We start from the raw sequence: 88595 nt of genomic DNA on the forward strand, positions 1-88595 counted from the left end.
CCGCTCCTCCCAGCCGAGGGGATTCGGCAAGCGCAAGACTCTAGCCAAAAATGGTCCAGTTTTCCGGCCTCAGATCACGCGTTTGGAAATAGAGATTCTAAGGCTCAGTTGAGAATCGAGCTAAAACGGTTTCGTGCACATTGGCCATATTGGCTTGTCTCCATAGGCCTCACCACCAAAATACATGGCAGAGACTACTTGGATAGGCCGGCTATGCCCTCATCGTAGAATAGAGGGTTACAGCGAACAAATCGGACAACCGCGGTAAGTTATGCTCCAGAACACTATTTTCAAACACATGGCGATGAGGAGAAGCTGAAGTTTCTCGCGATGGATGCCGCGTCGGGCTGAATAATCCAGGTTCCCTTTGCCGAGGAAGCGGCATCGGCTGGCCCAGATGTTGACCGCGGCGCACTGCACGCCGCCTTTCGCCGATCCGCTTTCAATCACCTGATCGCGCGTTATCGTTTACCAAGCTGTTCTACGACGACCCGCGTATTCTTCGCTTTCTCGGCGCGGCGCAGAACGGCACCCAGATCTGTCAGTTTCTTTCGTGCGACCTGCAGCCCGTCATGCGTGCGCTTGTCCACGAAGGTGATGTCGCAATAGGGCGTAAGGCAGGCCAGGTGCGTATCAATCAGATCGCTTCCCTTCCATTCGGCTGAACGAGGCCGGAATTGTCTCAGTGCCCGATCGATGATGCCCGATGGAATCCGACGCTCGCTGACGCCCCGCTTGAGTTCCTGCCAGGGGAGATCCAGCGCGCGGTTTATTTGTTTGAGCTTGGTGCGGAACGCGGCCAAGTCGCTGACCTCGTCAATCGTGGTGTCCGGCGTAATCTCGTCAAGATCGACATCGCTCCAGGTCAGGATCTGTAGCCCGGGATTATCGCTGCCGGCCAAAGCGCGCCCGCGTTCCGCGATATCCGTCATGAAGGCCGCGGAGACGGCACCTCCATCGGGGATCTTCTTATCCCCGTGTCGGAGAATGTCTGCTTTCAGGGCATCGCCAAGCCGCGACAGATTGCGCTGGATATCGAGGGGCGCACGAAGTTTTCCGTTGAGAAATTCGCTTACCTTTCGATGTCCGACTCCGGTAAAGTCCGAGCGCGATATCGCGACGATTTCGCGGCTGCGCGCCGCCATACGGACAAACTCCGGCTGCAGAAGCGGTAGCTCCCGCTGAAACACCCGGACGGCTTCGGCGCCTGACGTCAGCCGGAATATCCCGCTCGCGACCGCATCGCGAACCACCCGCGGTGTTGCGTTTGGGCTACGAAACGCCGCAAGAACCTCTGCCACCTGGAGTTCGAAAATCGATCCGGCGACGCCGTCTCCGCGCTGGTTCGTCACGAGCGCAACGAGCGGCAGCGCTTCCAGAACGCGGATTTGCTCCGCCACCACGCGCGCATTGCCGTGGACTAAGAGCTCCTGAAAATGATGAAAACTGAGGACGAGGATATCGTTTCCCGTGGTGAGCATCTCCATGAGCGCGACGGCGGCGGTGCGCGTTGCAGCATCCGGTGCATAGAGCTCGCGCGCCAGATTGACCAGATGTGAGGAATCGAGCGCGACAAACCGCGTACGCTTCAAAGAACTGGTCATGCCGCCTGGCCTGTCGCGACCACGCGCTGCGTCGCAACATTCATGATCCCGGTGCCATACGGCACTCGGGTCGTGACGCACTCGATGCGGTAGCGCCGGTTTTTCGAGACGAAGCCTGGGATCCAGGCATGCGCGTCACGGTGAAAGACGATGTTCTCGGCGCATTGCACGATGAGGCGATTGAGCGCCGATACATCCGTTCGCGCAAGGCGCAGCCGCCGGTATCGAAAGCCGGAAAAGGTGAGGTCGGGTATGGCCCGCGCGCGGGTGACGTCGGGAAGAATGCGGATGGCAAAGTCCGGCGCGAGCGGCACGATGCGATTCACAATGCCGCCGTTGCCGTAGGCTTCGATCGCGACGGGAAAATCGCTCGTCAGGAAAGGATTGTCTCTGTCCTCGTTATAGAGGATCTCCCAAGCCGAATTGCCGAACACGGACAGTCGATAGAGGATGCCGCTAATCCCAAGCGCTTGCGGGTATTTCCCATCCACATCGAAATGAATGGTTCCGTCGTTCAACAGGTCGGTAATGGTCTTGTTGCCCAACGCCTCCGGTGCAGGGGGAATCAGTCCCTGCCGGTCGAGCATCTCGGCGGTCGCCTGCAATACCGGCTGAAGAGGCGCAGTGCCGATCCGTATGGCCGCGGGCGCGCAAGTGGATACGTAGGCGGCGAAGCCAGCCATGGTGTGAACGGCCGCCGCATCGGGTTCCCCATCCCGCAGCGTGTTAAGGGCGGCGTTGTATCGGGGTTCAACGGAAAGAAGGAAATCCTCGACCACGCGCTCAGGCTGAAGATACGCGTTGGTGCTGCCATCCGCAATCCGGCAAACATCTTCCGACCGCGGCGTGAACGCCTTGAGGTCTGATTTCCGAATGGCATGCATCCGGTTCTGAAGGACCGGCGAGTAGAAATTCCGGAGGTGGACTTGAGAAACGTAATGATCCAATGGCATAGGTGGCGCCGGCGCGAATCGATTCCCGCCATTCTAGCGCGAACGCTGGGCAAACCTTCTCAATCCGGAGCCAACCGCCGAATCTGCTCCAATCGTCTCTTCACGCCAACTCTTGCATCACGGGCGAGGGCGTCCTCATACGCGGCGGCCGCCTTAGGAAGGTCGCCCGCCACATCAAAGCATGTTCCGCGCAGCCGATAGGCTCGGGCCCGGCTCTTCGGATCCTTGTAGCGCTGCGAGCCGAGGGCGCGGTCGATGGCGGGCAGGAGCAAGCCGATGAGATCGCGGGATGGCTTGCCGTCTGCTTCTGACAGGATGCGCTCTATAATCATGAGATCGCCGTTTTGAAGTCCGCTGGCAAGCCACAGGCTGCGGTCAAGAAACGTCCCGTCGCTTCGGTAGGCAAAGCGTCCGCCATCGTGATAGCCGAGCGTGATGATCTGGCCGTCCGCTGAGAACGTGTAGTCCTTGGCCCAGCCGGACTCGGGCTGAAACGCGCCGATCTGGCGGCGCGCTTTGAGGTCGAAGATAAAGAGTCGCCCGCCATCTTCGTGCGGCGCGTTGGCGGTCTGGCATGCTGCCCAACGTCCGTCGTCCGAGAGGCCATTGTTGTAGAGATTGGCCTGAAAGCTGCGCTCGAAAATAACCGCCCCATCCGGCGCGAACGCTGACAGCCTTCCGCTCAGAGCCTCAACTGCTCCCCAGTCGTTCAGGATAAAGGTGCCAATATCCGCGACTTTGCCGTCATTTGGGCGTGGCATTCTTCCTTCAGCGACGATCTTCCCCTGATCGAGCAAGATCCATCCGCCACGCCGGGATTGATCCGGGCCGCCATCCGCCCAGACCAGGATGTAGCGCCCGCTAGGGGATTTGCAGGATGGACCAAAGAAATTTCTGGAGGGGATCCTGATGAACTGGGCACCGAAGCCGACGTCATCATCCGCGATGTCCGATGCTGAGGCGGCGTCCTCCCCCTTAAACAGCTTGCCGAACATTCCCATGCGGTCATCCAAGCGGCGGCGGCAACAATTTCATCAGGCGCGGTCGCGTCAGTCCCATACTGCCGGCGGCGCGCTGAACTTGCTGAATACGTTCGCGATCGTCGCAAAGAAGGCTTCGGTGGGGATCGGCAAAGCATTGCCACCCGCAGCCGCGACTGCAGTTCTGACCGCCTCCGGCGTCTCGGTCACGTATTGGATCTTGTCGGTGATGTAGAGCGCCGACTGCGCCTTGGGCGGATGGCCGCTGACAAGACGAACCGGTCCCCGCGAGACCGTGCCGTTGAACCACACGGGTTTGTCGTTTGGCAGGGTGAGCTGGCCGATATGGGTGTTTTCAGACTTCACGGCAGGAACGACGGCGATTGAATCTTCGGTGACGAACTTCACGTCGGGATGATCGATCCGGCACTTGGCATTGGATTCGGTGGATTCCTCTGGATAGGCATCGCGTATCCGCACAACGGTTGCTGCCGGAATACTGACCGGTGAGCCGTTGGGGGCCGTAAAACTCGGCATAGAGCGCTCCTTGAATGCTTTGCTAAGATAAAATCGAAGACAGAGACGTGCGAAAGGGGCAGTGCAACGCTGGGTAGCTTACAGAGGCACGCCAATTCTGCAACGGCTTGATCGGGCTCCGACCCCATCACAGAAGCTCGGGCAACCGATAAAGCAGGCGCCGCGCCGCCGGCCAGCCCGCGTCCACGAAGATGTCGAGACAGGCGATCAGCTTTTCGCGTCGCTCGGGGCTGGCAAAGATGCCGCGGTGGTCGGCCAGATAGAAACCCACAATCGTCACAAACCGGCTGATGGCGAGTGATTCAAACTGGTAGCCGTTCCGCGCGCCGCCCTTGAGGAGCGCATGCGCGATGAGGTCGAAAACGACTTCCGGATCGGCGGGGCGCAGGAAATTCAGCAAGTCGATAAGGTAGTAGATCGTATGCGGGATACCCACCTCGCCGAGGCGGTAGATGATCGGTGTCGCATCGCGCAAGAATGCCAGCTTGGATTCGATGGCGGCCAAAGGGATGTCCTCGCTGCCCTCCGCAGATGCGCCCGACGAGAAATAGAGCTGATCGCCAACCTTATCGACGAGGCGGGCGCATTCGCGGACGCGCTTGCGCTCCGTTTCACTGAGCTCGGCACCGCCTCTAGCATAAAAATCGTCTAGGCATGCTGCCGCACGTGCTACGACTTCACCGGCCAGCGCCTGGAGCATTTATCTTCCGCGCGCGGCAAAAGTTAACGAAGTTACCCGCAGGCAATAATGGGCAGACGCGATATGCCTCACGGTCAACGAGTGTATTGAGTATTGCTTGCGGCAAGGGCCACCTAGGCGTTCCAGTAACGGGGGCCGCGTTAAGTCTGCCGCACCACCACAGCGAATCCAGTCGAGCATTCCTATCGGGGTTTTAGTCTATCCCGCGCAGGACTGAGTCGCGCCCAGCTTCGCTGGCCGTGCGCCGGAATTGAGCCAGGCCTCATCGACGGGAACTGGGTAATTTCGCTACGAACGTAACCCGCCGGTACGACTTGGCGCCGACTACGCCGTCAATGTGCCCGCAAAGGGATCGACCGTGACCAAACGCTGCGTTGGCACGGCCATGGCGGTGAGCTTTTCATTTGGAAACGGCTGCCAAGCTATTGATATCATTAGAGGCCATTTTGGAGTAGCCCGGCAACGCCGTTGCGGCCAGTTCCGCGATGTTACTCCCAGTCACCGCGCAAACCGTAGCTTCTGACCGTGGGTTCGGAGGATGCATTTCGCGAGGAGAACACCTGGTCGGTAAGCTCAAGTCGCTCGACCTCGAACGCAAAGTCCGGCCAGGCAAATAACCTGATGCCGACGGCTCTACCACGGATTCGGACTTGAACTTCTGACGGCTGTCCGCCCCGATAACGCTGTTCAAAACATGCGCTCGCCAGAGATAGCCAGAGGTGCCGGTCTCCTTCGGCTTGTCGTTCGCTACGGAGCGAGCGGATGTTCATCTGGTTCCAAGGATTTCGTTCGAGAGAAATTATCAACCCGCGACCGCCGATCGCCGTTGCCCGCGATGTGCGCATGGCGAAAACAATTCTCTCGCGTGAAGGCGTTCTAACAGGCCGTCTGATCAACATTCCTCAATGCGACTGCGGCGCGCAGATTTGGCAGGATGGAGGGTCGCTCTCGGCGGCTTTGTAGCTGCCGGGCTTCACGTCGGCTCTTGCCGGCCTTCACGGCAGCATTGACCCTCCGTCGGATGATGGCTGGTTCGGCCCGCCGAGGCCTCAATCTCTTGCGCCGTGCAACCCCGACCAGCTCCGGCAATCGCCCGTTGCTCCACCTGCGCCAATCGGCCTACAAAACTCCGAGATTCTAACTGGCGGCTGGATGAAAATTCGGGGGCAGGTCAGAGAGGCTCAAAAAGCTGCGACGGCACGGGTGCTGGAACTGTCCAAAAATCGCGCAAAATCCAGCCCATGGTGAGCCGGTGAGGAACGGTCTGAGCACTGTCCCAGTTCGGACAAGCCGGAAAAGCTATTGCGGTTCAATTGCGCTTTCAGGTGCCTTTTGTCCGAATGCGCCTAGAACGTATTCAGTCGCCGAAACCCTTCCAAGCTGGCGCTCTCGCGCTGATTTCGTCAATCGGCGATATCACGATGGGCCACATATACGTAGCTATAGTCGCGCGGCTCGAGGATGCTGGAGCAGGTGAGTCAGACCATCGATGGCTCACCGATGTAGGAGCGTCTCGGTCGGCTTTCGAAATGGCGCGCCCGCGCTCGGCTCGCTTTCAACCTGGACAGTATCGGAATATGTCCGTTGATCGGGGCAGACCAGAAGTGGCGGGCCGGCGATCGGCACGACACGAACAGCCCAGAACGGACGTGGGCTACTAGCATCTTGTGCAGCGCGGGGCCAGTTTCGCCGTGATCTGAGAGTCTTCCCAGTTCCAACGCCTTGGCCAACGGCCCATGCTCTTCGGTCCCTCTAACCGCGGAGCGTGACATGCAAGATCAAGAGAACGCTATCCCAACGATCCGTAAGCAAACGCCTTGGAATAAGGGCAAGCTGACCGGGGCGAAGCCTCCACTGCGGCCCAAACATGTCTGGTCAATCCGGACGAAACTCCAAATTGATGGTCGCGCCCGAGACCTCGCGATGTTCAATCTAGCGATCGACAGCAAGCTTCGTGGCTGCGATGTCGTGGCGATCAAAGTCGACGATGTGGCCGCGGGCGGATACACTGCGGATCGCGCAACCGTACGCCAGAAGAAGACCGGTCGACCGGTCCGATTTGAATTTGCCGAACAGACCCGCCAACCGGTCAGTGAATATCTGAAGGCCGGCAACAAGAAGCCCGGCGAGTTCTTTTTCCAAGGCCGTCGCGGTCCCAAAACCGGCATCACAGCCCGTCTATATGCACGCCTTGTATCGGATTGGATCGGCAGCGTCGGACTGGATCCGAGGCTATATGGAACGCATTAACTGCGACGCACCAAAGCGACCCTGATCTATCGGCACCGAAACTCTCAGGGTCGTCCAGGTTCTGCTCGGGAATACGAAGATCGAAAGCACCGTCAGATATCTGGGCATCGAAGTAGATGACGCCCTCGCAATTGCGGAACAAGTTGACGTCTGAATTGCCCGGGCGGAGCAGGCATGCTCCGCCCGACCTCCGACCACCGTTTCGTGCCCAGGAGCGGACATTTGCGAATTCGTATGTCGTCGGACTTCAGACAGTCGGGCCATTCGCAAATGTTGGCGCGCGGAACTCGCTACTTTTGTCAGGATGCGATCCGAAGCTCGGATTGTGATCCTCACGACTGTCTCCCTCCAATGCGGCGCTCCAGCAATACGCTGGGTTGCAGCAATTTGATTCACGCGAACGCCGCTTACGCCAGAAGTGTTTTCAGGGGCCGCGCCGCCAGTCGGCCGCGCCAACGATCCGGGACTGAGCGAACTTGCCTCGAAGCAAGAGTTTCCACATATGCCAATGCCAAAAATGGCTAAATCTACTTTGACGTGAATCAATCGCCATACACTCGCGTCATGCTAGGGGAAAGCACCTTCGATCAAGATGCGAAGGAGCCTACGCGTTCCGCGACGAGCAGCGGCTATGTCGCGAACCCGGCGCGGAGTGATGTGCTGGCGGGATCGTATAGTGGACTGAACAGTGGAGTCCCCGAATGTCCCGGGAAAGTTGCGGGACAAGCAATAGCCGAACGAGGGGGCGATCGCCCTTGAACCGCTTAGCGGGAAGGGACTCATGACCAGTCAAACAACTACCAGATTGCAGACCGACACGCTCTGGTTAGCTATTCGGCGCAGAATTTGGATTACGCATATTACTGATCGCCGCTTTTCGTCGGGTCTGAGGTCATGTCTTCTCGCCGCATTTGCGGTCGTAAGCATGATTATGTTGCCTCATCCTGGCGCCGCTGAATATAGGTTCAGCCGTGGCGGCGTCAGCGGCGTGTGTGAGCCTGCTCCAGGCATGCCGTGCCCCGACAGTCCTGGCCCTGGTCCTGGTCCTGGTCCTGGTCCTGGTCCTGGTCCTGGCCCTGCTCCCGATGGGGCGCCGACCGCCGGCACACTAAATATGCAGGGGCTTGTCTTATTCAAACGCGGCAACTATTCGGGCGCGGCAGCGCAGTTCAGGCTGGCACTGAACCGCTGCCCGTCTTGCAAAGTCATTCGCTCCAACCTGGCCCATGCAGAAGCACGCGCGTCATTCAAACGCGGCAACTATGCGGGCGCCGTAGCGAAGTTAAAGCAAGCAATTGCCGTCAATCCATCCGATAGAGGGCGCGCCAACGTAAGAGCCGAAGCATCCGTCGTATTAAATCTTGAAGGAGTCGCGCTATGGGATCGCGGTGACATAGCGGGCGCCATAGCGAAATTTAAGGAAGCGATTGCTTTCAATCCGTCTAATAACAAAGCTCGGGGGAATCTCGCCCACGCAGAAGGGTACATATTGTTCAAACGCGACGATTATGCGGGCGCCATAGCGAAATGGAAGCAAGCAATTGCTGTCAATCCATCCGATAAGGGTGCCCGGAGTTACTTGGCGACCGCGCAGGAGAACGTGAGAAAACAACGAGAGACGCAAAAACAAGACGAGGCCGATCAGCAAGCTAGAGCCCGTGCTGGCGCCACAGGCGGGACAGGAGGCACCCGATTTTTCGGCACGCAGCCAGCGCCTACGAACCCCGATTTATGGCCTTCTGGTCCGAATAGAACAACTCCAGTTTCTTCGGCGATCGAGCAACTGAGAAGCATGGTTGAGTCAGGGAAAAAGGCGACCGATTCTATGCGTGAGGCAGCAAGGGGTGGAGCCGAATGCGGATTTGGGACCAAACCGTGTGAGCCGCCCGGCCAGGTGCCCGACTTCGGCAGCCCCCAGCCATCACCCGCACTATCACCCGCGGCTAGTGCACTAATAGCTCGTCTTGCAAAGAATAAGCAGGTGATGGAGGATCCGAAAATTAGGACATATTTAAATTGGTACTTGTCGCTGGACCAACAAGGGAAAGATACGCAGGCTCGGCTAGCAGCGATCCAGAAGGAGATTGATAGTGGCAAAGGCGACCGCCCCCGCCAAATTCTGGATGCAATAAAGGGGACTCAGGAGAACAACCTCAAAGATATCGAAGCCAACAAAGCTAAAGCAGAAGCTTGGATGAAGGGCTACGTCCAAAAAGACCTTGGATTGACCTGGCCAGAGGAAGCCTCTCCACCCCCACCGCTGGGTGCAGCCACAAACTCAGATGCGACCGAAGGCTCGGGCGCGACCCGACCGTCCGTTGGGGCGCCGCCCGGACCTGGGGCACAGCAATGACCTTAAAGAAACCTTTGAGTGAGGTGGCGTTCCTCAACCCGCTCCGGTCTTTTCTCTTGGCCCTTGCAGTCACGAGTTTAGGTTCAGTGGTGTCAGCAAGGGCTCAACAAAAGATTCCAGCACTGCTAGAGGTTCCATCGGCCATCGCCACGACCGAACCATCTCTGGTAACGCAGCGTACGGCGTTGGTGCAGGAACGCAATGACCTGCGCGGAAAGTTTGCAAGTCAGAAAGCCCAGTGTTCCGCCGTCGATGAGCGTGACACCGCGAAAGTAGCGTCCTGCACCAAGACTGCACAAAATCTGTCAGATGCGCTGGAACGTCATATCAAAATCAGTGAAGCATTCAATCAAACAGTGTCAAACATCATTGCGCCGTGCAAAGCGCTGGCCGATCAGTTGGCTCTGGACACAATAGCATTTGAAAGACACAGCAAAAACATTGGCAGGGTTCTTCGAGAGCTAGACAAATGGACGGCGGACAATCAGGACGCACAGAAGGATGCCTTGAAGGTAGCAACATCGGCGCTTACTGGAGGTGTTGGAGAAAAATTGATTAGTAAGGCGAATTCGGCGCGCAGTTTCAAGGGCTGGCTTACGCGATACAGAAATCAGTTGGCAAAGAGCAATGTTGCCTTGGAAGCACTACAAGACAAGATCGAGCACTCCGCTCGCGGCTATGTTAACGCTTCTATCCTAGTTATAGGCGGCCAAGCGACCATGGCTGCAAAAACGTTAGAGGATGCTCGAAATCTAATCAAGATGGAGATCGAAGTGGTTGCGTCCGTGGAAGGAGAGTCGGACGCATCAATCCGCGAAATTTTAAATGACGAACGGATAATTTCCTTGCTGGAGTCTGACAATGCTTCCGTAGACTTTAGACTTATGCTGACTGCATCAGCATTCAGCTCCCGCGAAGTAGAAAAGTATATGGGAAAAATAGCAGGCCCCGTGGCCAACCTGGTCGAATTTTTAGCGGACTATGGTTACGACGCGTATAAGTGGAACGAAAGCAGGAAGCTAATTCTTCAACAAAATGAGATATTGGAAAAGGATCTTCAAATAGTCGATGTACTAAAAAAACAGCAAATGTGTACGGTTCAGAAGCTTAACGATTGCAAGGCTGGAAACATAATCCGGGCGTGCTCATCGAAAAATTAGAATCCAACAATTGCTCCGTCATTGATGGCCTGTTGGCGTACGACTTTGCGTGCGAGGAGATAGAAGCAAATGAGCTCCAGATTCTGGGATTTGTTTCACCCAATGCCCCAATGGGTTGCTGGAATTGCATTCGGTCTTGCCATCGTTTCGTATGCTGGGTACGCTTGGGCGCAGCTAGGCGACATGCAGCTAGGCGACATGAAGGTCGCTGCAAAGGAATCATTTGAGAAAGGTTTGTCAGCCGCGCAGCAGCAAGACGGATTGCCCGCCCCGCAACAAGACCGAAAACAGACGCTGATTTATTTTCTCGAGGCACTCAAAGCTGATCCCGACGCCCCGCTGATCTGGTACCAACTCGGCCTTACATTATCGAAGATGCCCGGCTATCAAGCTCCAGCGAGCGTATGGCTGGACGCCTATCTGCTTGCAGTACCGAATGCACCGAACGCCGCCGCAATTCACGAGAAAAGCCGGCAGCTCCGGGCAGCTTCCGAGCCACGGACGGAAGAAAAGCTCCTTGATCAGCTCGACGCGATAGCTCTCGACACTCGTGGGGCACTTCACGCTAAGCAAGGCCAGCGCGAACTGGCGATCGCTGATTTCACTCAGGTGATTAAACTCGATCCAACGCAGGATCGTGCCCGAGAGGCGCTGAAACGACTAAGTGTCGCTCCGAAGTCACCGGAAAAGCCAGGCGCGCCGGCTTCGACTGGCAATCCGAGGCAGAGCACATCTAGGCCTGGCCCAAAGGACACGGGCTGTATGAGAATCGTCGGCATATGGAATTGGGCTTTTGGAGCACGAGCAACTTTCAAGCGTGACGGGACCTTCAGAATGCAAGCGAGGACTGGCGAAAGCATAGGCAAATGGACCTGTAGCGATGGAAGGCGCTATGTATTGCGCCACAAGAATACAACCCGAATGACCATGGGCGAAGACGGGAATACAATGACAGGAGTGAGCAGCGCGACGGGATTTCTTGTACGTTTCACGGTGCATCGGAGAGGCTAATGGCTTTGTGCTAATGGTGGTCCGAATTTCTTGATTTTGCTGACGGAGCGCGGCATTAATGTGGTGCCTTAGCCGGACTCGAACTAGCACGATTTCGTCCATTCGAAACATGAGGCTAGTCTAGCGCGTCGACCACTTCCGTTCCGAGTCATTCACGACTTAAGCGATCTACCTCGTCATGTCCCGGTTTCGCCCTAGACGGACACGCAAGGGCAGTCTTGAGATTTCGGCTGTTGAAGCATCAACGGACGTAGCTGAGATGAAGGCCGGGAAACCTCAAGCCGCAGCACAATCTTCCTTGTCCGCGCCACGCTTCACAATTTTCAGCGTGCCGTCGAGCGTCGGCTGCTGCCGTGCCTTGGCCTCGTCCGGTGCGCGCATCAAAACGTCCCGCTCTTCCTTGGTGCTCAGGATCACCGGCATTGCCGTGAGCTGACTCCGCTCGATGTCACCCAGCATTCCGGGATGATGTCGCCCGAGGTGCCGGGATGCGAGAACTCGCGCGTCGAACGACAAAGCAGGGTCCCGTCAACAGCACGTCAACAGTAAATGGCCCGTTGTTCCAGTCTCGTTCATGCTCCGTTTTGCACTCTATCGGCCCTTTCGCTTTGATTTCACGCGAGAATTTGTGTCCCGGACTACCTTGACATGGTAGGGGCCGATGTTCGTCGCGCGCACCACGGGCCGTCAGGCTCTGGAACGTCTGCCCTCGATCGCCTGCCGAGGCTCGGTCGTCAACAGTGTGTGTTTCAGCTCCGAACATTGACCCCACAGGTGCGAGGTTTATCAAACAGTTTGGACGCCGATCGGCCCCCGGACCCCACGCCGATCTACACTAAATTCGGCAATCCTCGACCGACTACCATATCCTTTTCATTGCGCCGAGATCCGAAGAGTTGACATCGATCAGTGCCTGGAGCGAACGAATGATCACTAGCCGTCGACGCCCGACAGTGGTCGTAGCAAGCCGTCCAGCTCCTATCAATTCGTACAGCTTCGTGCGCCCCAATCCGGTCGCCTCGCATGCCTCGTCGATCGTGCAGGTGAGCCGCTGGGCGAACGGGATTGTTGTCGGCTCCCTGGCTTCCGGAATGGACGGGCCAAACTGTGACTGATCTCTCCCGTTGCTGCCATAGCGGTTGCACCTCATGGGTCTCTCCGGCTCGCGCGAAACTCGATGGGGAGAGACTCGCCGATCGGACAATCAGCGTCAATGCGAGCACCTGAGTGTCGCCGCATAAAGCAGCGCGCGGCAGCGATCGTTCGAGTGTGGCCGGATATAGACGGCGGCAAGAGAATTTTTCTTGGGATGTTCCTAGGCGCCCAATAAGCATAATAAGGGAGCCCGCCTAGATTCCAACCAGGCTCGGAGCGTGACGCGACCTCGCCTGAGCCGCAGTTATCGCTTTCGAGTCCGCCACTCTCGATTGCGTTCGCACTATTTAGCTCACTCGCAATAGCGGAACAATCCTTTCTCCTTCCAAGGTCATCGCTGTGATGCGATCTGCCCACCACTGCATCATTCGTCGACGATCAGGCATCCACTCTGCAGCGTTATAGGCCCGTCGAACCTCGTTCCTCTCGACGTGTGCGAGCTGGCGTTCAATCCAGTCGCGGTTGAAAAGATTACTCTCATTGAGAATGGTAGAGGCCACGGCGCGAAAACCATGTGTCGTGGCGCGGCCGTGATATCCCATCCGGTAAATGGCATAGAGCATGGTGTTGTTGGACATATAGCCGCCCTTGCTCGGCGAAGGAAACATATTGGGGCTATTGCCGGACAGGGTGCGCAATTCGCGCAACACTGCCACAGCTTGCCTCGATAAGGGCACCAGGTGCTCAAGTCGCATTTTCATCCGCTCAGCTGGAATGCGCCAAAGAGCGGAGTTCTCATCAATGTTCTCCAATTCACTCCACTTCCCCGCACGCAGTTCGGTGGTGCGAAGAAATGTTAGCGTGACGAGTTTCAATGCAAGTTTGGTGTGCTGCTCGCCGCTGTAGTCCTCCAACTTCCGCAAGAAGGTTGGTAGCTCTAAGAGCGGCATCGCCCTATGATGCCGCGGTTCACCTGTAGATCGCAAAGCGTCCTTGAGATCAACTGAAGGATCCCGCTTCGCTCGTCCCGTGGCGATGGCGAAGCGGAATATCTGTCCAACAAGTTGCTTTAGCCGCCGGGCAGTTTCGTTCACTCCGCGTTTCTCGACCTTACGTAACATGTCTAGCAACTCAGGCGCTTCGAGCTCAGCAATCGGACGTCGTCCGATTGCTGGGAAGACGTCCGCTTCCAACCGTCGGAGAATCTGCGCAGCATAGTAGGAGCTACGAGCGTCCTTCCAATTCTCGTGCCATTCGCGCGCCAGCGCTTCGAATGTATTGCCCGTTGCAATCTTTGCGGCCCGTTTGCGCTCACGCTTCACAACTGAGGGATCGATGTTGGCAGCTAGGTCGCGCTTGGCATCGTCGCGCGCTGCGCGCGCCTCCATAAGTCCAACAGCTGGATAGACGCCAAGCGCAAGGGTACGTTGCTTTCCTTGCCATCGATAGGCTAGGCGCCAGTATTTCGCTCCGTCGGGATTGACCAGCAGATGCAATCCGCCGCCATCGGAGAGCTTGCGCGGGGTAATTTGCCCCTTTGTATTCCGGCATTTTGTGTCCGTGAGCGGCATGTTGGTATTTCGCGTTTGGCTTGGAAAACATACCAACAAACATACCAACAAAAAGCGCGGTTGTCACCCGCGTCACGCGAACACTGGTGAACTCGACCGTTGCGTGATGCTATTGGCAAACAAGCATTTTTAGCCGCATCGGCGAATGGTGGTGGATGCCTACGAACAACGGAGAAATCTCGATGTGGTGGGCCCGGCAGGACTCGAACCTGCAACCAGACCGTTATGAGCGGCAGGGTATTGATGAGGTTCGTTGGTTCCGCAGAAATTTCATTCGATTTCGAGGAGTTACGCTCTACTTCGTTCACCAGATCGAGCAAGCGAGCGCGGAAATCATCGTCAACAGCCGGGCAACGCACGTCTCGACTCGCTTAGCGAGTTTCAACCAGGGTTTGCGATGAAGTCTGAAGGATCAAATTGAAACTTCGTCAGATCCGCTTAGCGGACGCAAGAAGCCGATGACCAATCAACTACCATTTGAGCGGCAAGCTTCTCTATGCTGCGAGCCGGCGACCGAGCGATCAGCTTCCTTGCTCTTGCTAGCTTTCGTTCAGGTTGATCGTGCTTTTTGCGCCTGGTTCTGGTGCGAAACAGGTTCGCGGACCATGGCGTCTTTCTTAGATAGTTTCTCTCAGTGGAGCAGGCATTTCGCCGCTGGGGTCTCGAGAAAAGAAGCCAGAATACGGCCGGCACCTTACAAGCACCGGCGTCAGAACAGCCTGATTGGGCGGCTCAACGAGGGGCCTGGAGGAATGCTTCGGACTGAGACTTGGCGACCCCGCTGATTTCCGCAGCCAGCTCGACGACCATCGGCGAACGGGATTGCCAGATGGGATGCAGGAAGCCGTATTGGAGCGGAAAGGCCGGACGAAATGGCCTGAGAACCAGATCCGGCACACCGCTGGAGCGGGCGACGAAGGGGTCGGACAGGCAACATCCGAGTCCTCTCCCGGTGAGCTGACAGGCGATCACGCCATTGGTGGCTTCAAATCGCACCTTTAACGGCTTGCGGGCTTCACGGCTCAGGCGTTCGAGATGTTGTCGCAGGATCGAGCGCGGATGCGTGACGATGACGTCCTCGGCGGCGAACTGATCGAAGGTCACGATCTGCTGCGCCGCGAGCGGATGATCCGGGCGCATTGCGACCATGGCTTCGACGCGCAGGAACTCCTCGGTCCCGAAAGCCGCATGCGAGAGCGGCAGGATGGTGACCCCGAGATCGAAGGTTTCCTGGCCGACCCAGGTCTCGATATCCAGGCGCACCCGGGATTCGATCGAAGCCGTGAAGTTCGGAGAGCGCTTGGCCACGGTGGCTACGGCATCGGCAACCATGGCGTGAGCAATGAAGGGAGCAGTGAGGATTCGCAGATGATGGCGCGTTCCGCGGCTCATCTGCACCGCAAAACGTTGCAGTCCATCATGGCCAAGGAGAACGCGCTCCGCATGGGCGTAAAACTCCCGCCCCTCGCGCGTCAGCGTCAAAGGACGGCTGTCGCGTCCGAACAGAGGAAAGCCCACCTCCTTCTCCAGCGCGCTGAGCAGCCGCCCGACCTGGGGCTGCGTGCGCCCCAGCCGCTCGGCCGCCCGCGACACGGACCCTGTTTCCACAAACGCCCGGAGGGCTTCCAGACCACGGTGATTGGGCAAATCCAGCTCCTGAATGCGCATTCCGCATATAATACGACATATTACGCATTTGACGCATGAAATTTGCAATGTTTCTTTGCAGCTCAAGTGGAAGCCCAAATGATGGGCATGTGAGAGCCGCAATGACCGTGTGTGCCGAAACCGATCGCGCCTGGCAGATGGCCCCGGGCGACTATGTTGAGCGTCGACCAGTGACGTCCCGCTTGACGGAGCCTGTCTCGTGCTACGTCACGATGCGCGATGGTTGCCGCATTGCCGTGGACGTCTATTTGCCCGAAGCCATCGACGGCGCGGCACCCGACAAATCGTTCGCAACGATCGCTCTGTTCACCCCGTATTATCGCCGCTTCAAGCTGCGGCCGGGCGGGAGTGGCGAGGTCAATCCCAACACCGGTAAGTTCCGCGATTTCTTCGTGCCACGCGGGTATGCGGTGGTGGTGGTCGATGTCCGTGGCACGGGCGCCAGCTTCGGCACCCGCGACAGCTTCCGCTCCCCCAAGGAGCGCGAGGACAGCCGCGAGATTGCCGATTGGATCGTGGCCCAGCCCTGGTCCAACGGCAGCATCGGCGCCACCGGCGTGTCCTATCTCGGCGCGGCGTCGGACTTCCTGGCCAGCACGGGTCATCCGGCCGTCAAGGCCATCGCGCCGCTGTTTTCGGTGTGGGACACCTACACCGACAACTACTTCCCGGGCGGCCTTCAGGTCACGTCGCTGACGCAGATCTATGATGAGCTGCTCATCGGCCTGGATCATGATCGGCGCGACGTGCTCCAGAAGTTCTCCTACTACAGCAATCCGGATTTCGAAGGCCCGCAGCCGGTCGATGCGGATACCGACGGCGTTCTGGTGCGGGAAGCGGTCCGTGAGCATCTGGCGAACTTCCGCCAGACCGATTTCATGGCGGAGTTCAAATTCCGCGAAGAAGCGCTTGTCTACGATCCCGGCTTCAGCTCTGCCTCGTTCAGTCCCTATGCGTTGTCTGCGGGCGTGCGGCGCGACGTGGCGATCCTGTCGGTCTCCGGCTGGTGCGACGGGGCCGGCTACATGAATGGTGCGATCTCGCGCTTCCTGACCATGAAGGACAATCCGCGCCATCTCCTGCTCGGCCCCTGGGACCATGGCGCCCGGATCGACATCTCGCCCTGGCGGACCTCCGAGGTCGTGGATTTCCCGCTTCTCGGCGAAGTCTTGCGATTCTTCGATACCTATCTTCTCGGGTGGGACACAGGCCTTAAGAACGAGGCCCCGATCCACTATTTTTCCCTCCATGCGCAGGCATGGCGAGCGTCTCGCGCCTGGCCGCCGATTGAAGCGCAGCGGACACTGTTCCTCACGTCCGGCCACGGTCTCGGCGACACCGCCACCCATGGCGGCGCGGAGTCCTACAAGGTCGACTTCACCCTCGGCACGGGGCAGCAGACGCGCTTTGAGCGCATCGCGGGCGTCGATAGCCGGAGCTACTACACCGACTGGCAAGGACGCACCGATCGGATGCTGAGCTACACCTCGGCGCCCCTGGTCGAGGCCATGGAGCTCGCCGGTCATGGCGTTGCGGATATCTGGCTATCCTCCAGCGAGCCCGATGCGGCGCTGTTCGTCTATGTGAGCGAAATCGAAGCGGATGGCACCGAGCGCTACGTGACCGAGGGACTGCTGCGGGCTCTGCACCGCAAGGAAACCCCGGCGCCGGACAGCTATAGCACCACCTGGCCATTCCGGAGCTTCTCGCGGGCCGATGCGGCACCGCTGGTCCCCGGCGCCTGGGAGTGCATCCGCATTCCATTGCTGCCGACCGCCTGGCGTTTCGCAGCCGGCAGCCGCATCCGTCTGTCGATTGCCGGCGCTGACGCCGATCATTTCGCGCAGGTGCCGCACGGCAGGCCTCCGCTCCTCACGGTGGCGTTTGGCGGCGAGCGCCCATCGGCACTGCATCTTCCGCTTGTTGCAAGCCGGGGACCTGGCGCATGAGCACCCGCGACGCGCTTCAGTATAGTAGCTCCATGGCGCCGCTCGCGGCATTGGCGACTGCGCTGGCCGAGCGGGACCAGCCCGGCGCGAGCCTGCGCGTGCTGGACCGCCTGCTCGCCGCGGCCGTCGGCCACAAGCTGTTTACGGCTCTGCTCTACCGGCCGGCGGACGGTGTCGCCGATCGGCTCTATAGCAGCGCGCCGGATCGGTTTCCGGCCCAGGGTTCAAAGGCCTTGGAAGAAGCCCCCACCATGCGCCGCGTGCTCATGTCGGGCGTGCCCTATATTGGTCGAAACGCCAGCGACATTGCACGCGACTTTCCTGATCATGAGAAAATCCTCGCGCTCGGATGCGCAAGCATCCTGAACATGCCCGTGCGCTGGAACAGCGAAGTCATCGGCCAGATCAACCTGCTGCACGAGGCGGGGCATTTTCACGACGGGCATTTGCCCATCGTTGAAATGCTGGCGCAAATGGTCGTCCCGGCATTTCTCCTCGCAGCTCAGCAGGCACGGAGGGGCGGGCCATGACGTCGAGCCGTCTCGCTCATCGCACATTGGTGGCGATCGCCTATGTGCTGATGCTTGCGCCAGTGGTCATGGTGATCATGACCAGCTTCTTCCGCGACGAGATCGTGTCGTTTCCACCGAGCGGCCTGACCTTTCGCTGGTACTTCAATGCCTGGACCCGGCGCGAATTCGCCAATGGCTTTCTGCTCAGCCTGCAAGTGGCGCTGATCGCAACCGCAATTGGCGTCGCGTTCGGCACGGCAGCGGCGCTTGCGCTGTCGCGCAGCACCATCGCGGCGAAGTCGGCCATCAATACGCTTCTGCTCGGTCCGCTGGCGGTGCCCGGCATCGTCGCCGGAACGGCGTTGTATCTGTTCTATCTCAAGCTGGAGAACAGGCTCGACCTCGACATCGTCGGCACCCTGCCGGGCCTGATCGCGGCCCACGTCCTGCTCACCATCCCCTGGACGGTGCGGGTGGTGACCGCCAGCCTGCAGGGCTTGGACACCATCGCCGAAGAAGCGGCCGCCAATCTCGGCGCGCGCCCCTGGACCGTGTTTCGCCGCGTGACTTTGCCGATGCTGCGGCCGGGGATCGTTGCGGCGACCATGTTCTCCTTCATCCAGAGCTTCGAGAGCCTCGAGCTGACCCTGCTCCTGGTGGGCGCTGGCAAGACCACGCTGCCCGTCGCGATGCTCAACTATCTCGAATTCCGCATGGATCCGACCCTTGCCGCGGTCGCGACGGTGCAGATCCTGGTCGTCGCGGCGCTGATGCTCGTCACCGACCGTTTCGTGAAATTGTCCCGGGTCGTCTGACCCTTTGAGGAGGATACACCGTGGGCACGCTCCGTCTCGAGGGACTGCGCAAGGAATACGGACTATCCGTCGCCGTCGAGCGCGCGGACATCGCGATCGCCGAAGGTGAACTGGTTTCGCTGCTCGGCCCCTCCGGCTGCGGCAAGACCACTACGCTGCGGATGGTCGCCGGCTTCATCGAGCCGACCGCCGGCCGCGTCGTCATCGCGGGGCAGGACGTCACGCGCACCGCGCCCTACGCTCGCCAGACCGGCATGGTCTTCCAATCCTACGCGCTTTTTCCGCACATGAGCGTCGCCGACAACGTCGGGTTCGGCCTCGAAATGCGCAAGGTCAATCGCGCCGACCGCGATCGGCGCATCGCCGAGGCGCTGAAGCTGGTTCGGCTCGACCATCTGGCGGATCGCATGCCACGCCAATTGTCGGGCGGCCAGCAACAGCGCGTAGCGCTTGCGCGAGCGCTGGTCATCAATCCCGCCGTCTTTCTACTGGACGAGCCCTTGTCCAATCTCGACGCCAAGCTGCGCGCCGATGTGCGTACTGAGATCCGCGCCCTGCAGCAGCGTCTCGGTCTCACTACCCTGATGGTGACGCACGATCAGGAGGAGGCGCTGACCATGTCCGACCGTCTGGTGGTGATGGAAAGCGGGCGCGTGCGGCAGATCGGGACCGCTGAAGAGCTCTACGAGCAGCCCGCGGATGCCTTCGTCGCGGATTTCGTCGGACGCTGCAACATCATCACCGGCACCATCGAGGGCCAGGCGCTGCGAAGCGCAGGCGGCAGCCTGCTGCCCTGCGATGTCGCGGCGGCTCCCAGCAATGCCAGTGTGCTGGCTCTGCGGCCGGAGCGCGTCGCGGTCCACGCCGCTCCCGACGCTGTCGGACTTCCCGCGCGGATCTCCGGCATCTTCTATCTCGGTGCTCAAACCGAGTACCGGCTCGAACTCGACGGCGTAGCGCTCACCGCCATTCGAGCGACGCCGGCCGCCGGCGATGCCATGCGTCAGCTCAAGACCGGAGACGTGGTTCGCGTGAACTGGGAGCCGGCTGCTGCACGGCTGATCCTCGCCTGAAAATAGAAAATCCAATCCAGAAGGTTACGACAATGACCGCACTCACCCGTCGTGGATTTCTCGGCGCTGCCTCAGCCGCCGCTCTGCTGCCAGGCATGGCATCGGCCCAAAGCCGCCAGGTCACCGTTGGGACCTGGGGCGGAGACTTCGGCGATCTGCTGCGCGAAAGCGTTGACATCGCCATCATGAAGCCGACGGGTATCGACGTTCTTCAGGACGTATCCAGCCCTGTTCCGCGCCGGACCAAGCTGCTCGCCGAGCGTCAGAGCCGGCGCGGGAGCATGGATGTCGCCTGTCTCGCAGATTTCGACATGTTCGCCGCCGCTCAGCGCGACGTGCTCGAAGGCGTCTCGGAGCAGGTCGTGCCGCGGACCGCCAAAGTGCTGCCGTTCCTGCGCAAGCCGAACTCCATTCCTCATATCTATTCGGCCCATACCATCGTCTACAACACGAACCGCGTGCCCACGCCGCCCAGGTCGATCAACGATCTCTGGGATCCGAAATATCGGGGCAGGGTCGGCCTCTCCGATTTCCTCTTCACCACCAATATGGCGTTTGCCGCGATCGCCGGCGGCGGCTCAATGAACGACTTCGAGCCCGCCAAGAAGAAATTGATGGAATGGCGGTCCCTGGATGTGAAGGTATTGGCCTCCACGGAAGCCGTCGCCGCGGCCCTGAAATCCGAGGACATCTGGTTCACCATCATCGCGGCCGCGCGGGGCTTCATGTGGAAACAGGCCGGGATCCCGCTGGGCCATGTGATCGCCGAAGAGGGGGCTTTCCCGACGATCTATGAGGCTGCGGTTCCCAAGAACGCACGCAACAAGGAAGATGCTTTCAAATATCTGAACTCCATGCTCGAGCCCTCGTCGCAAATCGCCTTTGCCACCAAGATGGGATACGTCCCGACCGTCACGGACGCACCGCTGCCGCCCGAGCTCGACAAGCAGATCAACTTCTCCGAGGCCGAGCGGGCGCGCCTCTGGACGCCGAACTTCACCTATCTCGTGGAGCAGCAGGCCGCCTTTCTCGATTTCTGGAACAAAGATTTCAAGGGCTGAGGCGCGATATGGCGATCTTCATCCTGCCTGCCGGTCTTCTCGTCTGTGTGCTCCTTGTCGCGCCGATGGTCATGATGGCCCGCATCTCTCTGAACCATTTTGACGCGGCCTCGCTGATGATCGAGGCCCTGACCGGTGAGAACTATCTGCGCGCGGTGGCCGACCCCTACTATCAGCGCGTCCTGCTGATGACGTTGGGCGTCGCCGTCCTCTGCACCCTGGTCACGGTGATCCTCGCGTTTCCTGCGGCCTACTGGCTGTCGCGGATGGATAGCAAGCTCATGAGCCTCGTGACCATCCTCACGATGTTCCCGCTGCTGGTCGGCAACGTGGTTCGTTCGGCAGGCTGGATTGCCCTGCTGGGAAATGACGGGTTGATCAATGCCACGCTGCAGGGCGCAGGCCTCGGCACGGCTCCCCTGAAACTGCTCTATACCCCCGGTGCCGTGGTCATCGGCATCATCGGCATCGTCCTGCCCTACATGGTTCTGACCCTCTCCGCGGTGATCGAGGGCATTCCGCGCCAGACAGAGGAGGTCGCAGCCAATCTCGGGGCGCGGCCGTTCACCGTGTTTCGGCGCGTGGTCCTGCCGCTGGCGATGCCCGGCGTCATTGCAGGTGGGGTCATGGTGTTCATCCTGAGCATGAACGCCTATGCCACCCCCGTCCTGCTGGGAGGGCCACAGTTCCAGATGATGGCCCCGGCGGTCTACGATCAGTTCAACCGTGTCAGCAACTGGCCTTTCGGCGCCGCTCTCGCCTTCATCCTGCTCGCCGTCACGCTGATGATGACCATCGTCGGAAGCGCTGCGCTCGCCCGCAAGTACAAGGCTGTGTAGCGGCGTCGATCTTCAGGCTGCTTGGCCAGGACGTACGTCTGCTGCGATCGCATCTCGAAGTGCACGCGCGGGAAGCGCGTGCGCTCGACGTCCTATCCGATCGTCATCAGGCTCGCATTGCCGCCGGCCGCGGCCATGTTGATCGACGTCGACACCTCCTCCAGCAGCCATTGGATATTGTAAGCATTCTGATTTCGGGCAATTTCGTTTGCTGAAGCTGCCTGAACCGGCACGAGTGGTCCCGGGATGGCGGCGATCCGCTTGCAGACGGACTGGACGCGCTCGACCCCGCCCTCGACCAGGGCGCCCCCGAAGAGACCGTGAGCGTCCCAGTCGGTCGACCAGGACACGCGGCCGGCCAAGTGTGGCGGTAGCCCCGCCAGCGAGCTCTGCAATCCCGATGCAGCGTCGATTATCGCGTGATTGCCGGTGGCGATGACTGCGCCAAGCTGATGATAGAGGCCGGTCACCGTTTCGGGTGCCAAAAGGATGAGGCCTCTCGGATGCAACGCGTAGACGTTGCGTTCACCGACGGGCCCGGGGAGCTCGACCTCATGCCAGAGCGCGGAGACTTGACCGAAATAACGAGCCGCGTCGGCGGCCGCGTTCGCCCCCTTGTCCTCAAGCCACTTCGCCCAATCGAGAAGCGCCGTGTTGGTGTTGTTGGAGCTGGGCTGCAGCGCGATCGGGGAGGGCGTGACAAGTCGCCCCAGATATTGCGGGCCGCCGGCCTTGGGGCCCGTACCGGACAGTCCGCGGCCGCCAAATGGCTGGACACCGACGACAGCGCCAATCACATTGCGGTTCACGTAGATGTTTCCTGCTTTGACGCGATGTGTGACGTGCGCGATCGTTGCGTCCAGACGTGTATGCAGGCCAAAGGTGAGGCCATAGCCCGTTGCATTGATGTCGTCGATCAGGGCATCGAGATCTTCACGGCGGTATCTCAGAACGTGAAGAACAGGTCCGAAGACTTCCCGTGTCAGATCAGAGAGCCTATCGAGTTCAATAATCGTTGGAGATACGAACGTGCCATTGGTGGTGTCCGCGCTCTGGCCGATCCGTTCGACCGCGCAACCCAAGCCGCGCATCGTCTCAATGTGCTCCTCGATCGTCTTCTTTGCTTCCGACGTGATGACCGGACCGACATCGACCGACAGGCGGTCTGTGCGCCCCATGGTCAGCTCACGCGTTGCGCCTTTCAGCATGTTCAGAATGCGATCCGCAACATCTTCCTGGAGACAAAGGACCCGAAGAGCCGAACAGCGTTGGCCAGCGCTATCGAAGGCCGATGCAATCACGTCACCGACGACCTGTTCTGCAAGCGCCGAAGAGTCGACAATCATCGCATTCTGCCCGCCGGTCTCTGCGATCAATGGGATCGGCCGACCTTCCATCGAAAGTCGGTTTGCAAGCTCCGACTGGATCAGACGCGCGACCTCGGTCGATCCAGTGAACATCACGGCCGAGATCGCCGGCGAGGCGACCAGAAGGGCGCCGACGCGGCCATCACCCGGCACCAGTTGCAGGACGTCGGCCGGAATACCCGCTTCATGCAGGATGCGAACGCCTTGGGCCGCGATCAGCGGGGTTTCTTCGGCAGGTTTTGCCAACACCGGATTGCCGGCGACCAGTGCGGCTGAGATCTGTCCGATGAAAATCGCCAGCGGGAAATTCCACGGGCTGATGCAAACGACCGGACCAAGCGGCTTTTGAGCCGGGCCGAGGGTGCGGCGTGCTTCCGCTGCATAATAGCGCAGGAAATCGATCGCCTCGCGCACCTCGGAGATCGCATTCGGCAACGACTTGCCGGCTTCACGCGAAATCAGGCCGAGAAGGGTGGGCATCCGATCTTGCATGAAATCGGCAGCCCGGGTGAGGCATTCGGCGCGCTCCGGCGGTGGTACGGACGCCCAACTCGCGGCTGCAGCGGAAGCCTGCTCAGTCGCCCGCAGCATATCGTCGTCCGATGCGTCAGTCACCCAGCCGACGATGTCGCGGCGATCTCCGGGATTGCAGATCGGACGTGCTGGAGCGCTCGCCTCGTTGGTCGTGAGTCGAGGTGTCGCCTTCCATTCGATGCCGGTGCTCGCCTTCAACGCGCGTGTGAGCGACGCGAGGATGGCTTCATCGGTCAGATCAAGGGCTGCCGAATTCGTTCGACTGCTTCCAAACAGCTCGGCCGGCAGTTTGATCTTGCTGTGCTGTGCGCCCATCGTCGCCATCGCCTTGACGGCTTCCACGGGATCGCTCACGAGGTCGTCGACCGATATGTTCGGGTCTACGATGCGGTTGACGAAGGAGGAGTTCGCCCCGTTTTCGAGCAGGCGCCGAACGAGGTATGCGAGAAGGGTCTCATGCGTGCCAACCGGTGCGTAGATCCGCACAGGGCGGTTGAGCTTGGCGTCACCGACGACCTCTTCATAGAGCGGTTCGCCCATGCCGTGCAGACACTGGAACTCGTATTGCCGGGGCTGAAAATTCTGACCGGCCATATAGTAGATCGTGGCGAGGGTCTGGGCATTGTGGGTCGCAAACTGGGGGAAGATCGCGTCGGGTGCTGCGAGCAATTTTCTGGCGCAAGCAATGTAGGAGACGTCCGTGTAGACCTTGCGCGTGTAGACGGGAAACCCGTTCAGCCCATCAACCTGGGCGCGCTTGATCTCAGCGTCCCAATAGGCGCCCTTGACGAGGCGGACCATGATGCGGCGGCCGGCGCGGCGCGCAAGATCGACGATGTAGTCGAGTACGAATGGGCAGCGCTTGCCGTAGGCTTGTACGACAAACCCCATTCCATGCCAGCCTGAGAGGTCCGTATCCAGGCAGAGCTGTTCGAGAAGATCGAGCGACAATTCGAGCCGTTCTGCCTCCTCGGCGTCGATATTGAGGCCGATGTCGAATCGCTTGGCCAGGAGTGCCAGCGCCTTCACCCTGGGTAGGAGTTCATCCATGACGCGCGTGGACTGCGCCCGGGAGTAGCGTGGATGCAGTGCGGACAGCTTGATCGAGATGCCCGGGCCCTGATAGACGCCGCGTCCTGCGGACGCTTGTCCGATCGCGAAAATCGCGTGTTCGTAGTCCTTGTAGTAGCGTTCGGCGTCGGCGGCGGTCATTGCCGCTTCGCCGAGCATGTCATACGAGTAGCGAAAGCCTTGTTGCTCTAGAGAGCTCGAATGGCGGAGCGCCTCCTCGATCGTCTGGCCTCGGACGAATTGTTCTCCCATCATGCGCATCGCCATGTCGAGGCCGCGACGTATGACCGGCTCGCCGCAGCGCGCGATCAGGCGAGCCAGTGCGGAAGCCAGACTGCCGTCGCTGACGGTCGAACTCAATTTGCCGGTGACGACGAGTCCCCATGTCGCGGCATTGATGAACAGCGACCGTCCGCCGCCAAGGTGCGACGTCCAGTCACCGGTGGCGATCTTGTCGCGGATCAGTGCATCGCGCGTCGGCGTATCGGGGATGCGAAGCAGCGCCTCGGCAAGGCACATCAGAGCCACACCTTCCTGGCTCGACAACGCGTACTCCTGAACGAGCGCCTCGACTCCGGAACGTGTTTGCTTGGCGCGCAGCTTTTCAATGAGACGTCGTGCGGTCTCCGTCGCCGCCGACTGGAGTCTCGCCGGGAGTGTTGCGGCCGCCACGAGTGGGGGCAGGCACTCCGTTTCCGGACGCCGGTAGGCCGCCGTGATCGCTTGACGCAATGCGCGCTGCGGATGGATCGGCGGAGCGAAGTTGGAGAAGACTGCATGCCGGTCCGCCTCGGAGTCGCTTTGCGGAAGAACAGTCATGGTGGAGTTGGACATCACCTCAGCCTTCATCTGACGCTTGATCGAACCGAGTTAGAAATAGCATTGGCGGCTCCGGCTTTCAGACTTTGTTTCTGCCGAAATATGGTATTATCGACCTTTCATCTGGAGCAAGTCGGTCCAATCGCATGGCGAAAACGCAGGAAAATAGTGAAATAGACCAGTTCGATGGGCGAATTCTGCAGGCCTTGGCCGAAGATGGCCGGATGTCGGTAACCGACCTGGCCAAGCAGGTCGGCCTATCCAAAACGCCGTGTCAGGTGCGATTGAAGCGCCTGATGGACGACGGCTACATCGTTGGTTTCAGGGCCGTGCTGGATCCACGACGGCTCGGACTGGAGCACGTTGCTTTCGCGGAAGTCCGGCTTTCGGACACACGGGAGAAGGCGTTGACCGAGTTCAACTCGGCGGTCATGAAGATCAAGGAGGTGGAAGAGTGCCACATGATCGCAGGTTCATTTGACTACCTGCTGAAGGTTCGAACCGCTGATATCAAAAGGTATCGGCAGGTATTGGGCGAAAAGATTTCGAGCCTTCCGCATGTGTCGAATACGTCGACATTTGTCGTCATGCAGTCTGTGAAAGACAGCGGATTATAGTCGGGCGGCGGAGGACGTCGCATCGTCGTCGGCCGTGACTTTCCGCCACGGACAAGGCCACGCCGCGAAATCTCGGAATCGTTTCATCGAGCGGTCGATCTCCGCGCCGTCCCGTCACCCAACTGCCGATCTGAAACAACGCATAGTCGGCCGCGGGGGGAGATTGTTCTCGATCTTGCCGATCTTGCGGCCAGAATCGCTAGCCCTGATCAGCAATCAGCGAGAACCTGAAACCAGGCCGTTATGAGCGGGCCTGCTTGCTCGAAGGTCTTGAAAAACATTGACGTTTTTCGTGGCGTCGGCTCACGAGCTTCCACGTTCGTTCACGGTGTAGCGGTGGTCAATCGGTGGTCGAATACTGAAGGCGGCGCTTAACTTCGGTGGATCTTCGGCCGACGAGCCCAGTAGCATTAAAAAAAGGAGCCCAATGGCCCATCACAAGCGACCGCGCCGCGGCGGTCTTCGGCACGATATCGCCATAGCCAACTGTCGCTATTGTGATGGTGCTGAAATAGAGCGCTGTTCATAGCCCATCCAGGTGCTGTTCAAACGCGCTATGCTGAAGAGCCTCAACGAGGCGATAAGCAATGGCGAAGGCGTAAATCGTCAAGAAATATGAGGTCGCGCCAGCTCCCGCCGCTACGACCGCCCGGATGGGCACATCCAACCGCCCGAACGAACTCAGATCTGGATAAAACTTGGGGGCAAGGTCAGGAGACAGAGGCGAAGGGGTGTCGATTGCTTCATCCAAGCCATTTGGAGAACCGAGGTCGATTCCGTTCGTTCTACGGCTCACCTGCACGATTAACGAAGCATGCGAGATCACTGGCTTGGGACGCACGAAGCTTTACGAGTTGATTGGGACAGGGGATCTCATTACTACAACCGTAGGACGTCGGCGGTTGGAACTCGTGAGCTCGCTCCAAGCACTGCTCGACGTGAACCCGTCGGAGCCTGGAGGTATGAGAAAGATTTGGTAACAGTTCGCGCCTTGTGAGACTTGGCCGCGTTTGTCCGTCTTTTTCCATTCCAATCCACTAAGTGGGTGAGGGTAATTTTGTGGAACCGCTGGTCCGTGAATCTCCCAACCAGTTGAATAAAAGAGATATTTTGCGCCGTCTCGCGGACTCCCTCTCCGCCATTTGCACGACGTCGTGCGCCAAACTACGATTTCCTGCGACACGGTTCGCCTGCTGATCATGCGTTGACTGTCGCGCGGCGGACCAGTTCGTCACGTTCGCAGTTGCTTGCTGCTTCGGACTAGATCCGAATTGACCGACGCTACATATTCTCTGGCGATCTCGTCGATCAATTCCGCCGCTCCCATCACGGAGCGCACGCCGGACACGGAGTGGCCTGCGCTCCAGACCTCGGCCCAACGACGCGGGCCGCCCGACTTGGTCCCAAACACCTCCTTGGCACGCTCTTGCGAAACGGACTCATCCAAATGAGCGGGATCGAGACCGGCGTCGACGATCGAAGGACGCAGCATGCTCGCCTCGAGTCCGGTGAAGGCCTTCGTCAAGATCACGTCATCCATGGTGCTGTCGATGAGCATTTGACGATAGGCGTCACTCGCCATGCTTTTCCCGCGTGGCGATGAAGCGCGTTCCCATATAAGCAAGGTCGCAACCGAGCAGCTGCGCAGCAGCCAACGCGACGCCATCGCCGCCCGCAAGAACGATCGGTCCGTCGAAGATTGCTCGGACGGCTCGGACGAAGGAAAATGGATTTGCCCAGCCGGTCTGGCCGCCCGCCCCGGCACTCAACAGGATCAGCCCATCCGCCCCGGCCTTGATTGCTTTCTCTGCGTGATTCAGAGACGCGATATCGGCGAATACGAGACAGCCTACATCCTGCAGCGGTCCAACGGCCGCTGCAGGAGACCCGACGCTGGTGATGACGATCTCCACCTTGTGGCGGACGAGACAAGCAAGGTCTTCCTGGAAGCGCGGCTGCCGCACGATCAAATTGGGGCAGTGTGGTGCAGCCTGATGACCCAAGTCTGCAACGCCATGCTCGATCGCTCTCAGCCAGTGATCGAGTTCTTCGACCGATCCAGCGTTGGCAGTGGGAAAGGCGCCGATCGCCCCCGACCGGCAAACCGCCGTGACGAGGTTGACGCCCGATACCCGGAGCATCGGAGCGGCCACCAAAGGCAGGCGCAACCGCGATGCGATCTTCGAGGGCAGGCCGGTTCGGTTCGTGAGAGTCATGTCGCCTTAAGTTGCTCTTGGAAGAGCTATCCTGCGCTTGCGCCGAGCTCTGTCATTGGAGTCTAAGCGCCAGCGCTGCACACGACAGGACCCTTGGAGCACCTTGCTCCAAGGGTCATTCGCGAAGGGATGGTGCCGCCATGATAGCGAAGCCCCTTCAGACCCAACATGAAGGTGGTCGTGTCGATGATTTCATCGTGCCCCGCAAGTCAGAAGCCTCGAAGCGTCGCAAATTCCGATAAGTCGGCGCGCTCCGTGCGAAGGCTGTTGATGGGATGCTCAGCATCCGCGTAGCCGAGAGCCATGCCGCAAAAGATCATGAGATGAGGCGGCAAAGCGATGAATTCGGCTATCGTCCTGTGCCAGATTGCCCACGCTTCCTGCGGGCAAGTGGCCAATCCCTTTTCGAAGGCCAGCAACATGACGGATTGCAAGTACATGCCAAGATCAGCCCACTGTCCCGGCTCCATCTCGCGATCGATGGCAAAGAACAAGCCGACCGGAGCGCCGAAAAATCCAAAATTCTTCGCGAGCTGCTTCAGGCGCGCGGCCTTGTCCTCGCGTGGAATTTCAATTGTGCGATAAAGATCTTCGCCGTTCTTGAAGCGTCGGGTCCTGTACGGCTCCTTCAGCTCGGGTGGATAGATGTTGTATTCTGCTTTTTCGCCCATTGGGTTGATCTTCATCCGCTCGGCGACGAGCGACCTGAACCGTTCGAGCTCTTGACCAGCCAGCGCCCAGACATGCCAGGGCTGAAGGTTGCCGCCCGAAGGCGAACGACCGGCCGCCAGCAGGATATCCTTCACGATCTCTCCCTGGACCGGCTTATCCAGAAACGCGCGGACCGACATTCGTGAGTTTAGGGCGTCGGAAACTTTCATAGGTTGTCCTCATGCAAAGCGTCGAAGGCGATCGTCAATCGATCCGAACAACCATCTTTCCCAGTGCGGAACGCGTGGTCATTGCCTTGAAGGCATCGCGGAAATCCCGAAAGGCGAAGATCTTCCCTACGACCGGAAGGAGTGTCTTTTCGCTCAACCAGGCGAATAGCTGGGCAATCAGTTGGTCGCGCACGTCCGGTTCGCGGCGGCCGATCTGAGCGAGGTCGACGCCCAGCAATGCGCCTCCTTTCAGAAGTGGTAAATTGAACGGCAGCGCGGGAATGCTGCCGGCCGCAAACCCGACGACAAGATGACGCCCATTCCAGGCGATCGAACGGAATGCCTGCAGACTCAGGTCACCGCCCACCGGGTCAAAGATCACGTCGACGCCGCGGCCACTGGTGAGAGTCTTTATCTCGTCACGCCAGCCGTCGACGGTGTAGTTCACCACTGCGTCGGCGCCGTACGCCGTCGCAAACTGCCGTTTCGCCTCAGTCGATGCGGCTGCTATGACCGAGGCGCCCAGTAGCTTTGCGACTTGTACCGCGGCGATGCCAACCCCGCCGGCTGCGCCAAGCACCAGCAGCGTTTCGCCCTGACGAAGCGTTCCCCGCACCTTCAGCGAATAGAGCGCTGTAAGATAATTCGCAAAAAACGAAGCGCCAACTTCCGGTGCCACGTCTTCCGGCCTGACGAAAAGCGCTGAAGCTGGGAGGCAAATATACTCAGCAAGCCCACCCGATCTGGCCATACCGATAACCGGCGTCCCTGGTGCAAAGCCTTCCACGTCCGGGGCGACTGCATCGACTGTGCCGGCAAACTCTGTGCCCGGTGTGAAGGGCAGGGGATCCCTGGTCTGATATAGGCCCCGGACCTTCAAGCCGTCCACAAAGCCAACGCTTGCAGCCTGTATCCGGACACGAACCATCCCAGGCGTTATGTCCGGTTGAGCCACATCCTTTAGAGCGACATTGTCGATGGCTTCGTAGTTCTCGACGACGACTGCTTTCATGATAGCCTCTTACGGAATTGGAGTGCGTATAATTGATCGAACGCAAGATTTTCGTTTCTTTTCGGTCGAGGCGCCGCAATGACGGGCCTGCGAATATCATCCGCAAATGTATCGCGGCGGTTCCGACGCCTCCGGCTGGGCGCGGGACGAGCATCTGGTCGCCAGCTTGTAGCTTGCGCCCTCTGTCAGCGCAGAATGGGCCGTGAGATATCTGCGCAAAATGAGGCCCTGCCTCGGCGGAAGTGCCATCCAGCAGGATTAGTGCTGCTTCCGCTGGAACGGCGACGTACTCGGCGAGTGCGCCCGAGCGATAAATTCCCATGACCTGCATGCCCCCGGGGCATACTCGGTCACCCCCTCTCCGACGCTTCATGAGATAGAGGTCCTGCACCTTGAGGCCATCGACGAAACCGATTCCCAGGGCTCGCAGACGCACGCGCGACGATGGCGTGAGCCGAGGCATGGGATCTGCTTCTCGCATTTGCGTTGGGAAAGCACAGGACCGAGCTCACCTCAGTTGGTCCCGGCGCTTCCGACTTCGCCGTCGATCAGCTCTCCGAGAGGCTGCCACCTCTGACCGTCGAAGCGAATGAGTTGCATCTGTTCGACTGGAAAATAATCCTTAGCAGACGTATTGATCTTGATGCCGGGCAAGAGCATCGGAACGTCCAGGTCCCTTAAGTTCGCGGCCTGCCGCATGATGTTGTCGCGCGTGGGGTTGTCGCCGCATCGCTTGAGGACTTCGAGCAGCGTGTGCGCAACGGCGTAGCCATAGACGGTGACGCGGTCTGCCTTGTCCCCATCTGGAAGATACCTGTCCATGAACGCATTCCAACCTCTCGTGGCCGCGTCGTTGCTCCAGGCGGGATCGCTGGGGTCCTTTAAATAGGCATTCGAGATGATCCCCTTGGCGTTCTCCAGACCTGCAGGACGGAGCACACTCGCCACGGAGGTGGAGACGCCTGCGAGGAAGACGACCGGCCTCCACTCGAGTTCTGCAAGCTTGCGGATGGCCTGAGCGCTTGCTTTCGGCGTGGTCCAGGACACGAAGATGTCCGCGCCGGAGTTTCTCAGCCGCGCGATGTGAGCGTCGATCGTCGGTTCCGACAATTCAAATGACGATTCGGCGACGATCATCGAGGCCCTTTCTCCCAGCCCATCGCGCAAACCCTTCGCCTCGTCGCGCCCTCCGTCGTCATTCTGCCAGAGCATGGCAATCTTCGCGTTCGGATAGTTCTGCAGGATGTATTTTGCGTAGGCGCGCCCTTCGCTCTGGAAATTTGGCTGCCAGCCCATGGTCCATGGAAAATGGTCCGGATCGCCCCAGCGGGTGGCATTGCTTGCGACAAAGAGCTGCGGCACCTTCCGGGCATTCAAGAATTTCTGGATCGCCGCGTTCGAGGGCGTTCCAACCGACTGGTAGATCATGAGCACCTCGTCGCTCTCGACCAGCTTTCTCGCCTGCTCCACGGCCTTCGGCGGACTGAACGCGTCATCGTAGCTGACGAAAGTGATCTTCCGCCCGTTGATGCCGCCTTCATCGTTGACCTTGCGGAAAAACGCTGCAGCGACGCGACCGATGATGCCGTAGGCTGATGCGGGCCCGCTATAGGGAGCGAGATTTCCGATTTTGATCTCTTGGTCTGTGGCGCCCGGATCGTACTTCTTTTCGGTTGCATTGGCCGGTAGAGCCGCGAGGCTCGCCGCCAACCCAACGGCGGCGAAATAGGGCAGGTATCTTCGTGGCATGGTTGATCCTCCCATCGACATAACTCAGCTCGGTTACGACCGATTTGGAACAGTGGGCCGGGACTTCGGCCGTCAATCAGCCGACAACGCCAGATACTTTCAGGCGAGCAATGTCCTCGTCGGAATATCCAAGCTCCTCCAGGATTTCCCCACTGTGCTGGCCCAATTCCGGTGCGGGGTTTGGGGGCCTCTTCGTGATACCGCTTATTCGGAACGGGCTGTCCACGATTGCGCCATGCCCCGGCATCCACTCGGCTCTGACAAGCGCACCGGCATGATACATCTGGTCGTCGCCGACCAGATCTCCGGCCTTGGCCACGATCGCCGCGGTCAGGTCAGCCGCCTGAAAGATGCGTTGCCAATCGGACGAGATGCGGCTCGCAAACAGGTCGTCGAGAAGTGCCACAAGCTCGGCCGCATTGGCGCGCCGTGTTGCAAGCGCCGAAAAGCGTGAGTCCTCGATTAAGGCGGAGCGGCCGATTGCGTGGCAGAAGCGCGGCCAATCGCGTTCCTCCTGCACCAGACTGATCATGAACCAGCGGTCGTCAGCGCACCGATAGAAGCACGTCAAAGCGTTCCGGGTGGCCTTTCGGGGGAGGCGGTACTGGATCTCGCCACCGCACAGGACCGCCTGGATCGATGCCGCATTCGACCAGACTCCGTTGGCGAGCAGCGATGACGTGACGCAGCTCCCCCGGCCCGTGCGCTCCCGGTAAAGGAGCGCCGTGACAATCCCGGCGTAGAGGGTGACCGCTGTCGGCTGATCGCCCATCCCCATAGTGGGTGCCGCAGGAGAGCTCTCGGGGTCGGGGCGTACGCTATCGGCCAATCCCGATCGAGCCCAATAGGCATGGGCATCGAAGCCCGGTCTTTCAGCTTCGGGGCCTGTCTCCCCGTAGCCGGTGAGCGCCGCATAGACGAGACGCGGATTGATTTCCGAAAGCTGCTCATAGCTGATCCCGAGCCGAGTGCGTGAAGCCGGAGACTGGTTGGTAACGAAAACATCGGCGGAACGCACGAGCTGCCCCAGGATGGTTCGACCAGTCTCGGTCTTGAGGTCCAACCCCAGCGTACGCTTGTTGCGCGCGGCAACTGTCCACGCGTAGTTATGGTCGGCTTTTGGCAGGTTAGGAAGACGACCGAGGACCCGCTGCGGATCGCCGGCGCCGACCGGCTCGATCTTGACGACGTCCGCACCGAAGTCCGCGAGGATCACGGCCGCCGCCGGGCCGGCGACAAAGGTGGCGCTGTCAATGACTTTCAGACCCTGGAACACGCCAGCCACCAGATCCTCCCTGCCGCCAAGCAGACTTGTTGCCGGCCATCCAGATGACAGCCAGATCTTTTGATTGGCATCTACCTAACACTCTTGACGCAAAGGTTCAACCATTCATAATTGGGACCTGGAGAGCAGAATGCCCTACGGCCCCGTCCATTCGATTTCCGCGATGCACCGGCGCTTCACGTCGCCGGACGAATGGCACTCCGCTATCGAGCCGCACTTCGCGGGAAGCTGCTACACGAGGCGGGCGCATTCGTTCTCTGTGTGGGGACGACTTGAGCGACTGGGCGATGCACTGCTGGTTGACAACTATGTTGCCGCATCTGGACTGGGCCGCGCCAACGACACGTACGGATTTTCGATCGATCCGACCGAGACGGGAAGCTGCTTTATTTTGCTGCAGCGATTCGGAAGCGCATTCGTGAAGCAGTCTGATCGTGCGACGGAACTCCGGGCCGGCGAATGGGCCATCTTTGACGCTTCCGTGCCGACTTCATTTCTGATTCCGGACGGCAGTCGAACGATCGGGGTGACCGTTAGTCATCGATACTGCGAACATTGGCCGCGCTCTCAGCTTGGCGGAACCCGCCTCGCGAGGTCGGCTGAGAGCCGGGTTGCACTCTCAATGATTTCCGAGGCCCTGGGGTCTCCCGAATGGCCGAATTTGCGGGTTCAGGCTTCGATGGAAGTTCTGTTTATGGATGCTGTGGAAGCAAGTCTGCCTGCGAGCGCTGCCAAACGGAGCGCCTTCATCCCGAACGCTGCGAAAATCGACCAAGTGAGACAGGCCATTGAGGTTCAGTTGAGTAATCCCGATCTCAGCCCCGACGGCATCGGCCGATCTGTCGGCCTGTCCCGCCGCTCGCTGTACCGGCTCGTCCGCCGGATCAATCAGACGCCTATGGGGTTGGTCCAAGAGCTACGTCTCGCGCGAGCTGCGCGATTGTTGCGAGATCGCGCGGAGGAACCTCAGAGCATCACCGACGTGTCGTACCTCGTCGGCTTCGTCGACCCCGCGCATTTCAGCCGGGTGTTTCGGGCACGGTACGGTCAATCGCCCAGGCAATGGTCGTCGTCCCGCACCGACGGGCAGGCCGCTGCGAGATAAACTTGGCACCGTGCGTCACGTGCCTGGCGCTGTGAGGCAGGCTTGATTTTCGTGCCGATGTTAGGGTGTCAGAAAATAATCAAACATCTGGAGGAGACCGATGGTCGAACGGATCGATGACCAGGTCGTAGACCCTGTCACATACGGAACGCCCCGCAAGTACGACGAAATCTTCGCCGAACTGCGGCGAAGCGACCCCGTGCGATGGACAGAACCTGCCGGCTATCGGCCATTCTGGACCATCGCGAAGCACAGCGACATCCTCGAAATCGAGCGGCAGAACGACAAATTCATCAACGATCCGCGTAATAGCCTCGTGCCGATCGAGGAGGAAGAAAGACGAGTCCGCGCGGGGAACGCGAAATTAGTCAGGACGCTCATCACCATGGACGAGCCCGACCATCGTGCTTACCGCGGCATCACACAGGCGTGGTTCATGCCGGTGAACCTGCGCAAGATCGAGGGGGAGATCAAGAATCTTGCCGGAGAGTTTGTCGCTTTGATGGACGAGCGCGGTGGCCGGTGCGATTTCGTCAACGACGTCGCGCTTTGGTACCCGCTGCGGATCATCATGACGATCCTCGGCGTTCCGCGCGAAGACGACGCCAAGATGCTCAAGTTCACGCAAGCTCTGCTCGCTTCGTCTGACAAGGATTTGTCGGGAGGAAGCAACAACTTCCAAAGCCGCCAAGTCGCGGCTCAGGAGTTTTTTGCTTACTTCGGCGCTATCGCGGAGGACCGTCGCAGGAACCCGAAGGACGATCTCGCCTCGGTAATCGCCAATGCGTCGGTCGGCGGCAATCCGGCCGGAGTCTTCGAGAGCCTCTCGTACTACCTGGTCATTGCGACCGCGGGCCATGATACGACAAGTTCGGCGATGGCCGGTGGATTGCATGCGTTGATCGAGCATCCGGCGGAGTTCCGTCGGTTGCGCGAGTCGCCGGAGCTGCTGAATTCCGCAGTCGAAGAGATGTTGCGCTGGACCTCGCCGGTGAAGCACTTCTTCCGCACGGCGACTCAGGACTATCAGCTTCGGGGCAAGCAGATCCGTGCCGGCGATTCGCTCATGATGTGCTTTCCATCCGGCAATCGCGACGAGGAGGTTTTCGTCGATCCTTTCGCGTTCCGTGTCGATCGGACGCCCAACCGCCATATCGCTTTCGGGCACGGCGTGCACCAGTGCCTTGGCCTCAACCTTGCGCGGATGGAGATGAAAGCGCTGTTCACGGAAATTGTTGCTCGGGTGGACTCGATCGAACTGGCGGGGGAGCCCGCGTGGATTGAGGCCAATCTGGTCAGTGGCCCGAAGCGGTTGCCGATCACGTACCGTATGAAGAGCTGCCCGGTGCAGTGATCAAGCCATCGCGTGCCGGATGGTCGAGGTGCCGTGCGTTGCCGCGGGGGCGCTCCGACATCATCTTTCAGACCGACTTCAGGAATCAGAAATGAGTGAAGCGATTATCTTCGATGCGATCCGCACGCCGCGAGGCAAGGGAAGGAGGGACGGCGCGCTGTACGAAGTGGGGCCGGTTCAACTCCTGGCCGGGCTGATGCAAGAGCTGGAGCGGCGGACTGAAATCGACACCGCGCTGATCAACGATGTTCTGATCGGCTGCGTGCAGCCGTATGGCGAGCAGGGTGGCGTGATCGCCAAGACCGCCGCGCTCGCCGCTGGATGGTCCTGGACGGGGCCGGGCCTTCAGCTCAACCGTTATTGCGGCTCGGGCCTCGATGCTGTGAATCTGGCAGCGCAGAAGATCCGTTCCGGGTGGGACGACTTGATCGTCGCCGGTGGCGTCGAATCGATGTCGCGCATGGGCATCGGCGCAGCACCGAGTGTGCGTGATCATCAGCCGCGGTTGTCGTTCGAGCTAAAGATGATTCCGCAGGGTGTGAGCGCGGACTTGCTGGCCACGCTCGATGGTCGGACGCGCGAGGATGTCGATGCCTACGCGCTGCGCTCGCAACAACTGGCGGCGCAAGCGCGCGCCGAAGGCCGCTTCGATGGATCTCTTGTGCCGGTGCGCGATATCAATGGCGTCGTCCTGCTTGCGGCGGACGAGGCAATCAGGGCAGATGCGACCGTGGAGGGGCTGGCGAAGCTCATGCCGTCCTTTGCCGAGATGGGCGAGTTCGGCGGTTTCGACGCCATCGCAATGTCGAAATATCCTCAGGTCGAGGAGATCAGGCACGTTCATACGGCCGGGAATTCCTCGGGCATCGTCGACGGCGCTGCGCTCATGCTGATCGGCAGCGCCGAAAAGGGGAGCGAACTCGGCCTGAGGCAACGCGCGCGGATCATCGCGACGGCCGCGCTCGGCGTCGAACCGACGATCATGCTCACTGGGCCTGCACCGGTCGCGGAAGCGGCGCTCCGCAAGGCGGGGTTGAGCTTCGAAGACATTGATCTCTACGAGGTCAACGAGGCGTTTGCGAGCGTAGTGTTGCGCTTCCTGGATGAAACGAAGGTGCCGCTGGCGAAAGTCAACGTCAACGGCGGCGCGATCGCGCTTGGGCATCCGTTGGGCGCAAGCGGATGCGTGCTGGTTGGGACGTTGCTCGACGAGTTGGAGCGGCGCGAGCTGAAGCGGGGCCTTGTCACATTGTGCGCAGCTGACGGCATGGGCGTCGCAACTGTCATTGAACGTGTTTGATTGGGGATTCGGAATGACCGCCATCGATTATGCCAGGGATGATCAGGGCATCGTCACGCTGACCATGGACATGCCAGGTCAGGCCGTGAACACCATGACCCAGGCGTTCCGTGATGCTTACCGCGGGACGGTTGAGCGGATCGAGCAGGAACGCGAGATGATCATCGGGGTCATCCTCACCTCGAACAAGCCGACGTTCTTTGCCGGCGGAGATCTCAAGGGGCTGCTCGCCGCCGATGACGCCGCGGCGCTCTTTGCCCGTGCCGAAGCCACCAAGGCGACGATGCGTCGGCTGGAGAAGCTGGGAAAGCCCGTGGTCGCGGCCATCAATGGTGCTGCGCTCGGCGGCGGTTTCGAGCTCGGCCTCGCCTGTCATGCGCGGTTCGCCATCAACGACGGAGGCCTTCAACTCGGTCTTCCGGAGACCACTCTCGGGCTCATTCCGGGTGCCGGAGGTATCGTGCGCCTGGTCTGCATGCTGGGGCTCGAAGCTGCGATGCCGCTCGTCCTCGACGGCGTAGTCTTCGGTGCGGAACGCGCCCTTGAACTGAAATTGCTGAATGGGCTCGCGCGGGACAAAGACGAGTTGCTCGCGCAGGCGCGCAGTTGGATCTTGGACAATCCCGAGGCGAGCCAGCCGTGGGATAGCAAAGGCTTTCGCATTCCAGGATCGACGCCCAATGCCGCGGCGCCGCTGGCTTGGCTGCGAACCGCGCCCACGCTGCTGATGAAGAAGCACCGCCTGCGTTACCCGGCCCTGGAAGCCGCGATGTCTGCGGCGGTCGAAGGGGCTGCCCTCGATTTTGACACGGCATCTCGGATCGAGAGCCGTTACCTCGCGAACGTCGCGGTTGGTAGCGTTGCCAAGAACATGATCCGGACGTCCTTCTTCCAGATGAACGAAATCAAGGCCAGGAAGAGCCGGCCGGAAGGCATTCCCGACGCCAGTTTCGCGCGAATCGGAGTGTTGGGTGCCGGACTGATGGGCCGTGGCATCGCCCAGGTCGCCGCTCAACGGGACATCTCCGTCGTGTTGAAGGACGTTACCCGGGAGCAGGCGGAAAAGGCAAAATCGCAGATCCAGAGCGGACTTGAGAGACAGGTCGAGAAAGGCCGACTGTCCGCGGATCGCATGAGCGCTGCGCTGGCCTTGATCAAGCCGACCGGGAGCCCGAGCGATCTCGCAGGATCGGAATTGATCATCGAGGCGGTGTTAGAAGATCGTGACCTCAAGCGAAGCGTCACTCAGGAGGCCGAGCCATATTTGGCGCACGGGGGAATTTTTGCGTCCAACACGTCGACGCTTCCGATCACGGGGCTCGCACAAGCCTCGGCTAGACCGGCGAACTACGTCGGATTGCATTTCTTCTCGCCGGTCGATCGGATGCCGCTCGTCGAGATCATCAAGGGAGCAGCGACCTCGGCGGAGACCTTGGCCCGGGCCTACGACTTCGTGCGGCAGATCAACAAGACGCCGATCGTGGTGAATGACAGCCGCGGCTTCTTCACGAGCCGCGTGTTCGGAACCTTCACACGCGAGGCAGGCGCGATGCTGGCCGAGGGCGTGGATCCTGCAGCAATCGAAAACGCGGCGATCTGGGCCGGAATGCCCGTCGGCCCTCTCGCCGTCATGGATGAAACCTCTCTTGCGCTGGCTTGGAGTGTTCGCCTCCAGACCGTCGCTGACCTCCAGGCCGCGGGTAAGTCTGCGCCTGCCCATCCACATTGGGCCGTTGTCGACAGAATGGTCAACGGGTTGAAGCGGCCCGGTCGAGCCGGTGGCGGCGGCTTCTATGAATATCCCGCCGGTGGCAAGAAACGAATCTGGCCCGGCTTGCGTGACCACTTTCCGCCGCGTTCGGCACAAATTCCTCTCGAAGAGTTGTCCGACCGTTTTCTCTTTATCCAAGCCGTCGAAGCCGTGCGCTGCCTCGAGGAAAACGTCATCGAATCTTCCCGGGACGCAAACATCGGTGCGGTGCTAGGCATCGGTTATCCACGGTGGACCGGCGGACCTCTTCAATACATCGACATGATTGGCCCGAAGGCGTTCGCTCTACGTGCCTCCGAACTCGCTACGAAATACGGCGACCGCTTTCTTCCACCGCGCATGCTGGTTCAGATGGCCGACGGTGACCGCCGATTCTGCGCCTGACGAGGGCGGGCCGGGAGCGGAGAACCTTGCGTCGTATCGATTGTGGGTGCGGCCTGCCCAAAGGCCGGGAATAGGCCGATTGCGAGCGAGTCTCTCTTCCCTTCTCGTCCGGCGGAGGCTGGCAAAGGACTCGTTGGACCGAACAGGGCTTGCGGCCATCACAGTCACAATGTATCAATGGTCCAACCAATAAAGGGGAGGGCAGTGGTCATGGCAGGACGAGTTGTCGCCGCGGTACTGGGCTTGTTCCTGTGCAGCGGTTTGGCGGTTGGCGAGCCGCTGAAGATCGGTGTCTTGACTGACATGTCGGGCGTCATCGCCGATACGGTCGGTCGCGGCTCGGTCCTTGCCGCGGAGCTGGCGGTCAGCGACGCCGGCGGCACCGTCCTTGGCCGACCGATCGAGATCGTTTCGGCCGACCACCAATTGAAGCCGGACGTTGGCCTGACCATCGCCCGACGGTGGTTCGACGAGGAGCATGTTGACGCGATTGCCGACGTTCCCGTGTCCACCATCGCTCTCGGAATCCAGAATCTCGCCCATGCGAAGGGAAAGATCGCCCTCATCTCGGGCGCCGGGACAATCGATCTCTATGGCAAATCGTGCTCGCCGACAGGCTTCGTGTGGACATTCGATACCAGCGTTTTGCCGCGCGCCACCGTTCTGAGCGCAGCCGAGTCCGGCGTGAAGAAGTGGTTCGTAGTCGGGCCCGACTATTCCTTCGGACACCAGATGGAGCGGGCGGTTGCCGACGTCGTGAAGGAGACCGGGGGACAACTGGTCGGCACGCGGCGCGCGGCGATAGGTACGTCGGATTATGCCTCGCTCCTCCTGGCGGCGCAGGAAGCGCGACCGGACGCGATTGCCTCGTCCTTTGCCGGCCACGACGGCGTCCTTCTCATCGAGAACGCTGTTGAATTCGGCCTGCTGCAGAAGGGAATGCGCATAGCGAGCCTGATGTTGTTCGACTCCGACGTGCACAGCCTCGGCTTGGACCGCATGAAAGGCATCTATACGACGACAGCATTTTACTGGGATACGGACGACAACACCCGCAGCTTTGCGAAGCGGTTCAGCGAGAAAATGGGACGACCGCCGTCCGCCCTTCAGGCCGGAGTCTATAGCTCGGTCACGCACTACCTGAAGGCCGTCAAGGCTGCGGGCTCGACATCCGGACCGGAGGTCGCAAAGAAGATGCACGAGCTGCCGATCTCGGACCTCACGACCCCTTCGGCCAGGATCCGGGCAGATGGCCGCGTGATGCGCGACATGCTGCTGGTCCAGGTCAAATCGCCGGAGGAATCAAAGGCCCCGTGGGACTATTTCAAGATCGTCCGGCGCATGAAAGCCGAAGAGTTGATGCCGGAGGCGCCCAATCCGGACTGCAAACTGGCAACGCAGTAGCCGATCGGTTTCCAGAACGATCGGGCAGGCGGCCGCGAGAAGTCGAGCGCTTCACCAAACGTGCTCCCACGCCCCGGACAGAACATTGTTAGAGGGATGATGACATCGCCACTGATTTTTCTCGATGGAACGGCTCGCGCGCGCGAAGAGGTGCTGAGCAATGCCGCACGTGCGGCCAGCGGGCTGCATGCTTGCGGAGTCTCCGAGGGCGACACTGTAGCGGTCCTGCTGCGCAACGACTTCGCTTTTGTCGAGGCGACCCACGCCGCTGCGTTGATCGGCGCCTATTGCGTGCCGATCAATTGGCACGGCCGGGCGCAGGAGGTCGGTTATATCCTCAGGGATGCGAAGCCCAAGGTCCTGGTGGCTCATGCCGATCTGCTCGCGGCGGTGCGCAGCGAACTCGGGGAGGCCTTGCGCGGCATTCTGGTGCTGAGCGTACCGACGCCGCCCGAGCTCGTTCGGCAATTCGGCGTTCCACCAGGTGCCGAGGAGCCGGTGGGATCGGACCGCTGCTGGCCGGCTTGGCTGGCGGATTTCCAGCCCTGGAGCGGTGCCCCGCCGCGCAGCCGCGCGACGCTGATCTACACGTCCGGTACGACGGGGAACCCGAAAGGCGTGAAGCGCGAGCCTGCGACGGTTGAGCAGGCCAAGGCGTATGGAGAGCTGATGCGCGCCGTCTACGGCATCGCGCCCGGCGTCCGCGTGTTGATCGGGGGTCCACTCTACCATGCGTCACCGAACGCCTGTTTGCGTCAGGCCATCGCACAGGCCGAGATCATCGCGTTCCAATCCAAATTCGAGCCGGAAGAAACGCTGGCGCTGATCGAGCGGGAAAGGATCACGCATGCGGTGATGGTTCCCACCATGTTCGTCCGCCTGATGCGTCTGCCGGAACAGACCCGCCGCCGATACGATGTGAGCTCTCTGCGATGGGTGATCCACACGGGCGCGCCCTGTGCGCCGGAGATCAAGCAGGCCCTGATGGACTGGTGGGGGCCGGTCATCTGCGAGACCTATGGCGGAACGGAGGTCGGAGCGGTGATGCTGAGCACGCCGGACGATTGGCTGGCTCACCCCGGCAGCGTCGGGCGGCTCACGCCGGGCGCCCGGATTGCGCTGTACGGAGAAAACGGTAAGCCGGTCGCGCCGGGCGAGGTGGGCGAGATCTACGTTCGTCAGGACTCGCTGGCGGATTTCGTCTACCTCAACGACGAGGCCAAGCGAAAATCGGTCGAGCGCGACGGGCTGATCAGTGTCGGCGACGTCGGCTATCTCAAGAACGATCGGCTGTATCTGTGCGATCGGCGGTCGGACATGGTGATTTCGGCGGGCGTCAATATCTATCCGGCGGAGATCGAATCGGCTCTGATTCAATGTCCTGGAGTGCGCGATTGTGCTGTGTTCGGCATTCCCGACGATGAGTTCGGCGAGTCGCTGGCTGCCGCGATCGAGCCTGAACCGGGAAGCGAACTCACGACCGAGCAGGTTCGCGCCTATTTGGCCGAACGTATCGCGAAATACAAGGTGCCGCGCCGGATCGATTTCCATGGAGCGCTTCCGCGCGAGGAAAGCGGGAAGATCTTCAAGCGTCGGCTCAAGGAGCCCTTCTGGAAGGACACGGGCCGGCGCATCTGACCGCTATTTTTCCGTCGCGCGCGGGGGCGCAGCACGCTGCGGCGGCAATCCCTTTCTTGGATATTGACGTTTCGGCCGGATGTGAGCGGACGTCATCGCGCGTCGGCGAGAGCGGGTCAGCCTGACGATCCGAATGCGCCCGCCGTTCTCAGTTCAGCAATGCGTTCGGGCCCATAACCGAGAACGTGCTCCAGCACCTCGGTCGTATGCTGCCCGAGAGTCGGGGCAGCGATCGGGTCGAGAACAGGCGTTTCGCTGAAACGCAATGGGGATCCGATGTTCGGTATGTCGCCTGCTGTCGGATGCGGAATGGACGACGCGAGCGCACGCTCGGCCATTTCGAAAGAGCTGAAAGCGTCTTCGATCGTTCTGACGACGCCGGCCGGCACGCCCGCGGCCTGCATCTTGGCAGCCCACCGTTCGCTGGAGTGGCCGGCAAGAATCCCTTCGATGATGGCGGTCAACTCGTCGCGATGCGCCATCCGGTCGCGGTTGCTTACGAAGCGAGGATCCTCGGCCAGGTCAGGCCGCTCCAGCACGTTCGTGACAAGGCGACGAAAGGTTCGATCATTCGCGCAGGTGACATAGAGCGGGCCGTCTGCCGTCTGGAAGGTGCCCGTCGGCGTGCTATCGGCGCTGCGGTTGCCGGCGCGAGTCGGATTGCGACCCGTCGCAAGATAGTTCATCGCGTGAAAGCCCAGCATCAGCGCAGCGGTATCGAACAACGCTGTCTCGACACGCTGCCCCAGCCCAGTGTTCTGGCGTGCGGTCAAGGCGCCGAGCACGGCAATCGCGGCCGTCATGCCAGTGGAGATGTCCATGATCGCGGGGCCGGTGCGGACACCTGGCTGGTCCGAAAAACCGTTCATCGACATGAAGCCGGTCTCGGCCTGGATCACCGGATCGAAGCCCAGACGATCAGCCATTGCGCCGTCGCGGCCATAGGCCGAGACGCTGCAATAAATCAGGCGAGGGTTGAGCTGATGCATCGCATCGTAGCCGAGGCCGAACCGTTCCATCACCCCGCACGAGAAATTCTCCACCAGGATATCGGCTGATGCGACGAGTTCAATTGCGATTTTTTGCGCAGCTTGGCTCGCAAGATCGAGCGCAATGCCTTTCTTGTTCCGATTGACCCAGAGGAACGGCACGCCTTCACCGCCGAGGTGAGGTTGGAAACGACGAAAATCGTCCCCGTTCGCCGCGTTCTCGATCTTGATCACGTCGGCGCCCATATCCGCTAGAAAGAGCGTGCACATGGGTCCCGCGATGAAGTGCGAGAAGTCGATGACACGCAATCCTTGAAGCGCGGAGGGCGCGCCAGGCGTTCTCGGGCGCGGCGGCGGAAGCTGCGGACGGCCTGTCGTGGTCATGTCACCTCCCGGGGCAAACAGCTATCGCGGCAGTCCCAGCCCGCGTTGGGCGATCAGGCTGCGCTGGATTTCGTTGGTGCCGATGCTGATGACCCACATCAGCGAATGCCGGAGCATCTGTTCAATGCGCCCGCGCAGGACCGCGCCTGGGCTGTGTTCGCTGAGCAGCGCCTCCGGCCCCAGCAGGTCCAGCGCGGTCTCGCCGAAACGCTCCATCAGTTCGCCGGAATAGACCTTGCTAACGGCAGCCTCGTCCGGGGGCGTCTCGCCCTTGTCCACCTGCTCGGCACAATAGACCATCATGCGCCGCCCGGCTTCGATCTCGGCCGCGAGCGCGCCGATCCTGGCGCGCACGAGCGGATCGTGCCGCATCGGGATGCCGTGGCGCTTGGCGGTCCGGAGATGCTCGCACAGCAGTTCGAACATGTGGGCGACCTTCAAGACGATGCCGCCGCCGATGAAGCCGCGTTCGGTCGCCAATGCCCCGGTCAGGACCTTCCATCCTTCCCCCTCGGCACCGATCCGATTTTCGGCAGGTACCCGCACGTCGTCATAGAAGATGTTGGCGAAGGTGCCGCCATACATCGTCTCTGAGGGGCGGATCGCAATCCCGGGCGTCGTCATCGGAACGATGAACATCGTGATGCCCGCATGAGGCGGGGTCGCGTTCGGATCGGTCCGGGTCGCGAGCAGCATATACTCGCCCCAATAGGTCGTGGTCCAGATCTTCTGTCCGTTGATCACATAGTGCTCGCCGTCGCGGACCGCGCGCGTCTTCAGCGACGCGAGATCGGAGCCAGCCTGGGGCTCGCTGTAGCCCATGCCGTAGATGGCCTCCCCGCGCAGGATTTCCGGCAGGTAGCGCTGCTGCTGCTCCGGCGTGCCGTAGACCTGAAGCATGGCCGCCTGCACGGGCGCGCCGGCACGCGGGGCTTCGGCGTGCTCCATCTCCTCCATGAAGGCGATCTGCTCGAAGGCGCCACGCTCCTGTCCGCCGAACCGCTTCGGCCAATTCAGTCCGATCCAGCCGGTCATGCCGAGCGCCCTGGCGAACTCGCGGTCATATTCGCGTTCGCGAAAGGAGAGCTGCTCGTGCCGCGCACGGCGCTCGCCCGACCAATACGCGTCGAGCCAGGCTCGCACCTCACGGCGGAAGGCATTGCCGGCCGGTCCCAGATCGTAGTCCGGAAACCGGATTTTCCCGTCCCCGTCGAGAAAATGGCTCGCGAGTCGTTCGGCCGGCGGGCGTTGGCCGCCATGGCGAAGCATGCTGACATGGACCTGTCGGAAGTGCCGCGGAGCCTCATGCTCCTCGCTATAGCCAATCGCGCCGAAGGCGTGCTGGGTCTCGAGCGACACCTGGCGAAGAGAACCGCTAGCCGTCGCCAGGGCTGCGGCTGCGAACCAGCGCCATTGCGCGGCTTCCAAGTCATATTGAGCTGCGGCATTCGCGATCGTGAGCTGAACCGCGCGCAAGGCGATGTGGCAGTTCGCGAGCTTGTGCTGAATGGCCTGGAAGCGCCCGATGGGTTGCCCGAACTGCCGACGTTCGCCGGCATAGGCAACGGCCTGCTCGAATGCGCGCTGGGCTGCACCGAACGCCCGCGCGGTCTCCGCCACGGCCGCGACTGTGAGCAGGTCTCGGACCTCGGCAGCCGTGGACGGCACCAGGACGACTGGAACCGCATCGATCCGTACCCGCCACCAACCAGCCTTTCCCATCATCGGGCTCGGCTCAGCGGCGACACCTTCGCTGGTGTTGATGATGGCCAGAGCTGGGCCGGGCACGAATATGGCCAGATGCGTAACGATGTCGGCGGATTCGACGAAGCCCAAGTCCGCAATCAGGCGGCCTGCTTCCATTTTCGCCCAACCTGCGGCTCCCTCATGATCGAAGCCTGCGAAAGACACGGCGACTACCGCGTCACCGCTACGGAGGTCATCTACAAGCGAACTGAGAGCGTGGGCATCGCCGCGGGCTCGAAGCTGCATGAGGTTGATCAAGGCTGCATCCGCGAGCGGTGCACGGCAGCTGGCACGGCCGGCCTCTTCCTGGACCAGCACGATCTCGCGCAAGCCGCCTTCGGCGGGAGAGGCCGCAATCTGGGTCAAGCCCTGAGCGGCCAGTTGCTTCCAGAGCCTTGGGGGCACCTGAGCAGCCTTGTCCCACAAGTCCTCGAAGAATCCCCGGACGGCTTCTTGCAGGATCCGGCGATCCTCGTCCGACGGCAACTCCCGCAGCATTCTGGTGGCTACTCCCCGTTTGGTCCTACCATTCTACATTTGTGAGAAGTCTGGGTCAACGCCAACGCGCTATGGCGAGAATCGTCAGCTTCGCCTATATTTCCTTGCAGCTTCGAACCATCGGGTGGATATGAGCGCTTCACAATTGCCGGCCAAATCCAACGCAGAGGCTGCGCCGATTGCGCAGTTCCAACGAATTAAATCGTCCCGCGCGTTCGATGAGATTGCCGCTCAGATCCGAACGGAGCTTTCCTCCGGCAGACTTACGGTCGGCAACCGTCTGCCTTCCGAGCGTGCGCTGTCGGAGCAATTTGGCGTCTCTCGCAATACCCTTCGTGAGGCCTTGCGTTCGCTCGAGCATGCCGGTCTCATCCGCCTGCAGAAGGGCGCCCGCGGGGGCGCATTCATCAGCCAGCACAGCGGCGAAGCCATCGCGACCGGGTTGATGGACATGTACCACGTCGGTACCATCCAGCCCGCACAGTTGACCGAGGCCCGCATCTGGCTCGAATCGGTCGTTGTCCGAGAAGCGTGCCGGCGCGCAACGGCCGCAGACATCGAGATGCTGAACCGTAATATCGATGAAGCGCAGGAAGCGCGCCGCCGGGGCGACTTCGCAGGCCGCGCGGAGAGGCACATCGAATTCCACAGAATGCTAGCGCGTCTCACGGACAATCCGATCATGGTCATCGTCATGAACGGGGTGCTCGATGTGCTCACTCATTTCGTGCAGCGGATCGGCGAGTATGACAACAGCTTCGTGTTGCCGTCGCGGCGCCGCTTCATGGATCATTTTGCTGCAGGCGACGCTGAAGCTGCCGTGGCCGAGATGGAATCCTGCCTGAAGCGGCTGCAGCGAAGCTATATGTCGCGCATTCAGGCCGCGGAAGGTGTGTCAGGTGTGTCGGCTACCAAGGCCGCTCCACGCGCCCGCCGGTCTCCGCCGGCCGCCCAGCGCTAAATCCACTTACTGCGCAACGCGACCCTCGTCTGTCGAGCAGCCGATGCGTCCACTCCGGATGGCATGCGGACACGCGTGGCTGGCCGACCCCCGATCACGTCCGAATTGTCCGGCACGAATCCGCGCGGTCTCGTCGCCGCCGGCCGTGGGTCCGTTGACACGGCATCCGACCCTCGCTAAATTGCCAATGGTTCAACCAATAGGTCGCGGACAAATGGCTGCAAATCCCTCCCTCGGAGAGACGCTGGCGGTGTTGCTGGCGCGCGATATCGCCGATGGCGAGAAGGTCATCATCGGAACCAATTCCGACATTCAGCTTGCCGCCTGCAATCTCGCGCGCCGCCTGCAGGCGCCGCGCTTGTGGTGGATCTCCGGTCCGGGCGGAATGGTCAATCCGACGCGCGATCATCTGCTGTCGACGGCCGACTACGAGAACCTCGAGTCGGCGGAGTCCTGGATGGATCTGCCGGTCATGATCGACTTCATCGACTGGAAGATCCACTTCTTCGATTTCGCCATCCTGTCGGCGCTGCAGGTCGACCGCTTCGGCAACATCAACACGGTGGTGGTCGGTGATCAGCGTAAGCCGCGCGTACGCGGGCCGGGAACCGTCGGCATCAGTGCGCTTTGCGGTCTCGCCAAGCGGTTCTATGTGTGCCTGACGCGTCACGACCGCAGCGCGTTCGTGCCGCGGGTCGATTTCCTGTGCGGAGCCGGTCACATGGAAGGCGGTGATTCCCGCGAGCGCACGGGATTGCCGCCTGGCGGCCCCAGACTGGTGCTGTCCCCGCTTGGAGTTTTCGATTTCGTGCCGGACAGCAAGGCCATGCGCGTGAGGTCGATCAGCCCCGGCGTGACGCTCGAGCAGATCCGCGACTCCACGGCCTTCGACATCGTCGTCGAGGGCATGCCCCCTGTGACGACCATGCCCACCGATCAGGAGCTCGCGCTGCTGCGCGAACATGTCGATCGGCGCGGCGATCTCCGGCGCAAGTTTCCCTGACCGTGCGGCGGATCTCCTTCCATCAGACTGACAGGCAAGCCGAAGTCCCATGACAAAGAGCAAGATCGTTTCCGTCGATGAGGCCGTAGCCGAGATCCCGGACGGAGCCAAAGTTGCCCTTGGCGGTTGGATATTCAATTCGCAGCCGATGGCGCTCGTACGCGCGTTGATCCGCAAAGGAGCTCGCGACCTGCATTTGATCCCTGCGCCCGGCTCGATCGCGCCGGACATGCTGATCGGTGCGGGATGTGTTGCCTCCACCGTCTGCGTCTTCATCAGCTTTGAGCAGTTCGGTCTGGCGCCGCATTTCCGTCGTCAATCGGAGAACGGCACGCTCAAGGTCTACGATCTGGACGGTCCTGCTATTGCGGGCGGATTGCGCGCGGGAATTTGCGATTTGCCCTACATGCCCGTGCCGGACCTCTGCACCGACCTGCCGAAATTTGCGCCGGAGCATTATTGGCCGCTCCCGTCCAAGCCTGGCGAGCGCAGGATGCTCGCCGTCGCGGCCGTCAAGCCGGATGTCTGCCTGCTGCACGCGCAGCAAGCCGACGAGCACGGCAACGTTCAGCACCTTGGGCCGCCGTTCTTCGACGCGATGATCGCCCAGGCGTCCCGGCGGGTCATCGTCTCGGTCGATCGCATCGTGTCGACCGACACGATCAGGCGCAGCAATCATCTGACCAAGCTGCCGAGCGCCATGGTCGACGCGGTCGTCGAGGCGCCATTCGGCGCGCATCCGACCGCTTCACCTTCGCTCTATCGCTCCGATGAAGCGCATCTGAAGGACTATGTGAAGAGCAGCGCCAGTGCCGAGACATTCAGCGCCTATCTCGATCGCTACGTGCGGAGCGCCTCGTCCAGCGTTTATCTCGATACGATCGGTGGCAGCCGGCTGGCGGCGCTTGCCGTATCAGAAACCAATCTGAAATGAGCGTCGATATGGCAATCGGACCGGCCCGGCCAGGAATCCTCGACGGAATCCGCGTCCTCGACTTCACCGCGATGATGTCCGGCCCTTATTGCACGCGGTTGATGGCGGACATGGGCGCAGAAGTAATCAAGGTGGAGCCCCCGGAGGGCGATCACATCCGGTTGCGTCCGCCGCTGCGGGATGGGCGAAGCGCCTATTTCTCCCAGCTCAATGCCGGCAAGAGCAGCATCGCCCTGGATCTCAAGCAGCCCGCGGCCCGCAAGCTGATCTACGATCTGGTGCCCCGGTGCGATGTGCTCGTGGAGAACTACCGCCCCGGCGTCATGCAGCGGCTCGCGCTGGACTACGAAACCCTTGCGAAGATCAATCCCAAGCTCGTGTACTGCTCGATCTCGGGGTTCGGCCAGGAGGGCTCGTGGTCCGGACGGAGCGCGTATGCGCCGGTGCTGCACGCAACCTCGGGCTACGACATGGCGAACCTCGACTATCAGGAGGGGAATGTCGAGCGTCCGCTGAAGAACGGAATCTTCATCGCTGATGTTCTCGGTGGCTCGACGGCATTCGGAGCCATTCAAGCCGCACTGTTTCGGACGCTCAAGACCGGGCAGGGCGACTATATCGACGTATCGCTGCTCGACGCCATGGTCGGCATGCTGGTGTACGAGTGCCAGGAAGCGCAATTCCCGGCCGAGCGCCGCCGGCCGGTCTATCGACCCACGCAGGCGAGCGATGGCTTCCTGCTCGTCGCCCCCGTGAGCCAGAACAACTTCGAGGCTTTGGCGCGCGGCGTCGGTCATCCGGAATGGATCACCGATGCGCGCTTCGCAACCAGCAGCGCCCGCGAGCATCACTGGTCCGAATTGATGAACCTGCTCGACGGCTGGGCGGCATCGCGAGCTTCAGCGGAATGCGAGGCGACCCTAACCGAAGCCGGCGTGCCGTGTTCTCAATACCGGACCATCCGTGAGACGATGGCGCTGCCGCCTATCCAGGAGCGCGGCGTCTTTGAGGAGATCGATGACGGCGCCGGGCCGCTGCTCATTCCAAACCCCGCATTCCGGTTCGCGCAGAGCGCGGCCAATGTCCGGAACAAGGTGCCTGCGCTCGGCGAGGATGGGCCAAGGTTGTTGCAGAGCCTTTTGGGACTGAGCCCGCAGGAGATCGCGGCGCTGCGCGAGGGCAAAGTTCTTCGAGGCGCGGAAGAGAGGATCGTCGCGGCAGCCGAGTAGCCGCGACGGCGCATCAGGAATGTCGAAGTCGTCGATCGCCTGCCGCTGGGCTTCCTTCCTGAACCCGCGAGCACTGCGACATGAAGGAGGGACCGGGGTTGAGCGCTGCGAATTTTCCAATCCCCGACAACATCGTCGCCGTGCTGACGGACCCTTCAGCCTACGGCACTCAACGCATCTTCGATGCCTATCGCTGGCTGCGCGTCAATCAACCGCTCGGGAAGGCCAGTCCGCGCGGGTTCAACCCTTTCTGGGTCGTGACGCGCCACGCGGACATTCAGACCATTAGCCAGCAGAGCCAGCTGTTTCGCAGCAGTGATCGCCCGGTGGCGTTGCTGAGCAGCAAAGCCGAAGCCAAGATCGAGGCGGCGACGGGGGGCAACGGCCTCCTCCGCACCCTGGTGCAGATGGATGCTCCCGATCATCCCAAGTTCCGTGCATTGACGCAGAAATGGTTCACGCCGGGTAATCTGCGTTCGATCGAAGGCAGGATTCGCGACATCGCAAGAAGCTATGCGGACCGCCTCACCGCGTCCGGCCAGCATTGCGACTTCGTGTCCGAAATCGCGCTCGGGTTTCCGCTGCGGGTGGTCATGGCGATTCTGGGCGTCGATCCGGATCATGAGCCCAAGATGTTGCGCTTGACGCAGGAGTTCTTCGGCACCAAGGACCCGGATAACGCGCGCAAGGGTCGAAACGACGGTGCCACGGCTCTATCGGATGTCGTATTGGAGTTCGGCGAGTTCTTCTCGTCTGTGGTTGCGGACCGGCGCGCCAACCCGTCCGATGATCTTGCAAGCGTCATCGCCAACGCGCAGATCGACGGCGAATCGATCTCGGACCTGGATGCGCTCAGCTATTTCGTGACCATCGCGACCGCCGGCCACGACACCACATCGTCCTCGAGTGCAGGCGGGATGTGGGCGCTTTGCGAACATCCGCAGCAGTTCGAAAGGCTGAAAGCCGATCCTGGCCTGATCCCCGGCTTCGTCGACGAGGCGATCCGCTGGACCACGCCGGTCAAGCATTTCATGCGCACGGCCGCCGAGGACACCGAACTGGACGGCCGCTTCATCAGGCGCGGCGATTGGCTCATGCTGTGCTACGCCTCTGCGAATCGCGACGAGGCCGTCTTCCAGGATCCCGACACGTTTCGGATCGATCGCTCGCCGAACCGCCATCTCGCCTTCGGCTACGGAGCCCATCTGTGTCTGGGGCAATATCTTGCCAAGCTCGAGATGCGGATCCTCTTCGAAGAATTGTTGCAGCGGATTTCCTGCGTTGAGCTCGACGGCGAAGGAGCAACGACCGTGTCCTGGTTCGTCAACGGGCCCAAGCGCCTCCCGATCCGCTTCCAACTCCGTTGATCCATCCCCTACATCTCGCTTCCGCATGATTTGACGGCACTGCGCAATCTGTAACGGAGAAGACGAGCATGAAGATCACAGCCGCAGTTGCAGTTGCGCCGGAGCGACCGTTCGAACTGATCAGCTGCGATCTGTCGGATGATCTTGCGCCCGGAGAGCTGCTCGTACGGGTCGAGGCTTGCGGCATCTGCCATACCGATCTCGCGGTGAAACTGCAGCACCTCCCCGTGCCGCTCCCCAAAATTCTCGGTCATGAGGGCGCGGGCGTGATCGAACGCGTCGGTCCGGGCGTGGTCGGGCTGGCCGAGGGCGATCACGTGCTGATGAGCTTTGGCTCGTGCGGCGCATGCGGACAGTGCCAACTCGGCGCGCCCGGCTATTGTGATGAGTTCGGGATGATCAACCTGTTCGGTCAGCGGCGCGGTGGCTCAGGCCTCCGCTACCGCGGCGCTGAGCTTAGCGGCTACTTCTTTGCGCAATCGGCGTTCGCAACCCATGCCATTGCCACGGCCCGAAACGTGGTGAAGGTCGGCAACGATCTGCCGCTCGCGCTGCTCGCGCCGATGGGCTGCGGGATCCAGACCGGCGCGGGTGCGGTAATGAACGTGCTGACCCCTCGGGCTGGTGCGTCGATCGCCGTGTTCGGCGTCGGCGCGGTCGGGATGGCGGCGATCATGGCCGCCAAGCTGGCGGGCTGCGGCACGATCGTTGCCGTCGACATCCGCGATGAACGTCTTGCCCGTGCGCGTGACATCGGAGCAACCCACATCGTGGATGGCCGGACACCCGATCTGGCCAAGGCCGTTGCCGCGCTCGGCCGTGGCCGCGGCGTCGATCACTCGCTCGACACCACGGGCGTGCCCGAGGTGGTCGCCGCTTCGATCGCGTGCCTGCGGCAGCGGGGCTCATCCGCCCAGGTGGCCGCGCCGCCGCGCGGGACGCGGTTTCCCGTGGAGGCAAGCGTTCTGGTCGGCGGAGGTCTGACGGTCCGGGGCGTCGTCGAGGGTGATGCCGTGCCCACGATCTTCCTGCCGAGGCTCGTTGATTTTTTCCGCCAGGGGCGGCTGCCGCTCGACAGGATCGTCAGCTTCTATCCGTTCGAAAAGATAAACCAGGCGGTCGAAGACATGGAAGCCGGCGCAACCGTCAAGCCAGTGCTGCGGATGAACTGAACAAGAAGCGAGGGGAGGACGCGATGCAAGAAACGAGTTTAGACCAAGCGATCGTCGACCACGAAACCTACGGGGCTCTCGACAGGCAGCATGCCCTGTTCTCGACCCTTCGCAAGCAGGATCCCGTACATTGGACTGAACCTCCGGGCTTCCGTCCGTTCTGGACCATCAGCAAGCATCAGGACGTCATCGAGATCGAACGGCAGAACGAGAAGTTCATCAACGCGCCCCGCACCAAGCTGTTGTCCATCGATTTCGAGACAAAGGTCCGGGACGCGATGGCAGGCCGACCAATGCTGGTCCGCGCGATCAATCAGATGGATAATCCGGACCATGCCAAGTACAAGAAGATTACGCATGCCTGGTTTCAGCCGCGTGAAGTGCGCCATCTGGAAGACAGGATCGCCGTGATCGCACGGACCAGTGTCGACCAGATGCTTGGAAAGGGGACCGAGTGCGACTTCTATAAAGATGTCGCAGGGTGGTATCCGCTCAGGGTCATCATGCTGATTCTCGGAATCCCGGATGAGCATGGCCCGCGATTGCTCGATATCACTCGAGCTTATTTCGGCGGTGGCGATGCGGAGGTGCAGCGCGGCAACGACCTGATCGATGCCACCTTCGCCTATGTGAACTTCTTCAAGGAAGTGGCGCGGGAACGACGGCGGAACCCCACCGACGACCTCGCGAGCATCATTGCGACGGCCGAGGTCGACGGCGAGCCGATAGGCGAGTTCGAGACCTCGTCCTATTATGTGGCGCTCGCCAGTGCTGGTCACGACACGATCAGCGCAACTCTCTCCGGCGGTCTGCTCGCCTTGATCGAGAATCCCGGAGAAATGCGAAAGCTGAAGCAAAATCCCGATCTTATTCCTGCCGCTGTCGAGGAAATGGTGCGCTGGGTATCTCCGGTGAAGCATTTCTTCCGGACCGCGACGGAGACCTATACGTTGCGCGGCAGGACCATCAAACAAGGCGATCATCTGCTGCTGGCCTATCCCTCTGCAAATCGGGATGAGGATGCCTTCGAGTCTCCCTTCGCATTCGTCGCCGACCGGACCCCGAACCGCCACGTCGGCTTCGGTTTCGGCATTCACGCCTGCCTCGGACTATATCTCGCCAAGGTCGAAATGATCGCCTTCATGCGCGAACTGCTCTCGCGCGTCGACGGGATCGAACTTGCTGGCGAGCCGGCCTGGACCGAGACATCCTTCGTCGGCGGTTTGAAGCGGCTTCCGATCCGCTTCTCGCGACTTTATTAGGCGATGGTCGATCTGCGCGCCCGGAAACCGAGATTGGCGGGCGACATGAATGGAGCTCAAGGATGGATCTGACGCCGAGCGAAGCGCAGCAGATGCTGCGCCATAGCGCCGAGCGGTTTATCGCTGAACAGTACGACCAGGCGGCACGTCGCTATGCGATGCAGGATCCTATGGGATTCAAGCGCGAGAACTGGCGCAAGTTCGCCGATCTGGGCTGGCTCGGGCTTCCGTTTGCGGAGGAGGTTGGCGGCTTTGGCGCAGGACCCGTCGAGGTCGCGATCCTGATGGAGGAGTTCGGCCGCGGGCTTGCGACCGAGCCTTATCTCTCGACGGTGCTGCTGGCTGGGACCCTGATTGCGGAATGCGGCACGGACGGGCAGCGGACAAGCCTGCTGCCGTCCATCATCAACGGCGAGCGTCTGCTATCGTTCGCTCACTACGAGTCGGATGCAAGGGCAGGCCTTTCCGAGGTCCACACTGTGGCGCAGACCGACAAGCAGGGTTGGATGCTCCACGGCCGCAAGATCGCCGTGCTCGACGCAGCGTCTGCGGACGCCCATATCGTGTCGGCGCGCTTGCCCGATGCGCAGGGGGCTGGAATTGTTCTGTTCCTGGTGCCGAAGGATGCCGCGGGGCTGAGGCTGCGCGATGCACCACGGCTAGGTGGGGGCCGCGTCGCGGAGCTGACATTCGAACAGGCTCGGCTTCCGCCGGATGCGCGGCTTGGAGGGGGCGGGGATGCGCTGCCGGCGATCGAAGGTGTCGTCGATCGGGCGATTGCCGCACTCTGCGCCGAGGCCGTCGGCATGATGCGAAGCATGTTCGACGCCACGCTCGACTACACGAAGGTGCGCAAGCAATTCGGTCGGCCGCTCGGGGCCAACCAGGTGATCCGTCACAGGCTGGCCGACATGTATGTGCAATGCGAGGAAGCCCGAGCGATGGCGTCGCGCGCGGCTCTTTTCGTGGGTGCCGATGCCGGTCCGACGCAGCGATCGCTCGCCGCATCCGGAGCCAAGGCCAAAATCGGCCGCTGCGCACGGAGTGTCGCGGAGCAGGCGGTGCAACTTCACGGTGCGATGGGCGTCACGGACGAGCTCGACCTCGGACTCTATTTCAAACGGCTGTTGGCGTTCGAAGCGCTTTTTGGCAGCGTGGACTACCATCTGCAGCGTCACGCCAAGCTGTTTGGCAACTCCCGATCTGAATGAGATCAGTCATGTCGATATTGCTCAAGCCCGATGAGTTGTGCTTCAGAGATGAGGTGCGGGCATTCATCGCGGCCCGTCTTTCGCCCGAACTGCGGCGGGCCAGTTCTCTCAATGTCTCCTTCTTCTCCGATCCCGACATCGTCGCGCCATGGCAAACGGCTTTGCACGAGCGGGGCTGGGTCGCACCCGGTTGGCCTAAGGAGCATGGCGGCCCCGGCTGGACCGCGAGGCAGCGATGGATCTTCGAATCCGAGTGTGCCGCAGCAGGCGCGCCGCAGCTATCTCCCATGGGCATCAAGATGGTCGGACCCGTCTTGATGCGCTTCGGGACCCCGGAGCAAAAGAAGTTCTACCTGCCCCGCATCCTCAGCGGCGAAGATCGATGGTGCCAGGGCTATTCGGAGCCTGGCTCGGGATCTGACCTTGCCTCGCTGACGACACGCGCCGTTCGCCATGGCGATCATTACATCGTCAACGGCACCAAGATTTGGACAACGCACGCGCACTTCGCAAACCGCATGTTCGCGCTGGTTCGAACCAGCGATGAACCGCGGCAACAGGACGGCATCAGCTTCCTGCTCATCGACATGGCGTCGCCCGGCATCACGATTCGCCCGATCACGATGATCAGCGGCGACCATGACGTCAATCAGGTGTTCTTCGACGGTGTGGAAGTTCCGGTGACCAATCTCGTCGGCGAGGAGGGACGGGGCTGGACGTGCGGCAAGTATCTGCTGGAATTCGAGCGGGGCGGCGGAATCAACTCGCCGAAACTGAGACATGCGCTTGAGAAGGTGCGGGAACTGGCCAACTCCGACCTGTCTTGCAAGGCGATATCGCACCCGGAGATCGCGACCAAACTGTCGGACATCGAACTCGACGTCCAGACATTGGAGTTCCTCGAGCTGCGGGTGTTGTCAGCCTTGCAGAGAGGCGAAAATCCAGGACCGGTGTCGTCGGTCCTCAAGCTGCGTGCGAGCGAGATCCACCAGGCCATCTCGCGCGTGGGAGTTGAAATGATCGGGCAAAATGCACTGGTGGAGGAAAGGCGCCGTCCTCTCCATGCTCTCAATGACGAGCCGATCATCCCAGAAGAATTGCTAAGCGTGGTGGCACGTCATCTCAACGGCCGCGCCAACACGATCTTCGGCGGGAGTTCGGAAATCCAGCGCGACATCATCGCCAAGCAGGTGCTCGGGCTTTGAGGAAATCACCATAAGAGGTGATGCGGCCGCCCGGAGATCGTCCTGCAAGGTACCTCAGACCATGGCGGGGATCTGGCAAGCTTCCGCATATTCCCGCTTCAGCTTCACAATCAGATCCGCGACGGTCGGAATCTCGTCGATCAAATCGATTCCTTGACCTGCGCTCCACAGGTTCTTCCAGGGCTTTGCGCTCTCAGGCAGATGGTCGTGCCGCATGCCCTTGCCCATCGGGTCGGGCAAGGCGTCCGGATCGAGGCCCGCAGCGCGCAACGACGCGGCCAGCCAGTTCGCGGCGACGCCGGCAACCTTCTCCGTATAAATCAGGTCTGCGGACGTCTGCGATACGATCATGCGCTTGTATTCGTCGGGCGCCAGCGACTCCTTCGTAGCGATGAACCTGGTCCCGAGATAAGCTAGGTCGGCACCGAGCACTTCTGCCGCGCGTATGGTGGCGCCGTCGGAAATGGCGCCGGCCATGACGATCGTTCCGTTGAAGATCGAGCGGACCTTGCGGACCAATGCGAGGTGGCTGATCGTGCCGGAGTGGCCACCGCCTCCAGCGCCGATGCAGATCAGGCCATCGACGCCGGCGGCCATGGCGCGCTCGGCGAACGGGATGCTGGTGATGTCGTGGAAGACCTTTATCCCACGATCATGCGCCTGTTGCACGATGATCTTGGGATTGCCGCCGACGGTGATGACGATGTCGACATTTTGTTCGACGCACAGATCGAGGTGACTCCCGATCTGGTCTTCCGGCGTCTTTGCAGACAGGTTCACGGCGAGCGGACCGACCGGTCCCGGCGCCTGCGCGGCGTGTTCGCGCAAATCCGCGGAGATCGTGCGCAGCCACTCAGCGAATTCGTCGAACGAGCGGGCGTTTTGGCGTGGCAGGGCGCCAATCACGCCCGCCTTGCAGGCCTCGCGGACGAGATCAGGGCCGCTGACAAGGAACATCGGTGCGCAAACGGCGGGCAACGAAAGCGTTCGCCGAAGCTTTGGGTCAAGCGCCATGAGGCTGCTCCTGGGCCGTTCGTCAGCCCTGTTCCGGGGCGAACATCGGGATCATCGTCCCGTCCTCCGCGGGCTTGAATACGACGTGGACACGTTGCCCGATGCGCAGCGAATCGAGATTGCAATCGACGATATTGCTCAACATCGTGATGCCCTCGTCGAGCCGCACATAGGCGATCGCGTAGGGTGTGGGGCCGGCACGGCGGGTGACGCTGACGCTATAGATCTCACCCTTGCCGGTGACATCGCTCCATTCGGTGTCTCCGAGACAATAGGGACAAAGCGGCCGCGGATACCAATGCGGCTTGCGGCAGGAAACGCAGACCTTCACGCGGAACGCCCCGACTGCCGTTGCGGCAAAGAATGGCGCGGTTGCGGGGTCGTGCACCGCTAGGCCGAGCGGGCGGTCCTGATACATCGTCGTCATCTCACGCGCGCTCCATGATCAGGGTGGCACTGCCATGGCGCGAGCCGAGCAAGCCGCCTGTGCCTTGGGCGAGGGCAAGGTTGCAATCCGGGACCTGCACTTTGGCGTGGGTTTCGCCGCGCAGTTGGCGGACGGCCTCGATGACCTTGGTGATGCCCCCGCGATTGGCGGGATGGTTGTTGCAAAGTCCGCCGCCGTCGGTGTTGAACGGCAGCTTGCCTACTCCGGAAATCAGATTGCCATCCGCAACGAAAGCTCCGCCCTTGCCTTTCTCACAGAACCCGAGATCTTCGATCTGCATCAGCACGGTGATGGTGAAGCTGTCGTAGATCGAGGCATAGTCGATGTCGGAAGGCTTGACACCGGCTTCCTCGAACGCGCGAGGACCGGACCATGCTGCTCCCGAAAACGTCAAGTCGACCTGCCCGTTCAACTGACCCTTGATCGCTTCGCCAGCGCCGAGAATATTGACGACGGGTCGCTTGAGCGAGCGCGCGATCTCCGGGCGGACGACGACCAGGGCACCACCGCCGTCACTGACGACGCAGCAGTCGAGGCGATGCAAGGGATCGGAAATCATCGGCGAGGCGAGGACATCGTCGACCGAGACCTGATCGCGCAACATCGCATTCGGATTATACTGCGCGTGGGTTGCGGCCGCGACCTTGATCCATGCCAGCTGTTCGCTGGTCGTGCCGTACTCGTACATGTGCCGGGCCGCCGCCAGCGCATACATGTTGACCGTCACGGGAGCATAAGGCGCCTCCCAGGGCACGTCGGGTGTTCCCGCGCCGACGAGTCGTGGCGCTACGCCGCTTGATCCCTCGCTTCGCGGCCGCCCCGCGAGCGTGATCAGAGCCACGTTACACTTGCCCATGGCAATCGCCTGGGCGGCATGCGAGACGTGAATCAAATAGGCGGACCCGCCGGTGTCGGTGCTGTCCACATGGCGGGGCCGCAGTCCCAGATAATCCGCCATGCTGTTCGCGCCGAGTCCTGGCGCGTCGCCTGCGCAGAAATAGCCATCGACATCCTCGAGGCGCAGGCCAGCATCTTCCAGGGCTCCGCGCGCACATTCAGCGTGCAACTGGGCGACCGTCTTATCCGGTGCTTTTCGGGTCGGGTGCTCATAGGCGCCTGCTATGCAGGCCTTTCTTCGAATACTCATCAGGTCTCTCGCGCTCGCGTCAGCCCGTGGCCGCTCATCTGCATAGGGCATCGTTGACCACGACCGGCGGGCTGTATATCATTGGTTCAACCAAAGACCAAGGCTGTATCTGTTTCTTGGCGGGGGACCAGACCCGGGGGAGCGATGGTTGATTATGCAAAGACGCGGGCTTGGCGTTCCAGCGAGGTCCGCCACGTCTACACGGCGAGAGACACCATTCTCTACGCGCTCGGTGTCGGTGCCGCGAGCGGCCCATTGGACGAGCGGCAACTGCGCCTCGTCTACGAGAAGGATCTCGTGCCACTTCCGACCATGGCGACCGTTCTAGCCTCGCCGGGTGCCTGGATGAGGGACAATGCGGAGCTCGGAATCAATTTCGCGAAAATGGTGCATGGCGAGCAATCCGTGCAGATGCATGCTGCGCTTCCTTCGAGCGGAATTCTGGTCGGCAAGAGTCGTGTCGCGCGGCTCGTCGACAAGGGCGAGGGCAAGGGCGCCATCATGTACGTCGAGAAGGAACTGTGGGACGAAACGGACAAACGATTGGTGGCCGTCAGTGAGCAGGTGCTCTTGCTGCGCGGCGATGGCGGCTTCTCACAAGTTTCCGGCGGCGATGAACCCGCCGCCGCTCCGCCGCCCGTCCCGGATCGTACGCCGGACCGCGTCGTCACCTTGCCTACGCGCCCGGACCAGGCGGTACTTTATCGTCTGTCGGGAGACCTCAACCCTCTGCATATAGACCCCGCGGTTGCCAGCAAGGCCGGTTTCCAGAAGCCCATCCTGCACGGGCTTGCGAGCTATGGATTTGCCTGTCGCGGCCTGGTGGAGAGCTTCTGCGACGGAGATCCCGCACGGCTGAAGACGATCCGGGCGCGCATGTCTGCGCCGGTCTTTCCTGGGGACACGATCCGGCTCGAATGCTGGCGCCTCGACGACCGCATCGCATTTCAGGCGCGGGTCGTCGAGCGCGACGCGCTGGTCCTCAGCCATGGCTGGGCCACGACCTGATACGGCCGGACGGCACGTACAAGATGATGGACTTCACCGGAGACTAAGGAACTGCGAATGACGAAGAACATGGTGTCGCTACAAGGCCGGACGATCGTCGTCACCGGCGCCGCGCAGGGGATCGGCAAGGCAACGACAGACTTGGCCATCGAACTTGGGGCAAATGTCGTGGCCGTCGATCTCAACGGCGAGGCGCTAGGGCCGGCTTTGGCGGGCTTTCCTGCGGAGCGGGTGATGAAGGTCGTCGGCAGCGTCACCGACGCTGAGCTGGCGGCAAGCACCGTCGCAGATGCCGTCGACAGGTTCGGTTCGGTGAACGGACTGGTCAACAATGCCGGCATCATTCGCCCCGCGCTGATCGAAAAGATGAGCATGCATCAATGGCAGGAGGTCATCGACGTTCATCTCACCGGCGCGTTCCTCTGGTTGCAGGCGGTGGGACGCCATCTGGTGCAGCGCGCGAAGGACGGCGACGCCTCGGGAGGAGCCATCGTCAACGTCTCGTCTGACGCGGGGCGAAAGGGATCGGTGGGCCAGATCAACTATGCCGCCGCCAAGGCCGGACTGCTCGCCATGACCATGACCGCAGCCCGGGAGTGGGGCAAATACAACATCCGGGCCAATTCGATCTGCTTTGGCGTGGTCGAAACGCCGATGACCGAGGTCGTGCGCGGCGAGAAATTCCGCGATGGTATCTTGGGGCAGATCCCGCTTGCACGCTGGGCAACACCGGACGAAGTGGTGCGGACCGTATGCTTCCTGCTCTCCGATGCGTCCTCGTACACGACAGGCCAGCACATCGGAGTCAACGGCGGCTTCCACATCAGTCTTTGACCTTACGCCTTCGTCGCTCCCTTGGCGTCTCTGCATTCAGGGGGGCCGAAAGACGAAGGCGAAACTTGCGGTGGGGCGCGCACGAGACGCGACCCACCGGCTTTTAATCCGCCGTCATCGGCTCGCCGGACAAGGTCCAACTGGTCCCATCGAAAACGGCGATGCGCAGAGTCCTGAACGGCGTGTAGTCGCCGGGCTTGGTGCCGATGGTGATGCCCGGCAGCATCATCGGCAACCGTTCGCCGTGCAGGGATGTTGCCTGCCTGATCAGATTTTCCCGGGTCAACTGGTCGCCGCATGCCTTCAGGACGGCCTCTAGCGCGTTGACGTTCATGTAGGCGACGAGCACCGAGTAATCGTCGGGATTGACGGACGGCGCATACTTCTTCAGGAAATTCTTATAGGCCTTGACCTCATCGTCGTCTGTCCAAGCCGGATCGCCCGGCTGCTTGAGAAATTGCGTGGTGACCAGACCGCGGGAGGCGTCGAGGCCGGCCGGCTTCAGCACGGTCTCGACTGAGGCTGTCGAGCCACCGATGATGTGCAGCGGATGCCAGTCCAGTTCATGCACCTTGCGGATCGACTGCGCCGCGGCCTTGGCCGACGACTGTTCGATCAGCGTGTCGACGCCGGCGGATTTCAACTGAACGACCTGGGAATCGATGGTTGGGTCGGAAACTTCGTAGGACACCTGGGTAACGATCAGAGACGCCTTTGCGCCGAGTCCCGCGCGCAGACCCTTGAGATAGTCCCTCCCGAAATCGTCGTTCTGGTAGAGAACGCCGATCTTTGCCTCCGGCTTCGCTGTGAGGATGTATTTGGCCATGACGCGGCCTTCGGTCTCGAAGTCTGGATAGAGCGGAACGGTCCAGGGAAATTGATTCGGATCGTTGAAGCGGCGTCCGCCCGCCGTGATGAAGAGTTGCGGCACCTTCTTGGAGTTGAGATATTTCTGGATGGCGACGTTCGGCGCGGTCCCGATCGTACCGACCTCGGCAAGGACGCCGATATCCTCGATCAACTTTCGGGATTGCTCGACGGCTTTCGGCGCACTGTAGGCGTTGTCGAGTTGGGTGAAGCTGATCTTGCGTCCATTGATCCCGCCACGCTCATTGAGCATCTCGAAATAGCCGAGCACCGCCCGTCCAGCCCCTGCGCCAAACGCGGAGGCCGGGCCGCTGAGCGGCGTCGATTGACCGAGCTTGATCTCGGTGTCGCTGGCTCCCGGATCATAAGTCTTCTGGGCATGCGCGGCAGAGAGCGACAGGAGAGTGACTACGATCAGAGAGCACGATGTCAGGACCGATGCGCGGCTCAAGGGTGTTCCTCCAGGTCTGCGTTTCCTAATTTGGCGGCTATCGAAGCAGTTCGCGCGCGATCACGAGGCGCTGGATCTGGTTCGTTCCCTCGAAGATCTGGGTCAGCTTGGCATCACGCATCATCCGTTCGACCGGATAATCCATGGTGTAGCCATAGCCGCCGAAGACCTGCACCGCGTCGGTCGTCACCTTCATCGCCATGTCGCTGCTGAAGCACTTGGCCATGCTCGCGAGCACGTTGAGGCGTTTCCAGTCGCCGGCGTCTCCGGCGCGGGCGCATTCGTAGACCAGCGCACGCGCCGCCTCGATCTGCATGGCCATGTCTGCCAGGATGAACTGGACGCCCTGGAATTCGGAGATGCTCTTCTTGAACTGCTTTCGTTCCTTGGCGTAGGCGAGGCTCGCTTCGAATGCGCCTTGCGCAAGGCCGACGCATTGGGCGCCGATCGTCGGCCGATTGAGGTCGAGCGCGCGCATCGAGGCCTTGAAGCCCTTGCCTTCCTCGCCGACGAGGTTTTCGACGGGTACGCGGACGTTGTCCAGGAAGATCGGCGTATTTGGCGCCCCGCGGAAACCCATCTTGCGTTCATGGCGACCGAAGCTGATGCCCGGCATTTTCTTCGGCTCGAGAATGAATGCGCTGATGCCGTCCGAGCCGGGGCTGTCGCTGGTGCGCGCCATCAGCACGATGTAGTCGGCGGCAACGCCGTAGCTACACCACTGTTTCCTGCCGTTAATGACGTAGCTGTCGCCGTCCTTGCGAGCCCGCGTATTGAGGGCGGAGACGTCCGATCCCGCCTGGGGCTCGGAAATGGCGATGGCCGTGACGACGCCGCCCTCCGCAATGATGGGGAGGAATCGCTTGCGCTGCTCTTCTGAGCCGAAGTGCAGCAACGGCATGATGAACATCGTGTTGAGGCCGGCAATCGACGCGCAGGCCGGCGAGACTTTCGCGATCTCCTCCCGTGCGATGCACATCATGGTGAGATTGCCGTTGGGACCGCCATACTGCTCGGGCACCCAGAGCTGCATCAGCCCCATTTCACCAAAAATCTTGACGATCTCCTCGGGGAAGCGATCGGTCTCGTCGATCTCGGCCGCGATCGGGGCCACATGCCTGGCAACGACTTTCTGCACGCTGTCGCGAAAGGCGACCTGCTCCTCGGTGAAGGTCACGATAGCGGTTCTCCCTCAGGTTAAACTCAATGGTTGGACCAATATATCCACCAGACGTCATTATGACAAGTCGGACCGTGGAGCGGACGCTTGGGGCTCGGCAGGTTGTGCCGTAGCGACGCGTCCCCGCCCGCAAGAAGCTCAGGAGACCCGAGTCACCACAAACGGCGCCAGACCCATGCCGGCGATTGTCGCGGGGGCACGTCAATATCCTAAGCCGAGCGTACACATCAGCGCGGAGAGGCGCAGCCACCGCAATCTGAGCAGCCGGCACGGCAATGGTCGCTCCGAAAGTGATCTGCGGCTCAGCGGCTCAGGGTGGCAACCACTGCTTTGGAGCCCTGTATTGCGGAGCGCCTGTGGTAGAAGTTGAGCGCACGCGCGCCGCCGAGCTCTTCGCCGCCTCCAGCGCGCCCTGGGCCGCCATGCAGGGATTGAGGCATGACGTTTCCGTGGCCTGTGTGAGCCTCGGCGACGTCCGGACTGACGACGTGAACACGGCCGTGGCTGTCTGCGAGCTCGGTCGCAAGACACGACAGTCTGGTCACGTCGGAGCCATACAAAGAAACGACCAGGGAGCCTTGCCCTCTCCGCACGAGGCTCAAGGCGTGAGCCTCGTCTCGGTAAGGTATCAAGGTCGCCACCGGTCCGAACACCTCGAGCTCATGCACGAGATTGGCCGCGTCCGCATCGCCTGAGCCTAGCAAGGTCGGGCCGACGCAGCATGCCACGGCCGGATCGACATCGATCAGCTCGTGAGTCTCCCCGTCGTACAGCACCTTGGCTTCCTGGCGCAAACGATCAAGCCCGTGCCGCACAGCAGCAAGTTGGGTTCGGCTGACAAGCGCGCCCATCCGTACCGAAGCGTTGCGGGGATTGCCAACAGTAATCTTGCTCAATCGTTGCGAAATGGCGTCAGCCGCGGGCTTATATTGCCGCTCTGGCACAAAAATGCGACGAATCGCCGTGCATTTCTGTCCCGACTTCTGGGTCATCTCCCGAACGACCTCCTTGACCAGAAGATCGAATGCGGCATCTCCGCATGCGCCTCCTTCGGCGAGGACGGCGGAATTGACGCTGTCCGCCTCGACGTTGATCCGGACCGACCGCTCTGAGATTGCCGGATGCAAGCGAATGACAGACGCAGTCTCCGCCGATCCCGTGAAAGAGACGATATCGAACGGATCGACTGCGTCCAGGAGCCCTGTAGATCCACCGCAAATGATCGAGAGCGCTCCCGGCGGGAGGATATTGGCTTCAACGACGTCCTTCACCATCACCTGTGCGAGCCATGCCGTCGCGGTGGCCGGCTTCACGACGACGGGGACGCCTGAGAGAAGGGCGGGAGCAGCCTTCTCCCACATACCCCAGGCCGGAAAGTTGAACGCATTGATGAGGAGAGCGAGTCCCCGTGTTGGCACGAGGATGTGACGGCTCTGGAAGGTCGCATCTTTGGCGAGCGAGGCAGCGTCCCCATCAAGCAGAAATCTTTCATCACCGAGGGATGCTGCCAGCTTCGCATAGGTCGAGACCGTGTAGATCGCTCCATCGATGTCAATTGCCGAATCGCTTCTTACCGTGCCGCTGTTGGCTTGTGCGATCTCGTAATATGCGTCTCGATTGCGCTGAAGCGTATTGACGATGCCTTCGAGCAATCCGCCGCGTTCGCGATAGGTGAGGCTGCGCAGTGCGGCGGCACCGGTGTCGCGGGCAAATTGAAAGCCGTCAGCGACGTCAAGTCCAGTATTGCCGACCCGCGCAAGCTCGGTACCCCGGATCGGATCGTACAGTGACGCTCCGCCTTGGCTGCCGCTCCGCCAACGTCCGCCGAGGTAACTCTGGAGATTTTCAGTCATCATTGCTCCTTGCTGCTCGAACAGAGCAGGCCAACTAATAGGTCTCGACGTGATAACGCCCCTCGGTACGCATCGCGTCGCGCAACTCGCGCCAGCGCAGATTGGCGGTGCGGCAGATGTCGTCGAGCGCGGCATCGACGCCCTGTTCCATGCCCTTGAGACCGCAGACATAGATATGGGTCGCGGTTGAGCAGAGCAGGGCTACCAGAGACGCTCCTTCCTGCCGGATGAGATCCTGCACATAGACCTTCTCTTCACTCGGAATGCGCGAATATGCGAAGCGCTTGCCTAGCAGGCTCTCCGGCACGTTCTGCAATGGGCCGAAATACGGCAGGTCCTGCGGCCGCCGCGCTCCGAAGAACAGCAGCATGCGGCCAGGAGCGCTGGGCATGGATCGGCGCCGCCACTCCGTGAAGCCGCGAAACGGGGCCGAGCCGGTGCCGGTGCAGATCATGATGATGTTGGCGGAGGGATCGTTCGGCATGAGGAAGGTTGCGCCGAACGGTCCAGTCACGTTGACCTGATCGCCCTTCTTGAGATCGCTGATGTAATTCGAGCAGAGCCCATTCGGCTCGCGCTTGACGGTCAGCGCGAGATTGTTGGTGTTCGGCCGCTCGCCGTGCCGCGGGCTCGCGATGGAATAGAGCCGCACGCGATGTGGCTTGCCTTCTTCATCCACGCCTGGAGGCACGATACCGATCGATTGACCTTCCAGAACCGGAAACGCCACCTCGCCGAAGTCGAGGATCACGTGATGGACGTCGACATCGGAATCCTGGTGCGTAAGGCGAAAATTGCCCGTGACGGTCGCAACAGCAGCGTGGTTCCTCTGGTAAAGATTGACCGCGGGCTTGGCTGCGCTTGCGGGAGGGACGGACTTGCCGCCAACGCCAGTATGGGCCTGGTCGAGCAGGGCCAACACCTCGGAGTCGATTGCCTCGCCGTCGTCGCCGCCGGTCAGCTCCCCTTGCTTCGGCAGCTCGCCCCATGAATATTGCTCATCGAGCGAGTAGGGCGACCTGACGATGCGCCAATTGTCGATCGAGCCGGTCGGACACGGCTGGATGCAATCCATGCACAAATTGCACTTCGTCGCATCAACCACGTAGTTGTTGTTGTCATGAGTGATCGCGTCTTCCGGACAGGTCTCTTCGCAGGTGTTGCAGCGAATGCAGATTTCCGGATCGATCAAATGCTGTTTGAGCGGCGCATTCATGGTGGCCCGAGCAGGAAATAGGACCGTCCGCATGGCGCGGGACGGCCGGGTTGAACGGATCAAGCGGCGATCTGGACGTATTCGAAGTCGCCCGGCTTGTTGTCGATGCCAACCTTCGGCGGCGCGATCCAGCTTGCGAACTGGCCTGGCTCAAAGGCAGGCTCCATCAGCGACGCGATGAACGCGCCGTCTGAGTCCGAGGGCAGATACTCCTTGTGTGCCTTCGCCCAATCTGCGTCCGACATGATCACCCCTCTGGGCGAGACATGGACGTCGCGGAACTCGCCGATCTTGCGATGGAATGCCACGTGCGGCAGTTCGAGACGGAACTTGATGCCTTCCTTCTCCATGATCTTGTTCCAGCGCCCGACGCCGCCGGCGCAATCCCGGCTGTAGTCGTCACGCAGCCGCATGTTGAGCGCGGTGAGCGCGGCCTCGTCCACGTTGGAGATCCGCCCGTCGACCAGCTTCAGCACCGGGTAGGTTGCGTTCGTGAGCTGGTGATCGTCGTCAATCCTCGTCTCCTGGAAGCGGCCCTTCAGCCCGGCATTGTAGAAATTGGCCGAATTAGTCGATATCTCGGCGCCGAACAGATCCAGCGTAAGCGAGTAGTGCAGGTTGAGCTTCTTCTGGATCGTGGGCAGGTCGATGACGCCGAGCCTCCGAATCTTGGTGATGTCATGGGGATCTTGGATGCCGGCACTCTTCATGGCTTCGCAGGTGCGCTGGATCGTGCGGCCGACACCTGTCTCGCCGACGAACATGTGATGGGCCTCTTCCGTGAGCATGAAGCGGCAGGTGCGGGACAGCGGATCGAAGCCGGATTGCGCGAGGCTTTCGAGCTGCATCTTGCCGTCACGATCAGTGAAGAAGGTGAACATGAAGAACGACAGCCAGTCGGGTGTTGTCTCATTGAATGCACCCAGCATGCGCGGACTGTTGTCGTCGCCGGAGCGGCGGCGCAGCAACTCATCGGCCTCCTCGCGCCCGTCGCGGCCGAAATATTTGTGCAGAAGGTAGACCATCGCCCAGAGGTGTCGGCCCTCTTCGACGTTGACTTGAAACAGATTGCGCATGTCGTAGAGCGAGGGAGCGGTTGCGCCCAGGTGACGCTGCTGCTCGACGGAAGCCGGCTCGGTGTCACCCTGAATCACGATGAGGCGCCGCAGCATCGCTCGGTATTCCCCAGGCACCTCCTGCCAGGCCGATTCCCCCTTATGCTGGCCGAAGTTGACCTGCCGCCCCTCCTCCTTCGGCGCGAGCAGGATGCCCCAACGATATTCCGGCATTTTTACATAGTCGAACTTGGCCCAGCCTTTCGGGTCGACCGAGATCGCGGTCCGGAGATAGACCAGCGACTCCTGGAAGCCGGTCGGACCCATATCTTTCCACCAATCGATATAGCCAGGATGCCAGCCTTCGAGGGCGCGCAGCACAGTCCTGTCCTCGACAAGTCCGACGTTGTTGGGAATACGGGTGGAATAGTCCACGTTGAGGTTTTCGAGCACGAACGTCTCCTTTTTGGTTGATGAAAGCGGGCGGGTCAGACGCGCTGCATGCTGAAGGCCGGCCGGATCCCGGTGCCGTAACGCGCAAGTGCACCGTCTTCGCCGACCGCGTTGGGGCGTTGGAAGATCCAGTTCTGCCAAGCGGTCAGGCGAGCGAAGATCTTCGATTCCATCGTCTCTGGACCGGCAAAGCGCAGGTTCGCTTCCAGCCCGGTGAGCGCGTCCGGCGAAAAGCTCGCGCGTTCTTCCCGGAACACGCGCAGTTCGTCGCTCCAGTCGATGTCGTCGAGCGCAAAGGTTACGAGCCCGAGTGCTTCAGCCTCGTCTGCCTCGATTGGGCAGCCGGACTTCTGCTTGAGTTCGCAGATCTTGCCCGGCTCGGAGAGGAAGCGCGATTGCAGGCGTGTCAGACCGTGCGACATCGGATAGCAGCCGAAATTCGCGGCGGTGAGCTCTACCTTGGCGGACGTCCGGTTGTTGCCTTGAACCCGGCCCGCCAGCATGTATGAGCGATCAGCCGCGAAGACCAGTTCGGCCAGCGTGCCGACGAAGCAGGATCCAGGCTCGATCAGCGTGACCAACGTGCGCGAGGTCAGATCGATCCGCTTGAGCACGCGCTTCCAGTAGTGGCGTATCTCGTGAGCGTACCAATGCTCGTGGTATGCGTTGAGAAGGGCGTCATACGCGCGGACCGCGGCGGGATCACCTTCCGTCTTAAAGATGATCGTGCCGACCTCATAGGCGTTGTTGCGCAAGTGCAGGATCGCATCATCCAGCTCGCGCGCGATCTGCATTGGCCAGAAGCGCGCGCCGAGCTCGACCGTCTCCTCGGCCGCGGACGGCGGCGTCCCGTCGGGCGCGCGGATCGTGATGGTCGCGATTCGCTGGGCAGCGTCGATGTCGAGCTTGATGTGACCGTAGTCGATGCCGTCGGCGCGAAACTTACGCTCCAGCGCGACCAGCTTCACGCCGCCCTGAGTGGGGTTTGGCCGGGGCGATTGCGCGGCGAGCTCCATGGCCGCCGCTTGCACGCGTTCTTCGAGCTTCGACGGCGAGACAAGCTCATCGATGAGTCGCCATTGTACCGCGCGGCGGCCCTTGATGCCTTCTTCGATGGTGCAAAAGACATCTGCGTGGTCGCGGCGAACCATGCGCTTGTCGATGACACGGGTGAGCCCGCCGGTGCCCGGCAATACCGCCAGCAGCGGCACCTCCGGCAGCGACACCGCGGTCGAGCCGTCGTCGACCATAATGATGCGGTCGGTCGCCAGTGCGAGCTCGTAGCCGCCCCCTGCCGCCGTGCCATTGATGACGGTGATGAAGCGCTGGCCCGAGTGCTCGCTCGCATCCTCCATTGCGTTGCGGGTCTCGTTCGTGAACTTGCAGAAATTGACCTTGTGCGCGTGCTCCGAGCCGGCCAGCATCCGGATGTTTGCGCCGGCGCAGAAAACCCGGTCCTTGGCCGAGCGAAGCAGCACGACCCTGACATTGGGATGCTCGAACCGCAGCCGTGTCAGAGCGTCGGCCAACTCGATATCGACCCCGAGATCATAGGAGTTCAGCTTGAGTTGATAGCCCTCGTAGAGGCCCGCATTCTCATCGACATCCATCGCAAGCGTCGCGACTTCGCCGTCCACCGAAAGCTTCCAATGGCGGTACCGGGACGGCTCCGTCTGGAAATCGATGAAATCCTTTCCGTTCGCAAGCTTTCGGGTGATGGCCGCCATAGACGCTCCCTACGCATTGAATCAATGGTTGGACCATAATAGCTGCACAATGATGCATTGTCTAGGAGGAGGTGGGCCGCTGGTTAGGCGCCAAGCTCACATAACGTGCATTATATTGCCAACTTGCAGCCTGCAGACCGGGAGCCAAAGCCGGAACGTCGGCGGCTCTGCGCTCTCCAAAGTTTTCCGAATGCGCACGCATTGCCCGGAAAAGGCTCACCTGCGGTGCTTCTCCTGATCACTCGCAGCGGCACGGCCACCGTTGACACCTGCTGGAGCGCGAGACCATCACACGCGCTGCGGACGACGGGCAGGCCGTACGGCGCGCCCTGTCGAGCGGACGTCCGGCGATGCTCGATGTCGGCCCGGATCCGGCATGCACCCAACCACGCATAAACGTCATGCTCAAAGCCGGAGCAGCGGGTGGTGAGTCATCCTTGTTACGTGAGCAGACCGGTTTGCCGATCATCGCAGGCGGGCCTCCTCGCGAACGCGTCGCTGTAGCCTGACGCACGCGGTGTATGCGTGCAAAACTCAATCATCCGACGTCGACGAACAGGCAGGCGCCTGAACTTTGGCAATGGCCAGCATGCATTTCAGGAAGTGTGCGCGGTCTTTCTTGCTCAGAGGCGCAAGCACGATGTCCTGCAGCTCGGCCGCCGCCGGGACGACCGCAAGCAAAGCTTCCTCACCCTTGGCGGTAATCTGGATCTGAATAGAACGGCGATCTTCCGGATTGGTCTTCTTCGAGACCAGCCGCCGCCCGGCCATGCGCTTGAGCATCTCGCTGAGGGTATTCCGGTCGCAACTGATGCGGTCGGCGAGAACCGACGCCGTCATCGGCCCCTGTTGATAGAGCGCCATGAGCACGCCGAACTGCCGCGGCGTGATGTCGCTCTGCCGGGTCAGGCTCTGATAAAGACCGTCATACCGGGCCTCAAGCAGCCGCAACAGAAAGCCGATGCCGCCTTCCAATTGCCAGGTGCGCGCAAGCTCCCCCGCCGAATCCTTTTCCATGCGTTTGCCTACGCTCATCCGGTTTCGATCTCGCTATGGCACCCGGCCGTGATCCAGCGGTTAACAGCTTGTTCCAATGAGCTCAACCCTGCCGCAATGCAGCGCAGGTTTTGAAATTCACACCATTGCAGAGAGATCGGATATTTAGTACGTATACGTATCAATTGAAAGGCGCGTGGCCGCAAACCAGGGAGGTCACTTTGCATCTGCGCGAATTGCTGGCGATCCCTTATCTCCTCGAAGCGGAAGCCGTGGAGAGGGAGCCCGGACAATGGCTGATCCGCCTCGCTTACCCGGAACTTCCGGGCTGCGCGGCGGAAGGCGCGGTGGTCGAACATGCGCTCCGGGATCTCGAACGGCGACGGATCGAAATCATCGTCAGCCTGGTCGAGCAGGGCCAGCAACCTCCGATACCGCGCCAACCGCTCGCGACATGCGATCCACTCTGGACCGTACACGATCTTGGCCTGTTGGAGCGCGTGACTCCGTTGCTCACCGCGGCAAACCCATAACGGCGACCTGATGCCATCGATTCGAATGGAGAACTGTCATGCTCTCACAAGAAGACAATGAGCGGCTGGTGAGAGTCGGAAAGGGCACGCCGCTTGGCGAACTCTTCCGTCTCTACTGGATTCCGTTTCTGCCTTCGGCCGATCTGACGCAGGACGGCCAGCCGCGGCGGATCCGGTTGCTCGGCGAGGATCTGGTCGCTTTCAGGGATTCCGAGGGGCGCGTGGGCCTTGTCGACCAGGCCTGCCCGCATCGGGGCGCTCCCCTGATCTTCGGCCGCAACGAGGATTGCGGGCTGCGATGCGTCTATCACGGCTGGAAGTTCGACGTGACGGGGGCCGTCACGGACATGCCGGCAGAGCCGGTGCGTAGCCGTCTCAAGGAGCGGGTGCGCATCAAGGCGTACCAATGCCGCGAGCGCAACGGCATGATCTGGACCTATATGGGCCCCGACCAGGCCGATCCGCCGCCGCTTCCGAACGTGGAATGGAACCTCCTGCCGCAGGAGCAGGTGCATGTCAGCCTGCGCGTCCAGGAGTGCAACTGGCTGCAGGCCGTGGAAGGCGAGATCGATTCGGCGCACGCGCCGTTGCTCCATGGCCGCCTGGACGCCCAAGGCACGACGAGTGCGTGGATCCAGAAGCGGGACCTTCGCCCAACCTTCGAATGCATCAAGCAGGATTTCGGGATGAGCATCGCTGCGCGTCGCAACTACGACGCCAACACGCTCTACTGGCGCGTGAACCAGTTCATGCTCCCGTTCTACACGCTTGTCCCGCCGCTGTCTCCGTTCCCGGATCTCAGCGGGCATGCCTGGGTGCCGATCGACGACGAGAACACGCTCTGCATCATGTTCTCATACCATCCTTCCGAGCCGCTCCGCCCCAAGACACGGCAGATCTTCACGGAAGGGCACAATGGCCGCGAAAGCGGACACGCCAGTCGCAACGCGCTCGTTCAGCATCCCGTGACGGTCCCCTATGCCGGATACTGGACCAGGTACAATCCGCAGAACGGCTTCCAATTCGACTACGAGTCCCAGCGCTCGACCTGGTTCTCGGGCTTGCCCGGGCTGTGGGTGCAGGACGGTGCCTGCCAGAGCGGCGTTTCACCGATCTTCGACCGGACAAAAGAAAATCTTTGCTCGAGCGATACCGGCATCGCGATGACGCGCCGCTTCATCCTCGAAGCGTTGGGCGCCTATCGCGATCATGGCACCAAGCCAAAGGGCGTGGCTGACCCCGACGTGTTCATGGTGCGAGCCGTGTCCTTGCGACTTCCTCCGGAGGATTCCTGGGTCGACGTCGGCGCGCCGTTCATGCAGGCCAGGCTCGGCGCCGATTTCGGATACGAGATGTGAGTAGGACGTCCTCTCAACTGGCGGAGGATGACGCCATGACCGAGCGTGTCATCCCGGTTCGCGTCAAGCGGATCACCTACGAGGCCGAACGCATCAATTCCTACGAGCTGGTGCCGCCGGACGGCGGCGAGCTCGATCCGTTCACGGCCGGCAGTCACATCGATCTGCACCTGCCGGACAAGATGATCCGGAGCTATTCGCTGTTGAACGACCAGCGCGAGCGGCATCGTTACGTGATCGCGGTCAACAAGGACGCCGCGAGCAGGGGCGGGTCGAGCTTCCTCCACGATCATGTCAGGGTCGGAGACGTTTTGACGGTTTCGGTTCCCAAGAACAATTTTCCGCTCCACGAAGATGCGGATTCATCGGTCCTGATCGCCGGGGGCATCGGCATCACGCCGTTGCTGTCGATGGTCCGCCGGCTCGAATGTCTGGGACGCCGCTGGGACCTGTTCTATGCCGCGAGGACGCGTGCTGCCGCGGCGTTTCTCGATGAAATCGGCAGCTTGCGGCCCAACGTCCATCTCAATCTGCATGTCGACGTCGACGACGAGCGATCGGGGCGGATGTTCGACCTAGCGTCGATCGTCGAACGAGTCCCCGCGCAAGCTCATCTGTACTGCTGTGGCCCCGCGCCGATGCTGAAGGCGTTCGAGGCCGCCGCTGCCGACCGTCCCCAAAATAGCGTCCACGTCGAGTATTTCCAGGCCAGGGAGACCCCGGTGCTCGAGGGTGGCTTCGAGGTCAGATTGGCCAGAAGCAATCGCACCATCGCAGTGGAAGCGGGTAAAACCATTCTGGATTCGCTCCTCGAAGCCGGCCTTGCACCCAACTACGCCTGCCGCGAGGGTGTCTGTGGCACCTGCGAGACGCGGGTGCTGGAAGGAATACCGGACCATCGCGACCAATATCTGAGCGAGGAAGAGCAGGCCTCCAACAAGGCGATCATGATCTGCTGCTCAGGCTCCAGGACGCGCACGCTCGTTCTGGACCTCTAGCCGCACTCGCAGTTGGAATTCTTCCCGTAAGCTATTGATCTGCAATGGCCGGAAACTGGCGCAGTTGGAAAAAATCTCTTGAGAAATCAATCGCGATAGCGTGTCTCTTAATCAGCGGGTCCTAGGTTCGAGCCCTAGTGCGCCCACCAAGCCTTTCAAGGACTTATGATAGAGTCGGCCAAGTCATTCCGACAAGCGGTCAGCGGCTATTCCGACAAACCGGCTGCTTTTGTTCGCTCCTCCCGGCGCTTTTTTGACCCCGAGATCAACTGTTTGCGGGTCCGCTTCGCATAGGTTGGCAGTTGTCGACTCGACCTGTGTCGGCCTGCGGCACGCAACTCAGCGTCTGTCAGGTCGCTGTCTGCCCCTTCCGTGAAGCCGCCGTGGCGGAATGAAGTGAAGGACAATTCGCTTCGCAGAGACGCGGCTCTGATGATCTTTTTGACCACGGCCCGCAGATACCGCAGATCTCGCCGCTGGGTGATCCAGGGCACGAGCGCGCTCCCTCGGCGACTTTGGTGATCGCGCCGAAACATCAGGCCCGCCGCCATTCTCGATTTGATCTCATCGAGCTCGGCCATCAACTCGGGGAACAGCGTCTCGCCTGCGTCGTCGAACAGAGGCCACCAAGCCTCCTCCCCATTCTTGGGGTGGACGACCTTGACACTGTTCGGACGCTCCTTTGGCCGGTAGTGGGAAATCTCGAACGCGCCGAAGACGTGCTCCTCGCGTTGCAGCCATTCCCAGCTGAGAAGAGCGGCGGTCGCAACCGAACGATAACCCATCTCGTTCGCCTTTCGACGAAAGGCGACGAGTTCTTCCCATGTGGCGGTTGGCGTCTCTCGTGCTGCTTGGTTTGGCGCACGAGCTTTCAGGCCCATGCGAGAGAACGGGTTGATGGCTGGGACGTCCTTCTCCCTGGCGCGGTGGCCAACGAACCAGGCTCGCCGACAAGCGACCATGGCGGCGTTCGCAAAACGCCGACGTTCGCGATGAATGATATTGCCGTCCTTGTCTCTTTCTTCAACAACGAGCAGCTTTGCATAGACAGCGTCCACGAAGCCCTTCGTGAATTGACCGATCTGCTTTGAGCCCGCTCGAGTCCCATCCTTGAGCATATGGTTGGCGAAGAGCGACAAGCCTTGATCATAAAGTCGTTGGGTCTTGTGATCGATCTCTTTCCATTTCTGGTGCGACTTGAAGATGCTCACCAGCCAATCAAACGTCCCTGGGACAAGCGAAGGCGGACCAAGGTCGGTCAGTCCTCGCGAGCGCCAGCTGTCGAATGCTGGAAGCAAGACCGTTTCGGCTCGCTCTACTGCAGCCGTGTAATCCTCGCCTAATGCCTCAGCTTTGATCTCGCAGCCCTGCTTGCGCGACCAGGTCGGTGGCTCGAAAAAGTAAGCCCATCGCCCATTCTTCAACGGCTTGCGCCGGCAATAGCGCGGCAACTTCAACGTGGTGCGAGGTGGTTTCATACAAGGGATGCCAAGTCTTCTCGACTAGGCGAATCGGAATCCGGCTTGATGAAATTGTCAATAGCTGTCTTTGACCAGATTGGCTCGCGAGCTCTTCCAGTGCCGTGGTAGCCCGTCGGACGAGGGGCTTCTCCTCGGAGCACAGCACGTGCGAGCTCTTTCGTGTCACCGTAGTCCAAGTACGCCGCCGTCATGTCCGCTCGCATGATTGCACGTCGAGCAGAACGTCTTCGCGTGGCAGATGATCGGGCAGCGGACGGCGTCGCGGCGAAGAGTTGGCTTCCGGTGTGACCTTCGGTTGCGCTTCTTCGACGCGGCCTCGACGATCCATCCCTGGGCCGACTCGCGGAGATGTAAGCATAGGGCTCGACGTCGTTCAGCTTGCACGTCGTGATCAGCGAGCTGACCACTGCCCATCGTTGGCCGCCACCATCGCTACCGGCGAACAGGTGGTTCTTGCGGCCGAGGGTGACGGGGCGGATGGCGCGCTCGACCGGATTGGTGTCGAGCTCGACGCGGCCATCGTTCAGGAAGCGAGTCAGGCCGTGCCAGCGCGAGAGCGCATAGCGGATCGCTTCAGCGAGCGTGCTGCGGCCGGAGACCAGGCGGAGCTGCGCATCGAGCCAGACGTTCAGCGCGTCGACGATCGGTTTGGAGAAGGTCCTGCGTTCGGCAAGACGGTAGTCAGGCGATTGGCCGCGGATGCGCGCCTCGATCGCATAGAGCTCGCCGATCCGGCGCAGGGCTTCTGTTGCCACGGGAGACGCGGTGGCTTCGGCCACATCGTAGAACTTGCGTCGCGAATGGCTCCAACACGCCGCGAGCGTGATGCCCTCCTTGTCGGCCAATTGCTCGAAGCCGGCATATCCGTCGACATGCAGGATGCCCTTGAAGGCGGCAAGATGTGCGACCGGTCGCTCGGCCTTGCGGTCGGGTGCGAACAGGTAGATGGCCGCCGGAGGTTCGGGTCCGCTCCACGGCCGTTGCTCGCGCGCGTACACCCAGAGCCGTCCCGTCTTGGTTCGCCCACGGCCAGGATCGAGTACCGGGATCGGCGTGTCATCGGCAAAGAGATGGTTGGAGGCGAACACGTTCTTGCACAACCGTTCGTGCAAGGCTTCGAGCCACCAGCATGCGCCGCCAACCCAGCCTGCAAGCGTCGAGCGGCAGAGATCGGCGCCATGACGGTCGAAGATCTGCGACTGCCGATAGAGCGGAAGGTGATCGCAGTACTTGCTAATCAACACCTGCGCGAGCAACGCCGGCGTCGCCAGACCGCCAGCGATCAACCGCTCCGGCGCGCCGGCTTGCACGACCTTGTTGCAGGCTCGGCAGGCGTATTTGGGTCTGGTTGTGCGCACGACGCGAAGCTGCGCCGGTACCCAATCCAGCATCTCGCTGACGCTCTCGCCGATCAGATGGAGAGCTCCACCACAGCAGCCACAAACCCGGTCTTGCACGTCGAGCAGAACGTCCTCGCGTGGCAGATGATCGGGCAGCGGACGGCGTCGCGGCGAAGAGTTGGCTTCCGGTGTGAACTTCGGCTGCGCTGCCTCGACGCGGCCAACGTCGCTGTCGAGATCCTCCAGACCGAGTGCAAGCTGGTCGGGGTCGATGCGCTCGGAGCTGCGGCCGAACTGCATTCGCTGCAGCTGTTTGATGATGGACTTGAGACGATCGATCTCGGTGTCGCGGTGATCGATGGCTGCCGCGATGTCACGCACCAGGCGCTGCAGAAGCTCAGGATCGGATGGGAGATTGGTGAGATCGAGCTGCATGTCCGATGGTACTCGAACATGCTGATTCGTAGAAGAATCGTAGCTCAGTTCATCACCAGTTTTTGTCGATCATCCTGCAATCGCCGGTTTCCAGATGCGCTCTGGCGCGCGCCAGTCGATGCCTTCGATCAGCATCGCGAGCTGCGCCGGCGTGAGCGTGATCGAGCCATCATAACCCGCCATCACCGGCCACACGAAGCCGCCCTGGTCGATGCGTTTGGTGAACAGACAAAGCCCGTTGCCGTCCCAGAACAGGACCTTCAGGATCGATGCCTTTTTGCCGCGGAAGGCAAACAGATGACCGGAGAACGGATCCTTCTTCAGCGTGTCCTGCACCAGCATTGCGAGGCCGTCCATGCCCTTCCGCATGTCGGTGTAGCCGAGGGCCAGGTGCACCTTCACGCCTGCAGGAACGAACATCATGATGCTGTCTCTCCGCTTTCGATCCGCGCCCGCACCGCATCCGGATCGCTGCCGGCGGGAGCGAAGACACGCCGTCCGTCAGCGAGGTCGACGGCCATCATGCCCTCCGGTGGACGCACGAGATCGCGCAGGGCGCGTGCGGCGGGCATGTCGTCGGGCAGCACAACACGGGCGAGCTTGGAGCGCTTCTTTTGCGCGATGCCGAACTGCGCGCGCCAGCGGAACAGCAGCCCGGTGACAATCCCATGCTTGCGAGCGACGGCAGAGACTTTGGCGCCTGGTAGCTCGGTTTCCCTGGCGATCGCGAGCTTCTCTTCGTCGCTGAAGAAGCGGCGGGCCGGCGTTTTGGTCGCGGCCGGATCGCCGATTTCAGCGGCTGTCAAGCGGCGTTCGGGCTGTGAGTTCCTAGCACTAGTGCTAACGGGCGGACGGGCGGAGGGATGAAGATGGGCGCGCCAGTCGATCGTGACCTCGCCGGTGGCCAGTCGGTCGCGCCATTTGTGCAGCGAATGCGGCGACAGCTGCATCGCCGCGGCGTAGGCGCGGAGTTCCATCCCGCTCCAGTTCAGCGCCTCGACATGCATCGCCCAGAACGCCGGGGACGCTCGATTGCGTACATCCGAGGTGATCGTGAACCTGCGCTGCTTCTGCTTTCGGAGCGCCTTTTCGCGCTCTTCCCGGGCGCGCTCGCGGCGCAATTCCGTCTGATATTTCTCAAGCTTAAGCGCAGTCTCGTTGCCGGCCAGCCGCTTCAGCCAACGCCGCAACGTGTTCTCGGTCAGACGTTGTTGCTGGCAGTATTTGCGGATCCCGAGACCGCTCCGACGCCACGCTTCGATGTGCAGCGACCACCATTCGCGGCGAGCTCTGTTCTCGAAATGTTTGGATCCCACCGGAGATTCTCCACAGCAGCAGAGAACTCGAAATGGAACGACAACACACGAGGGGGAAGGTGTGCAGACCGGACGGTTACATCCGGCCGATTAAAGCTGCAAGATAAAAGCGGCTCGCCGGTTGAACACCAAGCCATTGACATGGCTTACGTTCAACCGTGCCGGTCAGTCGAGCTGAGTGCCGCAATCGAGCTTTTTGTCAGCAAAGTCAAAGGCGATTTCGGCACTGATCGTAGTCTAGCGAACTCCGGCGAAGAACTCGGTTGAGCTACGCGCGAGTGCAGGATCTGCGACTCGGAGTGTGGGTTGACCGATCAATCGTGTTGCGCCGTCGTATCTCCGAGCCTTGGCCGATGCAGCCTGCATCAGCCCGGCATAGCCGGCAAGATGCGTCTCGGGATGTGCGCCGGTACGGTAGAATACAGCTGCTGGCGGCGCGTGCCCGGCAAAGGGACGACCGTCGCGGACATAGGTCCACACCCAGCCGGTGCGCGTCTTGTCCTTGGCGAGAACTGGCACCGTGGTGTCGTCGGCATGGATGCGCTCACCTGCGAGCAGGTGCACCTTGATCGCATCGACCAGCGGCATCAAGGTCGCAGCCGCTGCACCGAGCCAGTCGGCGAGCGTGGAGACGTCGAGCGCCACACCCTCATGCGCAAAGGTCGTGCTCTGTCGGGTGAGCGGCAGGTGCGGCCCGTATTTGGCGAACAGGATGTGCGCCAGCAGGCGCGGTCCCGCGCGTCCGCGCGCGATCGGATGGAACGGTGCCGGCGGCTGCGTGATCGCCTCGCAGGCGCGGCAGGAGAACTTCTCACGGACATGCTGGATCACCTTCCACTGCCGTGGCACGAGCTCCAGCGTCTCGCTCACGTCCTCGCGGATCTTGCGCAGCCTGTCGCCGCCGCAGCACGGGCAATAGGCCGGCGCAGGATGCACGATGCGCTCGCGCGGCAAGTGCTCGGGCAACGGCCGCCGTGCCGGGCGCCGCCGCTCGAACGGACGTACGTCGACCCTCTCGGCCTTGGCCCGCTCGGCTGCCATCTGCGCCGCAGCCTCATCCTCGGCCTCCTCGAGATCGGCGAGTTCGAGCTCGAGCTGCTCGAGCACCGACGCGCGCTCCGACGACGGCCCGTACAGCTCGTGCCTGAGCTTGGCGATCGTGAACTTCATCTGCTCGATCAGCAGCGCCCGGGCACGGACCTCGGCTTCCAGATTGCGCGCCTTGGCTTCTGCCGCGAGTTGGGCCGTCGTCGCCTCGGTGAGCGCGGCCTGGCCAGCGAGCACCAGCGCCTTCAGCGTCGCGACATCATCGGGGAGTGAATCGGCTGTGATCATCGCAGGAGATGGAATCACAGCTCCGTCCTGCGTGCATCAGCCTCGTCACGTTCAAGCGCTCAGCCAACGGCTTCCGGCCGCCACGTCCGCTGCGGATGACGCCAGTCGATACCTTCGAGCAGATAGCCGAGCTGTGCCGGCGTGATCGCCACCGCTCCATCCACGGGCTGTGGCCAGATGAATCGGCCGCGCTCCAGCCGCTTGGCGAACAGGCACATGCCCTGGCCGTCGTGCCACAGCATCTTGATCAGCCCGCCGCTGCGGCCACGGAACACGAACAGATGGCCGCCATGCGGATCGCGATTCAGCGTCTCCTGGACCAGCAGCGCAAGACCGTCGAAGCTCTTGCGCATGTCGGTATGGCCGGTCGCCAGCCAGACCTGGGTGCCGGAGAGGATCGGGATCGTCATCGCGAGCCCGCCCGAAGCGCCGCGATCACCGCCGTCACCGTCGCGGCATCCGCCGCGTCGCTGATCCGGATCTTCGCCTCCGCCCCGATCTCGACCTCGATCAGCCCCTGCGTACGGGCAGCCGGCGCGTGCGGATCGGCAGTGATCGTCACGGCGGCAAAGCCGGGCGGCGGCGTCTCCTTCCCGCACAGCTGCTGGCGCCAGCGGAACACTTGGCTGGAATGCACCCCGAACGCTCGCGCCACTCGTAGGATCGTCGCGCCCGGCTGAAGCGCTGCAGCAACGACACGCTCCTTGTCGGCCCGCGACCAATGCCGCCGTCGCCGCTCCGACGTGATCACTTCCACTTCCGCTTTGGCCATAGGACTAGTTCCGGGACTAGTCCTATGGCTTCAACAAGCGTCAGCTCCGGCGCAAGGCGGCCGTCGCCGGGGACTCACGATGAACTCACAGATTCAAATGCGGAGACGTGCCCCTTCGCAGACAGCCGGCACCTTGACCTGAGTTGCCGGCAGCGGCTGATATCGCCCATCTGTGCGGAGCGCGCTTGTTTGCCAACCGGCAAAATAGCCGCTGTGCCTCAATGGAGGAGAAAACTGCACGCATTCCAGCTAAGAGGAAAGCTTGGTCAGCTTCTGCAGGCAGCGCAGCTCCCGCGGCGGCTCGAGTGGCGGCTTGATGGACGGCCAGACCGCATTCGACACCTCGGCAACGTAGATGTCTCCGTGAGAATCGACCGCAACACCATGCGGTGCGATGAACTGACCGGGCGCTTCGCCGGCATGCAAATGGCCGAGCCGGACGACAGTCCCGCCACGGTTGTCGACGATGGTCACGCGGGGTCCGAGATTCGGAGCATTCTTGTTGACAGGAAGCGAGGGGCCGAGCTCACCAACGTAGCAGAGCTGCTTCTTTCCCGGCGGCATGTAAAGTCCGCATGGGCGATGGAGATTGTTCCATTGAGTCTCGTAGCGACCGTTCGCATCGAACACTTGGATTCGGTGATTCTCCCGATCCGCAACATAGACCCATCCCTCCGCGTCGCAGCAGATGTTGTGCACGATGTTGAACTGACCCGGGTCGCTGCCGGATTCTCCCCATGACATGAGGTGTTTCCCCGATGGCGAGAACTTGTGGCAGCATGCGTTGCCGTAGCCGTCGGACACGTAGATGTCGCCGTTCGGCGAGTGAGCCGTGTGCGTACAACGATGGAACGGCTCTCCACTCATGTAAGGGGACGGCCGCATCGGAATTCCGATCGTGAGCATAACCTTCCCATCCAACGTGCACTGTCTGATGGTATGATCGCCGTCGTCGGTCAGGAAAATCGTGTCGTCCGGTCCCATGTGCAGCCCATGCGGACGCGAGAACAGGCCTTCACCCCAGGACCGGAGAAACCGGCCGTCCTGATCATAGACGATCACGGGATGCGCGCCGCGGTTGAAGACGTAGACGTGATCCTTCTGGTCGACGCCGACCGCGGCTACGTCGCCATAAGACCAGCCGTCCGGCAGTTCGCCCCACCCCTCGGTGACCATGTAGCGGAAATCGCCGCTGCCCAGGATGACTGACATTCGGTGCTTCCTCCATTGATATGCGTTCCCGGCTGCTATTTGCGTTCGGCCACCAAGGCCTGGCCGGCCGTTACGCCGCCATCGACCACCACGGTCTGCCCTGTCACATAGGAAGCCATGGGAGAGCAGAGCCAGAGAACAGCCTGTGCGATCTCGTCCGGTTGTCCGATCCGGCCGAGTGGCGCGCGTGATCCGCGAGCGCTCAGTTGCTCCTCGGTCGGGTAGATGCTCCTGAGCATCGGCGTGTCCGTGCTGCCAGGGCTCACTGCGTTGACCCGAATGCCGCGGCGCGCGTATTGAAGTGCGGCCGACTTGCTGAGGCCGATGACGCCATGTTTGGTTGCGCTGTAAATGGCACTCTGGGCGTGTCCGATATGCCCCGCGACCGATGCGCAATTGACGATCGCGCCACCGCCTGACTCCAGCATCGCGCGAATCTCATGCTTGGTGCAAAGCCATGTTCCGCGCAGATTGGTCCCGACGACCTGATCGAAATTGTCGCTATCGTCCTCGTGCAGCGGAACGAAATTGCCGAACGTGCCTGCGTTGTTGAACGCAGCGTCCAGCCGACCAAACCGGCGGACGGTCATGTCGACGAGACGCGCGACGCTCTGCTCGTCTCGCACGTCGGTCGGCACGATCATCGTTTGATCTGGCGGTAGCGCGGCCAACGCCTGTTCGCAGGAGCCGGTCTGCCGTCCCGCCAGGACGACACGAGCTCCGCAGGCCGCGAATGCCAGCGCGGCGGCGCGGCCGATGCCTTGGCTGGCGCCGGTGACGATGATGACCTTGCCGCCCAACCCGTAGTCCGCTGATGGGCCGGCGACCCGCTCGGCCGTCGTCGTTCGTTCCGTGGTCGTCCAGTTCATATGAACAGCCCCCCATTGATGTCGATCACCGTCCCGGTGGTGTAACCCGCCTCATGCGAACACAGATGGATCACAACGGCAGCTGCCTCGTCCACAGTGCCCAGTCGCCCGATCGGAATGCGTTCGGTAATCGCTCGCCGCCGTTCAGGGCTATGCTTCGCCCAGGCTGCCTGGATGCGGTCGGTGGCGATCGGGCCGTGCGCGACTGCATTGACGCAGACGCCGTCGGGGGCAAGCTCATAGGCCGTTTGCTTGGTGAGCCCGATGACGGCCGCCTTTGCCGCGACATAGGCGGCGTTGCTGAAGTAGGAGTAGGTGCGGCCGGCGATCGATGCAAAGTTGACGATGCGACCCCACCGTCGCTGACGCATCGCTGGCGCACATAGACGCGTCATGGTGAAGGCGCTCGTCAGATTGTGTCTCATCGAGGTCTCCAGGTACGTTTCATCGAGGTCCGCAAGCAGGATGGAGTTCGCATCTCCTCCGACGGCATTCACGAGGATGTCCGGACGCTGTGCGTCCGAGAGACATTGGATGGCGTCGCTGACGGCTGCGATATCGGTGACGTCGATCGGCAGGCACGCGGCACGGTGATCGCCGATTTGACGGCGAATGGAGTTGAGTGCGGTCGTGTCCTTGTCGACCAGCAGGAGCCGCGCTCCCGCATCTGCAAGGCGGCGCGCGACCTCTGCGCCGATGCCGGCGCCCGCACCGGTGACCAGGGCCATTTTGTGTTCGATCAACGATGTCGTCATCCCCGAGCCTCAGCGTTCCAAGTTGTGACGCGCCGTTCTGCCTCGACGAGAGCGGAACGAGGTGTTGTCGCGACATGCGAAAAGGCGTGCCTTGCGTGCGCCCACAACGCCGGTCCCGGAACGAGACCGTGTCCGTGGCCATACAGTGGCGGCGCAAGATAGGTTTTGCGATCGATCGGGAAGGGTGGGATCGTCGTGTCGCGAGGAAACCATTCGTCTGCGCGCCCAACCTCGCACGCGCTGGCGTTGCGTAGCGATGTCGCGAGCGCGCGTCCCGCGGCCCAGAGCGGACCATGTTCGCCAACCTGGACGCCGATCTGATAGCCGAGGCCGGAATGAAACGCCGTATCGGCCAGGCCTGCCGCTCGAAGTGGGCCACCACATTTCGACACGCGGATATTGACGAGGTCGCAGGCGCGCTGGTCGATCGCCGTGGCGAGATCGTTCTCGTCCACGAATGATTCATCCAGCATCAAAGGGATCCCAGCCTCTTCGCGCAATTGCCGGAGGCCCGCCCAGTCCCTGGGCCGCAGCGGTTCCTCGAGCCATGCCACGCCATGACCCTGCAACTGCCGGCAGGCGGCAATCGCCTGTGGCAGGGTCCAAGCCGCGTTCACATCCACCGAAAGCGAGATCGATGGCGCAATCAGGTCGCGAAACCGTCTCACGCGTTCCACTGCCTGATCGCCATCCGCTCCGACTTTCAGCTTGACGTGCTTGATGCCGTTCGCGAGCGCAAACTCGCGCGCGACCATCTCCTCCGGAGAGGTCGAGAGGTCGACGACCAGAGCGGCTGAAACGGCGCAAGGCACGGGTCGTAACATGTCTTCGCCGAGGCCCGCGGCGTGCAATGCAGAAGCCATCGGTCGGCCGTGGAGTCGGCAGGCCACGTCGAGAAGGGCGGTCTCCAAGGCGCAGGCTGCAGCGGGCGACAGCCGACCACCGACGGATAGCATCTTCGGCAGCGCCAGAGCCTTCAGGCTTGCGACGACGGTCTGAAGCGAACGCCAGTCGATCTGCGCATCGAGTTCGTTCAATGCGCAAGAGGCGAGGGCCTTCAGAACGGTCGCGGTGGTTTCGCCAGTGACATAGGGACGAGGAGCTGCTTCGCCATAGCCGGTTACGCCATCGACGTCGACGCAGACAAGAATGCCGTCGCTCTCGTGGCGTGCCATGGTTGCATGAACGAATGTCCGGCGCATCGGCATCGCAATCGCGTAGACGTCCATCAATTGTATCATTGCATCCGTCCGATCTGCTGAGATCAGGACATTGCCAAACTGCGAAGCGAAGGTCGTTTTAGAATTTCTAGAACCGGGACAGGAAATCTAAATTGACGCTTTGCGCGAGCCGTCAGTATCAATCCCTGCGAGACGGCGGTGATCTACAAATGAAGATAGGTCGGACATCATGCAGGACCTCTCCACAGAACAGAGTCGAGTTTCCCGCATCCAGCATGGTGGAACGGCCGGCGTCCGAACGACGAGCGTCGGAGGCGCCGCCGACGACGTGAGCCGCATGGCCCGCTTTTGCGCACAGAGTGAGGCGGCGCTCGATCGTCAGCGCCTGATCTGTCAATCTCCGCATGCGACCGTTGGGACCGTCTTCCACGATGTGTTGCGCGAACTGACTGGAACGGCATTCGAGCGGGAGCACGCGCTCGCAGGTGTGTGCAGCTTCGATGAATTCAGGCGGGCAGTGCCGATCCGCAGTTACGGCCAGCTCAGGGGGTATATCGATCGACAGCTTGCCCGAGAGCGAAAGGTACTGACGCGGGACGATCCCTATGCGTTCCTGAAGACGTCAGGAACCACCGGCCAAGCAAAGCTGGTTCCGACGACACGGCATTGGCGGCTCGCCTATCGCGGACCGGCGCTTTACGCGCAATGGGGCCTCTATTTCAGGATGCTCCGGCTCGATACGCCGAAGGTTGAGAACGTGCTGGATCTGTCATGGGAGCCGCAGACGGCGAGGCAGAGCATTCATGGATTTCCCGTCTACAGCATTACACAGCGGCCGGAGCCGCTCGGGGAATCCGACTGGTTGCCGCCATGGTACGGCGCGCCCTGGTTCTCATGCGAGAGCGATCCCGACGGATATGCCGAGCGGCTCTATCAGCGGCTGTGCATGCAGGCATTCTGTGACGTGCGGCTGATTGTTTCGGTGAACCCGAGCAAGATCATCATGTTGGCAGAGACGTTGCGGCAATTCGCAACGCGGCTGATCCGTGACGTCAGGGGCAGCGCCTCGGCTGCGGGCGGCCAGGACCTCGCGCGCCGCCTGGAAGGGCAGCTCAAATTGCGCGGCGGTGAGTTGCTTCTCTCGGATCTGTGGCCCAATCTGTCGCTCATCGTCTGCTGGAACAGCGCGTCGGCGCAACTCTACGAGAATTGGCTTGATCGCCTGGTCCCCGATGCCACGCGGCTTCCCTTCAGCACGACGGGCACCGAAGGCATCGTTACGCTCCCGGTCGACATGCACCGCAGTGCCGGCCCTCTCGCGGTGACCCAGGGACTCTACGAGTTCGTTCCGGTCGATGATATTTTGGAGAACGTCGCTCCATCGGAAAGTGCCGAAACGCTGACTTTCGAGGAACTGGAGGTCGGGCGCTGCTACAGGCTCGTGATGACCCAGGCCAACGGTCTCTATCGGTATGACGTCGGCGACGTGTATCGCGTCGTGGGCTGGGTTGGGGCGGTGCCAAGGCTCGAATTCATCGGAAGAAGCGGCGCATGTAGTTCGTTCACCGGCGAAAAGCTGACCGAAGCTGATGTGTTCTCGGCGGTGTCGCGTACGATCGAATCTGGGTCGGCCGGGACGCCGAACTTCTGCTGCTTCCCGGTCTGGGGCACGCCGCCTCACTACGCTGTCGCGCTCGAGTGGTCGCCGAAGCTCGAGCTGATGCAAGCGACACTGGCAACGCGCATCGATGCAGCGCTCAGCAGGGTCAATCTGGAATATGCCGACAAGCTGTCCAGCGGCCGGCTGGCGCCGCTGACGATAGTCAAGCTGGTCCCCGGCGCCTTCGCCAGGCTTGCCGAGCACAAGATCAGCGGTGGAGTGGCTTCGGCGCAGGTCAAGCATCATTGGCTTCAGCGCGACGCCTCGGGGCTGAAGATCCTTCGCGATATTGGCATGCTGCTCGACGGGGCAGGCTCGTTCATCCCGTCATCGACGTGAATCGATCCATAGATGGAGTTGGCCACCATGACCGTATCAGGTTCGCGCACGCCTGCGCTCGACGCAGCCGACGTCGCTCGCTTCCAAGAGCAGGGATATCTGGTTGTCCGAGGTGTTCTGGATGAGGCGGATTTCGTTCCCGTGAGACGTGAGTACGACGAGCTGCTGCGGGAGCGAGTCAGGACATGGCGCGCAAAGGGACTGTTCTCGGGCGGTGAGGATCATGGCGGGCTGCCGTTCCAGGAGCACCTCAGGCGGCTGGTCGAGCTTCCGGGATTTCCGCTTACGCTGCTTGCCGAGCTCGATATCACGTTGCCGCACATGCCGTTCTCGTTCATCCAGGATGACAGCGAGTTTCATGTCGGCCCCGGCGTGTTGTCGCTACTCCAGAATCCGAAGGTGTTGGATGTCGTCGAGTGCATTCTCGGATCCGAGATCAACGCAAGCCCGAATCAGCATTGCCGGATCAAGCTGCCGGCGCGAGAGGTCCAGCAGTTCGGCGGCCGGAAGGGCGAGACGATCTACGCGCCGACCCTCTGGCACCAGGACGCGATGGGCCAGCTCCCGCAGTCGAACGAAACGACCGTGCTGACGGTCTGGATTCCGACGACCGACGTCGACGAGGAAAACGGATGCCTGGCGGTCGTGGGAGGCGAGCACAATGACGACACGTTGCTGCCTTGGCCGATGGATGCCGCGCTGATCGATCGCCTTGAGAGGAACAGCATCCCGTTGCCGGTCAAGTTCGGCGATATCGTGCTGTTGCACAAGAAGGCGCCGCATGGCTCCAGGTTGAACAAGACGGCACAGGTGCGCTGGAGCTTCGACTTCCGCTACTACCCGGCGCATCAACCGACCGATCGGCCGTGGTTCCCGAATATCCGCGTGCGCAGCAAGGCAGATCCCGGTTCTGCTGTGGTCGACGCAGGAGCATGGCGGAAATCCTGGGAGGATGCCCGCGCGATGCTTGCGGGTCAGAAGCTGCCGCTACCAGGGCGGCGTGAGTTCGCACAGGTCGTCGCGGACGGAATGATTCGGCGGTGGGAGGCCGGCGAATATCCGAGCTTTCCAGTGAAGGACGTTGCCGCAGCTTCGACTCCCGCAGCCTGAGGCGTCTGAGATGGAGGGGACGGCGATCAAGTGGATACGGGCGGTGGATGGCACCGAGCTTGCCCTACATTACTGGGCGCCTGCCGAGCCCCGAGCTGCCCTGTTCTACATCCACGGCATCCAGAGCCATGCCGGATGGTTGTTCGAGACCGGGCCGCAACTGGCGGCCAGGGACGTGGCAGTTGTCGCGCTGGACCGTCGCGGATCGGGACGGAGTGGCGGCGAGCGTGGTCACGTCGCCACGCTCGAGCTTCTGCTGTCGGACTATCTGATGGGTATAAAGGCCGCGCGGGAAGTGGTGCCGGATGCGCCGCTGGCGGTGCTGGGCCAGAGCCTGGGCGGCAGCGTTCTCGCTGGATTATGCACCAGTGGGCAGTTGCGCGCGGAGGCATTGATTTTCTGCGCGCCGGCACTGGGGCAGCAGCGGGCTCGCCATGATCCGGAGAAGCTCGGCCGCTTCCGCGCGTGCAGAGGTCTTGGCCGAGTCGCGGTCACGCTCAAGGACGAGGACTACACGGAGGAGGAGGTCTATCTGCGCTTCATGTCGGCGGATGCCCTGATGCTTCGCGAGGTTACGGACAGCACGCGGTCGACGCTGGTGCATCTCGAAGACGCATACGCGGAGACCGGAGCGACGCTGAGGGTACCCACGTTCCTCGCGGCGCCGGAGCGTGATCCGATCATCGATCTCGCCGTTGCGCGCCGTTGGCTCGGCAGGCTGATCGGGCCCTATCGTGAAACGGTGTTCGCAACGAGGCATCACTATATCGAGTTCAGCCGGCAACAAGAGAGCTATTGGGACTGGCTTGCGGCTTGCGCGATTCCAGTCGAGGAGTTGCAGAGATGACCGACGGAGGACATCTTGCCGTATCCGGGTCGCCTCTGCACGATCGCCGCGTCGACATCGCCGTTCCGGATTGCGGCGGCAACCCGGTCATTGAAGCAGCTTTCCGGCGACACCTGCAGGGGCAGGCCGGTGTTCAGCCCGGGGACATAGCTGACGGGTGTTCGGGGAGATGGTTGACACTTCAAAATCGGCTCGATTCGTCAAGC

General features: G+C 61.4%; 73 protein-coding genes and 4 pseudogenes. 36 read left to right on the plus strand and 41 right to left on the minus strand.

Translation table 11 applies throughout. From position 1 onward, the window contains the following. Positions 1–461: 461 nt before the first annotated feature. The 5 genes from QX041_RS33700 to QX041_RS33720 all read right to left on the minus strand — a co-directional run bounded on the left by QX041_RS33700 (position 462) and on the right by QX041_RS33720 (position 4774). Positions 462–1604, minus strand: coding sequence for a hypothetical protein (locus QX041_RS33700; RefSeq protein WP_316168079.1), 1143 nt, complete (start codon positions 1602–1604; stop codon positions 462–464). After that, positions 1601–2557, minus strand: coding sequence for a DUF4238 domain-containing protein (locus tag QX041_RS33705; RefSeq protein ID WP_316168080.1), 957 nt, complete (start codon positions 2555–2557; stop codon positions 1601–1603). Before QX041_RS33705 ends, QX041_RS33700 begins: the two co-directional genes overlap by 4 nt. Positions 2558–2616: 59 nt before the next feature. Further along, a complete protein-coding gene (locus QX041_RS33710) occupies positions 2617–3558 on the minus strand; it encodes a hypothetical protein (protein WP_316168081.1) in 942 nt (313 codons plus the stop codon). A gap of 48 nt (positions 3559–3606) precedes the next feature. Continuing rightward, positions 3607–4074 carry a hypothetical protein gene (locus QX041_RS33715; protein ID WP_316168082.1) on the minus strand — a complete coding sequence of 156 codons (468 nt, stop codon included), beginning with the start codon at positions 4072–4074 and terminating at the stop codon, positions 3607–3609. Positions 4075–4201: 127 nt separating this feature from the next. Next, complete coding sequence (locus QX041_RS33720; protein WP_316168083.1) at positions 4202–4774, minus strand: hypothetical protein; 573 nt, start codon at positions 4772–4774, stop codon at positions 4202–4204. A gap of 762 nt (positions 4775–5536) precedes the next feature. On the opposite strand from QX041_RS33720, the gene QX041_RS33725 reads away from it, so the two are divergent. The 5 genes and pseudogenes from QX041_RS33725 to QX041_RS33745 all read left to right on the plus strand — a co-directional run bounded on the left by QX041_RS33725 (position 5537) and on the right by QX041_RS33745 (position 11548). After that, positions 5537–5737: a hypothetical protein gene (locus QX041_RS33725; RefSeq protein ID WP_316168085.1), complete on the plus strand. Its 201-nt coding sequence runs from the start codon at positions 5537–5539 to the stop codon at positions 5735–5737. Between the two features lie 807 nt (positions 5738–6544). After that, positions 6545–7178 (plus strand): annotated as a pseudogene (locus QX041_RS33730) (tyrosine-type recombinase/integrase). A gap of 960 nt (positions 7179–8138) precedes the next feature. Next, positions 8139–9377, plus strand: a complete 1239-nt coding sequence (locus QX041_RS33735; RefSeq protein ID WP_316168086.1) for a tetratricopeptide repeat protein — start codon at positions 8139–8141, stop codon at positions 9375–9377. Next, positions 9374–10537: a hypothetical protein gene (locus QX041_RS33740; RefSeq protein ID WP_316168088.1), complete on the plus strand. Its 1164-nt coding sequence runs from the start codon at positions 9374–9376 to the stop codon at positions 10535–10537. The genes QX041_RS33735 and QX041_RS33740 overlap by 4 nt, the downstream gene beginning before the upstream one ends. A gap of 69 nt (positions 10538–10606) precedes the next feature. Beyond that, positions 10607–11548: a tetratricopeptide repeat protein gene (locus QX041_RS33745; protein WP_316168089.1), complete on the plus strand. Its 942-nt coding sequence runs from the start codon at positions 10607–10609 to the stop codon at positions 11546–11548. Positions 11549–11824: 276 nt separating this feature from the next. Here the strand turns inward: QX041_RS33745 and QX041_RS33750 are convergent, their stop codons facing one another. The 4 genes from QX041_RS33750 to QX041_RS33760 all read right to left on the minus strand — a co-directional run bounded on the left by QX041_RS33750 (position 11825) and on the right by QX041_RS33760 (position 15882). Next, positions 11825–12007, minus strand: coding sequence for a hypothetical protein (locus QX041_RS33750; protein ID WP_316168090.1), 183 nt, complete (start codon positions 12005–12007; stop codon positions 11825–11827). Positions 12008–12407: 400 nt separating this feature from the next. Continuing rightward, positions 12408–12698: a helix-turn-helix domain-containing protein gene (locus QX041_RS34450; protein WP_410051908.1), complete on the minus strand. Its 291-nt coding sequence runs from the start codon at positions 12696–12698 to the stop codon at positions 12408–12410. A 292-nt stretch (positions 12699–12990) separates the two neighbouring features. Further along, positions 12991–14214 (minus strand): tyrosine-type recombinase/integrase, encoded by a 1224-nt coding sequence (locus QX041_RS33755; protein WP_316168092.1) that lies wholly within the window; start codon positions 14212–14214, stop codon positions 12991–12993. A 732-nt stretch (positions 14215–14946) separates the two neighbouring features. Next, positions 14947–15882, minus strand: coding sequence for a LysR family transcriptional regulator (locus QX041_RS33760; protein WP_315754070.1), 936 nt, complete (start codon positions 15880–15882; stop codon positions 14947–14949). Between the two features lie 182 nt (positions 15883–16064). Here QX041_RS33760 and QX041_RS33765 point away from each other — a divergent pair, with 182 nt between their 5' ends. The 6 genes from QX041_RS33765 to QX041_RS33790 are packed head-to-tail and all read left to right on the plus strand — an operon-like array spanning position 16065 to position 22131. Beyond that, positions 16065–17831: a CocE/NonD family hydrolase gene (locus QX041_RS33765; protein WP_315754072.1), complete on the plus strand. Its 1767-nt coding sequence runs from the start codon at positions 16065–16067 to the stop codon at positions 17829–17831. Continuing rightward, positions 17828–18361, plus strand: coding sequence for a GAF domain-containing protein (locus QX041_RS33770; RefSeq protein ID WP_315754074.1), 534 nt, complete (start codon positions 17828–17830; stop codon positions 18359–18361). The genes QX041_RS33765 and QX041_RS33770 overlap by 4 nt, the downstream gene beginning before the upstream one ends. Further along, complete coding sequence (locus QX041_RS33775; RefSeq protein WP_315754076.1) at positions 18358–19158, plus strand: ABC transporter permease; 801 nt, start codon at positions 18358–18360, stop codon at positions 19156–19158. The genes QX041_RS33770 and QX041_RS33775 overlap by 4 nt, the downstream gene beginning before the upstream one ends. A 20-nt stretch (positions 19159–19178) precedes the next feature. Continuing rightward, positions 19179–20231, plus strand: a complete 1053-nt coding sequence (locus QX041_RS33780; protein WP_315754078.1) for an ABC transporter ATP-binding protein — start codon at positions 19179–19181, stop codon at positions 20229–20231. Positions 20232–20263: 32 nt separating this feature from the next. Then, on the plus strand, positions 20264–21292 hold the full coding sequence (locus QX041_RS33785; protein WP_315828349.1) for an extracellular solute-binding protein: 1029 nt from the start codon (positions 20264–20266) through the stop codon (positions 21290–21292). A gap of 8 nt (positions 21293–21300) precedes the next feature. Then, positions 21301–22131: an ABC transporter permease gene (locus QX041_RS33790; protein ID WP_316168094.1), complete on the plus strand. Its 831-nt coding sequence runs from the start codon at positions 21301–21303 to the stop codon at positions 22129–22131. Positions 22132–22223: 92 nt separating this feature from the next. On the opposite strand, the gene putA is transcribed toward QX041_RS33790, so the two are convergent. After that, entirely contained in the window at positions 22224–25922 is a 3699-nt protein-coding gene (putA, locus tag QX041_RS33795) for a trifunctional transcriptional regulator/proline dehydrogenase/L-glutamate gamma-semialdehyde dehydrogenase (RefSeq protein ID WP_316168100.1), read from the minus strand. Positions 25923–26068: 146 nt separating this feature from the next. Here putA and QX041_RS33800 point away from each other — a divergent pair, with 146 nt between their 5' ends. After that, positions 26069–26539, plus strand: coding sequence for an Lrp/AsnC family transcriptional regulator (locus tag QX041_RS33800; protein WP_315754084.1), 471 nt, complete (start codon positions 26069–26071; stop codon positions 26537–26539). A 340-nt stretch (positions 26540–26879) separates the two neighbouring features. On the opposite strand, the pseudogene QX041_RS34455 reads toward QX041_RS33800, so the two are convergent. Then, positions 26880–27047: pseudogene (locus QX041_RS34455) on the minus strand (ion channel); the annotation flags it as partial. 223 nt (positions 27048–27270) lie between these two features. Between QX041_RS34455 and QX041_RS34460 the strand changes: the two are divergent. Continuing rightward, positions 27271–27519: a helix-turn-helix domain-containing protein gene (locus QX041_RS34460; protein ID WP_409998687.1), complete on the plus strand. Its 249-nt coding sequence runs from the start codon at positions 27271–27273 to the stop codon at positions 27517–27519. A 251-nt stretch (positions 27520–27770) separates the two neighbouring features. Here the strand turns inward: QX041_RS34460 and QX041_RS33805 are convergent. The 5 genes and pseudogenes from QX041_RS33805 to QX041_RS33825 form a co-directional block, all read right to left on the minus strand. After that, positions 27771–28755: pseudogene (locus QX041_RS33805) on the minus strand (NAD(P)H-dependent flavin oxidoreductase). A gap of 209 nt (positions 28756–28964) precedes the next feature. Next, on the minus strand, positions 28965–29636 hold the full coding sequence (locus QX041_RS33810; RefSeq protein ID WP_315754086.1) for a nitroreductase: 672 nt from the start codon (positions 29634–29636) through the stop codon (positions 28965–28967). Positions 29637–29670: 34 nt separating this feature from the next. After that, positions 29671–30648, minus strand: coding sequence for an NADPH:quinone oxidoreductase family protein (locus tag QX041_RS33815; RefSeq protein WP_315754088.1), 978 nt, complete (start codon positions 30646–30648; stop codon positions 29671–29673). 513 nt (positions 30649–31161) lie between these two features. Further along, entirely contained in the window at positions 31162–32397 is a 1236-nt protein-coding gene (locus QX041_RS33820) for an ABC transporter substrate-binding protein (protein WP_315754090.1), read from the minus strand. 76 nt (positions 32398–32473) lie between these two features. Continuing rightward, a complete protein-coding gene (locus QX041_RS33825; RefSeq protein WP_315754092.1) occupies positions 32474–33682 on the minus strand; it encodes a CaiB/BaiF CoA-transferase family protein in 1209 nt (402 codons plus the stop codon). Between the two features lie 130 nt (positions 33683–33812). Here QX041_RS33825 and QX041_RS33830 point away from each other — a divergent pair, with 130 nt between their 5' ends. The 6 genes from QX041_RS33830 (at position 33813) to QX041_RS33855 (ending at position 42638) form a co-directional block, all read left to right on the plus strand. Further along, a complete protein-coding gene (locus QX041_RS33830; RefSeq protein WP_315828351.1) occupies positions 33813–34787 on the plus strand; it encodes a helix-turn-helix domain-containing protein in 975 nt (324 codons plus the stop codon). 100 nt (positions 34788–34887) lie between these two features. Next, complete coding sequence (locus tag QX041_RS33835) at positions 34888–36141, plus strand: cytochrome P450 (RefSeq protein ID WP_315754096.1); 1254 nt, start codon at positions 34888–34890, stop codon at positions 36139–36141. Positions 36142–36232: 91 nt separating this feature from the next. Continuing rightward, positions 36233–37441 carry an acetyl-CoA C-acetyltransferase gene (locus tag QX041_RS33840; RefSeq protein WP_315754098.1) on the plus strand — a complete coding sequence of 403 codons (1209 nt, stop codon included), beginning with the start codon at positions 36233–36235 and terminating at the stop codon, positions 37439–37441. A gap of 13 nt (positions 37442–37454) precedes the next feature. Beyond that, positions 37455–39596 carry a 3-hydroxyacyl-CoA dehydrogenase NAD-binding domain-containing protein gene (locus tag QX041_RS33845; protein ID WP_315754100.1) on the plus strand — a complete coding sequence of 714 codons (2142 nt, stop codon included), beginning with the start codon at positions 37455–37457 and terminating at the stop codon, positions 39594–39596. Between the two features lie 210 nt (positions 39597–39806). Next, the gene (locus QX041_RS33850; RefSeq protein WP_315754102.1) at positions 39807–41000 is read left to right on the plus strand and encodes an ABC transporter substrate-binding protein; all 1194 of its coding nucleotides are present in this window, start codon (positions 39807–39809) and stop codon (positions 40998–41000) included. A 99-nt stretch (positions 41001–41099) separates the two neighbouring features. Continuing rightward, entirely contained in the window at positions 41100–42638 is a 1539-nt protein-coding gene (locus QX041_RS33855; RefSeq protein WP_316168095.1) for an acyl-CoA synthetase, read from the plus strand. Positions 42639–42754: 116 nt separating this feature from the next. Here the strand turns inward: QX041_RS33855 and QX041_RS33860 are convergent, their stop codons facing one another. Further along, positions 42755–44011, minus strand: coding sequence for a CoA transferase (locus tag QX041_RS33860; RefSeq protein WP_315754106.1), 1257 nt, complete (start codon positions 44009–44011; stop codon positions 42755–42757). Between the two features lie 21 nt (positions 44012–44032). Further along, a complete protein-coding gene (locus QX041_RS33865; RefSeq protein ID WP_315754109.1) occupies positions 44033–46255 on the minus strand; it encodes an acyl-CoA dehydrogenase in 2223 nt (740 codons plus the stop codon). A 130-nt stretch (positions 46256–46385) separates the two neighbouring features. On the opposite strand from QX041_RS33865, the gene QX041_RS33870 reads away from it, so the two are divergent. The 9 genes from QX041_RS33870 to QX041_RS33910 all read left to right on the plus strand — a co-directional run bounded on the left by QX041_RS33870 (position 46386) and on the right by QX041_RS33910 (position 56599). Beyond that, a complete protein-coding gene (locus QX041_RS33870) occupies positions 46386–47216 on the plus strand; it encodes a FadR/GntR family transcriptional regulator (RefSeq protein WP_315754159.1) in 831 nt (276 codons plus the stop codon). Positions 47217–47430: 214 nt separating this feature from the next. Then, positions 47431–48219, plus strand: coding sequence for a CoA-transferase subunit beta (locus tag QX041_RS33875; protein ID WP_315754112.1), 789 nt, complete (start codon positions 47431–47433; stop codon positions 48217–48219). 49 nt (positions 48220–48268) lie between these two features. Beyond that, a complete protein-coding gene (locus QX041_RS33880) occupies positions 48269–49153 on the plus strand; it encodes a CoA transferase subunit A (RefSeq protein ID WP_315754114.1) in 885 nt (294 codons plus the stop codon). Continuing rightward, entirely contained in the window at positions 49150–50382 is a 1233-nt protein-coding gene (locus QX041_RS33885) for a CoA transferase (protein WP_315754117.1), read from the plus strand. The genes QX041_RS33880 and QX041_RS33885 overlap by 4 nt, the downstream gene beginning before the upstream one ends. Positions 50383–50462: 80 nt before the next feature. Next, positions 50463–51749 (plus strand): cytochrome P450, encoded by a 1287-nt coding sequence (locus QX041_RS33890; protein WP_316168096.1) that lies wholly within the window; start codon positions 50463–50465, stop codon positions 51747–51749. Between the two features lie 68 nt (positions 51750–51817). Then, positions 51818–52921 (plus strand): NAD(P)-dependent alcohol dehydrogenase, encoded by a 1104-nt coding sequence (locus tag QX041_RS33895; protein WP_315754121.1) that lies wholly within the window; start codon positions 51818–51820, stop codon positions 52919–52921. Between the two features lie 23 nt (positions 52922–52944). Further along, the gene (locus QX041_RS33900; protein WP_315754124.1) at positions 52945–54183 is read left to right on the plus strand and encodes a cytochrome P450; all 1239 of its coding nucleotides are present in this window, start codon (positions 52945–52947) and stop codon (positions 54181–54183) included. A 62-nt stretch (positions 54184–54245) separates the two neighbouring features. After that, positions 54246–55394 carry an acyl-CoA dehydrogenase gene (locus QX041_RS33905; protein ID WP_315754127.1) on the plus strand — a complete coding sequence of 383 codons (1149 nt, stop codon included), beginning with the start codon at positions 54246–54248 and terminating at the stop codon, positions 55392–55394. Between the two features lie 8 nt (positions 55395–55402). Beyond that, positions 55403–56599, plus strand: a complete 1197-nt coding sequence (locus QX041_RS33910) for an acyl-CoA dehydrogenase family protein (RefSeq protein WP_315828353.1) — start codon at positions 55403–55405, stop codon at positions 56597–56599. Positions 56600–56653: 54 nt separating this feature from the next. On the opposite strand, the gene QX041_RS33915 is transcribed toward QX041_RS33910, so the two are convergent. Genes QX041_RS33915 through QX041_RS33925 form a run of 3 tightly spaced genes read right to left on the minus strand, consistent with a single transcriptional unit; the run spans position 56654 to position 59208 of the window. Next, complete coding sequence (locus QX041_RS33915) at positions 56654–57613, minus strand: nitronate monooxygenase (protein ID WP_315754131.1); 960 nt, start codon at positions 57611–57613, stop codon at positions 56654–56656. A gap of 22 nt (positions 57614–57635) precedes the next feature. Next, positions 57636–58040 (minus strand): Zn-ribbon domain-containing OB-fold protein, encoded by a 405-nt coding sequence (locus tag QX041_RS33920; RefSeq protein WP_015665275.1) that lies wholly within the window; start codon positions 58038–58040, stop codon positions 57636–57638. Between the two features lies 1 nt (position 58041). Next, positions 58042–59208: a thiolase domain-containing protein gene (locus tag QX041_RS33925; protein WP_042339184.1), complete on the minus strand. Its 1167-nt coding sequence runs from the start codon at positions 59206–59208 to the stop codon at positions 58042–58044. A gap of 144 nt (positions 59209–59352) precedes the next feature. Between QX041_RS33925 and QX041_RS33930 the strand changes: the two genes are divergently transcribed. Both QX041_RS33930 and QX041_RS33935 read left to right on the plus strand, forming a co-directional pair. Next, the gene (locus QX041_RS33930) at positions 59353–60216 is read left to right on the plus strand and encodes a MaoC/PaaZ C-terminal domain-containing protein (RefSeq protein WP_316171388.1); all 864 of its coding nucleotides are present in this window, start codon (positions 59353–59355) and stop codon (positions 60214–60216) included. A 57-nt stretch (positions 60217–60273) separates the two neighbouring features. Further along, a complete protein-coding gene (locus QX041_RS33935) occupies positions 60274–61050 on the plus strand; it encodes an SDR family NAD(P)-dependent oxidoreductase (protein WP_015665278.1) in 777 nt (258 codons plus the stop codon). A 103-nt stretch (positions 61051–61153) separates the two neighbouring features. Here QX041_RS33935 and QX041_RS33940 read toward each other — a convergent pair whose 3' ends face one another. The 8 genes from QX041_RS33940 to QX041_RS33975 form a co-directional block, all read right to left on the minus strand. Next, positions 61154–62368: an ABC transporter substrate-binding protein gene (locus tag QX041_RS33940; protein WP_316168097.1), complete on the minus strand. Its 1215-nt coding sequence runs from the start codon at positions 62366–62368 to the stop codon at positions 61154–61156. 37 nt (positions 62369–62405) lie between these two features. Then, positions 62406–63545 (minus strand): acyl-CoA dehydrogenase family protein, encoded by a 1140-nt coding sequence (locus QX041_RS33945; RefSeq protein ID WP_315754137.1) that lies wholly within the window; start codon positions 63543–63545, stop codon positions 62406–62408. 305 nt (positions 63546–63850) lie between these two features. Further along, the gene (locus QX041_RS33950) at positions 63851–65401 is read right to left on the minus strand and encodes a 3,4-dehydroadipyl-CoA semialdehyde dehydrogenase (RefSeq protein ID WP_315754139.1); all 1551 of its coding nucleotides are present in this window, start codon (positions 65399–65401) and stop codon (positions 63851–63853) included. A 34-nt stretch (positions 65402–65435) separates the two neighbouring features. Then, a complete protein-coding gene (boxA, locus tag QX041_RS33955) occupies positions 65436–66617 on the minus strand; it encodes a benzoyl-CoA 2,3-epoxidase subunit BoxA (RefSeq protein ID WP_315754140.1) in 1182 nt (393 codons plus the stop codon). Positions 66618–66676: 59 nt separating this feature from the next. Further along, complete coding sequence (gene boxB / locus QX041_RS33960; RefSeq protein WP_315754142.1) at positions 66677–68125, minus strand: benzoyl-CoA 2,3-epoxidase subunit BoxB; 1449 nt, start codon at positions 68123–68125, stop codon at positions 66677–66679. A gap of 35 nt (positions 68126–68160) precedes the next feature. Further along, positions 68161–69852 carry a 2,3-epoxybenzoyl-CoA dihydrolase gene (gene boxC, locus QX041_RS33965; RefSeq protein ID WP_315754144.1) on the minus strand — a complete coding sequence of 564 codons (1692 nt, stop codon included), beginning with the start codon at positions 69850–69852 and terminating at the stop codon, positions 68161–68163. A 534-nt stretch (positions 69853–70386) separates the two neighbouring features. Then, on the minus strand, positions 70387–70869 hold the full coding sequence (locus tag QX041_RS33970; protein ID WP_315828355.1) for a MarR family winged helix-turn-helix transcriptional regulator: 483 nt from the start codon (positions 70867–70869) through the stop codon (positions 70387–70389). Between the two features lie 14 nt (positions 70870–70883). After that, positions 70884–71273, minus strand: a complete 390-nt coding sequence (locus QX041_RS33975) for a hypothetical protein (RefSeq protein ID WP_315754146.1) — start codon at positions 71271–71273, stop codon at positions 70884–70886. 146 nt (positions 71274–71419) lie between these two features. On the opposite strand from QX041_RS33975, the gene QX041_RS33980 reads away from it, so the two are divergent. Both QX041_RS33980 and QX041_RS33985 read left to right on the plus strand, forming a co-directional pair. Continuing rightward, positions 71420–72739: a Rieske 2Fe-2S domain-containing protein gene (locus tag QX041_RS33980; RefSeq protein ID WP_315754148.1), complete on the plus strand. Its 1320-nt coding sequence runs from the start codon at positions 71420–71422 to the stop codon at positions 72737–72739. 35 nt (positions 72740–72774) lie between these two features. Beyond that, the gene (locus QX041_RS33985; protein ID WP_315754150.1) at positions 72775–73737 is read left to right on the plus strand and encodes a PDR/VanB family oxidoreductase; all 963 of its coding nucleotides are present in this window, start codon (positions 72775–72777) and stop codon (positions 73735–73737) included. A 206-nt stretch (positions 73738–73943) separates the two neighbouring features. Here the strand turns inward: QX041_RS33985 and QX041_RS33990 are convergent, their stop codons facing one another. The 12 genes and pseudogenes from QX041_RS33990 to QX041_RS34040 form a co-directional block, all read right to left on the minus strand. Beyond that, positions 73944–75215, minus strand: coding sequence for a hypothetical protein (locus QX041_RS33990; RefSeq protein ID WP_172179754.1), 1272 nt, complete (start codon positions 75213–75215; stop codon positions 73944–73946). A 190-nt stretch (positions 75216–75405) separates the two neighbouring features. Further along, positions 75406–75576: a hypothetical protein gene (locus QX041_RS34465; protein WP_409998688.1), complete on the minus strand. Its 171-nt coding sequence runs from the start codon at positions 75574–75576 to the stop codon at positions 75406–75408. Continuing rightward, a pseudogene (gene tnpC, locus QX041_RS33995) lies at positions 75521–76993 on the minus strand (IS66 family transposase); the annotation flags it as partial. The gene QX041_RS34465 and the pseudogene tnpC (QX041_RS33995), both read right to left, overlap by 56 nt. Before the next feature lie 69 nt (positions 76994–77062). Next, entirely contained in the window at positions 77063–77416 is a 354-nt protein-coding gene (tnpB, locus tag QX041_RS34000) for an IS66 family insertion sequence element accessory protein TnpB (protein ID WP_315752137.1), read from the minus strand. Further along, positions 77413–78309 (minus strand): IS66-like element accessory protein TnpA, encoded by an 897-nt coding sequence (gene tnpA / locus QX041_RS34005; RefSeq protein ID WP_315752136.1) that lies wholly within the window; start codon positions 78307–78309, stop codon positions 77413–77415. Before tnpA (QX041_RS34005) ends, tnpB (QX041_RS34000) begins: the two co-directional genes overlap by 4 nt. 237 nt (positions 78310–78546) lie before the next feature. Further along, positions 78547–79644: an IS66 family transposase gene (gene tnpC, locus QX041_RS34010; RefSeq protein ID WP_316168098.1), complete on the minus strand. Its 1098-nt coding sequence runs from the start codon at positions 79642–79644 to the stop codon at positions 78547–78549. Between the two features lie 59 nt (positions 79645–79703). Further along, entirely contained in the window at positions 79704–80054 is a 351-nt protein-coding gene (tnpB, locus tag QX041_RS34015) for an IS66 family insertion sequence element accessory protein TnpB (protein ID WP_172179940.1), read from the minus strand. Further along, complete coding sequence (tnpA, locus tag QX041_RS34020; protein WP_172179942.1) at positions 80051–80416, minus strand: IS66-like element accessory protein TnpA; 366 nt, start codon at positions 80414–80416, stop codon at positions 80051–80053. The genes tnpB (QX041_RS34015) and tnpA (QX041_RS34020) overlap by 4 nt, the downstream gene beginning before the upstream one ends. A gap of 249 nt (positions 80417–80665) precedes the next feature. Next, complete coding sequence (locus QX041_RS34025; RefSeq protein WP_172179944.1) at positions 80666–81628, minus strand: peptidyl-alpha-hydroxyglycine alpha-amidating lyase family protein; 963 nt, start codon at positions 81626–81628, stop codon at positions 80666–80668. Positions 81629–81663: 35 nt separating this feature from the next. Further along, a complete protein-coding gene (locus tag QX041_RS34030) occupies positions 81664–82497 on the minus strand; it encodes an SDR family NAD(P)-dependent oxidoreductase (protein WP_172179946.1) in 834 nt (277 codons plus the stop codon). Next, positions 82494–83252, minus strand: a complete 759-nt coding sequence (locus tag QX041_RS34035) for an SDR family NAD(P)-dependent oxidoreductase (RefSeq protein ID WP_172179948.1) — start codon at positions 83250–83252, stop codon at positions 82494–82496. Before QX041_RS34035 ends, QX041_RS34030 begins: the two co-directional genes overlap by 4 nt. Continuing rightward, a complete protein-coding gene (locus tag QX041_RS34040; RefSeq protein WP_315752134.1) occupies positions 83249–84481 on the minus strand; it encodes an enolase C-terminal domain-like protein in 1233 nt (410 codons plus the stop codon). The genes QX041_RS34035 and QX041_RS34040 overlap by 4 nt, the downstream gene beginning before the upstream one ends. A gap of 181 nt (positions 84482–84662) precedes the next feature. Here QX041_RS34040 and QX041_RS34045 point away from each other — a divergent pair, with 181 nt between their 5' ends. From QX041_RS34045 to QX041_RS34060, 4 genes are all read left to right on the plus strand, one after another. Further along, a complete protein-coding gene (locus QX041_RS34045) occupies positions 84663–86432 on the plus strand; it encodes a GH3 auxin-responsive promoter family protein (RefSeq protein ID WP_210261705.1) in 1770 nt (589 codons plus the stop codon). A gap of 27 nt (positions 86433–86459) precedes the next feature. Continuing rightward, positions 86460–87542: a phytanoyl-CoA dioxygenase family protein gene (locus QX041_RS34050; protein WP_315752133.1), complete on the plus strand. Its 1083-nt coding sequence runs from the start codon at positions 86460–86462 to the stop codon at positions 87540–87542. 10 nt (positions 87543–87552) lie between these two features. After that, on the plus strand, positions 87553–88389 hold the full coding sequence (locus tag QX041_RS34055) for an alpha/beta hydrolase (RefSeq protein WP_172179954.1): 837 nt from the start codon (positions 87553–87555) through the stop codon (positions 88387–88389). Next, positions 88386–88595, plus strand: a 210-nt coding sequence (locus QX041_RS34060; RefSeq protein WP_316168099.1) for a hypothetical protein, incomplete at its 3' end; no start/stop codon positions are given. The genes QX041_RS34055 and QX041_RS34060, both read left to right, overlap by 4 nt.

Origin of the sequence: Bradyrhizobium sp. SZCCHNRI2009 (genome assembly GCF_032485115.1) — a bacterium.
In the GTDB taxonomy this organism is placed as follows: Bacteria; Pseudomonadota; Alphaproteobacteria; order Rhizobiales; family Xanthobacteraceae; genus Bradyrhizobium.

Excerpts from the sequence above, each read along its gene's own strand:
- QX041_RS33800 (WP_315754084.1), top strand. The coding sequence starts at position 26,069 with ATGGCGAAAACGCAGGAAAATAGTGAAATAGACCAGTTCGATGGGCGA.
- QX041_RS33860 (WP_315754106.1), bottom strand. The coding sequence starts at position 44,011 with ATGACCACGACAGGCCGTCCGCAGCTTCCGCCGCCGCGCCCGAGAACG.
- QX041_RS33745 (WP_316168089.1), top strand. The coding sequence starts at position 10,607 with ATGAGCTCCAGATTCTGGGATTTGTTTCACCCAATGCCCCAATGGGTT.
- QX041_RS34055 (WP_172179954.1), top strand. The coding sequence starts at position 87,553 with ATGGAGGGGACGGCGATCAAGTGGATACGGGCGGTGGATGGCACCGAG.
- QX041_RS33845 (WP_315754100.1), top strand. The coding sequence starts at position 37,455 with ATGACCGCCATCGATTATGCCAGGGATGATCAGGGCATCGTCACGCTG.
- tnpA (WP_172179942.1), bottom strand. The coding sequence starts at position 80,416 with ATGGCCAAAGCGGAAGTGGAAGTGATCACGTCGGAGCGGCGACGGCGG.
- QX041_RS33750 (WP_316168090.1), bottom strand. The coding sequence starts at position 12,007 with ATGCTGGGTGACATCGAGCGGAGTCAGCTCACGGCAATGCCGGTGATC.
- QX041_RS34030 (WP_172179946.1), bottom strand. The coding sequence starts at position 82,497 with ATGAACTGGACGACCACGGAACGAACGACGACGGCCGAGCGGGTCGCC.
- QX041_RS33725 (WP_316168085.1), top strand. The coding sequence starts at position 5,537 with ATGTTCATCTGGTTCCAAGGATTTCGTTCGAGAGAAATTATCAACCCG.
- QX041_RS33890 (WP_316168096.1), top strand. The coding sequence starts at position 50,463 with ATGAAGGAGGGACCGGGGTTGAGCGCTGCGAATTTTCCAATCCCCGAC.
- tnpB (WP_315752137.1), bottom strand. The coding sequence starts at position 77,416 with ATGATGTTCGTTCCTGCAGGCGTGAAGGTGCACCTGGCCCTCGGCTAC.
- QX041_RS33870 (WP_315754159.1), top strand. The coding sequence starts at position 46,386 with ATGAGCGCTTCACAATTGCCGGCCAAATCCAACGCAGAGGCTGCGCCG.
- QX041_RS34450 (WP_410051908.1), bottom strand. The coding sequence starts at position 12,698 with ATGAGGTGCAACCGCTATGGCAGCAACGGGAGAGATCAGTCACAGTTT.
- QX041_RS33830 (WP_315828351.1), top strand. The coding sequence starts at position 33,813 with ATGCCCTACGGCCCCGTCCATTCGATTTCCGCGATGCACCGGCGCTTC.
- QX041_RS33740 (WP_316168088.1), top strand. The coding sequence starts at position 9,374 with ATGACCTTAAAGAAACCTTTGAGTGAGGTGGCGTTCCTCAACCCGCTC.
- QX041_RS33905 (WP_315754127.1), top strand. The coding sequence starts at position 54,246 with ATGGATCTGACGCCGAGCGAAGCGCAGCAGATGCTGCGCCATAGCGCC.
- QX041_RS33775 (WP_315754076.1), top strand. The coding sequence starts at position 18,358 with ATGACGTCGAGCCGTCTCGCTCATCGCACATTGGTGGCGATCGCCTAT.
- QX041_RS33990 (WP_172179754.1), bottom strand. The coding sequence starts at position 75,215 with ATGAAACCACCTCGCACCACGTTGAAGTTGCCGCGCTATTGCCGGCGC.
- QX041_RS33715 (WP_316168082.1), bottom strand. The coding sequence starts at position 4,074 with ATGCCGAGTTTTACGGCCCCCAACGGCTCACCGGTCAGTATTCCGGCA.
- QX041_RS33835 (WP_315754096.1), top strand. The coding sequence starts at position 34,888 with ATGGTCGAACGGATCGATGACCAGGTCGTAGACCCTGTCACATACGGA.
- QX041_RS33865 (WP_315754109.1), bottom strand. The coding sequence starts at position 46,255 with ATGCTGCGGGAGTTGCCGTCGGACGAGGATCGCCGGATCCTGCAAGAA.
- QX041_RS34035 (WP_172179948.1), bottom strand. The coding sequence starts at position 83,252 with ATGACGACATCGTTGATCGAACACAAAATGGCCCTGGTCACCGGTGCG.
- QX041_RS34045 (WP_210261705.1), top strand. The coding sequence starts at position 84,663 with ATGCAGGACCTCTCCACAGAACAGAGTCGAGTTTCCCGCATCCAGCAT.
- putA (WP_316168100.1), bottom strand. The coding sequence starts at position 25,922 with ATGACTGTTCTTCCGCAAAGCGACTCCGAGGCGGACCGGCATGCAGTC.
- QX041_RS33785 (WP_315828349.1), top strand. The coding sequence starts at position 20,264 with ATGACCGCACTCACCCGTCGTGGATTTCTCGGCGCTGCCTCAGCCGCC.
- QX041_RS33790 (WP_316168094.1), top strand. The coding sequence starts at position 21,301 with ATGGCGATCTTCATCCTGCCTGCCGGTCTTCTCGTCTGTGTGCTCCTT.
- QX041_RS33915 (WP_315754131.1), bottom strand. The coding sequence starts at position 57,613 with ATGGCGCTTGACCCAAAGCTTCGGCGAACGCTTTCGTTGCCCGCCGTT.
- QX041_RS33950 (WP_315754139.1), bottom strand. The coding sequence starts at position 65,401 with ATGACTGAAAATCTCCAGAGTTACCTCGGCGGACGTTGGCGGAGCGGC.
- QX041_RS33735 (WP_316168086.1), top strand. The coding sequence starts at position 8,139 with ATGCAGGGGCTTGTCTTATTCAAACGCGGCAACTATTCGGGCGCGGCA.
- QX041_RS33935 (WP_015665278.1), top strand. The coding sequence starts at position 60,274 with ATGACGAAGAACATGGTGTCGCTACAAGGCCGGACGATCGTCGTCACC.
- QX041_RS33850 (WP_315754102.1), top strand. The coding sequence starts at position 39,807 with ATGGCAGGACGAGTTGTCGCCGCGGTACTGGGCTTGTTCCTGTGCAGC.
- QX041_RS33810 (WP_315754086.1), bottom strand. The coding sequence starts at position 29,636 with ATGAAAGTTTCCGACGCCCTAAACTCACGAATGTCGGTCCGCGCGTTT.
- QX041_RS33875 (WP_315754112.1), top strand. The coding sequence starts at position 47,431 with ATGGCTGCAAATCCCTCCCTCGGAGAGACGCTGGCGGTGTTGCTGGCG.
- QX041_RS33770 (WP_315754074.1), top strand. The coding sequence starts at position 17,828 with ATGAGCACCCGCGACGCGCTTCAGTATAGTAGCTCCATGGCGCCGCTC.
- QX041_RS34040 (WP_315752134.1), bottom strand. The coding sequence starts at position 84,481 with ATGGACGTCTACGCGATTGCGATGCCGATGCGCCGGACATTCGTTCAT.
- QX041_RS33820 (WP_315754090.1), bottom strand. The coding sequence starts at position 32,397 with ATGCCACGAAGATACCTGCCCTATTTCGCCGCCGTTGGGTTGGCGGCG.
- QX041_RS33895 (WP_315754121.1), top strand. The coding sequence starts at position 51,818 with ATGAAGATCACAGCCGCAGTTGCAGTTGCGCCGGAGCGACCGTTCGAA.
- QX041_RS34465 (WP_409998688.1), bottom strand. The coding sequence starts at position 75,576 with ATGCTTACATCTCCGCGAGTCGGCCCAGGGATGGATCGTCGAGGCCGC.
- QX041_RS34050 (WP_315752133.1), top strand. The coding sequence starts at position 86,460 with ATGACCGTATCAGGTTCGCGCACGCCTGCGCTCGACGCAGCCGACGTC.
- tnpB (WP_172179940.1), bottom strand. The coding sequence starts at position 80,054 with ATGACGATCCCGATCCTCTCCGGCACCCAGGTCTGGCTGGCGACCGGC.
- QX041_RS33930 (WP_316171388.1), top strand. The coding sequence starts at position 59,353 with ATGGTTGATTATGCAAAGACGCGGGCTTGGCGTTCCAGCGAGGTCCGC.
- QX041_RS33720 (WP_316168083.1), bottom strand. The coding sequence starts at position 4,774 with ATGCTCCAGGCGCTGGCCGGTGAAGTCGTAGCACGTGCGGCAGCATGC.
- QX041_RS34025 (WP_172179944.1), bottom strand. The coding sequence starts at position 81,628 with ATGTCAGTCATCCTGGGCAGCGGCGATTTCCGCTACATGGTCACCGAG.
- QX041_RS33760 (WP_315754070.1), bottom strand. The coding sequence starts at position 15,882 with ATGCGCATTCAGGAGCTGGATTTGCCCAATCACCGTGGTCTGGAAGCC.
- QX041_RS33920 (WP_015665275.1), bottom strand. The coding sequence starts at position 58,040 with ATGACGACGATGTATCAGGACCGCCCGCTCGGCCTAGCGGTGCACGAC.
- QX041_RS33855 (WP_316168095.1), top strand. The coding sequence starts at position 41,100 with ATGACATCGCCACTGATTTTTCTCGATGGAACGGCTCGCGCGCGCGAA.
- QX041_RS33705 (WP_316168080.1), bottom strand. The coding sequence starts at position 2,557 with ATGCCATTGGATCATTACGTTTCTCAAGTCCACCTCCGGAATTTCTAC.
- QX041_RS33985 (WP_315754150.1), top strand. The coding sequence starts at position 72,775 with ATGACCGAGCGTGTCATCCCGGTTCGCGTCAAGCGGATCACCTACGAG.
- boxA (WP_315754140.1), bottom strand. The coding sequence starts at position 66,617 with ATGAATGCGCCGCTCAAACAGCATTTGATCGATCCGGAAATCTGCATT.
- QX041_RS33980 (WP_315754148.1), top strand. The coding sequence starts at position 71,420 with ATGCTCTCACAAGAAGACAATGAGCGGCTGGTGAGAGTCGGAAAGGGC.
- QX041_RS33880 (WP_315754114.1), top strand. The coding sequence starts at position 48,269 with ATGACAAAGAGCAAGATCGTTTCCGTCGATGAGGCCGTAGCCGAGATC.
- QX041_RS33885 (WP_315754117.1), top strand. The coding sequence starts at position 49,150 with ATGAGCGTCGATATGGCAATCGGACCGGCCCGGCCAGGAATCCTCGAC.
- QX041_RS33970 (WP_315828355.1), bottom strand. The coding sequence starts at position 70,869 with ATGGAAAAGGATTCGGCGGGGGAGCTTGCGCGCACCTGGCAATTGGAA.
- QX041_RS33910 (WP_315828353.1), top strand. The coding sequence starts at position 55,403 with ATGTCGATATTGCTCAAGCCCGATGAGTTGTGCTTCAGAGATGAGGTG.
- QX041_RS33925 (WP_042339184.1), bottom strand. The coding sequence starts at position 59,208 with ATGAGTATTCGAAGAAAGGCCTGCATAGCAGGCGCCTATGAGCACCCG.
- tnpC (WP_316168098.1), bottom strand. The coding sequence starts at position 79,644 with ATGATCACAGCCGATTCACTCCCCGATGATGTCGCGACGCTGAAGGCG.
- QX041_RS33755 (WP_316168092.1), bottom strand. The coding sequence starts at position 14,214 with ATGCCGCTCACGGACACAAAATGCCGGAATACAAAGGGGCAAATTACC.
- boxC (WP_315754144.1), bottom strand. The coding sequence starts at position 69,852 with ATGGCGGCCATCACCCGAAAGCTTGCGAACGGAAAGGATTTCATCGAT.
- QX041_RS33900 (WP_315754124.1), top strand. The coding sequence starts at position 52,945 with ATGCAAGAAACGAGTTTAGACCAAGCGATCGTCGACCACGAAACCTAC.
- QX041_RS33815 (WP_315754088.1), bottom strand. The coding sequence starts at position 30,648 with ATGAAAGCAGTCGTCGTCGAGAACTACGAAGCCATCGACAATGTCGCT.
- QX041_RS33710 (WP_316168081.1), bottom strand. The coding sequence starts at position 3,558 with ATGGGAATGTTCGGCAAGCTGTTTAAGGGGGAGGACGCCGCCTCAGCA.
- QX041_RS33840 (WP_315754098.1), top strand. The coding sequence starts at position 36,233 with ATGAGTGAAGCGATTATCTTCGATGCGATCCGCACGCCGCGAGGCAAG.
- QX041_RS33700 (WP_316168079.1), bottom strand. The coding sequence starts at position 1,604 with ATGACCAGTTCTTTGAAGCGTACGCGGTTTGTCGCGCTCGATTCCTCA.